General features: G+C 43.8%; 110 protein-coding genes and 1 tRNA gene (2 of these 111 running past the window's edge). 21 read left to right on the top strand and 90 right to left on the bottom strand.

The window, feature by feature from the left end:
• From LDK34_RS05540 to rimP, 19 genes are all read right to left on the bottom strand, one after another.
• Positions 1 to 1,434, bottom strand: partial view of a RelA/SpoT family protein gene (locus LDK34_RS05540; RefSeq protein WP_178942449.1) — the 5' portion only. The gene continues 804 nt to the left of window position 1, outside the view; the window shows 1,434 of its 2,238 coding nt (coding positions 1-1,434); its start codon is at positions 1,432 to 1,434; the stop codon falls past the left edge of the window.
• Positions 1,435 to 1,593: 159 nt separating this feature from the next.
• Positions 1,594 to 2,088, bottom strand: a complete 495-nt coding sequence (locus LDK34_RS05535) for a hypothetical protein (RefSeq protein ID WP_178942448.1) — start codon at positions 2,086 to 2,088, stop codon at positions 1,594 to 1,596.
• On the bottom strand, positions 2,088 to 2,855 hold the full coding sequence (locus LDK34_RS05530) for an RsmE family RNA methyltransferase (RefSeq protein ID WP_178942447.1): 768 nt from the start codon (positions 2,853 to 2,855) through the stop codon (positions 2,088 to 2,090). The genes LDK34_RS05535 and LDK34_RS05530 overlap by 1 nt, the downstream gene beginning before the upstream one ends.
• Entirely contained in the window at positions 2,855 to 3,805 is a 951-nt protein-coding gene (gene prmA / locus LDK34_RS05525; protein WP_178942446.1) for a 50S ribosomal protein L11 methyltransferase, read from the bottom strand. The genes LDK34_RS05530 and prmA overlap by 1 nt, the downstream gene beginning before the upstream one ends.
• A 33-nt stretch (positions 3,806 to 3,838) precedes the next feature.
• Positions 3,839 to 4,873, bottom strand: a complete 1,035-nt coding sequence (locus tag LDK34_RS05520) for a zinc-binding alcohol dehydrogenase family protein (protein ID WP_178942445.1) — start codon at positions 4,871 to 4,873, stop codon at positions 3,839 to 3,841.
• 285 nt (positions 4,874 to 5,158) lie between these two features.
• Positions 5,159 to 5,497: a hypothetical protein gene (locus LDK34_RS05515; protein WP_161001226.1), complete on the bottom strand. Its 339-nt coding sequence runs from the start codon at positions 5,495 to 5,497 to the stop codon at positions 5,159 to 5,161.
• A gap of 69 nt (positions 5,498 to 5,566) precedes the next feature.
• The gene (lepA, locus tag LDK34_RS05510; RefSeq protein ID WP_178942444.1) at positions 5,567 to 7,408 is read right to left on the bottom strand and encodes a translation elongation factor 4; all 1,842 of its coding nucleotides are present in this window, start codon (positions 7,406 to 7,408) and stop codon (positions 5,567 to 5,569) included.
• 260 nt (positions 7,409 to 7,668) lie between these two features.
• Positions 7,669 to 8,802 (bottom strand): molecular chaperone DnaJ, encoded by a 1,134-nt coding sequence (dnaJ, locus tag LDK34_RS05505; protein WP_236941547.1) that lies wholly within the window; start codon positions 8,800 to 8,802, stop codon positions 7,669 to 7,671.
• Positions 8,803 to 8,977: 175 nt separating this feature from the next.
• A complete protein-coding gene (dnaK, locus tag LDK34_RS05500) occupies positions 8,978 to 10,843 on the bottom strand; it encodes a molecular chaperone DnaK (RefSeq protein ID WP_152323444.1) in 1,866 nt (621 codons plus the stop codon).
• Between the two features lie 28 nt (positions 10,844 to 10,871).
• Positions 10,872 to 11,468, bottom strand: coding sequence for a nucleotide exchange factor GrpE (gene grpE / locus LDK34_RS05495; RefSeq protein WP_178942442.1), 597 nt, complete (start codon positions 11,466 to 11,468; stop codon positions 10,872 to 10,874).
• Positions 11,469 to 11,521: 53 nt separating this feature from the next.
• A complete protein-coding gene (gene hrcA / locus LDK34_RS05490) occupies positions 11,522 to 12,565 on the bottom strand; it encodes a heat-inducible transcriptional repressor HrcA (RefSeq protein WP_026017153.1) in 1,044 nt (347 codons plus the stop codon).
• 230 nt (positions 12,566 to 12,795) lie between these two features.
• A complete protein-coding gene (gene ribF, locus LDK34_RS05485; protein ID WP_178942441.1) occupies positions 12,796 to 13,770 on the bottom strand; it encodes a riboflavin biosynthesis protein RibF in 975 nt (324 codons plus the stop codon).
• Between the two features lie 41 nt (positions 13,771 to 13,811).
• On the bottom strand, positions 13,812 to 14,720 hold the full coding sequence (truB, locus tag LDK34_RS05480) for a tRNA pseudouridine(55) synthase TruB (protein WP_178942440.1): 909 nt from the start codon (positions 14,718 to 14,720) through the stop codon (positions 13,812 to 13,814).
• Positions 14,721 to 14,857: 137 nt separating this feature from the next.
• Entirely contained in the window at positions 14,858 to 15,220 is a 363-nt protein-coding gene (gene rbfA / locus LDK34_RS05475) for a 30S ribosome-binding factor RbfA (protein WP_017261976.1), read from the bottom strand.
• A gap of 45 nt (positions 15,221 to 15,265) precedes the next feature.
• On the bottom strand, positions 15,266 to 18,154 hold the full coding sequence (infB, locus tag LDK34_RS05470) for a translation initiation factor IF-2 (protein WP_178942439.1): 2,889 nt from the start codon (positions 18,152 to 18,154) through the stop codon (positions 15,266 to 15,268).
• A gap of 13 nt (positions 18,155 to 18,167) precedes the next feature.
• Complete coding sequence (locus LDK34_RS05465) at positions 18,168 to 18,479, bottom strand: YlxQ-related RNA-binding protein (protein WP_161001220.1); 312 nt, start codon at positions 18,477 to 18,479, stop codon at positions 18,168 to 18,170.
• Positions 18,476 to 18,778 carry an RNase P modulator RnpM gene (gene rnpM / locus LDK34_RS05460; protein WP_161001219.1) on the bottom strand — a complete coding sequence of 101 codons (303 nt, stop codon included), beginning with the start codon at positions 18,776 to 18,778 and terminating at the stop codon, positions 18,476 to 18,478. The genes LDK34_RS05465 and rnpM overlap by 4 nt, the downstream gene beginning before the upstream one ends.
• A 36-nt stretch (positions 18,779 to 18,814) precedes the next feature.
• A complete protein-coding gene (gene nusA / locus LDK34_RS05455; RefSeq protein ID WP_017261980.1) occupies positions 18,815 to 19,972 on the bottom strand; it encodes a transcription termination factor NusA in 1,158 nt (385 codons plus the stop codon).
• Between the two features lie 75 nt (positions 19,973 to 20,047).
• Positions 20,048 to 20,530 carry a ribosome maturation factor RimP gene (rimP, locus tag LDK34_RS05450; protein ID WP_161003111.1) on the bottom strand — a complete coding sequence of 161 codons (483 nt, stop codon included), beginning with the start codon at positions 20,528 to 20,530 and terminating at the stop codon, positions 20,048 to 20,050.
• Positions 20,531 to 20,725: 195 nt separating this feature from the next.
• Here rimP and LDK34_RS05445 point away from each other — a divergent pair, with 195 nt between their 5' ends.
• Positions 20,726 to 21,697 carry a VOC family protein gene (locus tag LDK34_RS05445; protein WP_236941546.1) on the top strand — a complete coding sequence of 324 codons (972 nt, stop codon included), beginning with the start codon at positions 20,726 to 20,728 and terminating at the stop codon, positions 21,695 to 21,697.
• 247 nt (positions 21,698 to 21,944) lie between these two features.
• On the opposite strand, the gene LDK34_RS05440 is transcribed toward LDK34_RS05445, so the two are convergent.
• From LDK34_RS05440 to LDK34_RS05385, 12 genes are all read right to left on the bottom strand, one after another.
• Positions 21,945 to 26,264, bottom strand: a complete 4,320-nt coding sequence (locus tag LDK34_RS05440; RefSeq protein WP_178942437.1) for a PolC-type DNA polymerase III — start codon at positions 26,262 to 26,264, stop codon at positions 21,945 to 21,947.
• Between the two features lie 151 nt (positions 26,265 to 26,415).
• Positions 26,416 to 28,125 carry a proline--tRNA ligase gene (locus LDK34_RS05435; RefSeq protein ID WP_178942436.1) on the bottom strand — a complete coding sequence of 570 codons (1,710 nt, stop codon included), beginning with the start codon at positions 28,123 to 28,125 and terminating at the stop codon, positions 26,416 to 26,418.
• 50 nt (positions 28,126 to 28,175) lie between these two features.
• Positions 28,176 to 29,441: an RIP metalloprotease RseP gene (gene rseP, locus LDK34_RS05430; protein WP_178942435.1), complete on the bottom strand. Its 1,266-nt coding sequence runs from the start codon at positions 29,439 to 29,441 to the stop codon at positions 28,176 to 28,178.
• Positions 29,442 to 29,534: 93 nt separating this feature from the next.
• Entirely contained in the window at positions 29,535 to 30,320 is a 786-nt protein-coding gene (locus tag LDK34_RS05425; protein ID WP_178942434.1) for a phosphatidate cytidylyltransferase, read from the bottom strand.
• A gap of 45 nt (positions 30,321 to 30,365) precedes the next feature.
• The gene (gene uppS / locus LDK34_RS05420) at positions 30,366 to 31,148 is read right to left on the bottom strand and encodes an undecaprenyl pyrophosphate synthase (RefSeq protein WP_178942433.1); all 783 of its coding nucleotides are present in this window, start codon (positions 31,146 to 31,148) and stop codon (positions 30,366 to 30,368) included.
• A 334-nt stretch (positions 31,149 to 31,482) separates the two neighbouring features.
• Positions 31,483 to 32,046 (bottom strand): ribosome recycling factor, encoded by a 564-nt coding sequence (gene frr / locus LDK34_RS05415; protein WP_017261988.1) that lies wholly within the window; start codon positions 32,044 to 32,046, stop codon positions 31,483 to 31,485.
• A 1-nt stretch (position 32,047) separates the two neighbouring features.
• Positions 32,048 to 32,770, bottom strand: a complete 723-nt coding sequence (gene pyrH / locus LDK34_RS05410; protein WP_017261989.1) for a UMP kinase — start codon at positions 32,768 to 32,770, stop codon at positions 32,048 to 32,050.
• A gap of 82 nt (positions 32,771 to 32,852) precedes the next feature.
• Positions 32,853 to 33,728, bottom strand: a complete 876-nt coding sequence (gene tsf, locus LDK34_RS05405; protein ID WP_161003104.1) for a translation elongation factor Ts — start codon at positions 33,726 to 33,728, stop codon at positions 32,853 to 32,855.
• Positions 33,729 to 33,841: 113 nt separating this feature from the next.
• Positions 33,842 to 34,627 carry a 30S ribosomal protein S2 gene (gene rpsB / locus LDK34_RS05400; protein ID WP_017261991.1) on the bottom strand — a complete coding sequence of 262 codons (786 nt, stop codon included), beginning with the start codon at positions 34,625 to 34,627 and terminating at the stop codon, positions 33,842 to 33,844.
• Between the two features lie 152 nt (positions 34,628 to 34,779).
• Positions 34,780 to 35,772: a D-2-hydroxyacid dehydrogenase gene (locus tag LDK34_RS05395; RefSeq protein WP_178942432.1), complete on the bottom strand. Its 993-nt coding sequence runs from the start codon at positions 35,770 to 35,772 to the stop codon at positions 34,780 to 34,782.
• A 144-nt stretch (positions 35,773 to 35,916) separates the two neighbouring features.
• On the bottom strand, positions 35,917 to 36,201 hold the full coding sequence (locus tag LDK34_RS05390) for a GIY-YIG nuclease family protein (protein WP_178942431.1): 285 nt from the start codon (positions 36,199 to 36,201) through the stop codon (positions 35,917 to 35,919).
• A 2-nt stretch (positions 36,202 to 36,203) separates the two neighbouring features.
• Complete coding sequence (locus tag LDK34_RS05385) at positions 36,204 to 36,962, bottom strand: tRNA1(Val) (adenine(37)-N6)-methyltransferase (protein ID WP_178942430.1); 759 nt, start codon at positions 36,960 to 36,962, stop codon at positions 36,204 to 36,206.
• A 286-nt stretch (positions 36,963 to 37,248) separates the two neighbouring features.
• Here LDK34_RS05385 and LDK34_RS05380 point away from each other — a divergent pair, with 286 nt between their 5' ends.
• Positions 37,249 to 37,983 carry a lysophospholipid acyltransferase family protein gene (locus LDK34_RS05380; RefSeq protein ID WP_178942429.1) on the top strand — a complete coding sequence of 245 codons (735 nt, stop codon included), beginning with the start codon at positions 37,249 to 37,251 and terminating at the stop codon, positions 37,981 to 37,983.
• A 120-nt stretch (positions 37,984 to 38,103) separates the two neighbouring features.
• Here LDK34_RS05380 and LDK34_RS05375 read toward each other — a convergent pair whose 3' ends face one another.
• From LDK34_RS05375 to LDK34_RS05360, 4 genes are all read right to left on the bottom strand, one after another.
• Positions 38,104 to 39,954, bottom strand: coding sequence for an ABC transporter ATP-binding protein (locus tag LDK34_RS05375; protein ID WP_178942428.1), 1,851 nt, complete (start codon positions 39,952 to 39,954; stop codon positions 38,104 to 38,106).
• Complete coding sequence (locus LDK34_RS05370) at positions 39,954 to 41,705, bottom strand: ABC transporter ATP-binding protein (RefSeq protein WP_178942427.1); 1,752 nt, start codon at positions 41,703 to 41,705, stop codon at positions 39,954 to 39,956. Before LDK34_RS05370 ends, LDK34_RS05375 begins: the two co-directional genes overlap by 1 nt.
• Positions 41,706 to 41,802: 97 nt before the next feature.
• Positions 41,803 to 42,027, bottom strand: coding sequence for a YneF family protein (locus LDK34_RS05365; protein WP_178942426.1), 225 nt, complete (start codon positions 42,025 to 42,027; stop codon positions 41,803 to 41,805).
• A gap of 90 nt (positions 42,028 to 42,117) precedes the next feature.
• On the bottom strand, positions 42,118 to 42,357 hold the full coding sequence (locus tag LDK34_RS05360; RefSeq protein ID WP_161001204.1) for a DUF896 domain-containing protein: 240 nt from the start codon (positions 42,355 to 42,357) through the stop codon (positions 42,118 to 42,120).
• 230 nt (positions 42,358 to 42,587) lie between these two features.
• On the opposite strand from LDK34_RS05360, the gene lexA reads away from it, so the two are divergent.
• Entirely contained in the window at positions 42,588 to 43,217 is a 630-nt protein-coding gene (gene lexA / locus LDK34_RS05355) for a transcriptional repressor LexA (protein WP_017262000.1), read from the top strand.
• Between the two features lie 222 nt (positions 43,218 to 43,439).
• Here lexA and LDK34_RS05350 read toward each other — a convergent pair whose 3' ends face one another.
• Both LDK34_RS05350 and LDK34_RS05345 read right to left on the bottom strand, forming a co-directional pair.
• Positions 43,440 to 43,880 (bottom strand): nucleoside 2-deoxyribosyltransferase, encoded by a 441-nt coding sequence (locus LDK34_RS05350; protein ID WP_178942424.1) that lies wholly within the window; start codon positions 43,878 to 43,880, stop codon positions 43,440 to 43,442.
• A 153-nt stretch (positions 43,881 to 44,033) separates the two neighbouring features.
• Positions 44,034 to 44,282 carry a hypothetical protein gene (locus LDK34_RS05345; RefSeq protein ID WP_178942423.1) on the bottom strand — a complete coding sequence of 83 codons (249 nt, stop codon included), beginning with the start codon at positions 44,280 to 44,282 and terminating at the stop codon, positions 44,034 to 44,036.
• Positions 44,283 to 44,481: 199 nt separating this feature from the next.
• Between LDK34_RS05345 and LDK34_RS05340 the strand changes: the two genes are divergently transcribed.
• The gene (locus tag LDK34_RS05340) at positions 44,482 to 45,144 is read left to right on the top strand and encodes a hypothetical protein (protein WP_178942422.1); all 663 of its coding nucleotides are present in this window, start codon (positions 44,482 to 44,484) and stop codon (positions 45,142 to 45,144) included.
• A gap of 215 nt (positions 45,145 to 45,359) precedes the next feature.
• Here LDK34_RS05340 and LDK34_RS05335 read toward each other — a convergent pair whose 3' ends face one another.
• A complete protein-coding gene (locus tag LDK34_RS05335) occupies positions 45,360 to 46,520 on the bottom strand; it encodes a hydroxymethylglutaryl-CoA synthase (RefSeq protein ID WP_178942421.1) in 1,161 nt (386 codons plus the stop codon).
• A 126-nt stretch (positions 46,521 to 46,646) separates the two neighbouring features.
• Positions 46,647 to 46,735, bottom strand: a tRNA-Ser gene (locus LDK34_RS05330).
• 187 nt (positions 46,736 to 46,922) lie between these two features.
• Between LDK34_RS05330 and rpmF the strand changes: the two genes are divergently transcribed.
• The gene (gene rpmF / locus LDK34_RS05325) at positions 46,923 to 47,099 is read left to right on the top strand and encodes a 50S ribosomal protein L32 (protein ID WP_178942420.1); all 177 of its coding nucleotides are present in this window, start codon (positions 46,923 to 46,925) and stop codon (positions 47,097 to 47,099) included.
• Complete coding sequence (locus LDK34_RS05320; protein ID WP_161001199.1) at positions 47,100 to 47,207, top strand: putative metal homeostasis protein; 108 nt, start codon at positions 47,100 to 47,102, stop codon at positions 47,205 to 47,207.
• A 141-nt stretch (positions 47,208 to 47,348) separates the two neighbouring features.
• On the opposite strand, the gene LDK34_RS05315 is transcribed toward LDK34_RS05320, so the two are convergent.
• The 5 genes from LDK34_RS05315 to rnz form a co-directional block, all read right to left on the bottom strand.
• A complete protein-coding gene (locus LDK34_RS05315; RefSeq protein WP_017262007.1) occupies positions 47,349 to 47,867 on the bottom strand; it encodes an adenine phosphoribosyltransferase in 519 nt (172 codons plus the stop codon).
• A 20-nt stretch (positions 47,868 to 47,887) separates the two neighbouring features.
• Positions 47,888 to 50,212 carry a single-stranded-DNA-specific exonuclease RecJ gene (recJ, locus tag LDK34_RS05310; RefSeq protein WP_178942419.1) on the bottom strand — a complete coding sequence of 775 codons (2,325 nt, stop codon included), beginning with the start codon at positions 50,210 to 50,212 and terminating at the stop codon, positions 47,888 to 47,890.
• Positions 50,213 to 50,335: 123 nt separating this feature from the next.
• Entirely contained in the window at positions 50,336 to 50,710 is a 375-nt protein-coding gene (locus LDK34_RS05305; protein ID WP_161001197.1) for a lipopolysaccharide assembly protein LapA domain-containing protein, read from the bottom strand.
• Positions 50,707 to 51,609, bottom strand: a complete 903-nt coding sequence (locus LDK34_RS05300; RefSeq protein ID WP_178942418.1) for an SDR family NAD(P)-dependent oxidoreductase — start codon at positions 51,607 to 51,609, stop codon at positions 50,707 to 50,709. Before LDK34_RS05300 ends, LDK34_RS05305 begins: the two co-directional genes overlap by 4 nt.
• Before the next feature lie 37 nt (positions 51,610 to 51,646).
• Positions 51,647 to 52,576: a ribonuclease Z gene (rnz, locus tag LDK34_RS05295; protein ID WP_178942417.1), complete on the bottom strand. Its 930-nt coding sequence runs from the start codon at positions 52,574 to 52,576 to the stop codon at positions 51,647 to 51,649.
• A gap of 229 nt (positions 52,577 to 52,805) precedes the next feature.
• On the opposite strand from rnz, the gene LDK34_RS05290 reads away from it, so the two are divergent.
• On the top strand, positions 52,806 to 53,108 hold the full coding sequence (locus LDK34_RS05290; protein WP_178942416.1) for a hypothetical protein: 303 nt from the start codon (positions 52,806 to 52,808) through the stop codon (positions 53,106 to 53,108).
• A gap of 31 nt (positions 53,109 to 53,139) precedes the next feature.
• Here the strand turns inward: LDK34_RS05290 and LDK34_RS05285 are convergent, their stop codons facing one another.
• From LDK34_RS05285 to LDK34_RS05260, 6 genes are all read right to left on the bottom strand, one after another.
• A complete protein-coding gene (locus LDK34_RS05285; protein WP_178942415.1) occupies positions 53,140 to 55,065 on the bottom strand; it encodes an acyltransferase family protein in 1,926 nt (641 codons plus the stop codon).
• 53 nt (positions 55,066 to 55,118) lie between these two features.
• Positions 55,119 to 56,438, bottom strand: a complete 1,320-nt coding sequence (gene obgE, locus LDK34_RS05280) for a GTPase ObgE (RefSeq protein ID WP_161001193.1) — start codon at positions 56,436 to 56,438, stop codon at positions 55,119 to 55,121.
• A 282-nt stretch (positions 56,439 to 56,720) separates the two neighbouring features.
• The gene (gene uvrC, locus LDK34_RS05275) at positions 56,721 to 58,562 is read right to left on the bottom strand and encodes an excinuclease ABC subunit UvrC (protein ID WP_236941545.1); all 1,842 of its coding nucleotides are present in this window, start codon (positions 58,560 to 58,562) and stop codon (positions 56,721 to 56,723) included.
• 289 nt (positions 58,563 to 58,851) lie between these two features.
• Positions 58,852 to 59,997 carry an ArgE/DapE family deacylase gene (locus LDK34_RS05270; RefSeq protein WP_178942413.1) on the bottom strand — a complete coding sequence of 382 codons (1,146 nt, stop codon included), beginning with the start codon at positions 59,995 to 59,997 and terminating at the stop codon, positions 58,852 to 58,854.
• 67 nt (positions 59,998 to 60,064) lie between these two features.
• The gene (locus LDK34_RS05265) at positions 60,065 to 60,820 is read right to left on the bottom strand and encodes an amino acid ABC transporter ATP-binding protein (RefSeq protein WP_178942412.1); all 756 of its coding nucleotides are present in this window, start codon (positions 60,818 to 60,820) and stop codon (positions 60,065 to 60,067) included.
• Positions 60,813 to 62,303 carry an ABC transporter substrate-binding protein/permease gene (locus LDK34_RS05260; RefSeq protein ID WP_178942411.1) on the bottom strand — a complete coding sequence of 497 codons (1,491 nt, stop codon included), beginning with the start codon at positions 62,301 to 62,303 and terminating at the stop codon, positions 60,813 to 60,815. Before LDK34_RS05260 ends, LDK34_RS05265 begins: the two co-directional genes overlap by 8 nt.
• Positions 62,304 to 62,515: 212 nt before the next feature.
• Between LDK34_RS05260 and LDK34_RS05255 the strand changes: the two genes are divergently transcribed.
• The gene (locus LDK34_RS05255) at positions 62,516 to 62,674 is read left to right on the top strand and encodes an SPJ_0845 family protein (protein WP_017262019.1); all 159 of its coding nucleotides are present in this window, start codon (positions 62,516 to 62,518) and stop codon (positions 62,672 to 62,674) included.
• Between the two features lie 51 nt (positions 62,675 to 62,725).
• On the opposite strand, the gene LDK34_RS05250 is transcribed toward LDK34_RS05255, so the two are convergent.
• The 8 genes from LDK34_RS05250 to rpsO form a co-directional block, all read right to left on the bottom strand.
• Entirely contained in the window at positions 62,726 to 63,028 is a 303-nt protein-coding gene (locus LDK34_RS05250) for a nucleoside triphosphate pyrophosphohydrolase family protein (protein WP_178942410.1), read from the bottom strand.
• Positions 63,029 to 63,063: 35 nt separating this feature from the next.
• Positions 63,064 to 63,654 carry a ribosome biogenesis GTP-binding protein YihA/YsxC gene (gene yihA / locus LDK34_RS05245; protein ID WP_178942409.1) on the bottom strand — a complete coding sequence of 197 codons (591 nt, stop codon included), beginning with the start codon at positions 63,652 to 63,654 and terminating at the stop codon, positions 63,064 to 63,066.
• Positions 63,655 to 63,843: 189 nt separating this feature from the next.
• On the bottom strand, positions 63,844 to 65,100 hold the full coding sequence (gene clpX / locus LDK34_RS05240) for an ATP-dependent Clp protease ATP-binding subunit ClpX (RefSeq protein WP_017262022.1): 1,257 nt from the start codon (positions 65,098 to 65,100) through the stop codon (positions 63,844 to 63,846).
• Between the two features lie 184 nt (positions 65,101 to 65,284).
• Positions 65,285 to 66,628, bottom strand: a complete 1,344-nt coding sequence (gene tig / locus LDK34_RS05235; RefSeq protein WP_178942408.1) for a trigger factor — start codon at positions 66,626 to 66,628, stop codon at positions 65,285 to 65,287.
• A 219-nt stretch (positions 66,629 to 66,847) separates the two neighbouring features.
• A complete protein-coding gene (tuf, locus tag LDK34_RS05230) occupies positions 66,848 to 68,035 on the bottom strand; it encodes an elongation factor Tu (protein ID WP_017262024.1) in 1,188 nt (395 codons plus the stop codon).
• A gap of 219 nt (positions 68,036 to 68,254) precedes the next feature.
• Positions 68,255 to 69,190, bottom strand: a complete 936-nt coding sequence (locus LDK34_RS05225) for an outer membrane protein assembly factor BamD (RefSeq protein ID WP_236941544.1) — start codon at positions 69,188 to 69,190, stop codon at positions 68,255 to 68,257.
• Between the two features lie 3 nt (positions 69,191 to 69,193).
• Complete coding sequence (locus tag LDK34_RS05220; protein WP_178942406.1) at positions 69,194 to 70,921, bottom strand: ribonuclease J; 1,728 nt, start codon at positions 70,919 to 70,921, stop codon at positions 69,194 to 69,196.
• Between the two features lie 389 nt (positions 70,922 to 71,310).
• The gene (rpsO, locus tag LDK34_RS05215; RefSeq protein ID WP_017262027.1) at positions 71,311 to 71,580 is read right to left on the bottom strand and encodes a 30S ribosomal protein S15; all 270 of its coding nucleotides are present in this window, start codon (positions 71,578 to 71,580) and stop codon (positions 71,311 to 71,313) included.
• 270 nt (positions 71,581 to 71,850) lie between these two features.
• Here rpsO and rpsT point away from each other — a divergent pair, with 270 nt between their 5' ends.
• Positions 71,851 to 72,105 carry a 30S ribosomal protein S20 gene (rpsT, locus tag LDK34_RS05210; protein WP_017262028.1) on the top strand — a complete coding sequence of 85 codons (255 nt, stop codon included), beginning with the start codon at positions 71,851 to 71,853 and terminating at the stop codon, positions 72,103 to 72,105.
• A 141-nt stretch (positions 72,106 to 72,246) separates the two neighbouring features.
• Here the strand turns inward: rpsT and holA are convergent, their stop codons facing one another.
• The 17 genes from holA to pdhA form a co-directional block, all read right to left on the bottom strand.
• On the bottom strand, positions 72,247 to 73,272 hold the full coding sequence (holA, locus tag LDK34_RS05205; RefSeq protein ID WP_178943459.1) for a DNA polymerase III subunit delta: 1,026 nt from the start codon (positions 73,270 to 73,272) through the stop codon (positions 72,247 to 72,249).
• 114 nt (positions 73,273 to 73,386) lie between these two features.
• Positions 73,387 to 75,696 (bottom strand): DNA internalization-related competence protein ComEC/Rec2, encoded by a 2,310-nt coding sequence (locus LDK34_RS05200; RefSeq protein ID WP_236941543.1) that lies wholly within the window; start codon positions 75,694 to 75,696, stop codon positions 73,387 to 73,389.
• Complete coding sequence (locus LDK34_RS05195; protein WP_178942404.1) at positions 75,693 to 76,202, bottom strand: ComE operon protein 2; 510 nt, start codon at positions 76,200 to 76,202, stop codon at positions 75,693 to 75,695. Before LDK34_RS05195 ends, LDK34_RS05200 begins: the two co-directional genes overlap by 4 nt.
• A 57-nt stretch (positions 76,203 to 76,259) precedes the next feature.
• The gene (locus LDK34_RS05190) at positions 76,260 to 77,042 is read right to left on the bottom strand and encodes a ComEA family DNA-binding protein (RefSeq protein WP_178942403.1); all 783 of its coding nucleotides are present in this window, start codon (positions 77,040 to 77,042) and stop codon (positions 76,260 to 76,262) included.
• 126 nt (positions 77,043 to 77,168) lie between these two features.
• Positions 77,169 to 78,209, bottom strand: coding sequence for a SepM family pheromone-processing serine protease (locus LDK34_RS05185; RefSeq protein WP_178942402.1), 1,041 nt, complete (start codon positions 78,207 to 78,209; stop codon positions 77,169 to 77,171).
• A gap of 20 nt (positions 78,210 to 78,229) precedes the next feature.
• Positions 78,230 to 78,733 (bottom strand): pantetheine-phosphate adenylyltransferase, encoded by a 504-nt coding sequence (gene coaD, locus LDK34_RS05180; protein WP_178942401.1) that lies wholly within the window; start codon positions 78,731 to 78,733, stop codon positions 78,230 to 78,232.
• Positions 78,726 to 79,307: a 16S rRNA (guanine(966)-N(2))-methyltransferase RsmD gene (gene rsmD, locus LDK34_RS05175; RefSeq protein WP_178942400.1), complete on the bottom strand. Its 582-nt coding sequence runs from the start codon at positions 79,305 to 79,307 to the stop codon at positions 78,726 to 78,728. The genes coaD and rsmD overlap by 8 nt, the downstream gene beginning before the upstream one ends.
• On the bottom strand, positions 79,307 to 80,248 hold the full coding sequence (locus LDK34_RS05170) for a YlbG family protein (protein ID WP_178942399.1): 942 nt from the start codon (positions 80,246 to 80,248) through the stop codon (positions 79,307 to 79,309). Before LDK34_RS05170 ends, rsmD begins: the two co-directional genes overlap by 1 nt.
• A gap of 72 nt (positions 80,249 to 80,320) precedes the next feature.
• Positions 80,321 to 81,496, bottom strand: a complete 1,176-nt coding sequence (locus tag LDK34_RS05165; RefSeq protein ID WP_236941542.1) for an FtsW/RodA/SpoVE family cell cycle protein — start codon at positions 81,494 to 81,496, stop codon at positions 80,321 to 80,323.
• A gap of 306 nt (positions 81,497 to 81,802) precedes the next feature.
• Complete coding sequence (gene typA / locus LDK34_RS05160; RefSeq protein WP_017262038.1) at positions 81,803 to 83,650, bottom strand: translational GTPase TypA; 1,848 nt, start codon at positions 83,648 to 83,650, stop codon at positions 81,803 to 81,805.
• Positions 83,651 to 83,760: 110 nt separating this feature from the next.
• Positions 83,761 to 84,540 (bottom strand): inositol monophosphatase family protein, encoded by a 780-nt coding sequence (locus LDK34_RS05155; RefSeq protein WP_178942397.1) that lies wholly within the window; start codon positions 84,538 to 84,540, stop codon positions 83,761 to 83,763.
• 50 nt (positions 84,541 to 84,590) lie between these two features.
• Positions 84,591 to 84,866: a UPF0223 family protein gene (locus LDK34_RS05150; RefSeq protein ID WP_178942396.1), complete on the bottom strand. Its 276-nt coding sequence runs from the start codon at positions 84,864 to 84,866 to the stop codon at positions 84,591 to 84,593.
• Positions 84,850 to 85,800 carry a Rossmann-fold NAD(P)-binding domain-containing protein gene (locus LDK34_RS05145; protein ID WP_178942395.1) on the bottom strand — a complete coding sequence of 317 codons (951 nt, stop codon included), beginning with the start codon at positions 85,798 to 85,800 and terminating at the stop codon, positions 84,850 to 84,852. Before LDK34_RS05145 ends, LDK34_RS05150 begins: the two co-directional genes overlap by 17 nt.
• Positions 85,801 to 86,060: 260 nt before the next feature.
• Positions 86,061 to 87,491, bottom strand: coding sequence for a dihydrolipoyl dehydrogenase (gene lpdA / locus LDK34_RS05140; protein ID WP_236941541.1), 1,431 nt, complete (start codon positions 87,489 to 87,491; stop codon positions 86,061 to 86,063).
• A gap of 7 nt (positions 87,492 to 87,498) precedes the next feature.
• On the bottom strand, positions 87,499 to 88,830 hold the full coding sequence (locus LDK34_RS05135) for a 2-oxo acid dehydrogenase subunit E2 (protein WP_236941540.1): 1,332 nt from the start codon (positions 88,828 to 88,830) through the stop codon (positions 87,499 to 87,501).
• A gap of 64 nt (positions 88,831 to 88,894) precedes the next feature.
• The gene (locus tag LDK34_RS05130) at positions 88,895 to 89,872 is read right to left on the bottom strand and encodes an alpha-ketoacid dehydrogenase subunit beta (protein WP_017262044.1); all 978 of its coding nucleotides are present in this window, start codon (positions 89,870 to 89,872) and stop codon (positions 88,895 to 88,897) included.
• Between the two features lie 2 nt (positions 89,873 to 89,874).
• Positions 89,875 to 90,993 carry a pyruvate dehydrogenase (acetyl-transferring) E1 component subunit alpha gene (pdhA, locus tag LDK34_RS05125; protein WP_178942392.1) on the bottom strand — a complete coding sequence of 373 codons (1,119 nt, stop codon included), beginning with the start codon at positions 90,991 to 90,993 and terminating at the stop codon, positions 89,875 to 89,877.
• A gap of 557 nt (positions 90,994 to 91,550) precedes the next feature.
• On the opposite strand from pdhA, the gene LDK34_RS05120 reads away from it, so the two are divergent.
• Both LDK34_RS05120 and LDK34_RS05115 read left to right on the top strand, forming a co-directional pair.
• Positions 91,551 to 92,162, top strand: coding sequence for a peptide deformylase (locus LDK34_RS05120; protein WP_161003065.1), 612 nt, complete (start codon positions 91,551 to 91,553; stop codon positions 92,160 to 92,162).
• Positions 92,163 to 92,182: 20 nt separating this feature from the next.
• On the top strand, positions 92,183 to 92,632 hold the full coding sequence (locus tag LDK34_RS05115; RefSeq protein WP_178942391.1) for a MarR family winged helix-turn-helix transcriptional regulator: 450 nt from the start codon (positions 92,183 to 92,185) through the stop codon (positions 92,630 to 92,632).
• Between the two features lie 87 nt (positions 92,633 to 92,719).
• Here LDK34_RS05115 and LDK34_RS05110 read toward each other — a convergent pair whose 3' ends face one another.
• Positions 92,720 to 93,247 carry a hypothetical protein gene (locus tag LDK34_RS05110; protein ID WP_236941539.1) on the bottom strand — a complete coding sequence of 176 codons (528 nt, stop codon included), beginning with the start codon at positions 93,245 to 93,247 and terminating at the stop codon, positions 92,720 to 92,722.
• Between the two features lie 325 nt (positions 93,248 to 93,572).
• Here LDK34_RS05110 and LDK34_RS05105 point away from each other — a divergent pair, with 325 nt between their 5' ends.
• The 4 genes from LDK34_RS05105 to LDK34_RS05090 all read left to right on the top strand — a co-directional run bounded on the left by LDK34_RS05105 (position 93,573) and on the right by LDK34_RS05090 (position 97,760).
• On the top strand, positions 93,573 to 93,785 hold the full coding sequence (locus LDK34_RS05105) for a DNA-directed RNA polymerase subunit epsilon (RefSeq protein WP_178942389.1): 213 nt from the start codon (positions 93,573 to 93,575) through the stop codon (positions 93,783 to 93,785).
• Positions 93,786 to 93,788: 3 nt separating this feature from the next.
• Positions 93,789 to 95,561 carry a ribonuclease J1 gene (gene rnjA / locus LDK34_RS05100; RefSeq protein ID WP_178942388.1) on the top strand — a complete coding sequence of 591 codons (1,773 nt, stop codon included), beginning with the start codon at positions 93,789 to 93,791 and terminating at the stop codon, positions 95,559 to 95,561.
• 177 nt (positions 95,562 to 95,738) lie between these two features.
• Complete coding sequence (locus tag LDK34_RS05095) at positions 95,739 to 96,707, top strand: diacylglycerol/lipid kinase family protein (protein ID WP_178942387.1); 969 nt, start codon at positions 95,739 to 95,741, stop codon at positions 96,705 to 96,707.
• A gap of 66 nt (positions 96,708 to 96,773) precedes the next feature.
• Entirely contained in the window at positions 96,774 to 97,760 is a 987-nt protein-coding gene (locus LDK34_RS05090) for an ADP-ribosylglycohydrolase family protein (RefSeq protein WP_178942386.1), read from the top strand.
• 71 nt (positions 97,761 to 97,831) lie between these two features.
• Here LDK34_RS05090 and LDK34_RS05085 read toward each other — a convergent pair whose 3' ends face one another.
• The 3 genes from LDK34_RS05085 to LDK34_RS05075 all read right to left on the bottom strand — a co-directional run bounded on the left by LDK34_RS05085 (position 97,832) and on the right by LDK34_RS05075 (position 101,228).
• On the bottom strand, positions 97,832 to 98,014 hold the full coding sequence (locus LDK34_RS05085) for a hypothetical protein (RefSeq protein WP_017262054.1): 183 nt from the start codon (positions 98,012 to 98,014) through the stop codon (positions 97,832 to 97,834).
• A gap of 389 nt (positions 98,015 to 98,403) precedes the next feature.
• Complete coding sequence (locus LDK34_RS05080; protein WP_178942385.1) at positions 98,404 to 99,909, bottom strand: C40 family peptidase; 1,506 nt, start codon at positions 99,907 to 99,909, stop codon at positions 98,404 to 98,406.
• Between the two features lie 575 nt (positions 99,910 to 100,484).
• Positions 100,485 to 101,228 carry a glucose 1-dehydrogenase gene (locus LDK34_RS05075; RefSeq protein WP_161003058.1) on the bottom strand — a complete coding sequence of 248 codons (744 nt, stop codon included), beginning with the start codon at positions 101,226 to 101,228 and terminating at the stop codon, positions 100,485 to 100,487.
• Between the two features lie 170 nt (positions 101,229 to 101,398).
• Here LDK34_RS05075 and LDK34_RS05070 point away from each other — a divergent pair, with 170 nt between their 5' ends.
• The 3 genes from LDK34_RS05070 to LDK34_RS05060 all read left to right on the top strand — a co-directional run bounded on the left by LDK34_RS05070 (position 101,399) and on the right by LDK34_RS05060 (position 102,686).
• Positions 101,399 to 101,857 carry a LytTR family DNA-binding domain-containing protein gene (locus tag LDK34_RS05070; RefSeq protein WP_178942384.1) on the top strand — a complete coding sequence of 153 codons (459 nt, stop codon included), beginning with the start codon at positions 101,399 to 101,401 and terminating at the stop codon, positions 101,855 to 101,857.
• A 23-nt stretch (positions 101,858 to 101,880) separates the two neighbouring features.
• Complete coding sequence (locus LDK34_RS05065; protein ID WP_178942383.1) at positions 101,881 to 102,276, top strand: DUF3021 family protein; 396 nt, start codon at positions 101,881 to 101,883, stop codon at positions 102,274 to 102,276.
• Positions 102,277 to 102,422: 146 nt separating this feature from the next.
• The gene (locus LDK34_RS05060; RefSeq protein ID WP_178942382.1) at positions 102,423 to 102,686 is read left to right on the top strand and encodes a hypothetical protein; all 264 of its coding nucleotides are present in this window, start codon (positions 102,423 to 102,425) and stop codon (positions 102,684 to 102,686) included.
• A gap of 101 nt (positions 102,687 to 102,787) precedes the next feature.
• On the opposite strand, the gene LDK34_RS05055 is transcribed toward LDK34_RS05060, so the two are convergent.
• From LDK34_RS05055 to LDK34_RS05045, 3 genes are all read right to left on the bottom strand, one after another.
• Positions 102,788 to 103,672, bottom strand: a complete 885-nt coding sequence (locus LDK34_RS05055) for a triphosphoribosyl-dephospho-CoA synthase (protein ID WP_178942381.1) — start codon at positions 103,670 to 103,672, stop codon at positions 102,788 to 102,790.
• Positions 103,669 to 104,229 (bottom strand): citrate lyase holo-[acyl-carrier protein] synthase, encoded by a 561-nt coding sequence (gene citX, locus LDK34_RS05050; RefSeq protein ID WP_178942380.1) that lies wholly within the window; start codon positions 104,227 to 104,229, stop codon positions 103,669 to 103,671. Before citX ends, LDK34_RS05055 begins: the two co-directional genes overlap by 4 nt.
• Positions 104,230 to 104,411: 182 nt before the next feature.
• Positions 104,412 to 105,560, bottom strand: a complete 1,149-nt coding sequence (locus tag LDK34_RS05045; protein ID WP_236941538.1) for an NAD(P)-dependent malic enzyme — start codon at positions 105,558 to 105,560, stop codon at positions 104,412 to 104,414.
• Between the two features lie 182 nt (positions 105,561 to 105,742).
• On the opposite strand from LDK34_RS05045, the gene LDK34_RS05040 reads away from it, so the two are divergent.
• Complete coding sequence (locus tag LDK34_RS05040; RefSeq protein ID WP_017262063.1) at positions 105,743 to 106,201, top strand: OsmC family protein; 459 nt, start codon at positions 105,743 to 105,745, stop codon at positions 106,199 to 106,201.
• A 118-nt stretch (positions 106,202 to 106,319) separates the two neighbouring features.
• Here LDK34_RS05040 and LDK34_RS05035 read toward each other — a convergent pair whose 3' ends face one another.
• The 3 genes from LDK34_RS05035 to LDK34_RS05025 all read right to left on the bottom strand — a co-directional run bounded on the left by LDK34_RS05035 (position 106,320) and on the right by LDK34_RS05025 (position 107,952).
• Complete coding sequence (locus tag LDK34_RS05035; protein ID WP_178942378.1) at positions 106,320 to 106,541, bottom strand: hypothetical protein; 222 nt, start codon at positions 106,539 to 106,541, stop codon at positions 106,320 to 106,322.
• A gap of 131 nt (positions 106,542 to 106,672) precedes the next feature.
• A complete protein-coding gene (locus LDK34_RS05030) occupies positions 106,673 to 107,464 on the bottom strand; it encodes an alpha/beta fold hydrolase (protein ID WP_178942377.1) in 792 nt (263 codons plus the stop codon).
• Between the two features lie 152 nt (positions 107,465 to 107,616).
• Positions 107,617 to 107,952, bottom strand: a complete 336-nt coding sequence (locus tag LDK34_RS05025) for a thioredoxin family protein (protein WP_236941537.1) — start codon at positions 107,950 to 107,952, stop codon at positions 107,617 to 107,619.
• A 221-nt stretch (positions 107,953 to 108,173) separates the two neighbouring features.
• On the opposite strand from LDK34_RS05025, the gene LDK34_RS05020 reads away from it, so the two are divergent.
• Positions 108,174 to 109,802 (top strand): ATP-binding protein, encoded by a 1,629-nt coding sequence (locus LDK34_RS05020; RefSeq protein WP_178942376.1) that lies wholly within the window; start codon positions 108,174 to 108,176, stop codon positions 109,800 to 109,802.
• Between the two features lies 1 nt (position 109,803).
• A complete protein-coding gene (locus LDK34_RS05015; protein ID WP_178942375.1) occupies positions 109,804 to 110,490 on the top strand; it encodes a response regulator in 687 nt (228 codons plus the stop codon).
• A gap of 100 nt (positions 110,491 to 110,590) precedes the next feature.
• Here LDK34_RS05015 and LDK34_RS05010 read toward each other — a convergent pair whose 3' ends face one another.
• From LDK34_RS05010 to hdcC, 5 genes are all read right to left on the bottom strand, one after another.
• Complete coding sequence (locus LDK34_RS05010; protein ID WP_178943458.1) at positions 110,591 to 111,589, bottom strand: NAD(P)-dependent oxidoreductase; 999 nt, start codon at positions 111,587 to 111,589, stop codon at positions 110,591 to 110,593.
• 34 nt (positions 111,590 to 111,623) lie between these two features.
• Positions 111,624 to 112,703 carry an AEC family transporter gene (locus tag LDK34_RS05005; RefSeq protein WP_017262070.1) on the bottom strand — a complete coding sequence of 360 codons (1,080 nt, stop codon included), beginning with the start codon at positions 112,701 to 112,703 and terminating at the stop codon, positions 111,624 to 111,626.
• A gap of 275 nt (positions 112,704 to 112,978) precedes the next feature.
• The gene (locus tag LDK34_RS05000) at positions 112,979 to 113,485 is read right to left on the bottom strand and encodes an ECF transporter S component (RefSeq protein ID WP_178942374.1); all 507 of its coding nucleotides are present in this window, start codon (positions 113,483 to 113,485) and stop codon (positions 112,979 to 112,981) included.
• Between the two features lie 12 nt (positions 113,486 to 113,497).
• Complete coding sequence (locus LDK34_RS04995) at positions 113,498 to 114,070, bottom strand: TIGR01440 family protein (protein ID WP_178942373.1); 573 nt, start codon at positions 114,068 to 114,070, stop codon at positions 113,498 to 113,500.
• Between the two features lie 150 nt (positions 114,071 to 114,220).
• Positions 114,221 to 115,343 carry the 3' portion of a histidine-histamine antiporter gene (gene hdcC / locus LDK34_RS04990; protein ID WP_017262073.1) on the bottom strand. 338 nt of this gene lie beyond the right edge of the window, so 1,123 of the gene's 1,461 nt are visible here — the last part of the coding sequence; the start codon falls outside the window, past its right edge; it ends in the stop codon at positions 114,221 to 114,223.

Here is a 115,343-nt window from a genome sequence, read left to right as displayed (position 1 = left end):
GATCTTATTACGTGCGCGTCGTGTGTGGACTAGGTTGACCCAGTCACGACTTGGACCGCTGGAATTCTGTGACGTCATGATATCAACAATGTCACCTGTTTTGATTTCAGAATCCAGCGGCACAATCTTACCGTTGACTTTTGCCCCAGTCGTATGATTACCGACTTGCGTATGGATAATGTAAGCCATGTCTAACGGTCCGGCGCCCTTTGGCAATTCAAGTACATCACCCTTAGGTGTGAACGCGTAAACAGAATCTGTGAACAAGTCACCCTTCACGCCTTCCATAAAGTCATCAGCGTTAGTGGCGTTGTTCTGTAGTTCAATGATTTGTTTAAACCAATTTAGCCGATCGCCGTTACTGGTTTCTTGAACTTCATCTGTTTGCCCTTCTTTATAAGCCCAATGCGCGGCAACCCCAAATTCGGCCACCCGATGCATTTCTTCCGTCCGAATCTGTACTTCCAATGGCTTGCCTTCAGGACCGATAACGGTCGTGTGAAGAGATTGGTACATGTTTGCCTTAGGCATCGCAATGTAATCTTTAAACCGTCCTGGCATCGGCGTCCAGTGCGTGTGAATTGCACCTAAAACCGCGTAACAATCACGAATTGATTGAACAATAACCCGAATGGCCAACAAATCATAAATCTGATCAAACTGCTTATGCTTGTCAACCATCTTGCGGTAAACGGAGTAAATGTGTTTTGGGCGACCATAAACTTCCGTTTTGATGTGTAAGTCGCTAATGGCATCTTTAAGTTCGCCTATCGCTTCATTGATAATCTCAATTCGCTGATTCCGTTTGGAATTCATCAAGTGAACAATCCGATAATATTGTTCCGGATTGAGGTAACGCAGGCTTAAGTCTTCGAGTTCCCACTTAATGGTGCTGATCCCTAACCGATCCGCTAGTGGTGCATAAATTTCCAGCGTTTCATTCGCAATTCTGCGCTGTTTATCTGGGCGCAGATGCTGTAAAGTCCGCATATTGTGTAACCGATCCGCCAACTTCACAATGATGACACGAATATCATGCGACATCGCTAGTAGTAATTTACGGTGATTTTCTGCTAATTGTTCTTTGTTGGAGCGATATTTAATCTTACCGATTTTAGTGACGCCATCGACGATTTCAGCAACGTCATTGCCAAACTCATTACGCAGGTCATCAAGTGTTGCAACCGTATCCTCAACCACATCGTGAAGAAAACCGGCTTCGACCGTTTCTGGATCCATTCGCAGATCGGCTAAAATTGCCGCTACTTGAATTGGATGCATAATATATGGCTCACCCGACTGACGCTTTTGTTCAGCGTGAACCTTAGCCGCAAACTCATATGCTTCCCGCACTTGGGCCACGTGCTCTGTATTCATGTAAGAACTGACCTGAGCCATAACTTCATCAGCTGTCCAAATATGTTCTTTTGACATTATTTCACCCCAAATGCATTTATTGTTGTCCTAATTTTACCCGAAAAGGTAAATTAAACAATGCCTACGCTTAAATCTACCGCTTACAGTAAGCCATTGATAGCAAAAATGCCAGTCCTAGGTAATCACCTAACACTGGCAGCAACATAATCTAAGTCATTAACGACCAACCGCTAATTTACCGGCAGCAACTGTCTCCGCTTGATGCGCATGGGCCGAAAGCGAACGGTGGTCAGTGGTAAAACCCGTGTGGAAACCACTCACAAAATAGCTAACACACGCATACCCAATTGCAAGGTAATAGGCGTACTCATGTGCATTGTCTTTCAAGAAATATGTGAACAGCGCAAATAACAGTGGGAAAATCAAAACACGCCAACTGTCATGCTGTGACCGACCAATTTGCCAGCCACTTACCAGCGCATATACACCATTAATACCGAGTAACACCCACATTACTTTATGGTAAACGGTCATGCTACTGGCATTAGCCAGCCATGGTAACAAACCGCCAAAAAATAAACCGAGTAACCAATACTGCCAACCACTATGTGCCCTCAGACCTGTCATTGAATCGCCACGCTTTTCATCAAATTTTAATTTATGTTGAACATTATAGCCAATTTCCCGAACAGCGTCACGATTAATTTTCATTAATTTACATTTTCTGAATCTTTTTGCAGCTCAACAGCATAAGATAGCGCACTCAAAAAGTACAACGGCGCCGTTTCGGTTCGTAAAATTCGCGGTCCCAATCCCGCGGCTACGTAACCATTTGCGGTCAGGTCGTCAACTTCTTGAACCGTCAGTCCACCTTCCGGTCCGAAAATGACATTGATTGTCTGACCAATCCGTATTTTTTCAAACGTCTGAACTAAATGACCGGTCTCCTGCTTTTTGGCCGACTCTTCCCAGGCTACCAGATTAAAATCAGCGGGCATTGCTGCCGCTTCCTTCAAAGAACTCGCGTATTTCAATTGAGGAATCACAAGACGGTGTGATTGCTGAGCAGCATTAGTCGCAATCACCTGTAATCGTGACAACTTTTTAGCAGCCTTTTGTTTCCATGAAGCGACTGACCATTGTGTAGGTACAAAAACAATTTCGTGAACGCCCAATTCGGTTGCCTTTTGCGTAATTAATTCGGCTTTGTCACCCTTAGGCACCCCACAAATAATGCGGGCGTGTACTGGTAATTCCACGTCAACAGTTTGCTTGCGTTCCACATGCATCGTCGCGCTTCGGTGATCACTATCCAACTTAACTAGTTGTGCAATCAATAATTCGTGTAACGGTGTGACAAACTCAGCTTCAGTGCCCTCTGTGGCACGCAGTACCTGAACAAAATGTTTGTATGTCGCCGCGTCCAACTGAAATTCTGTTGTTTGTTGCCAGTCATGCGGCAAAAAATAGTGTTGCATCAGTCGTCTGCCTCCGGCTTTTTAGCGATAATGCCATACCAGTCGCCACGCCGCAAGGTTTCGACAACTTGATAACCAGCTTCCCTCAGTTTGCCAACGACCAACGGATATTTATCCGCAATAATGCCGCTAGTTAAAAACAGGCCGCCTTTTGGCAACAACGGCCAGGTTTGCGGAATCAGTGGCACAATAATATCGGCTAAAATATTGGCAACAATGATGTCGGCTGTTTGTGTAACGCCCTTTAGCAGGTCATTGGCACTCACATGGACATCCTTAGCAACTGGGTTGAGATCCAAGTTGCTTTTAGCCGAGTCTACAGCAATTTGATCAACGTCATACGCAAAAACTTCACCAGCGCCAAGCTGTTTTGCTGCAATAGACAACACACCAGAGCCTGTACCAACGTCCAGTACCGTTTCACCGCCACGAATGGTTAATTCCAACGCCTGTAACATCAATGCCGTCGTTGGATGAGTACCAGTACCAAATGCCATGCCAGGATCTAGAATTAACGTTTTTTCGTTTTTGTCGGCCGGCTGATAATGCTCCCAACTGGGAACAACCGTCAAATAACGAGTAACACGTACTGGATGATAATATTTTTTCCAGACGTTAGCCCAGTCGGCTTCTGCAACTGGTTTTTGCAACACGGTTGCCGGTCCGGCATCCAAGCCAAAATTATCCAGCTCGTTAATCCGTTGTTCAATTATCGGAATGATCGATGAGAGTTCAATGGTCTCAGGATAATAAGCGGTCACCACAGCACCATGCATCAAATGTGGTAAATCTCGCTTATCCAGTAGTTCACCAGGAAATTCTGGTTGCAATGCAGCAAAATCCGCTGCGTCATCAATTTTAGTACCAGATGCACCAGCATCCATTAAAATGTTACTCACAGCCTCTACCGCTTCGTTAGTCGTTGTCACGCTTACTTCTGTCCATTGCACCTTAGTTTTCTTCCTTTCACTTTTAAAAATTAATTAGGCTTTTTCACTGCCATTAAACGGTCCAGTAATAACCACTTTACCGACCATTTTGTTGGCTTCGACTAATTGATGCGCAGCCCGCAAATTGTCAGCGTTGATGCCTGAATCAATCGTCGTGCTTAACGTCGTGCGCAGGACTCGTTGATCTGCTAATTCGGCGATTTTTGCTAACAATTGACCTTGGGAGTCGAGATCGACACCATAATCACTTTTTGCAAACATATATTCCCAATCAAAACTAGCAGCCTTATTCTTCAATAGTCCCATCGGCAACGACTCGCGATTCTCGACGATGGATGCCACATGACCAAACGGCTTGATTAATTTTGCTGCTGTCTCAAAGTACTGATCGGTTGAGTGCAGAATTAAGATACCATCAAAGAAATTGATTCCCGCTTCGGCCACTTGAGGCGCCAAGTCTTCACGATGATTAAAAATGTGAGTAGCGCCCATTTCTTTGACCCAATCACGAGTTTCTGGGCGTGACGCTGTTGCTGAAACAGTCAATCCTGCCCACTTAGCCAGTTGAATAGCGACAGATCCTACGCCACCAGCACCATTAATAATTAACAGTTGTTGGCCGATATTGGCATCAGCAGCCATTTTAAAACCCATTTTAGTAAAGAGAACCTCGCCAGCTGTCAAGGACGTTAGTGGCAACGCTGCGGCCTCGGTATCCGTTAAGTGTTCAGGGGCATGCGCAATCAAACGGGCGTCAACCGCCTGTTCTTCAGCATTGGCACCGTCCCGAGCGGTACTACCCGCATAGAACACACGATCACCAATCTTAAAATGATCAACAGCACTGCCAATTTCAGTAATCTGTCCCACTGCATCATAACCAAGAATTGTGCCTACTGTCTGGCTTGTTAGTGCTTGTCGTAACTTGGTATCGACAGGATTAACTGATACTGCCGTAATCTTAACGCGAACGTCATGCTCTCCAACTTTGGGCGTTGGCCGAGTGCCATCGATCATCGCAGCCCGTTCATCAATACTTTGTGTGCCAAATGATTCAATTACCTTCATTGATCTTGACCTCCAACCTTTTTCTGAACTCTATTGTCCCAAAAATTAACTAAAAATACCATCACTGAGCTTGTGCCATCAGTTTATCATTTCTATAACCAACTGTTGAAACCGCTAGATTAACGACCTATTACACCGGTCGCACCTATTGGATACAGCGCGCCGATTTTCAGCCCTTGAAGCAAAAAATCTCCCTGCGCCGAATTAATCTACTACTCGACACAAAGAGATATTAATCAGTTATTATCAGTGGCTTAAAACACCGAAGGCGCTCACACCGTGAGTTCATTCACCAACGTGCTCTTCACGTTCAGCCGCTTTCCGAACTTTTGCATATCGTTCCCGTCCATCATCTGTCAAGATATGGCTGGCCAAGTATTTCAATAACTCATTTTCATCTTGAAATACCCGTGGATTATGTTGTCCGTGAAGACGAAGATCAATCTCGTCAATTTTTAACCGCCCAGTCCAACTATGACTGTACTTTGCAATCAAACGGTTATTGAGCTTCTTCTTACCAAAGCGGAGGACGTACACGTGTTGTGGCACCATCATCGGCCGAATGTACGTCTTCTCATATTTAAACTGACTTGCTTTCAAAAACGTTTTGGTCCGTGCTAACACACGCTCACCTCCAATTTGTCTTTCTTATTTTGCTCATTAATTCACCAATAGTCAATGTCAAATGAACAATTATTTCGTTTTATGGCTTTCTTCTTCGTCAGTCTGAAGGACAGCCATAAATGCTTCTTGTGGCACGTCGACGATTCCGACGGCTTTCATCCGTTTCTTACCGGCCTTTTGCTTTTCAAGTAGCTTCATCCGCCGCGTGCGGTCACCACCATACAGGTGAGCCGTCACATCCTTCCGATAAGCCTTGATATCAGATCGTGCCACTACCTTAGCGCCAATAGCTGCCTGAACTGGGATTTCGAAGTTCTGACGAGGAATAATCGTTTTCAAACGACCAACGATGGTACGACCACGATTGGCTGCAAATTCACGCGCAACAATAAAGCTCAGCGCATCAACTTTATCCCCGTTCAGTAAAATGTCAATCTTAACAAGGTCACCTGGGCGGTATTCATCCAACTCATAATCTAAGGATGCATAACCACGGGTGCTACTTTTAAGGCGGTCAAAAAAGTCAAAGATGATTTCAGATAATGGCATGTAGTATATCACGTTTACCCGGTGATCATCAAGATATGCCATTGTATCAAAGTCACCGCGTTTGCGCTGGCATAATTCCATCACTGCACCAACGTAATCGTTTGGCACCATGATAGTTGCCTTAACGTAAGGCTCATTGATCGTTTTAATGTTGGATGGATCCGGCATTTCAGACGGGTTTTCCACAATTACTTGAGAACCATCTGTCATATCAACATGGTACGTCACAGAAGGTGCTGTGGTAATTAAATCCAGATCAAACTCACGTTCCAAGCGTTCCTGAACCACGTCCATATGCAACATTCCTAAGAATCCACAACGAAAGCCTGAACCCAAAGCCTGCGATTTTTCCGGTTCGAAAACTAATGCTGCATCGTTAAGCTGTAACTTCTCCAAAGCGTCACGCAAATCGTTGTACTTACCATTATCGGTCGGATATAACCCTGCGTAGACCATTGGATTCATTTTACGATAACCCGGCAACGCTTTTTCAGTGGGATTGACCGCGTCTGTGACCGTATCACCCACTCGCGTATCTGCAATGTCCTTAATGGATGCGGTGATATAGCCAACATCTCCGGCCATCAACACATCACGTTTGATTGGCTTAGGTGAGTTAACGCCAACTTCAGTCACTTCATACTCTGTTCCCGAATTCATCAAACGAATGCGGTCACCAGGCTTAACCGTTCCCTCCATAATCCGAAGGCTCAAAACAACACCACGGTAATCATCATAGATTGAATCAAAAATCAACGCTTTTAATGGCTTATCCAAATCGCCTGTCGGTGCAGGCACCTGGTGCACGATTTGCTCAAGAATATCAGTGATCCCAATCCCGCTTTTGGCACTAGCTAAAACGGCGTTAGATGCATCAATGCCAATGTCTTCTTCAATTTCTTGACGAACAACTTCTGGCTGAGCCGATGGCAGGTCAATTTTGTTAATAACCGGCAGAATCTCTAGATCATTATCTAACGCTAAATACGTATTCGCTAATGTCTGAGCTTCTACACCCTGAGCAGCATCTACCACCAGTAATGCCCCTTCACACGCCGCTAATGAGCGTGAGACTTCATAAGAAAAATCCACGTGTCCAGGTGTATCAATTAGGTGAAAGATATAGGTTTCCCCATCCTTCGCGTGATAGTGTAGCTCCACTGCATTTAATTTGATCGTAATCCCACGTTCACGTTCCAGCGGCATGTCATCCAGCACTTGATTCTGCATTTCCCGTTTGGACACAGTATCGGTCAGCTCTAGAATACGATCAGCCAAGGTTGATTTACCGTGATCGATATGGGCAACAATCGAAAAATTCCGAATATGTCGCTGTCGTTCCTGCATTTCCGTTAGATCCATGCACATTTCCTCCCTGTAACTCACGAAGCTAATCTTCGGTATTGTCACACATTACCTTTTGATAACGTTGAATTCTAAACACTTATTATACCAATGATCTTGGCCTGCGACAATTTATATCAAACAAATGGTCGCCTAAAGTTTCTACTAGTGCTCAAACAATCGGCAAGCTTCAATTCGCTAGTATAAAGATAAAGACGTACTCTGCAGTCATTTTACCGCAGAATACGCCTTATCATTCATTTCCATTCAACTGCTTATTAGCGTCGGCCAAATAGACCGCCATGACCAGTTGGAACATCTTCACCACTAGCCTTGGCAAAAGCTTTAAGTGCATCCTTTTGAGCCTTATTGAGACCCTTAGGCGTTTGAACTGTTACTGTAACGCGTTCGTCACCATTGCCATTGCCGCGCAAATGAGGTGCACCCTTGCCGCGCAACCTAAAATTAGTACCGGTTTGCGTACCAGCTGGAATCTTCAAGTTAACATTACCATGTACGGTTTTCACTTCAATTTCGTCACCTAACGCAGCTTGAGCAAACGTCAACGGTTGACTGAAGTAAATATCGGCGCCATCACGCTGAAAATCTTTACTTGGTTGAACCGTAAAGACAATGTACAGGTCTCCGTAAGGACCGCCATTAGTTCCGGCTTCACCTTGACCTTGTAAGCGCATTTGTTGACCATCGTCGACACCTGCAGGAACAGTGACTTCGATTTCGTGGTTTTCAGTATTGTGACCTGTACCGTGACAGGTTGGGCACTTTTCTTTAATTTCTTTACCAGTACCACCACAAACGTCACAAACTTGTTGTGAACGCATCTGACCCAGTGGCGTGTTACGCACTGTTTCAACGTAGCCAGTACCACCACATTTATGACACGTTACTGGAGATGTACCAGGCTTAGCCCCGTTACCACCACAAGTGTGGCAAACTTCTTCACGGTCATATTTAATTGTTGTTTTTTTACCGAAAATGGCTTCTTCAAACTTTAAGCTCATCGAGTACTGTAAGTCCTGACCAGGTTGCGGTGCGCTTGGATTGCGGCGAGATGCACCACCGCCTCCAAACATTTGACTAAAGATATCATCAAAACCGCCAAAGCTTTGACCACCACTAAAACCACCAAAGCCTTGACCGCCGAAACCACCTTGGCCACCGCCGAACTGCTGCCCAGAATCACCATATTGGTCATACTGTTGGCGTTTTTGCGGATCGCCAATCTTTTCGTAAGCATCAGCAACTTCTTTAAACTTTTCCTCAGCATCTGGGGCTTTATTCAAGTCCGGGTGATACTTTTTGGAAAGTTTACGAAACGCCTTTTTAATATCATCCTGAGACGCATCCCGACCCACGCCGAGCACGTCATACGGGTCTCTTCCTTGAGACATGTGTGAACCCCCAATTAAAGCTTGTCATGTCGATAACCTAGTACCGAATACCATGAGCTTCTGCCTTTTGTTTAGTATTGCGTAAGTTTACCACAGAAATGGTCTTCACATACACAAAGAGTCAAAGATGCGCATGCGCCTTTGACTCTTGTAACGCTATTTCTTATGCGAAAGACTACTTCTTGTCGTCAGGGTTAACCTCTTTAAAGTCGCCATCAACCGTCTTGCCATCGCCGTCAGCAGAACCTGCTTGACTGCCATCCTGACCAGCAGCTGAACCATCAGCAGCTTGTCCGGAACTAGCATTTTGTTGATACAACTTAACCGTAAGGTCTTGAACGATCTTGTTCAATTCATCCTTCTTGGTCTTCATTTCTTCAACGTTGTTGTCAGATTGAGCCTTCTTCAATGCATCACGTGCATCGGTTGCCTTCTTAACTTCGTCATCAGAAACTTTGCCCTTAAGTTCTTCCAAAGTCTTGTCAACTTGGAACAATAATTGGTCGACTTCGTTCTTAAGGTCAGCATCTTCCTTACGCTTCTTGTCGGCGTCAGCGTTTTCTTCGGCTTCCTTCTTCATCCGTTCGATTTCATCGTCAGACAAACCGGAGTTACTCTTAATAGTAATCTTTTGTTCCTTGTTCGTTCCCATATCCTTAGCGGAAACGTTAACGATCCCGTTCTTATCAATGTCGAACGTAACTTGAATTTGTGGGACGCCACGAGGTGCAGCAGGAATATCACTTAATTGGAAGTTACCCAATGTCTTGTTATCAGCTGCCATTGGTCGTTCACCTTGGAGCACGTGAATATCAACAGCCGGTTGGTTATCGGCAGCAGTTGAGAATGTTTGACTCTTAGACGTTGGGATCGTTGTGTTACGATCAATCAACTTCGTGAAGACACCGCCCATGGTTTCGATACCAAGTGACAATGGTGTAACATCAAGCAAAACAACATCCTTCACATCACCAGTGATAACACCACCTTGAACAGCGGCACCAAGAGCAACGGCTTCATCAGGGTTGATGGAGTGGTTAGGTTCCTTGCCGGCCATGTCCTTAACAGCTTCTTGAACAGCTGGAATCCGAGTAGAACCACCGTTTAAGATAACTTCGTCAATGTCGTCCATTGATAAGTCAGCATCACGCAGAGCGTTTTGAACGGGTGTCTTAGTCCGTTCGATTAAGTCAGCCGTCATTTGGTTGAATTGAGCACGTGACAATGTTTCTTCCAAATGTAATGGGCCGTTATCACCACTGGAAATAAATGGCAAACTAATTTGCGCTTCATTAACACCTGACAGGTCCTTCTTGGCCTTTTCAGCAGCATCCTTCAACCGTTGCATAGCCATGGTGTCTTTGGACAAGTCCACACCATTGGTCTTCTTGAAACCATCAACCAACCAGTCAATGATCTTTTGGTCAAAGTCGTCACCACCAAGATGCGTGTCACCATTCGTTGACAGAACATCAAAGACACCGTCACCTAATTCAAGGATAGAAACATCAAATGTCCCACCACCAAGGTCGTAGACTAAGATTTTTTCGTCTTTGTCTTTTTTGTCCAAACCATAAGCTAAAGCAGAGGCTGTTGGTTCGTTAATGATTCGTTCAACATTTAAACCAGCAATTTTACCAGCATCTTTGGTTGCTTGGCGTTGGGCATCGTTGAAGTATGCAGGAACAGTAATAACTGCTTGTTCAACCTTTTCACCAAGGTAATCTTCAGCAAAACCCTTGATATACTGTAAGATCATTGCTGAAATTTCTTGAGGCGTATATTTCTTACCTTCAATATCAACCGTGTAGCCTGCTTCACCCATATGACGTTTGATTGAACGAACAGTGTTAGGGTTAGTGATTGCTTGCCGTTTGGCAACTTCACCGACCTGTGTTTCACCGTTCTTGAATGAGACAACGGACGGCGTTGTCCGGTTACCTTCTGGATTAGCGATAATCTTTGGTTGACTGCCTTCAAGAACAGCAACCGCTGAGTTCGTAGTACCTAAGTCAATTCCAATAATTTTAGCCATTTTTATAAACTTCCTTATTATTTAATCTAATCGCTTACTGCGCGACAACGACCATTGCTGGACGTAAAACGCGATCTTTAAGCATGTAGCCCTTTTGAAGCACTGCCACAACGGTGTCCGGTTTCTGATCAGGACCAACCGGTGTGGTCTGGACTGCTTGGTGCAACGTTGGATCAAACGGTTTGTTGAGCGCTTCAATCTCCGTCACGTTGTTTTCCTTCAAAGCATTTTGAAGGTGGTTATACACCATTTCAACACCGTGCTTCAACTGCTTTGCAGCCTCATCCTGAACATCTGTATTCAACGCGCGTTCAAGGTTATCCAACTCGGGAACGACGTCGTGCGCCAGCTGTTGACCATCGTACTTCATCAACTGCGCAGTTTCCTTCTTTTGCCGCTGTTGAATGTTGGCAATTTCTGCCTGTGCTCGAAGTAGTTGATCATCCTTCTCTGCCAACTTATCATTCAGCTTATCAATTTCAGCAGATTGATCAACAGTATCATTTTCCGTTGGCTGTTGAACCTTTTTCTTAATGTCCTTAGCCGTTGGATCCTTCGCTTTAGCTACGTTTGCCTTAGCTTGTTGATCATCTTTTGCTGCTGATGATTGGGCTTCTTTTTTACTTGACAAACTGCCACCTCCATTTAATTTTATAGTCAAACCACTGGTGACTGGTAAAAAACTTAGTCATCCAGGTTTCGATAATAATCCAAAAGCTTAGCGGCCAGTTCTTGTCGGAATGCACCAACTAAACCAATCATCCGTGAATATGGCATCCGCGTTGGACCCAACACGGCAATCATACCTCTTCCGTGGGAACCCACATCGTAAGTTCCTGTAACCAAACTATAATGCTTAAGCAAATCATTGGTAATTTCATTACCAATTTTCACCTGCACCTTATTATCCGGTGGACTTAAAACGCTGGCAATATCATCTGACGTGTCAAACAATTGATACAGCGATTTTAAGTCCTGCGGATTGTGGTTAACAGAAAAGTTCAGCAAGTTTAAGCGGCCACCAACGAAGAAACGTTCCGTAGCTGCTTGATCCAGCACACGACCGAAAATTTGTAAAAAGCCTTCCGGTGTCTGCATGTACTGACCAACTTTCGCGGGGATCTCCACACGTAGTTTGTCCACAATCTCAGTGATTGGCAAACCAACCAACTGATCGTTAATCAAACGAACTACTGTTTCCAGCTGATCGCTGGACATTGAGCGTGGAATCGTGAACGTTTGGTTAGCAACTTCACCGCTGTCCATCACCAAAATTGCCATCACCTGTCGATTACCTAAAGGCACCAACCGAAATCCACTTAGTCTCGCATCCGCCTGTTCAGGCTTGAGCGTGAACGCGGTATATGAGGTCAATTCAGATAACAAATTGGCTGACTCTTCAATGATTTCATCAATCTTATTGAAAGAACCGCTCAATTCATTTTGAATTAACTGGATATCGGCATGTGCCACCGCATCATTATTAACCAGATGGTCAACATAATAACGGTAACCTGCCAGTGATGGAATCCGCCCCGAAGACGTATGCTCTTTTTGAACATAGCCTTGTTCTTCCAACGATGCCATTTCATTGCGGATTGTTGCAGAGCTAACGTGAATTGGCAGGCGGGCTGCGAGGGCCTTAGACCCAACTGCTGCACCCGTTTCCGTATACTCACGCACAATAGCTTGCAAAATCACTTTTTGTCGTTCTGTTAGCGTCTTAATCACCCCTTTTAGCACTTACGCTATTTGAGTGCTAAGAACAGTTACTAATATAACAACTTGGTCAAACAAAGTCAAACAATTTTGGCGACTTCAAACATCTTTTGTTAATTATTTTTTTCAACGCACTTAACCGTCAAATGATAGATCGAATTGCACAGTATCTTCCTTCTAAAAACAATAAAAGAACGGCTTCTTTCCCAATGTGGAAAAAACCGTTCTTTCGTTAAAAGTTACTGTGTCATCGATAAATGTTCAACGGGTCCTTGGATGTGTTTCGCCATGAACGCCCGAGTATCGGCAGCATCCTGATCTAGTTGACGTACCAAAGCGTCAGCACCGTCAAACTTAACTTGACCACGCAGATATGCGCCCCAAGCGACCTTAACCTCTTCACCGTAAACCTCCTGATTAAAATCAAGTAGATTAATCTCGATAGTAACAGGCCGATGTTCACCAAACGTTTCGTTGCGGCCTATTGAAGCCATGCCCGGGTACCATTGCTGACCGATTTGGAGCCACACTGCGTAAATCCCAATGCCTGGCACCCGTTCACTCGCCGTCGGATCAACATTAGCCGTTGGGTAGCCTAATGTCCGTCCACGTGCCTCACCATGGACAATAATTCCGGTAGTTTGGTAGGTGTAACCCAACAACTCGTTGGCTTGTGCCAGTTGACCATCATCAATTAACTGACGAATTCGCGTCGAACTATCCTTTGCCTGGTCAATTGCCACTTGTTTGACCTCGACCACATCGAAACGCCCTTTAGCATAAGTCGGCAATTGTGCCATTCCAGCAATGGCCTTCTTGCCATACGTGTGATCAAATCCGGCAACCACGGCCACCGCATGCAAACCAACCATGTAATCGTCAACAAATTCCTGTGGGGCAACTGCCGACAACTGGGAGGTAAAACTAATTCCATACACAATATCAACACCGAGCTGATCTAATAATTCTAGTTTACGGTCAAACGTTGATAAGTAGCGAAAAGAGTCCACAGATGTTTTGTAAACAATTGAAGGATGATGCGTGTAGGTCAACACCGCAAGTTTGACACCCCGCTCATTGGCCAGTTTACGCGCCCGCTCAATTACCGTCTGGTGACCAATATGCACACCATCGAAAAATCCCATTGCTAAAACAACCGGTCCATCAGGAATTTGTTCTGGTCGGTATGGATGTCGTAAATAAATAACTTGCAATGTTTCGCACCTTCAATATCAAAAATTTTAATTTACACCCATTACAGATGATTCGAAAACATTTTCAGTGGCTTGGCTACTTTGCCGTCAGTTGATAATTGGTAAAGCGCCTTAATGCGATTCTGAAACTTAAGGGCAGTGACCCCTTGATCAACTAATACAGAAGGCGACAAAAAACCGCCGTTTGTCACAATCTGCCACTCAGCTAACGTTAGTTCTGTCACAGGATAGTGGGCCAGCGCGACATCGATTGGCAATAAATACTGATTAATATTGCCCTCAGTCATTGCGTCGGCAACCTGTTCTAAAGTGACTGTTTGTGACAGATCAAAACCGCCACTTTTCAAACGTGTCAAATCACTCATAACGGCGGGGACGCCCAACGCTTCACCCAATTGAACGGAAAGCGTTCGAACATAAGTCCCTTTACCACAGCCAATCTCAAACGGGATCACTTGAGTTCCGTTTTCTTTGTCGAAACTAGTTGGTCCCGTTTGTTCAAAACGATCGACATGAATATGACGTACTGGACGTTCAACTGTTTCCCCAGCCCGAGCGTACTCGTATAGCTTCCGCCCATTAACTTTGACTGCTGAATACATCGGCGGAATTTGATCGATGTCACCAATCAACCCCATCATGGCATGCAAAATTTGAGCGTCGGTAAATGGCTGCATTAAGGGTTTTCGAGCAATCTCCGCCCCATCTAAATCTTCAGTTTCCGTGGCAAATCCCAACGTTACTGTGCCACGGTAAACCTTTCCTGAAGCCATTAAATATGGCACAACCTTCGTAGCCGGTCCCACACAGATAGGCAACACACCATCAACATTGGGATCTAATGTTCCAGAATGGCCAATCTTTTTTGTGTGCAATATTTTTCTCAGTTTAAAGACCACGTCATGACTCGTCATTCCACGCGGCTTATTAATCGGCAAAATGCCTTCCATGGCAGCAGTAACCTCACTTCATCTTTTGAGAATGGGCCAACCTACAGCGGTCCATCAATTTGAATTAATAACGGTCACAATTATAACCTAGCAAAAACTAAAAAGCGACTGCCAGTCTTGGCAGTCGCTTTTTAGGATTAGTCACGTTCTTGTTGATGCAATTTATTAATTAATTCATCAATATGATTACCATACTGAACGGATTTATCTTGCTCAAACGTGATTTCTGGTGTCTTGTAAATGCTTAACCGACTGCCAAGTTCACTACGAATCAAACCACTGGCCTTACTCAATCCAGCTGCAGCCTTTTCGTTATCACTCGCCTTATCGGACAAGATACTGTAATACAATGTTGCCTCTTGCAAGTCGCCCGTTACCTCAACACCGGTAATAGTGACACCGGCTACACGAGGATCACGGACCCGCTTAAGCAAAATATCAGCAACTTCACGTTGAATCTCCTGTTCCAGGCGACCCACACGATAATGCTTATTTGGCATCGTCTTTCACTCCTAACGTTACTTGAATTTACGAGACTATCGAGATTATTCGACGGGAACTTCCTTCATCACGAAGGCTTCGATAACGTCGCCAACCTTGATGTCATTATAACCAGCAATGGTTAGACCAAGATCAAACCCGGCTTTAACCTGCTTAACCTGATCCTTGAACCGTTGTAGAGAGCCCAGCTTACCTTCGTAAACGACGACACCATCACGAACCAAACGAACGCCGGCATCGCTACTGATGTAGCCTTCCGTAACCATACCACCGACAACAGTGCCGACTTTAGAAACCTTGTAAAGTTCACGAACCTCAACCTGACCAGTAACTTCTTCTTTGTAGACAGGTTCAAGCATGCCCTTCATCGCTGATTCAATTTCATCAATAGCGTTGTAGATAACGTTGTGCAAGCGAATGTCCACACCATCGCTATCAGCTTGCGACTTGGCCTGAGCGGTCGGACGAACGTTAAATCCAACAATGATCGCATTTGAAGCCTCGGCTAGAGTAACATCACTTTCATTGATGGCACCAACGGCCTGATGAATAATGTTAACCCGAACACCATCAACCTGAATCTTCTGGAATGAAGTTGCTAACGCTTCAACAGAACCTTGAACATCGGCCTTGATGATAACGTCAACTTCCTTCATTTCGCCTTCCTTCATGGTGTCGAACAGATTGTCCAACGTCACGTGGTTAGCATGAGAGCGTTCTTCAACTAAGGCACGTTTAGCACGTTCCTCACCAGCTGCCCGAGCAGATTTTTCATCTTCAAAGACAACAAACTTGTCGCCGGCTTCTGGTACATCGTTCATCCCAGTGATTTCCACTGGTGTTGCAGGTGTAGCTTCTTTAACAGTCCGACCACGATCATTGTTCATGGTTCGGATCCGTCCGTAAGTGTTCCCAATAACAATTGGATCACCGACCTCAAGCGTACCTTCTTGAACCAAGACAGTGGCAACAGGGCCACGACCCTTGTCCAAACGTGCTTCAATAACTGAACCGAGAGCACGTTGTTCTGGATCTGCCTTGAGTTCCATCAAGTCAGCTTGCAAAAGAATCATGTCCAACAATTCATCCAGGTTCTTATCGTACTTGGCTGAAATTTCAACAAAGATGGTATCGCCACCCCAGTCTTCAGGAATCAAATTGTAAGCAGACAACTGTTCAATAACATGGTTCGGGTTGGCACCTGGCTTATCAATCTTGTTAACGGCCACGATAATTGGCGTCTTAGCAGCCTGCGCATGGTGGATAGCTTCAATTGTTTGAGGCATAACACCATCATCAGCAGCAACGACCAAGATCGTAATATCAGTAATGTCAGCACCACGTGCACGCATAGCGGTAAAGGCCGCGTGTCCTGGTGTATCGATAAAGGTAATCTTACGACCCTTTAATTCAACTTGATAAGCACCAATCTTCTGAGTGATCCCACCGGCTTCACCAGCCGTAATGTGAGAATTACGCAGTTGATCCAACAGTGTTGTTTTACCATGGTCAACGTGGCCCATGATTGTTACAACTGGTGGACGTGGTACTAGCTTAGTTGGATCAGTTGTCGATTGCTCTTCGAAGAATTTGTCGATATCGGCAATATCTTCCTTAGGCTTTTCTTGAGCCTCAATACCGTAATCCGCTGCCAAAATTTCAATGGTGTCCTTATCCAAACTTTGGTTTTGGTTAACCATGACACCCAGCATGAACAATTTCTTAACGATTTCCGCGGTCTCACGGTGCAAGATTTTACTCAAGTCCTGGGCGTTCATGCCAACGTCATACATCAATACATCTGGTAATGGACGTTCCTTACGGGTTGGTGCTGGCTGTGCTTGAGCAGTCTGCTTGATCCGTTGGTTACGTTTATTACGCTTCTGGTGTTTTTGTCCATATTGCTGTTGGCCACGACCACCACGACGGTTGTTATTGCCAAAACGATTACCGTTACTACTGTTACTGAAACGGTTATTACGACCACTACCATTGCTGTTGGTGTTGGATGATGATGCACCAGCGTTAGCAGTTGGTCGGCTCGAAGTGCGCGAACTCGTGTTGCGCGAGTTGGTGCTGTTCCGGTTGTTTGAGTTACCAGAATTGTTGGAACCGTTGTTGTTACGTGAGCCATAACTACGGTTATTGTCACGGCTACCGTTGTTAGTGTTGCTACCATTACGGTTGTTGTTACTGTTATAACCACCACTACGTCCGTTTGAATGCGAACTGTTGGTACTACCATTACGGTTAGCCGTTGTGTGATTGTTATTGTTATTGCGTGAACTATTATTACCGCCATTACGTTGATCAGTGTTTCTAGCAGCCGGTCGAGACTGAGTTGGTCGACTCGTCGTATGAGCAGCAGCAGAACGCGGTGCATGACTTGTAGCGGTTGTCTTAGCAGCCGCCTGCGAACGTGGCGTCGTTGACTTAACAGCTGACGAAGCAGTCACTGAAGTTGCAGTGGACTGAACAGCTTGTGATGTCGCTTTAGCCGCAGTACTCGTTGCAGTTTGTGAAGCAGACGCTTGAGAACGTGGCGCAGTTGACTGCTGTTCTTGTTGACGCTTTGTTTGACGATTATTCGTCCGTGGATTACTCAAATTCATGATCCGCCCTTCGCCGTGTAAGTTGGCCCCGTTTCGGCCAAAATTAGTATGGCGACGGTCCGATTTCTTATTATTGTTGATCAAATGGTGAACGACTTTGCGTTTAGGTGCGGTATCACCAGACTTTTCATTTGCCGCTGCATTGGCAGCCTTCGCTTGAACAGTCGGTTTAATAATCCCACGTAACGTCTTTTCTTGAGCATCACTAATGGTCGCCATGTGATTATTAAAACTCATCCCCTTGGCGCTTGCCTTCGTTAGGAGCTCCTTGCTGGAAACATTAAGTTCCTTCGCGAGTTCATAGATTCGCTTATTGGCCATCCTTTCACTCTCCTCATTTCATTTTATCCAATAACGTTTGCATTTTTTTGGCAAAACCAGCGTTGCTGACGCCCAATGCTGAACGTTGTCGTCCTGTAGCCTGACTCAGTTCCGCAACACTAAATGCGGTACTGACCGGTACATGGTAAAAGCTTGCTTTATCAGTTAACTTCTTTTTTGAGCTTGCGCCCATGTCATTTGCAACCCACAGAAAACGAATATTACCTGCTTTAATCGCTGCTAATACCATGGGTTCGCCTGTAACCAACTGGCCCGCCCGTTGTGCCAGGCCAAGAAGGTTTAATAACTGCTGTTCCGGGGTCATTTGTGATCGTCCCCGAACAACTCGCGCCGGGCTTGCTGGTGATCGACGTAAGCAATTAGCTCTTCATAGAAGGCGTCATCAACTTTCATCCCAAACGCCTTGTCCAAGCTATGCTCATGTTGTGCCTTTTTAGCCGTCGCTGTATCAATGGTCACATAGGCGCCACGACCATTTTGCTTACCCGTTGGATCGATTGTGACTTCATTTTCCTTATTCTTGACCACACGAATCAAGTCCTTTTTCGGAAACATGTCGCCACTGACGATGTCTTTACGCATGGGTACTTTACGCTGATGCATCACAATTCCCCCTTAAGGTTAAAAACTAGTGCCAGTCTACTTTTCGGACTGATCGTCGTCTTCGCCCTTTTCAAAATCGGGCTTGTCGACCTCAACGTCTGATCCAGCTTCAACATACTCCTGATCATCCGCATCTTCAAACAAGTTGGCAGCTTCAGTTTCTGACTTAATGTCAATCTTGAAACCAGTCAGCTTAGCAGCTAAACGGGCATTTTGTCCACGTTTACCAATGGCTAATGACAATTGATAATCTGGAACAACAACCGTGCAGGCCCGCTCGTTTTCAGAATCAAACACAACGTCAACAACTTCAGCCGGGTTCAGTGAGTTTGCAACGTATTGCGCTTCGTCATCCACCCATTCAACGATATCCATGTTTTCGCCGGATAATTCATTAACGATAGATTGGACACGCTGACCACGAGGACCAACACAGGTACCAACAGGATCCAAGTTAGGATCGTTAGACTTTACGGCAATCTTAGCACGATCACCAGCCTCACGGGCGATCGATACGATTTCAACAGTCCCATCATAAATTTCTGGCACTTCTTCTTCAAATAAGCGTTTTAGTAACTCAGGGTGTGTCCGGCTAACGAACACTTGTGGTCCCTTAGGGTTATTTTCAACCCGTGAAACATAAACCTTGATCTTATCGTGCATCTTGTAAGTCTCGTTTGGCATCTGGTCTGAACTAGCCATAACGGCTTCTACCGTATTAGAACCACTGCCTAACGTGACGTACAAGTAACGCGTGTCTTGGCGTTCAACTTCACCAGTAACGACTTCATCCATGTACTGACTATATTCATCGTAAACCAAACCACGTTCAGCTTCACGAACTCGTTGCATGATGACTTGCTTAGCAGTCTGAGCGGCAATCCGACCAAAGTTCTTCGGTGTGACTTCAAACTTGATTTCATCACCAATTTCATAGGCACGGTTAATGGCAACGGCATCTTGTAGACTTACTTGCAACTGGTCGTTTTCGACATCTTCAACCACAGTTTTAACTGCGTAGACCTTGATGTCGCCTTTACGTTCATTAAATTCAACATCAACGTTAGCAGCCTGATTATAATTCCGTTTGTAGGCAGAAACTAACGCGGCTTCCAACGCTTCGATAACGACTTGCTTTTTGATCCCTTTTTCTTGTTCAAGAGCGTCTAGCGCCCCAACCAATTCTTTACTCATTTCCTAGTACTCCTTACATGAACCGTCAGGATAACGATTCGCGACTTTAGCCACGATCGCTGTGTCAGTTGTGTTTTAAATACCACTAAAATCAATCGCCAAACGGGCACTTGCAATGGCTTTACGTTCAATCGTCACTGTTTTAGCAACCCCTTTGACTTTATAATTCAACGTTAATGTTTCCGGCGTAAGTTCAGCCAAAGTACCTTCAAACACCTTCACTTTGTTAATCGGTTGATACAGTGAAATGTGAATGTACTGATTAACTGCGCTTTCAAAATCGGCCTCTTTTTTAAGTGGCCGTTCCGCGCCTGGCGAGGAAACTTCTAAATAATAAGCTTGGGGAATGGGATCTGGGTCAGCGGCATCAAGCTCCGCACTCAGAGCATCATTCACGATGACACAGTCATCAATGGTAATACCGCCTTGTTTGTCCACGTAGACGCGCAAATACCAGCTTTTACCCTCCTTGACAAATTCAACATCCACAAGCTGAAAATGATGTTCGTCAACGATGGGCTGAACCATCTGGGTAACCGTTTCTGTCACACTGCTCAAGTTTTCCACCTCCTCATTTAGCCCTGAAAAAAGAGCGAGCCACGAATGGCTCACTCTTAGATTAAGAGTCTTAAATTACATGTCATAGTGTATCATCCCAGCGCCAAAAACACAACCAACGGCACCAATCCAAGCATTTTGAGCGTGTTCGGTATAAAATATGATCAAGTTCAACTGATATTGAGGAGGGGTATCATGCTTTTTTCGCCACATCATATTTCATTGCTGACCGGTAACGCTTCCGTTAATGCACAATTTTACATTCAAGTACTCGGTCTTAGACTCGTTAAAAATTCCGTCAATCAAGAAGCCATTCACATTAGACACCTGTATTACGGTAATAATTTGGGCGAGCCTGGCAGCGTTATCACCTTTTTTGTTTTAGATCGCTTAGGCCAACGTCAGGAAGCAAACCACGGACTAACAGGCATTCGGATCGGCATCCCTCGAAACACGACGTCCTATTGGCAAAAGCGGCTTGAGACGGCCAACTTTCATCCACAGCTCATCGCTAGCGGGTTAATAGTTACAGACCCGGATGGTGTTTTGTTAACCTTCGTCGAAGTGGACCGTCAATTAACGGATCGCCAACATGTGCCAAATGACGTTCCCGTGGAGAATCAAATAGTGGGTCTGCTTGGAACCAATATTGACTATGTTAATTATTCAGAAACAGTCACCTTCTATCATGATTGGCTGGGGCTCAACGACTTTAATCATCAAATTCCCCTTCCATCGAGCGGCGCAACCATCACCCTAACATCAGCGCCTGATTCAAATCATCGGTCACGAATGGGCCGCGGCAGCGTTGATCACATCGCATTACAAGTCCCGGATCAATCAACACTGTTTCATTATTACAGGCGGGCACAATCACTCGGTTTGGATATTGAACTTTATCGTGATCGGGGCTGGTTTCAAAGTATTTATGTTCGTGACCCCTCCGATAACCGCATCGAATTAGCAACTACTGCACCTGGTTTTGCATTGGAAGAACCAGCCTCGACTATGGGTCAACAACTGTCGCTACCGCCCCTTTTTGCTGACCAAACAGACACTGTCAGACGTTGGTATGATAAACACAATGTAAAGTTCGACGAAGCAGAACGTTTTGAAAACGAGGCCACCCTTAACCAAAGCAAACTGCTGACAAGCGACCTACGATAATCATTACTGAACTGAAAATCAAAAGAACGAAACAAGATCCGATATGCGTTCACTTTGAACGTGGTAGAACCGTAAATATGCCCTATTCCTCAAGTTCAGGAATAGGGCATATTTGAATTAAGCATGAAGCTTTTCAAAATTTTAGGAGCAAGATGACATCTGCATCATTTACTCTAAATAGGCAACTGTTACACCCACACTCAGTTCAGATTTTGACAGATGAAACACTGACGAGTCCGTTCAGACATTAAAATAGGCTCAGCTGATTTTCGTCTGGTAAATCATCTAGCACGTGGTTCTCAGTCAGAAAGTCAATAATCGTGGCAGAAACTTTACCACGTTTGCTTAGATCTTCTTTGGACAGGAATGGCTTTTCTTCACGGGCAGCCACAATCTGTTTAGCAACGTTATCGCCCAAACCGGGAACTGCATTGAACGGAGCAATCAATGAGTCTCCGTCAATCAACCAGCTCTGCGCGTCCGAACGTTCAACATCAATCATCTTGAACTTAAAGCCACGCTCCATCATTTCGTTAGCCAATTCAAGCACCGTTAACAAACTCTTTTCCTTGGTCGATGCATCGTTCCCTTTGTCCATAATAGTTTTCATTGATGCCTTAACCGCATTTTTACCACGCGACATGGCAACTAGATCAAAATCATCAGCACGAACAGAGAAGTAAGCAGCGTAATACAACATCGGGAAGTAAACCTTAAAGTAAGCCACCCGTAACGCCATCAAAATATAGGCAGAAGCATGCGCCCTTGGGAACATGTACTTGATTTTTAGACAGGAGTCAATATACCACTGTGGCACATTTGACTCTCGCATGGCTGCTTGCCATTCATCAGGAATCCCGCGACCGTGACGCACAGATTCCATGATTTGGAATGACATTTCTGAATCCAACCCGTAGTTAATCAAGTCGGTCATGATGTTATCACGACAACCAATCACGTTAGCAATTGTAGCCGTGCCATCTTTAATCAACTCTTCCGCATTACCCAACCAAACGTCAGTCCCATGTGACAGGCCTGAAATTTGTAGCAATTCAGAATAGTTCTTCGGATGTGTTTCCTCAAGCATTCCACGAACAAAGCGAGTTCCGAATTCAGGAATGCCCAGTGTCCCTGTTTTACTGAAGATTTGTTCTTCTGTAACACCTAGCACCTCTGTGCCAGAGAATAACCCCATCACACCAGGATCGTCTGTAGGAATCGTTTTTGGATCGATACCTGACAAATCTTGTAATGTCCGGATCATCGTTGGATCATCATGCCCCAGAATATCCATTTTCAAAATATTGTCATGAATTGAATGGAAATCGAAGTGAGTTGTCTGCCAAGCAGCATCTTGATCATCGGCAGGGTATTGGATCGGCGTGAAATCGTAAATATCCATGTAGTCCGGCACAATGATAATCCCGGCCGGATGTTGACCCGTCGTTCGTTTGACACCCGTGGCGCCACTCGACAAACGGTCGATTTCAGCCTGGCGGAAAGTAACGTCATGATCACGTTCATAGGCTTTAACGTAACCGTAAGCTGTCTTATCAGCAACCGTTCCAATCGTCCCGGCACGATATACATTGTCCTCACCGAACATGACTTTAGTATAGTTATGCGCAATGGGTTGATAGTCTCCGGAGAAGTTCAAATCAATATCTGGAACCTTGTTTCCTTTAAATCCAAGGAATGTTTCAAACGGAATGTTCTGGCCATTTTTCTTAAGCAGCGTGCCACATTTAGGACAGTTCTTATCCGGTAAATCATAGCCAGAACTGTATTCACCATGCGTAAAGAACTCACTGTACTTACATTCTGGGTTGGGACACAGATAATGAGGTGCCAGTGGATTGACTTCCGTAATGCCGGCAAACGTCGCCACAACGGAAGAGCCAACCGACCCACGGGAACCAACCAAGTACCCGTCCTTGTTAGATTTATGCACTAACCGTTGTGCAATTAGATAAATAACAGAGAACCCGTTTCCAATAATCGACTTTAGCTCACGGTCGACACGTTTTTGCACGATATCTGGCAATGGGTCACCGTATAGTTCATGAGCCGTGTCCATTGTCCGTTCACGGATTTCATCCTCAGCACCGGCCATTCTTGGCGTGTACAGCTTATCCTTCAGAGGGTGTACGTCTTCGACCATATCAACGATTTTATTCGGATTGGTAACAACCAATTCCTGTGCCAAATCGTCCCCTAAGAAACTAAATTCTGACAACATTTCGTCAGTAGAACGAAAATGAACATCTGGCAATGAATGACGATTAAGCGGATTAGCGCCACCCTGCGAACTAATGAGGATTTTCCGATAAATGGCATCGTGAGGATCCAAGTAATGAACATCCCCTGTCGCCGCAATCGGTTTATCCAATTCATGAGCGATTTCAACCAGTGACTTAATAATCGCCTCAAGTTTTGCATTGTCGTGAATTAACTCACCCTCGATTAAGGGTTTGTAAACCGGTTTGGGTTGAACTTCCAAATAATCGTAATATTTTGCTCGCTTGAGTGCTTCAGCTTTTCCCTTTTGCATGGCCGCTTCGAATACTTCACCAGAGGAACACGCTGAGCCAACGATAAGCCCTTCGCGTAAACGATTTAGTTCACTCCGCGGTACACGGGGTACCCGGTAGAAATATTTCACATTCGACAGCGAAACAAGTTCAAATAAGTTCTTCAGACCAGCCTGCGTTTTTGCTATCACAGTTGCGTGAAACGGTCGCGCATGTTTGTACGCGTCATTGTCACTCATGTGTTCATTCAACTGATCATGATAAACAATGTCATAGCGTTCTTCTGCGTCTTTCAAGAAAATCATTGCTAAATGACCAGTTGACTCAGCATCAAAGATGGCACGGTGATGATGTTCCAATGAAACATTAAATTTTTTAGCCAGTGTATTCAGACGATAGCCTTTTAACGTCGGGTATAAAAACCGTGCCAGCGTCAAGGTATCAATAATCGGATTATCAATTTCTGGCATATTATGGCGCACATAACCGGTATTCATAAAACCGACATCAAATGTCACGTTATGACCGACCAAAATATCGTCGCCATACCAATCGCGGAACATTTTGAAGACTTCTTCTTCGCTCTTTGATCCAGCCACCATATCATCCGTAATACTCGTTAAGTTAGTGGTCGTATCAGACAAGTGAAAACCAGGGTCAATGAATTCCTCAAACTGATCAATGACGTTGCCATCCTGCATTTTAACGGCAGAAAGTTCGATAACTTTATCGTAAATGGCTGAAAGACCAGTCGTTTCAACGTCAAACACCACGTATTCGTGACCTTTGAGCACCTCATGCGCGTCATTGATCCCAATTGGCTCACCATCGTCAACCAGGTTAACCTCCACGCCATACAGCATCTTAATGCCTGCCTTTTCAGCGGCCTTAAAAGCTGCAGGAAAGCCTTGAACACCAGCGTGATCCGTGATTGCAATCGCCTTGTGCCCCCATTTTGCGGCTCGGCTGACAAAATCGGCAATGTTATTCGTAGCATCCATTGTGCTCATTTGAGTATGGAGGTGCAATTCTACCCGTTTACCATCTTCTGGCGCAGTGTCTTCTCGTTCGGTATGAGAAACCACCTGCAAATCGTTGGCAATAATGGCTAAGTCTCGTGAGAAGTTATCTTCCTGAACAGAACCGCGAACTTTAACCCACGCCTTTTCAGGAATGGCCGCAAAATTAGCTTCATCATCTTCATTCCGTGAAAACTTCTTCACGATGAAAGATGAGGTATAATCCGTGATCTTTATTGTCAATAATTGCCGGCCCGACCGAAGCACTCTAATCTCTTTTGCGAACACGTACCCTTCAACGGTCACACTACGTTCTTCTTCAGTAATTTCATCCATTCGGCGAACTGGTTCATCATCTTTAATTTTTCGACCCATACTAACCGGGCCGTTTACCGTTGGCGCAGCTGAATGTTCAGCCTTGTTTTTGGCAATGACAGCGGCCGCCTTGGTGACCATTTCTTCGTCTCGTTTTTCTTTAGCTGCTTGAAAGTCAGCAAGCTGTTGTGCTGAGGCGGCTTCATCAACTGTCGTTGCAAATGACAATTCGGGAAAACCTAATCGCTGATACGTTGTAACTAAAGCAGTCAATGTATCACCGCTAAGAAAATCTGAAACAACTTGATTGGGCGCCGTAATGATCACCCGCTCGCCGTCCATAGTTGGCGCAGTGCCTTCACACAATTGTCGTGCAAACTGCTCATTCAATCCGCTATGACTAACTGCCCACGTCCAGTACCGTGCAATGGTTTCAATTTCAGCCTGTGCGTCATTTGAGGCGATATGAAAGTTCACCGCCGCAATCTCATCAAACGCTTGGGTAAGTCGCTGTGAAAAGTTCATAAACGTTTCAAACGGCAGAATGTGATCAAAATGAAAACCAAAACTCCAAGTCCGACTCTTTTCATGAACGACCATATCTGTAATCTGCGCGTTCGCAAATGCTGCGTCGTTCGCCTGGGACTCGAGATTTAGTTGGTCTAGTAATTTAATAAAAAGCTCGTGTTGATTTAACGCCACGAAAATGCGGCCTCCCCACATGAATGTTCTTAAGTAGCCAATTATAAAATAATCGTTTTTCAGTACAGTACACACAAGTCGAACCCTGATGGGAAAATACCCTAAAGGTTCGACTTGTTATCAGTAACGTTTTAATTTCAAAAGAATAGCGTTAGTCAATGCCCTTGAAAAGAATAGCTACAGTTTCGGTTAACTCTTCTTTGCGGACTTCAACCGTTTCACCAGTCTTACGCAGTTTGATTTCTACAATACCGTCTGCGGCCTTTTTCCCAACAGTAACTCGCAGTGGCAAACCGATTAAATCGGAATCAGCAAATTTAACACCGGCACGTTCAGTTCGATCATCAACCAATACCTTGTAACCGGCCTCGGTTAAGGAGGTTTCAAGTTCATCAGTCAATTCACGTTGTTCATCATTTTTGATGTTCACGGGAATTAAGTGAATGTCAAATGGCGCAATGGCTTTAGGCCATGCAAGACCATTTTCATCAGCCGTCTGTTCAGCAATTGCAGACAGTAACCGACTCACACCAATTCCGTAGGAACCCATGATCACATCTTTTTGACGACCGTTTTCGTCAAGAACCTGAGCACCAAGTGACTCAGAATAACGGGTTCCTAATTTAAACACGTGACCAATTTCAATACCACGGTTAAACTTCAAGACGCCTTCGCCATCAGGAGAAACATCGCCTTCCTGAACCAAGCGAATGTCTGCAAACTGATCAACACGGAAGTCACGGTTCAAGTTTGCATTCAGATAGTGGAAGCCATTTTCATTGGCACCAACTGGCATGTTCATAAGATCAGCAACATCCTGGTCAGCAATAATTTTAATGTCTTCACTGACGCCAACGGGACCTAGGGAGCCAAAATCTGCACCTAAGTACTGCTCAGCTTGTTCCGTAGTTGCCATTTCTAAGTCAGTTGCATCGGCAACATTTTTTAGCTTAGTGTCATTAACTTCATGATCACCACGAATCAAGGCAACTAATGGCTCGCCATCAGCCATGTACAACATGGTTTTCAATGTCTTAGTTGTGTCGATATCAAGCCGTTTAGCAATCGCATCGATGGTTTTTTCACCAGGAGTGGCGATTTTTTCTAACTCGCGAGGTTCTTCATGTGACTTCTTCGGCACGTAAAGACTCGTGGCCGTTTCCAAGTTAGCAGCGTAATCACTACTGTCGGAATAAGCAATCGTATCTTCACCAACTGGCGCAATGGCATTAAATTCGCGCGACTCCTTACCACCCATCGCACCAGAATCCGCCAGAATTTCACGGTAGTTCAGACCGCAACGGTTAAAGACATTTCGAAAGGCAACTTCCATCTGTTTGAAAACACGGTCCAAGCTTTCAGCATCGCTATGGAATGAATAAACATCCAACATCAGGAATTCACGACCCCGCAACAGTCCGTAACGAGGACGATCCTCATCACGATACTTTTGCTGAATTTGATACATAACCAATGGTAGCCGCTTGTACGACTTCACTTCATCCCGAATAAAGCTTGTAAAAGTTTCTTCATGAGTTGGACCAAGGATCAAATCACGTTCATGACGATCCTTCAACTTATACATCGTCTGACCGTACGTGTCATAACGGCCCGACTGTTTCCAGAGATCCGCTGGCAGTAACGCTGGCGCTAGCATTTCAACGGCATCAATCTTAGCCATTTCTTCACGAACGATTGTTTCCACGTTTGTTAACACTTGGAAAGCCAGTGGCAGGTAAGCATAAACACCAGCAACAACTGGTCGAATATACCCCGCCCGTAACATCATTTGATGGCTCAAGGCCTCCGCATCACTCGGCGTTTCTTTCAACGTCGGAATTAGCATTTTACTTTGTTTCATCGATTAATTCTCCTCAATCTTCCAAAAGTTAACGACCATTGTCAGTCGTTTTAGTGAATAAAATAGCGCATGATGTCATTCCATGTGACTAGAATCATCAAGAACAAAACAAAACCAAATCCGATGATTGTAACGACACCTTCAGTTTGTTGTGACAATGGCTTACGTCGAATTGCTTCAATTAGGTTTAAAACCAGTTTACCACCGTCTAGCGCGGGAATTGGCAACAAGTTGACGATTCCCAAATTTAACGATAAGAAACCGAGCCAGTAGAGAATGCCACTCCAACCAGCCTGTGTAGCTGTGGCCGTATTGGCATAAATCGCCACCGGTCCGCCAAGGTCATTGAGACTGAAATGCGTGAACAAATGACCGAGCGCTGCAAACAACAGTACAGTCGTGTTCCAGAACCCACCAAATAACTTGGCAAAAAAGCCGGTATCGATTCCACGTTTAATGCCGACAGTCCGCGTTTTACTGCCAGAAACAGTTTTTACCTGCGGCGTTATTTTGACATCCTTAACCGTCTTTTGACCGCGCTTAATCCCAAGTGTGATGTCGCCGTGAGTATCACTGGTAATAGCGCTTGTCACAGCAGTCCAACTGTTGGTACGTTTGTTATTAACGCTGACGATTCGGTCACCCGATTTCATGCCAGCCGATTGAGCCGGCGTATTCGCTAACACCCCTGAAATTGCATTGCTATTACTAGCAACGCCGCCCATGGCGAATCCCATAATGGCAAAGACCAACCACGCCAGAATAAAATTATTCAGTGGCCCCGCAAAGTTAGTTAAAATACGATGCCACAACGTAGCAGACTGAAACTGGACGTCACGGGGTGCAATTAACACCTCTGTGCCATCTTTTTCAATGATGGTCGCATCATGGTCTACTGCATACGTCTTGACGACACTTTCATCACCATTTTCATAACCCTTTATGACCAATTGATCGACTAAATCAGACTCCGTCACAATGACAGGAATGCCATTAAACAGCGTCGTTTGATCACTAGCATTAATTCTGGTGACTTTACCAGAATCGCCCACCATTACACTGATTGGCGTTCCCGGTTGAAGTTGGTCATCCTCATCCTCGGCAGCACCGGCCATTCGAACATAGCCCCCTAAGGGCAAAATTCGAATCGTATACAACGTCCCGTTTTTGCGCGTCCAAAAAACTTTGGGACCCATTCCGATTGAAAATTCACGTACAAGAATACCTGACCGTTTGGCAAAATAAAAGTGGCCAAACTCATGCACGACCACTAAAATTCCAAAAACAATAATAAAAGCAACAATTGTTTTTACCATTCACATAGGATCCTTTCATTTGAGCAGGCTACCGTTTTAAAAATGAAAAAGCAGAAGATTAAACATCTATCTTCCTAGGTCAAATACATGCGTCTAAATCAATCCCGTCAAATGTAGGATTGGTAATACAAACAACAAACTGTCAAAACGATCCAAAATACCACCATGACCGGGTAAGATTTTGCCAGAATCCTTCACACCATAAAAACGCTTAAGAGACGATTCAACTAAATCACCCAATTGACCACAAACACTGTAAATCAGTGTCAAAACAACCATTATCGGCAAACTAAAGTGTTGTGGGAAAAAGGCAACCCAAACGCTACCAACAATGACGGCCACAATCGTGCCACCAATGGAACCTTCCCATGTTTTGTTGGGCGATATTTGGGGAGCCAATTTGTGCCGGCCTAATTTACGCCCAATCATATAAGCACCAGAATCTGTTGTCCAGATAACAAACAAAATGTAAAACAGTGTGGACAGACCTGTATTTCTAGCAGCAACAAAGTAGTAAAAGCCCATGCCAATGTACAACATTGCAAGCGTCAGTACACCAGCGTCATCAAACGAAAAATGGTTGCGCGTGAATACAGTATGTAACAGCAACAGCATCACGAAAATAAAGAATAAAAATTCGCGATTGAGGTTAGCAGGCAAAAACGCCAACCAACTCTGTGGGGCCAGTAGCACGAGTAACCCCAGAAAACTAATAATCGCTTCCGCAGACACGACCAACTTCTTTTTCATGACCAGCACTTCGCCTAACGCCACGGCACCAAGGACAATGGCTGCCAATTGAATTAGCCAACCACCGTAGACAATCACTGGAATAAAAATCAATAACGCCACAACGGCGGTAATGACACGAGTACGCATATGAAACTCCTCACTTCTGGACAAGCCTTCGCCCGTCACAAACTCTTATTTATTTTTTTGTTGTTTGACGCCACCGAAGCGACGGTCACGTTGTTGAAATTGCCTAATACAGCGACGCAATTCTGTGTCGTCAAAATCAGGCCAATACCCTTCTGTAAATACCAATTCGCTATAAGCAATTTGCCAAAGCAAAAAATTTGAAATTCGTTCTTCTCCACTAGTTCGAATTAACAAATCAGGATTATTGTATGGTGCAAGTGGGGCCGTCATTAAAGCCTGATCAACGGTTTCCGTAGTAATGTCCGCAACCTGTTGATTTCCATCAGCAACTTTTTGCGCAATTTTTTGGATAGCCGTCACGATTTCCGCCTGGCCGCCATAGTTAAGTGCAAAATTTAAAATCATGCCGGTACAATGGGCGGTATCCGCAATCGCATTGTTAACGGCTGTTTGCGTTTTTTGGGGAAGCTGATCCGTATACCCCATAACGTTAACCCGGACATTTTCTTTAACCAAATCGGGTACAAAAGTGTCAAAAAAGTCGACTGGCAGTTGCATAAGATAGTTAACTTCATTCTCTGAACGTTTCCAATTTTCTGTTGAAAAAGCATACAGTGTTAGTACCTTAATACCTAAATGACTAGCCGCAATGGTCACCTTTTTAACAGTATTCATGCCTTCCTTGTGGCCTGCCACACGTGGTAAATGTCGCTTCTGAGCCCATCGTCCGTTACCATCCATGATGATGGCAACGTGCTTAGGAATGCGTGTCTCATCGAGATCACTTGGCGAAGTTTCAGGTGCCACAGTCTTTTTTCGTCCAAACAAAACAACGTCCACCTTTCAATTCTACGTCTTTCTAGTTTAACAAAAACACCCAGTCATTACATTAAAACACAGCGAAATAAACGCAGTGAGCTTTTAAAAAATGACAAAACGTGCCCGGTTGACGGAACAGACAGCCATTATGTATGGTCGCAAAACAATAATCGCTGTCTTAAATATCTACCTCGGCATTGTATCACTTTAACGTAACTGGTAAAACTGGCCACAGTCATTACTCATTAGTAAATTGTCACCTTAAATAAAAAAAGCGACTGTGACTGGAAAAACAAATTTCCAATCACAGTCGCTTATATGACAAAAATATAGAGAGCAGTAACTAGATAGTCATTAACTCTTTCTCTTTGTCACTAGCAATATTTTCAACATTCTTAATACCAGCATCCGTAATTTTTTGAGCTTGTTCTTCAAGATCGTGCAACTGATCATCTGTAAAGTCACCATTTTTGTGACCCTTTTTTAATGAATCCATTGCATCTCGACGAACATTACGGACGGCAACTTTAGCTTCTTCAGCCTTACCATGAACTTGTTTGACCAAGTCTTTCCGGCTTTCTTCAGTCAATTGCGGAATAACCAGCCGAATAGCGTTACCGTCGTTAGCTGGATTAATTCCCAAATCAGAAGTCAAAATTGCGTGTTCAATAGCATCCAAACTACTTTTATCAAATGGTGTAATCAACAAGACACGTGCTTCCGGAATTGTGATGGAAGCCATTTGATTAATCGGTGTTGGCGCGCCATAATAATCTGCCTTAATATCAGCTAGTAAGCCGGCGTTTGCACGGCCTGCACGAATATTGCCAAGCTCACGTGACAGTGCATCACCGGCCTTGCTCATCCGTTCTTGTGCATCTTTTAAAATTGGTTCGTTAACAGCCATTTTATTTCCCCCTAACAGTTGTCCCAATATTTTCACCCTTAACAACCTTCAAAACATTGCCAGGTTCATTAAAGTTAAAGACGACCAGTGGAATATTATTATCCATTGACAACGACGTTGCTGTTGTATCCATAACATGGAGACCCTTGTTGATAATGTCCAAGTGAGTCAAAGAATCATACTTAACAGCATCAGGATCTACATTCGGATCGGCCGAATAAATACCGTCCGTGCCATTTTTAGCCATTAGAATAGCATCCGCGTTGATTTCAGCTGCTCGTAAAGCAGCAGTTGTATCCGTTGAGAAGTATGGTGAACCAGTTCCACCGGCAAAAATTACGACCCGATCCTTTTCTAAATGACGAACAGCCTTCCGACGAATGTAAGGTTCTGCAATTTGGCGCATTTCAATAGAAGTCTGGACACGTGTTGGTACATCTAAGCTTTCCAAACTGTCTTGTAAAGCCAAGGCGTTCATAATAGTTGCCAGCATACCGACGTAATCAGCTTGGGCGCGTTCCATGCCCATTTCAGATCCCGCTTCACCTCGCCAAATGTTACCGCCGCCGACAACAATTGCAATCTGCACGCCAAGGGCATAAACCTCTCTTAGTTCTTCAGCAACGGTTTTAATCTTTGGCGGATAGATTCCGAATCCTTGTTCACCGGCCAGTGCTTCACCGCTCAACTTTAACATTACACGTTTGTATTTTACATCAGCCATTAGACCAACATCCTCCTTGTCAGATCCCGTGTGGGCGTCTCATTCTACAAAAAAGGCGCACATAACGTACGCCCTGGTTTAATTACTTGATTTGACCCATAACTTCGTCAACGAAGTCATCGCTCTTCTTTTCCATGCCTTCACCGACTTGGTAACGAACGAATGAAACAACCTTGGCGTTCTTTGAGGAAACGTACTGGTCAACAGTTTGATCGCCGTCCTTAACGAATGGTTGATCATTCAATGAAATTTCAGCCAACCACTTGTTCAAACGACCGTCGATCATTTTTTCTTTGATGTTGTCTGGCTTACCAGCAAGGTCGTCTTCTTTAGAAAGAACATCCTTTTCATGGTTCAAACGGTCAGCCGGTACATCAGTCCGGTCAACATACTCTGGGTTGATTGCAGCGACGTGCATCGCAACATCCTTAGCTGTTTCGGCGTCGCCACCTTCAAGAACAACCAAAGAAGCAATTGAACCACCCATGTGTAGGTATGAACCAAATACTTGGTCATCAGTCTTATCAACGACTTGGAAACGGCGCAAACTAATCTTTTCACCTGTTACTTGTGTAGCAGAGATGATTGCATCGCTTAACGTTTCGCTGTCATTAGCTTTCAACTTCAAAGCGTCTTCAACAGTAGCAGGTTCTTCCAAAGCAATTTGGTCGCTAACTGTTTGTAACAGATCTTTGAACGTGTCATTTGAGGCAACGAAGTCTGTTTCTGAGTTTAATTCTACAATTGCTGCCTTGTTGCCATGAATAGCAACTTCGGTCAATCCTTCAGCAGCAATACGGTCACTCTTCTTTTCTGCCTTGGCGATACCCTTTTCACGTAAGAAATCTAAGGCCTTGGCTTCGTCACCATCAGTGGCAACTAATGCCTTCTTAGCGTCCATGATACCAACACCGGTTTTTTCACGTAATGCTTTAACTTGAGCTGCTGTAACTGCCATCTTAGTATGGCCTCCTCATAATTTTTAATAAACCTAGTAATTTGAGAAAAAGACTGCCTATCAATCTCAGGCCACAACGGTCTCAACTGATAGACAGCCTAAGGTTTTATCGCTTAGTTGTTTTTTTGCTTGTTGTCGCCTTCAACAGCATCAACGATGTCTTCCATCGAATCGCCCTTAGCAGCGGCTTGTTGTTGATCGTCAGCACCTTGGTCTTCACCTTGACGGCCTTCGATAACAGCATCAGCCATCTTCGAAGAGATCAGACGGATGGCACGGATAGCATCATCGTTTGAAGGAATGATGTAGTCAATGTCGTCTGGGTCAGTGTTCGTGTCAACCATAGCAACAATCGGAATGTTCAACTTGTGTGCTTCTTGAACAGCAATTTGTTCCTTACGAGGGTCAACAATGAACATAACATCAGGAATACCAGGCATATCTTCGATACCACCAAGGAATTTTTCAAGCTTTTCACGTTGCTTAGTCAACAAAGCAACTTCCTTCTTTGGCAGACGATCAAATGTACCGTCTTCGTCCATCTTCTTCAAGTCCTTCAAACGCTTGATCCGTGTTTGAATGGTGTTCCAGTTAGTCAACGTACCACCAAGCCAACGGTGGTTAACGTAGTACATACCGGCACGAGTTGCTTCTTCTTCGATTGAGTCTTGAGCTTGCTTCTTAGTCCCAACAAATAAAATGTTTGAACCCTTAGCAGCTTCATCCTTAACAAAGTTGTAGGCAACGTCAGCCATCTTAACCGTCTTTTGCAAGTCAATGATGTAGATACCGTTACGTTCAGTAAAAATGTAACGCTTCATCTTTGGGTTCCAACGACGTGTTTGGTGACCGAAGTGGACACCAGCTTCAAGCAATTGCTTCATAGAAATAACAGCCATGTGTTAAATCCTCCAAAATATAATGTTTTTCCTCCCCAACGCTCATTTGCACAGATCACTCATCCCTGAGCACCGATTTGCGCATCACGCTAGGTGTGAATTGGTTTTGAACCGACAATTAGTATACCAAACGCCAAGTGCTGTGACAAGCATTAAATCACCTGATCTTCAGAGGCACCTGTTTGAATCAAACTCAAATTATGATCGAGTGAAACGGTCACCATGTTTTTTACGGCCATATTTGTATAAAAAGCAATGTGAGGCGTCATTAAAACGTTCTCGCGAGCAAACAAATTGTTAAAGGTTGGATCATCAATTTGTTGACCTCTTAAATCGTGATTAAAAATGGGCAGTTCCTTTTCATAAGTATCTAAGGCGGAGCCTGCGACCTTACCACTATCCAACGCTGTAATCAGCGCCTGACTGTCAATCAACGTGCCGCGTCCTGCATTGACAATCCAAACACCGTCATTCATCTGATCAAAAGCATCCTGATCCAGCATGTGAAAATCATCTTTAGTTGCTGGCGCATGTAATGTGATCACAGTGCTGGCCTGATATAAATCGGCCAATGTGTCAACATAGATGCCCTCTTTTTCCAATTCAGGATTATGGTAAACATCATAGGCAACGACTTTCGCGCCAAAGCCACGGTATATTTTAATTGCCGCTCGGCCAATTCTGCCAGTGCCAATCACACCAACTGTTTGTTGATTCAACTCCTGTGAGACATCTGGTGCCCAGCGAAAATCCTGAGCGTGAATTTTAGCTTCAAAACGACGCGTGTTGCGCAACAACTGCAATAACTGGCTAACTGTGAATTCCGCAATTGCCGCTGGGGAATAGGCAGGCACATTAGTCACCTTAATACCTAATTTTTTTGCAGTATCGAGTGCCATGGCATCCGTGCCCACGATTCGCGACGACACTGCTCGCACATTTTCTTTGACCAGTCGTTCAAATACCGCTGGCCCTACTGGATCCGTTTGTAAAATGCTAATCCCATCACAACCAGCTGCCTCATCAACGGAATGTTCATCTAAAATAGCCGGTGTCAACGAAACAGTTACTTCTGGATGTGCTGCCTGCCAAGTTTTAAAGTAAGGCTTTTCGTCGTCTCGCACGCCATAAGCTAGAATTTTCATAACGTTTATTCCTCCAAGTAAAATTGACAACTATTTCAATTTTTGAATACCAATTTAGCTTAGCACAAAACTAGCCCCATCCTCGCTAAAAGAATGGCACACTCACCACCGTTTAATGACACAACTGGCTAGTCTCGCTAATTACTAATCATGATTTTCAAATGGGTTGGCATGATGATCCTGAAGGAAAGCAATTTTTTTGGCTCGTGATTGATGTTTAAATGCATACTCAGCCTTTAGCGCGCTAGATTTATCTTCGAACGCTTGTGCATAAATCATTTTTAACGGGTGACGAAATGCTGGTCGTGTGTACTTGGCTCCCTTGCCAGCCTGATGAGTTGCAAAACGTCGGCCGACATCGTCTGTAAAGCCACCGTATAGCGTGTTGTCGGCACAAAGTAACACATAAAAATAATAAGGCTTTGACACTGTTATTGCGCCTCGTTTCCGTAAAGCAATTCACGAACATGACCAACATACTTACCTTCGTTGTCGGCCACAGTCAACGGTGGTAACACTTTTAAACCATTTGTTTTGCCGTCTTTGATAGCGTCCACTAGGAACATATTGGCTTCACGCCCTGGTTTGGGGTACACAAACTGCAACCGTTTGGGTGCCAAACGAGCAGCCTGTAGGAGCGTCATCATTTCCAAAAAACGATCTGGTCGGAACACAAAATACGCGTGGCCGGTCATTTTTAGCAATCCTGAGGCTGCGTTAATCACATCCGCTAACGTTGTCGTCAGCTCATGCCTTGCAATAGCGTAATGTTCATTGGGATTTTTTTGAGATGTCGGCGCATCAACGAAATAAGGTGGATTACAGGTCACGACCGCAGCCGAATCAGGACGAATAACCGCCGTCACATCTTTAAGATCCATTGTCAGAACTTCCGCCCGTGTAGTCAAACCATTAAGACTAATTGAACGCCGAGCCATGTCGGCTAGACGTGGTTGAATCTCAACCATTTTTATTGGCCCTTTTGTTTTAGGACTGAAAAACAAACCGACCGCCCCGTTGCCCGCACATAAATCGACGGTTAATCCTCGCCTGGTTCTGTCGGGATTGGCAAAATCAGCTAGTAGAACCGCATCTAGTGAAAATGAAAAAACGGTTTTGCTTTGAATAATTTTAATATCGGCACCATATAACTGGTCAATTCGTTCATCTGGCAGTAAGTTAGGTTCCATTAATGTGTTCACTTCTTTCACAGACTGTTTCAACCTTGCATTCTAAGGTCATCTTCGTCATACTCTTATCAGAATTATTATGGTCTAGCCTAGCAAATGCAAGTAGATTTCCAAATACCATGGCGACCAGCTTTGTTTATGTCAGTAATCAACGGGGTTGACGAATTTCAACTTATTTTTTAAACTAAGGCCAATGTTTCGACATTCGGGAAACGTCAATCACATTAAATTATCAGCTTTTTAGATTACCTATTTTTAAAAACATTTAAGACTTGGAGGCACCGCCTTGTTCTATTCATTTATTCGTGTTGTCGCCCGCATTATCCTGCTAATCGTTAACGGGCGACCAAAAATCACACATAAAGACCGCTTGCCAGAAGGAACCTACATTCTTGTGGGGCCGCACCGAACTTGGTTTGATCCGATTTATTACGCTCTAGCCGCATCACCTCGAAAATTCTCGTTCATGACCAAAAAGGAACTCTTCAAAAATCCAATCATCCGTTTTGTGCTCAACCATGCCAATGCCTATCCGGTAGACCGGGATCACCCAGGTCCTTCAGCCATCAAGACCCCGGTCAAGATTCTAAAGCAAGGTGAACTGTCGACAATCATCTTTCCTTCTGGCACTCGTCATTCCAGTGAAATGAAAGGTGGCGCCACAGTCATCGCTAAACTTGCTGGTGTTCCTTTGGTTCCCACAGTTTATCAAGGGCCATTGACATTTATGGGATTATTCAGTCGCAAGCGTGTCAAAATTAGTTTCGGTGAACCGATTTATATTGACCGTAAATTCAAAACAGATGATGCCGGCCAACAACAAATTGATCAACAAATGCAGGCTGCCTTTGATGCTCTGGATAAAGAAATTGATCCGTCCTTCCACTATGTGGATCCAAATCAAAAGCTCTATGAAGAATATCAACAAAAACAAGCCGCAGAGAAAACTGAAGAAAAAGTCGAAGCTGAACATTTGGCAGAGTTAACTAAGCCAGAAGTCCACAACAACCGTAAATCATAATTAACCAAACACAACATAATCATTGTCCTTAAAAAAGTGTACTGATGATTCCAGACTTGGAATCGTCAGTACACCTTTATTTTTATCCTATCCAACGCGCAGTCTCATTCATACCTTCACTCAAGCCTGAGGCTCAGCGCTGGGATCATTTTCTTCGCTGTTAAGTAGTGCCTCACGTTGATCTGCATCAACTGCTGTTTGCAACCTGTACATATCATAGTAGCGCCCTCGCTTAGCCAGCAAATCATCATGCGTGCCTCGCTCAACGATTCGACCTTGATCCAGTACCAAAATTTGATCAGCATTTCTAATCGTTGACAGCCGGTGCGCAATTGCAATCGTGGTCCGCCCACTTTGCAATTTTTGAAGACCGTCTTGAATAAGTGCTTCAGTTTCTGTGTCGATGTCAGCCGTTGCCTCATCCAAGATAAGAACCTTTGGATTATGTGCCACCGTGCGTGCAAACGACAACAGTTGTCGCTGACCACCGGAATAGCTGGCACCACGTTCAATGACACGGGCATGATATTTGTCAGGCAATTGATCAATAAAACGATCTGCCGACACAAAACGCGCGGCGTCTTCAACTTGTTGATCACTGATATTGTCGTCAAACATGCGGATGTTTGACGCAATGTCGCCGTAAAACATAAACGAGTCCTGAAGAACAAGCCCAAAACGTTGACGCAATTCAGTCATACTGTAATCCCGGATGTCACGATCATCAATCAAAACTTGGCCTGAACCAAATTCATAAAACCGCATCAAAACATTTATCGTTGAAGATTTACCAGAACCCGTGTGACCAACCAACGCAACCGTCTGTCCTGGCTCAACGGTGAAGGAAACGTCGTGTAACACATCATGTTCACCATCATAACTAAAGTTAACGTGTTTAAACTCGATTTTCCCTCTAGTAATTTTAGCACCTTCAACTGGATGTTGTTGTGGCGCGAGTGTTTGATCATCCATCACCCGCAAAACCCGTGAACCGGCAACAATACCGTCTTGGAAGTCGGAGAGCGAATCCATCATGTTCGCCATCGGATTGTAAAAATTGCTAAGGTATTGAACAAACGCATAAATCGTACCTGCAAGAACAAAGTGATGAAATGCATCGATACCAAACATCCATAGGACGGCAACTTCACCCAGAGCAAACAGTAAATCAATAATTGGGCCAAGTAATAGTGAATTGGTACGAATCATTGCCCGCCTTGTATCAAAATAGGCTTGATTGGTTTGTTCAAATTCACTGTTCATTCGGTGTTCCTGGCGAAATTCCTGAATCACCGCAATTCCGTTAATGGACTCTGCTAGTTTAGCGTTCAGTTCACTCAGTCGTTCACGCATAGACCGATAGACCCGACTACTAAAATGCTGATAATACCAAATCGCAAAAATTAATATCGGTAAGAAAGCCAGTACAACCAGCGAAACTTTAACGTTTGTTCGGTACATGGCATAAAACGATGTAATCACTGAGAACAACGCCACAATAGCGGCAGCAAACAGTGCCCAGAATGTCTGAAATGACATCGTATCATTCGTTAGTCGCGATAATATTGATCCGGCCGGTACTTGGTCAAAGTAGCGCATTCCAAGTGTGTGGAGCTTACGGAACATCTTAACACGCACATTTTCAAGCATCCGTTCGCCACCCATGGCATACAAGAATTCCTGACCAAACTGAAAAATTGCTTTGATAATCGTCCCAAGAAAATAAAATCCGGCAAAAAAGAGGACAACGCGCAATCCTGAATTATGCACCCTTAAATACTGATCCATATACGTCGACATCAACTTTGGCAACAATACATTAATTAAACTAACCAAAAAGGCAAAGACAATTGCCCAGATGAAGTCCCATTTATAGGGTGCCGCATAAGGTAATAAACGCTTAATAACAGTTGTCTGTTCTTTCATCGACATACTTCGAGCCCAGACCGACTCATGATTATTTTGTGCCATTAATCATTGCCACCTCCAATCGAATCTGACAATTGCTGCTGGTCGTACATTCGTTTGTACCAACCATTTTGGGCCATCAGTTCGGCATGGGTGCCTCGTTCGCTAATATGCCCATCCGTCATCACTAAAATTTCATCAGCATTAACAACCGAACTTAAACGATGCGCGGCAATAATCGTTGTCTTGCCAGCTCGGTTAATACCCAAACGTTCAAGAATTTGAGCCTCAGTTTTGGCATCAACCGCCGACAACGCATCATCCAAAATCAATACCTCAGGATCGATCACTAACGCTCTGGCAATAGCTAACCGCTGTTTTTGACCACCAGACAGTGAGACCCCTTCTTCGCCAATTTCCGTTTGATAACCGTCCGGCATGTTACTAACCTCGGTATCAAACGCAGCCGTGTAAGCAGCATTTTCAATGTCTTGATCACTCAAATCAGGGTTTGCAAAAGCAATGTTGCCTTTCACAGAAGCTGAAAACAAAAAACTATCCTGTGGCACGTAACCAATAGAACGAATATAAGCATCCAACGTGTAATCACGAATATCATGACCACCCATTTTAATCGTGCCTTGATAATCGTCAAACTGACGTAGAAGTAACTTAATAATGGACGACTTGCCGGCCCCAACACGGCCAACGATGCCCAATGTGTGACCCGTAGGCAAAGAAAAATCAACATTTGTCAACCGTGGTTGCTTCTCATCAGGATAGTTAAATGCCTTGACATCAAAATTAATGGTGCCTGTTGCTGGCTGTTTAATCCCATCCGTTTTTTCAACGATGCTAGACTTTTCGTGCAATAAAAAGTTAACCCGGTCATAGGAAGCGTTCCCACGTTCCATAGTGTTGAATAGTTGACCAATTGCAAACATTGGCCAAACTAGCATACCAACGTAGGCAATGAACGTCACCAATTGTCCAAGTGAGATCACCCCACTGGTGACATATCGACCGCCTAAGACAATTGTCGCCACGTAAGACAAACCAATAATCACTGTAATCAATGGATCAAACATCGCATCCAAGAAATTGGTGTATCTGTTGATTTTGATGGTGTCCTGAACCTGCCCTTCAAAATCCGCTTCATCCTGTTTTTCTTGACCTAATGTTTTAATAACCTTAATGCCTTCAATACTCTCTTGGGCCTTGTTGTTTAAACGAGAAAAAGCGGCCTGTGACTCGCCAAAGGCCACATGAATTTTCGTTCCCACATACCGAGCCACAATCGCAATCAACGGCAATGGCAGGACGGCTAAAATAGTGAGCCGCCAATTAACCATGATCATCATGGCAATCAATGTGGTACCACCCGTGATAATGGAATCGGCAAACTGAAGGATCCCGCCACCAGCAACTCGTTGGACGGCCGATAGATCATTGGTCGCATGGGCCATCAAATCGCCAGTTCGATACCGTTGGTAAAAAGCGGTATCCATTTGCATAAAATGCCAGTATAGCCGCTCTCGTAGTGTTCGTTCGAGATTAGCTGCACCTCCCCAAATAGCCGTCCGCCACAAAAAACGGGCTGCGTATGCTAACAGGGCCGTAACAGTCATGACACCAAGGGCTAGAACAAGTTTTCCAGCAGTCAGCGTACGCTTATCCATTAAATCAACCAACATACCAATAATTCTTGGCGGAATGATGCCCAGTAAGGCGGTTAACAGTAAACCAATCACACCCCAAAAATATGTTCGTCGCTCAGCCTTAAAGTACCAAGCAAGTTTTCTAAAAATCGACACCAAGGTCACCAACTTTCCAATAACGCACAATTTAAAAAAGAATATAAAAAACGGGCAGGAGTAATCCAGCCCGTTTAATCAATTACATTAATCAGAATTAGCCCTTTCGTGCTTGACTCTGCATGGTTGACAGCATTTGCTTCAACTTCTTTTCAGAAGGCTTTTGCCCCATTTGCAGCATCATCGTCCGTAGCATTTCTTCAGTAATCGGAGGATTATTCTTAAGGTAGTTTTGCATGTAGCGGCGCGCAAAGAAGAAGCCACCAACAACACCGGCGACTGCCGCTAAAATAACGATTAGAATCCACAACCCTGTTGACATCGAAATAACCTCCTTCCATAGATGAATTACATTAAATAATACTACACAACATCAACGCGCTTGAAAACCCTTTAATGCCAAAAAAGCAAATTAATCGTCTCGCAAACCTTTTTTGCGTTGAACATCCTTCACTTTTTCTGGCGTAACTTCTTTACCGTCCTTGTCGAATACTTGCATCATTTCAACTTGTGACCGGAACGCCTTTCTAAAGTTGGCTAAAAAGGCCTCGCGAAGTTTCTTTTGTTCAACTTTCTCTTCATCGGTCAGTCCCGTTGTCTTTTGTTTATGAGCAAGTTCATTAATCCGGGCACGTAATTTTTCTGATTCCATTGATTCTGCCCCTCCTTATCATTTATCCAAGGCTTCGACTGACCATTATACAAGAAGAAGCCAAAAAGTGGAAAAGATTTGCAGTAAAGCGAACATTTGTTTGACCGAGAGCAAAAAATGTGCTAAGTTTTAACTATCAAAATCGCGTAGCTCCGCCAACCGGACCCACCACGAACACGTTTTCACATTTGTTCGCGGCTACGCAAAAATAAGACGAGGTGTTGACGAACATGTCAAGAAGTTCCGAAAGCAAACAAATTGCGGTACTCCGCTTTATCTATGAACGTGTTAATGAAAAAGGTTATCCGCCGACCGTTCGTGAAATTGGTGAAGCAGTTGATTTATCCTCTACTTCTACAGTTCATGGACATATTGATCGTTTACAAAAAAAAGGATTGCTGGTTAAGGATCCTACTAAACCACGCGCCATTGAACTAACGGACGCTGGTTTGCAAACGCTTGGCGTGTCAACGACACCAAACGAAATTCCAGTCTTAGGTGTCGTTGCTGCTGGCGAACCAATCTTAGCAGTCCAAGATGCTACCGACTATTTCCCGGTTCCACCAGAGCTAACCGAATATGATGGCGACCTCTTTATGCTTACCATTCGTGGAGACAGTATGATTAATATGGGAATTCTCACCGGTGATCGTGTCATTGTTCGACGTCAACAAAACGCCGACAATGGGGATATTGTTATTGCAATGACCGATGAAAATGAAGCCACCTGCAAACGTTTCTTTAAAGAGTCTGATCACTATCGGCTCCAACCTGAGAACGATAACATGGCCCCTATTATTTTGAACAATGTCACAATTTTAGGTAAAGTTGTTGGTCTCTATCGTGATTCAGTTTATTAATGTCAAAATTACGGCAGAAAAAAATGAGGTTTAACCACAAATGAGTGGTTAAACCTCAGTTTTTTTGTCTGACCTCTTACATAGGCCGCCTCTCATCGCACATGACAAGCAACAATTTGTTTGCTGGCTAAATCTGTACAAGTCGGCTTATTTTCACTGTTTGCTGTACCTTAATAAAAATAATCGCCATTACCACAGCAAGTGCTTCCTAGGCAGAAACTTCTACTGAACTTCACCAACGTAACGTTGCTCTGGCAATTGATCAAAGTTAAGTGCTGCCAATTCTTCAGCATGCTCAACATATGTTTTTGCGCCTTGAGCCAACATCAAATTAACTAGGCCCGTTTTTTCATGAACTAGTACTACCGTCTTACCTTTGGCCACGGCATAACCAATTTCAAAGGCTGTCCCGCTATCAACGGAATCTTCTGTAAAGTCACTAACAGCGACAACAATATCAGCATCGTTTAAATGATCCAAATCGTGCTTATATGCTGTCGACTGCCATTCTGGACTGCCAAAAGTTAATTCAGGGAATTGAGACTTTCGTGGGCTAAACACATCGCCAACGGTTTTATTATCCGCTAGAGCCTGTTCGACACGTTTGACACGATCAATTTGGTCATTGTCAAAAAAAGGGCTGGCTAAATAAATAGATTTCACAGGATGATTCCTCCTCGAATTGATGCACTAATTATACGGCAAAAATGAACAATCATACAATTAAAATTCGATTATGTTCACAAATGGAACTTTATATCTGTTCAAGTCTTTATTAATTCGATGTTTGTTGTCAAAAATGTGAACAATGATCTTTTAGCCACGCGATGTTCTCTCAGAACGCGGATTGATTTTGATCATCCTTAACGGACGTACTTGTTCCGTTTTTAAAGTCACCTGCCCGTCTAATACATCTACCATGTAGCGGTCAATCGGATCAAAATTAATAATTTGTACAATGACGTGATGTGCTAAGTGTTCAAGTACTTTACCCAAAAAGGGCTTTTGTAAATCGTCGCATTTTGAACATCGAACTATACTGCCTTGGCCTAGAGTTGCTGTCATAATAGGTCCTCCTTGAAATCATTCACTTCTTCTCCGTGTTTCGATTATGGATAGTGTAACGCACGTTTTCTTTGAATGCAATATTTTTATTTATGATTATCATACGAATTTTATTATGGATAATCAATATCGCTTTTTCATTCATCAGTTGCAATGGTAGAATAGGAGACATCACGACAGAGAAAAAGAGGTTATCTTCATGATTTTCTTAGCCATTTTCGGTGGAATTGCATTAATTCTGGCCATTTTTTACTTACTTAATTCGATTCAAAACTATGGTACCTGGAAGTTTGCGACGGCCCTCGTCGTCATCTTCACTCTGATCACGGGATTTGGAATTGTCAAACTGCCCTTCTGGCACCATCAAAGCCAGACAACAGCTAGCCAATCTCCTACCCAAAACGCTGGTCGACGTCGACACTCTTCTCAAACATCAGCGGCTGCTCAATCGTCATTAACCAAGGCAGCATCTACCTTTAACCCAACTGGCGGTGTCATCAATGGCCAAACGGCTAAACAAAAAAGTGCCGCTAAATCTTCCGCTGAAGATCAAATGACGACACAACTTAACTCGGCTTTTTCAACGCTTGGTAAAGTCACCTTTGATCGTGCAAAAAAAACTTACACGATCACACCGGAGAACGAGAACACAGTCAAAGCGCTGGAAGCACTCGAAAAGCAACCTTCCGAGGCTGATCAGGCTCATTGGCCAACATTGGTTAAGAATCTGACCACTTCTTCGACAAATGTTAGTAAGGCACTTAAAGACGATTACACACTGACATTAGTTAGCCCAGATCAATCTGGAAAGGTTTTATTCAGTGCTACAAATGGAAAAGCGACTACTAATTTCGCACAGTAATCGTTTTATTTACTAGTGATCGTTTTTCTTCCTGACTAATCCAATATCACGGCTGCCTGCGGGTGGTCTTTTTTTCGTTGTAAACAAAAAGCCCTCGAATTAACGAGAGCTTTAGACTTCATCTTTCACAAAACCATATATGCGTATCCACTGCGATTGGTACAATGACGCTAGTCTGAGTTACTGCTTAAGTTATTGACAGAATTTCACGTTAACTAGTGCGCTTGGTACTGACGCTGTTCATTATCAATACCGGCAAGCACAAAATGCGCCGGATCAGCCGCAATGTCTAATTTTTTCGTACTTCCATCAGTCGGCAATTGATCACTAAAGAGCTGTTCATACTCGCCTACGGATACCTGCTGACGAGCATTGAGTAATGATTCAATTTTGACCTGATCAAACCCATTACGATAGTTCGGCTGAACCGTTGCCGTGTAAAATTCACCTTCCGCACCTGAGCCGTAGCTAAACAGGCCCAGCTGAGCATTATCTGCTAATGTCCCATTTGCTAATAATGACAACAAACTTAAATATAATGAGCCCGTGTAAAGGTTACCAACATGCCGGTTCCACAATCTGGCAGATTCAAAGTTATCAGTCAACCGAGATGCTACCGTTTCATCAGCCGGCAATACGGTTCGCAACGCTTTTAGTCCCATCTTAGAAAACGGCAAGTGGAACAGCATTGCGTCAAAATCTGTTACATCGACACCATACGTTTTTTTGAATCGCGTCCAAACATTTGTAAAAAAGTCGACATAAATGTTGGCGGAAAAATGCCCATCCACACGCGCTTCCGTTGCATAAATTGGCCGCCAAAAGTCCATCACATCTTGTGTCAAGTACGTACTTTGGTCACTGATTGCTAATATTTGTGGGTTCGCGCTGACAACCATGGCGACTGCGCCCGCACCTTGAGTGATTTCTCCAGGTGTGTGTAAGCCATAACGGGCGACGTCACTAGCTAACACTAACGCTTTACGTTGCGGATGTGCGGCAATATAGTCTTTGGCTAATTGCAAAGCCGCCGTTGCAGAATAACAAGCTTGTTTGACCTCAATGGCCCGTGTATGTTCCGTCAGTCCAAGCAAACGTTGAACATAAACGGCACCAGACTTAGAGTTATCAACCCCAGATTCAGTCGCAAATAAAATAAGATCAATTGCCTGCTTGTCCGATTCGTCGATAATCTGATTTGCTGCATTGGCCGCCATGGTGACGACATCCTGCGTTGGAGGCACAACAGCCATTTCTGATTGACCAATGCCGATATGATACTTATCAGGATCATCCCCGCGCGCGTGAGCTAAATCCGTCATATCTAACACCAAATGAGGTGTGTAAAACCCCATCTTATCGATCCCAATGTTCATCTTAGCAAGCTCCTTTTTAGCAGATCAATTTTAGTTGTTTCCAAAAAAGCCCAGGCATTAATTGAATTTAGAAAAAACACCACTCATCAAACGTCAATGGGTGGTGTTTTCCTGCCAAGGGTATAAAGGAGAGTACAGGATTTGAACCTGCGCGCCCGCTATAAACGGGTTCGACGGATTTCGAGTCCGTTGCATTACCACTCTGCCAACTCTCCAAGAGGTACTCAAATAGTATAGCATAAAAACGCCCCTGCACAACGGTAGTGCTGATTTTTATCAGTTGCAATAAGCACTTTTTAAATTAGTCTAAACAAAGTGGTTGACGAATGTAATGTTTCGTTTATACTGTAAAACGTAATAGTTACTATTTACACGTAATTACAAATGAAAGAAGGTTTGCTCATGGCTACTCCAGCCCGCAAAACATCCAAAACTCGGCGTAACCAGCGCCGTGCAGCGCATAAAATCACAGCGCCAGCTATCCACTATGACACACAAACCGGTGAATATGTGATGAGCCATCATGTTTCTCCCAATGGCGTTTACAACGGCAAACAAATTATAAAAGAGGCAAACTAAATGAAAATAGATCAAAGCACAGCAATCAGAAACCTAAGAAGCCCTAACATCAAAACACGTAAGAAGGCACTACAAATCCTTCATAGTCTTAAGAAAAATAATAAGTAATTGATGACACCGTAAACGAGCAGCAATGTTCATTTACGGTGTTTTTTATAACAATTTGAATATCAAAACAATTTATTATGCTGCCCTGACAATCTTAGAAACTAAAAAGGCGTGACGAAAAATCCCGTCACACCAAGCGATTTAATAGTCCATTAAGACTAATGTATCGTAATCTTTTAGTTTGTCTAAGCCATGCAAATCCTTCAATTGAAGTAAGAACGCACAACCAACAACCACGCCACCAAGCTGTTCAACAAGCTTAATCGTTGCCTCAATCGTACCACCGGTTGCCAAAATATCATCCGTAACTAATACCCGTTGGCCTGGCTTAATCGCATCTTCATGCATGTATAACGAAGCAGTGCCGTATTCCAAAGCATAGTCTGCTTTGATTGTTTTACGTGGCAACTTGCCCTTCTTGCGTGCTGGCGCAAAGCCAATGCCTAATTCATAAGCCACTGGACAGCCAACGATAAAACCACGAGATTCTGGACCAACGACCATATCAACCTGCTTGTCACGCGCATAGTTGACAATGGTATCGGTTGCTTGGTGATATGCAGCGCCGTCACCCATCAACGGTGAGATGTCACGAAACATGATGCCCTTTTCGGGATAATCTGGCACCGTTGCAATGTATTTTGTTAAGTCTAAAGCCAATTTTTACAGCTCCTTTAAGCTTAGCTCATGGCGCCCATCAACCAAGCTTTCAGTTGAGGTGCCTTGGAATAAAGTAATTTTTCTTCAGTATCGATACGTGTTAAACGTTGGCGGTAAGCCGCTGCATCAGTAAGATTTACGTGCGGCGGTTCACTCACCCCATTCATAACGCCAGAGTCTATTTTAACAAATCCCACCTCAAAAAACAGCTGTATCATAAAAATCAATTTGGCATCATCAATTTGAAGATAATTTGCCAACGTTGGCAACTGATGAGCAATATCAACATTCTGATGACTAGCAATGAACTTAAACAGTTTGCCGTACTCTGCACGACTTGGCATACCATCTAAATACGCTGAATCGTGTTCATAAAAGTAGGCCGTTAATTCATCCGTTTTGATTTGACTCAGAACTTGCTTTAAATCATCCAGATCATCCGGACAATCAACGATAACCAAATGATCACAGCTTGAAGGCAGCTCATCACGACCAACACACAAAGACTGTGCTCCCTCTGGCAAATAGTCTTGCAATTGATCAACCAACTTCTTGTGGAAAAATAAATATGTGTCTGGCCGTTCAAACAATGATTTGGCGAGATGATTCGTTCGACTATCAACAATGGTAATGCCAGTCACCGAGAAGTCTTTTACCATTACCTGATAGGTTGTTTTCCCCTGCCAGGTATTGGCCGACAATGTACCCGCCACACGCACGTTTTCAGGGTTAGCAGTGACCTGTTCGCTCTGATGACCGCGCCCAAAAGCAATGGCCGCGACTTGATGCCCCGCTTCATCTGACATCTGGAATTTGAGATGGTTCTTAGCCGCCCCCATAGTTCGGACATTGTCTACAGAAGTTGGTTTGAATGCAAACACAGGTTGCGGATTATCCGTTCCAAACGGACCGAGTTCTTGAACCGCAGCGTAATCAGCTGCATTAACATCTGCGAGTGGGACCCGCCCAGCAACAGACAACGCTGGCTTGGTTGTCAAATCAACCGATTGATCGACACAGGCCTGTTCCAGAGCGGCGGCTAAAGTATCGAGCTGGTCTATTGGACAGGTCAAGCCACACGCCATCGCATGACCACCAAATGCTACCATTTGGTCACGAACAGGATTGATGGCGTTAAACAAATCATAACCTGCAATCGAGCGACCGGAGCCCTTTAACGTCCCTTTTTCTGAATCTTCGCTCATGACTAGTGTTGGTTTGTGCGTTGCCTCTACTATTTTGCTAGCAACAATTCCCAATACGCCTTCATGCCAACCCTTGCCGTGAATAATGAGCGTTTTGCGAGCCTGATTTTCCGGTGTCTGCGCCTGTGCCAAGGCATCACCGCTGATATCCTTAACCAGCTGTTGTCGCCTCTCATTTTGGGCATTAATTTCCGAAGCCAACTCTTCAGCACGTGCGTCATCAAACGTCGTTAGCAACTCGACCGCTGGATTGGCATCCCCAAGTCTGCCCAATGCGTTTAAACGCGGTGCAATGCCAAAGCCGACGTGCTCTTCATTGATGGTCTGCCCGTCAATGCCCGCAGCCTTCATCAACGCAATCAAGCCTGGCCGCTGTGTATTAGCAATTACCTGTAGTCCAAATTTAACGAGCGCATGATTTTCGTCATTTAGTGGCACTAGGTCCGCAATTTCGCCAATAGCAACCAAATCTAACTCATCACTTAACTCATCGGCAGTCGCATCTAACAGCACCTGGGCCACTTTAAAGGCCACCCCAACACCAGATAATCCACCAAACGGATAATGTCCTTGTGGATGACGAGGGTGAATAATGGCAGCGGCATTAGGTAATTGTTCTGGCAGTTCATGATGGTCAGTAACGACGACGTCAACGCCTCGTTTAGCAGCAGCATCAATTGCCTCATTACCAGCCACCCCATTATCTACTGTTACAAACAACTGCGTGCCAGCATCGATTAGTCGATTAAAGGCTGCTACGTTTGGACCGTAGCCATCCGTAAAACGGTTAGGAATGTATGTGTTCACGTTAGCACCAAGCTGATCAAGGGCCTCGTACATCAACGACGTACTGGTCAAACCGTCTGCGTCGTAATCTCCATATACCGTAATCTGGTCGCCAGCCTCCACAGCTGCCTGAATCCGGGCAACACCTTTTTCGATATCAAACATTTCGTGTGGATCATGCAGTACATCAATAGTCGGTTTCAGCCACTCGTTGACCTTATCGGCAGTGTCTAACTTTCGTGCTAACAACAATCGTGCCATAAAGGGTGAAACATCAAGGTCGTGAGCAAATGTCGCGACCTTTTCGTCTGCCACTTGTGGCGCCTGTTGCCAATCGTACTTGGACTCTAGCACAGTCTTTCCTCCTCACCTACGTCTAAATAAATCCACAACTGGAAAGGTGTTTGTTCCCTACATTCAGAAAACAAACACCTTTCCTTAATCACATTAACGATTTTTCATCTCGCATTGCAGAAACTAATTCGCATTGTTTTGTTGACTAAGTTTCTGCTGTAACTGCTCAATGGTCTTGTCTCGATCATCTAAAAGCCCATTAAGCTGTTCATTTTTACTCGTTAATTCTTCATTTTGCTTCTTTAATTGATCATTTTCCGCAGTTGCTTCGCTGTCAGAACGTTTCCCATTTCGTTTGTCACTAGCATGCGTTCCAGCCGTCACTAACAACGCAATAATAGCACCAAGTAACAGTGACACAATTAGAATCAAAATCATCGGCCACTTAACCGTCGCTACACCAAAATGAATGGGTACACTATTTCCGTTCATGACGGCAAAAATTGCGACAATTAACACTAGAATCAACCCTGCAATTAAACGCCATTGATTTTTCATTCTGGTGCCTCCGTCGGATCAGTTTCAGTATCAGTTGAAGGTTCGTCACTTGCAGCACTCAGTTGCATGCGCTTAGGTGCGTGCGGTTTAAATAGCTGTTCGATAACAAAATCGCCAACCGTTGGGAACAAATGATAGGCCACTGAGGCTGCGGCAAAATAACGTGGTACAGTAATTTCGCGCACATGATAACCAATGGTATCAACCAGTCGCTCAGCCACCAGTTGAGGCGTCACAGTGAAGTTGGCGACTTTTGACAAGTAATCGCCATCTTGATCTGCGATATTGAAGAAGTTGGTCGCAACAGGACCTGGATTGACGGTTGTGACCTGAATGCCAAACGGCCGTAACTCTTGCCGCAATACATCACTGTAACCGACAACCGCCGTTTTTGTTGCTGTGTAAACCGCAGCCTTCGGAGTCGGAATTTTTGCAGCTACAGAAGCAATGTTAATGATTGCCCCATAATGTTTATCGATCATGTCGCTGGCTAGCTGACGCGTAATGTAAATCAACCCAAGCACGTTAACCCGAAACATCCGGTCTGTGACCTCAGGATCGGTATCGACTGCTGGCTCCATGTCGCCAAAACCGGCAGCATTAATGACAACGTCTACTGCACCCACTTCATGGCGGACCTGACTTAAGGTTTTATCGATAGCCGCTGAATTAGCGACATCTAGCGCAAACGCAAAGGCTGGCCGGCCAGAATACAACATGCACTGTTGAGCAACCTGATTTAACTTCAACTCATTACGGGCAACCAAAACCACAATTGCTCCACGACGAGCAACTTCAAAAGCGGCCGCTTGACCAATTCCGGAAGATGCGCCAGTAACTAAAACAATCCGATTCTTCAAATCACGCAGTTCTTTTAATCGACTTGATAAGTTCATCATTAGCACTCACCTCAATTGCCGTAACTATTTGTACGGTTTATTTTTTAAACGGAATATCAATGACGTCAAAGTCACGAACAACCTTTGAGTTGGCAAACGTTGCGCGAGCCTGACGCTCTAATTCTTTAGCACCACGTCCATTATAACGCGCCGAAATGTGATTCATCAGTAATCGGCCTACGTGAGCATCATGAGCCACCTGAGCAGCCTGTTCGCTGGTCGAATGATAATAGTTACGTGCCAGTTTACTTTCGTCTGCAGCAAACGTACTTTCATGAACCAGCACATCTGCATCCTGCGCCAGTTCTGTCGCTCGCCGTGTCTTACGCGTATCACCCAAAATCGTCACAATCCGTCCCTTTTGTGAGGGTCCGATAAAGTCCTTACCGTTGAGTGTTCGACCATCTGGTAAGGAGACGGTTTTGCCGGCCTTCAACTGACCATATACTGGTCCGGACGGCACCTTGGCCGCCGCTAGTTTATCCACGAGCAATTCACCTTGGTGATCTTTCTCAACAATTCGGTATCCAAAACTCACAATTTTGTGATCCAACCGTTTGCATGAAACCGTGAAGGTCGCATCGTCAAAAATAACACCATCCCCGCTGAGTTCCACAAACTTTAAAGGATACGTCAATGCAGACTCGGACAACCGTAAACTTGTTTGAACGTATTCCTTAATCCCTCTGGGTCCGTAAATCGTCAATGGCTCATTGCCACCCTGAAACGAACGTGAACTCAGCAAACCTGGCAACCCAAATAAATGATCGCCGTGTAGATGAGTAATAAAAATTTTTTCAATTTTGCGTGGTTTCAACGTTGTATTTAAAATTTGATGTTGAGTACCTTCACCACAATCAAATAGCCAAACTGCATTGCGCTCATCCAACAAGCGAAGTGCAAGGCTCGACACGTTGCGCGCTTTAGCCGGTGAACCGGCACCAGTACCTAAAAATTCAATCTCCATAACTATTCTTCTACCTAATCCCTATATAAAAGTATTTACTATATTATTAATGAGTCACGCATTGTTATGATTTCCTAAATAAGAACGATGACACCGTGGTCAACATTCAGTTCGCATTCAATTCTACTGAATTTGAAGCCAAAAAACAATCGTCACCAACCGCCACTATGGTAAGCTGAACTGTAATAAAATGACTGTTAATAAATAGTCAGAAAGGACCATCAAACCGATGCGCTTAGTCGATTTTAAATTTTCCACCGCCGATTACGACATGCAGCGACCCTTATTTGTTGCTGTTGATGACAAGCCACAGCCAGTAGTGGGCTTAACCAAGTCTCCGATAGATCGTCGATTAGTACTGGACCTGGACTTAACCCAGGCTGGTCGACCATTAACACTAGATGCATTCGTGACAAGAACGCAAAAGCTCCCGGGCAGTTGGCGAATTGCGGTTCAAACTGCAATTGCGTCACCGACAACCCGTGAGCTATTTGGTTATCGTCTGGTTGACGAAAAAATTATGTTTATGTGATGCTAGTTTGGTTCAACGCTGACGTTGAGCCTTATTTTTTTGGTGAAATACTTTTCTGAACCACTGTATTTGTCACCAACCGTGTATAGGCAACACTCCCCTGCGGATTGGGATGCACATGATCCGGACCAAACCAACTTGGTTGATCGTGACTCGCACCATACCAATCAACAAGATAAACCTGCTTAGACCGTTTGGCATTTAGCGCAATTAAATCGTTAACCTGATTTTGCCACGTTTTCGTCGGCACCATTGTGTTGACCCAAAAGACTTTCCGTTTTGGACCAACCGCTTTCAACACTGCGTCAATTTGTGTTTGTGTTAATGGCGAATTTGTCCCCAGGTTAATTAAAACCGTCGATGCTAGTAAATGGCGTTTTTTAAGTGATTGAATCACTGATGGTGCTTCCCAAACTTGACGACCAACCTTAGCGTCTGCATAGGCGTGCCCAAATACTTGTTGCAAACTATCCGCATTATCCACTAACACCGAGTCACCCACCGCCGTTAGCGAAATGTGCTGTGCTGATAACATTGTCGCTGGCTGAAGATCAAAAGCCTTGGCGAGCTTCTTTTGCTGAGCAGATAATTGTTTATTAGCCTTTTGGTTCGTTTGGACCGTGGCTTTTTCAGAAGCATCAAATGCTCCCTTTTGCGCAGCCACTTCACGATTCTTTTTATCCGTCTGTTTTCCGGCCGCTTTGATGTGTTTGGTTACCGCATCAACGGGTGGCTTCTTCCGAGGTGTTGCTTGAGCATAGCCAACCATAGTTATCAGTGATGCGAGAACCAGCACCGTGCTCGTAATCACTTCACGCGGATATTGCCGCCAAGTTTTTGGAGCTCTGACCGTCGCCCACCAGGATGTAAAACGTCCATGAGCAATTGGTTGTTCAATAAATCGATAGGATAACTCAGCTAACAGTAAAATCAATACCAATTCAGCCAGCGCATTGAGCACGGTATGTTGGGCAATGTTGACGACTCGCTGCTCATAAAAAATCATGACTGGAAACTGATACAGATAAATGCCGTAACTGCGTTTGCCAACCCAATTGAATACAGGATTAGTCAGCCATTTATTCCAGCTCGCGCCAGGATGAACAATAACGGCTATCATCGCAGTCGCAAAAATGGAAAACAAGAACATCCCGCCACGGTATGTGAAAGTTGATGTCCCTGTCATCACCCAGTACAGAATAAACATGACTAGCAGACTAATGCCGCCGACCCAGTTTAACAATCGCCGACCGTCAGCGTGTAGATTTGCATTCAGGTGATTAGCTGGCCAAACTGCCGCCAACGCGGCCCCCATCAGGATTGAAAAGGCTCGCGTGTCCGTGCCATAGTAAACCCGGTTGACCTGATTAGCGTCTTTAAAAAGCACTGCCATTAAAAGAGCCGATATGACAGCTCCCACCATTAGCGCACCCGCCACCCGTGAACGGCGTTTGAACAGTTTAACCAGTCCCCAAATAATAAAGGGCCAGAACAGATAAAACTGACCCTCAATGGACAACGTCCATAAATGGGTGAAGGGCGACTCACCGTTGAAACGATCGAAATACGATTGGCCATGATTGATTTCGAACCAGTTGTAAACGTACAGCAAGTTGGTCACAATCGTTCCCCGCAGTCCAACCAATAGATTACGGGCAAACAACGTGATGTACGTGCTGGTCAATGCCAACATTGCCACCAAAGCCGGATACAATCGTTGAATTCGGCGTTTGTAAAAATGGTTTACCGCCAGTGAAGTTCCCTTATTAATCAAGTTCAAAAAGCTATCAGTTACCAAGTAACCTGTTAACCCAAAGAAAATGGGCACACCCAGAAAACCACCTGGAAGTGCCGCTGGTAACAGGTGATAAGCGATCACACCCAATACTGCAAGTGTCCGCAAACCATCTATACCTGTTATGTAACGCCGATGACTCGACGTTTTTGCTGTTTGCATCTGTTAAACCCCTACCCGTTTTCACGAACAAATAACCGTATTACCGGATTCAGCTACTCAACAAAATCGAAGGTAAAGTCCAAAATTTGAACCGTATCGCCATCCTGAGCGCCTGCTTCTCGCAATGCGTCGTCCACACCCATCGTCCGCAGTTGACGGGCAAAACGGACCATACTTTGTTCATGTTGTGTATTCGTCATCTTAAATAAGCGTTCAATCTTGTCGCCGGTCAATAACCAGATACCTTCATCCGTGTGCTGAACTTCAAACGCAGGCTTTTCGTCATCCTGATATTGATACATAACACCAAGATTTTCATCCGCTTGTGGGACAAATGCTGGTGTTTGGTCGAGCAGTGTGGCCGTTGCCTGAATCAACGGTTTCAATCCTTCGTGAGAAACCGAAGAAATCGCCATTACAGTTGGCTTCGTTGACAATGAGTCATCTTCATCCAGAGCTGCTTTAAAGTCATCGAAACGTTCCTTCGCACCTGGAAGGTCCATCTTAGTTGCGACCACAATCTGAGGCCGATCTAACAAGCTGGCATCATAATTGCCTAACTCCTTGTTGATCGCATGAAAGGCATCAATCGGAGCCATCGCATTTTCTTCATCGAGAAAATCATCGCCTGCCATTGCCACTAAGTGTAATAAGACACGTGTCCGTTCCACATGCCGGAGAAATTGAAAGCCGAGACCAACACCATCGCTCGCACCTTCAATCAGACCCGGTAAATCGGCCATAACGAAGTCCCGCCCATCATCCAAACGGACCATTCCAATATTAGGGTCGATCGTCGTGAAATGATAAGCGGCAATTTTAGGCTTTGCATTTGTAATAACCGACATCAAGGTCGATTTCCCAACAGATGGAAAACCAACTAAGCCAACATCGGCCAACAATTGCAATTCCAGACCAATACGTAGTTCCTGACCTGGTTCACCATTTTCAGCGATTTCTGGGGCAGGATTCTTGGGTGTGGCAAACTTCATGTTACCGCGACCGCCACGACCCCCTTTGGCAATGACAAGTTCTTGACCGGGTTCCGTTAAATCACCCAGTACTTCGTCTGTATCAAGGTTCCGCACGATAGTTCCGCCTGGGACTTTAACGTATAAATCAGCCGCTGATCGACCTGTCATTCCCTTGGTCATCCCGTTGCCACCGTGTTTGGCCTTATAGTGTCGGTTATAACGAAAGTCCATTAACGTCCGCAAGCCTTCGTCAACGACCATGATGACACTGCCACCATGTCCGCCATCGCCACCGAAAGGACCACCGTTAGCGACAAATTTTTCACGTCTAAATGAAACGATCCCATTACCACCGTTTCCTGCTTTTACTTCAATTGTTGCTTTATCAACAAATGCCATTTGTGTGTCTCCATAATTTCTTGGTTTCTATATATTGGTTTCTCTATATCAATGTGGTGACCAATTGTGCGTCCCACAATCGTCTGTCAATCTTCGAACAATTCGCTCATCCCATTGTACAGTGCAATACACGCTCGGTCAAAAAACAATTCTGCATTTAGCCACTATCTTGTTAACATGATTCTTCAAATGCAAACGTTGTGCTGACTTCGCCAAACTAAAACTAAAAGGACGTTGCTTCCATCTACTTGAAAGCAACGTTCTTAAATTTGCTCAAATAAGTTAAATTGTTTGCTGACGGTCCAGATAGCTTAACGACTGTTGGGCTTCACCGGTAACCATGGCAGCCACAGCCACGTGAACGGTTTGTGCAACCGTTTCTGACAAGCCTAATTCATGTAGATCACTAACTGGTGCAGCAGCAATTTTCTTCAGCGATCCGTACTTTTTCAACAGTTTTGCGCGTGTTTTTGGTCCTACACCCTGAATTTGATCCAAACGTGAGCTTAATGAATTCTTATTGTGCAGTTGACGATGGAACGTGATGGCAAACCGGTGCACCTCATCCTGGATTCGTTGTAACAAATAAAAGCCTTGTGACTTAGGGTCAAGATTTAGATGCTCATCATCCTCGCCAAACATTAGGTCCGCCGTTCGGTGATGATCATTTTTGACCATCCCAGCGACCGGAATATCCAATCCAAGCTCGTTTTCTAGAACATCCTTAGCCGCGTTCATTTGAATGGCACCACCATCCATCAGAATTAAATCGGGCATATCTGCATGTTCTTTAAGCAAACGTGTGTAACGTCGCCGAATAACTTCCATCGTGCTGGCTGTTTCATCAGCGTGATCTACCGTACGTAACTTATATTTGCGATATAACTTCTTATTCGGCCGACCATTTTCGAAAACGACCATCGCTGAAACTAAGTCAGCACCCTGTTCATGAGAATGGTCAAAAGCTTCAATTTTAGAAACTGGCGGCAGTCCCAAAGCGTCCGCAATTTCTTGCATTGCGCCCGTGGTTTTGTGTTCGTCTAACTCCAACAAACGGAATTTTTCCTCCAGCACCAGTCGCGCGTTCTTACCCGCCATTTCCATCAAATCACGACGGACGCCACGTTGAGGAACGTTAACTGGAACATTCAACACATCTTCGATAGAATCCCGCGTTTCTTCATCAATACTGCTGGGTACCAAAATTTCTCTAGGCAGCACAGCATTTTTTCGATTATAAAACTGCATGATAAACGTTTGCATTTCCTCTGGTGCTGTTGAAACAACTGGGAACAACCGTTTTTCCCGTTTCATCAAACGTGCTTGCCGCACAAAGAAAACCTGGATGGATAACCAGCCCTTATCCAAATAGAAATTAAAGATGTCCCGTGGCGTCTGATCGTTGCTGATAATCTTTTGCTTTTCAACCGTTACGTCAATGTAGTGCAACTGATCACGTAGGTCAGCGGCCCGCTCAAATTCCAAACTGGCTGCCGCTTCTTTCATTTGTGTTTGCAAGTGTTTGATAACTCGTGCGGTATTACCGTTTAAAAACGACTTAATGCGTTTGATCTGCTCATCGTAGGCACTCTCGGGCACTTCTTTAAAGCAGGCACCCAAGCACTGGCCCATGTGATAGTACAAGCATGGTCGCCCTTGATAACCAGAACAACGACGCAAAGGATAGACCTTTTGTAAGAAATGTAGTGTTTCTTCGGCCGCGTAAACATTGGGATACGGTCCAAAATAATACCCACCGTCGTGTTTAACATCATTTGCGATGATGATTCGCGGATCGCGTTCATGCGTAATTTTAATGTACGGGTAACCCGTGCCCCGCTTCAATTTAATGTTGTAGTATGGCTGATGTTTTTGAATTAGTGTGATTTCAAGCAAAAAAGCTTCCTTGTCAGTCGATGTCACAATCATCTCAAAGTCCACAATGTGAGCCACTAACTGGGCAGTTTTGCCTTCGTGACTACTCTTAAAGTAGGAACGCACACGGTTTTTCAAATTTTTGGCCTTACCGACATAAATAATCTTTCCGTTAATGTCCTTCATCAGGTAACAACCAGGCATTGGCGGTAGCAACGTTAATTTATGCTCAATGTGTTCTGATGCCACAAAACTGCCTCCGTTCTCGTAAAATCGTAGTTAAATTATAACGCATGAACGCGTGTTCGCAAAATAAAAGAGCGTCCGTTTGACACACGTCTGGTTAGACGTCCCGGCTATTTTGTTCAAAGAAACTGGGACATAACACTGACCTTTGCTCATTTAACGCGAATAAGGCATTCATGGGAAAACACCCATAAACGCCTTATTCGCGTTACCTGAGAAAGCCAAAACGTGTTATGTCCCGCTCTCTTAGCTTGTTAATAATAGTTTTGAATTTGATTTTTTGTCTGCTAGCCTATTCTTCAGCTTGTGCCCAAAATGCTTCCGCTAATGCCCGATAGAAATGACATCCAGTCAAATAGTCATCAATGACCACGTTTTCGTTAACTTGATGATCGGTTGTCCCCGCTGCAGGGCCAACGATAACGATTGGCAACTGGCCTGCCTTCGTATATTCCGAGGCATCTGTCGCACCCGTTCCCGCAGTTAACTCACCGCCCCGATGAATGGTATTTTTCAAAACGGCCTGTGTGATTTTCGCTAATTTAGAGCCAGCCTGTGAGGGTAATGGTGGCTCTGGATAACTATAACTAATACTTAATTTAGCGCCTGCCTGGTTTAACGACTCAATAATGTCTTCTAACTGGGCCATGACCTCATCGTTTGGATAAGCCGGAATTGTCCGGATATTGCCCGTGAGCCAGGCATTTGCTGGCACTGAATTAATCTGTTCACCGCCGCCAATCTGACTAATCACGTGCGTTAGCCCACCTAATACATCATCCCGTTTGTCGTTTGCCGCCATCACTGACTCAGCTTGTTCAGCAAACTTCAGCAGTGGCGTAATTGCATTGATGCCTTGATCAGGACGTGATGAATGGGAGCCCTTGCCCAGAGAGGTAACCTTATAGTCAATAACACCCTTGTGCGTCACCTTGATGTCAAACGCACTGGGCTCACCAATAACCAGTCCGTCCAAGTCATTAGCGTACCCCTGTTGCGTCAATTGAGCAGCACCATACTCACCTGTCTCCTCACCAACTGAAGCTAACAAACGAAGACGCCCAGGCAGCGGTTGATTTGAATTTAACAGATCCAGCATTGCAACCACCTGTGCGGCTAAACCGGATTTCATATCGCTGGCGCCACGGCCGTACACATTACCCTGATCAATTGTGCCGGCAAACGGCGGAAAGGTCCAATCAGCTTCATTACCAGCCGCAACCACATCTTCATGCCCAGAGAACCCTAGTAATGGACCATGGTCGCCAATTGTAACAACTAAGTTATCACGGCCTGGCGCAAACGTAACACGTTCAATGTGGGCTGGCAAGTCCTTAAATAGGCCAGCCAAATAGTCAGCAACCTCTGATTCACGATCATTAACCGACGGAATCGCAATCAAATCCGTTAAAATCTTTAATGCAGCAGCGTCTTCCATGTTTGCCTCCAAGATTATCTCTCATGATAAAGAAAAACCGAATCATCGATAGTTTGAAACCTGATGTTTATGCCTCAAGAATTTTGGCCAGAAAGTCCTTCGCCCGGTCAGTTTCAGGATGTTCAAAGAATGTTTTAGGTTCAGCGGACTCTTGAATATAACCATCTGCCATGAACCAAACCTTATCGGCCACATTACGAGCAAAGCCCATTTCATGCGTGACAACTACCATTGTCATCCCTTCACTGGCAAGATCCTGCATGACTTTCAATACTTCACCGACCATTTCAGGATCAAGTGCAGACGTTGGCTCATCGAACAACATTACCTTAGGATTCATGGCTAGTGCCCGCGCAATGGCTACCCGTTGTTGTTGTCCACCAGATAAGCTGGCTGGAAAAGCATCGGCCTTATTTTCCAAACCAACTTGTTTCAACAGTTTTTCTGCCGTTGCGGTCGCCGTTGCATCGTCTTCGCCCTTAACTTTAACTGGTGCCAGCTTAATGTTTTCGATAACTGTTTTATGTGGAAACAGGTTAAAGCTCTGAAACACCATCCCCATGTTTTCACGTGTCTTGTCTAGCCGTTTATCGTCTAACTTGGTTAAGTCCTGACCTTCAAACAAAACCTCACCAGAGGTCGGTTGGTCTAACATGTTTAAACAACGTAAAAAGGTACTTTTCCCAGCCCCAGATGGGCCAATCAAGCAAATCACCTGACCATTACTAACCTGCTCATTAATATCTTTCAAGACCTCGTTTTGACCAAAGACCTTTTTCAGATGTTTCACTTCTAGTACTGGCGTCACCGTTTCGTTATTCATGTGTCATTCTCCCTTCAAAGAACTTCATCAGCCGTGAGAGACCAAACGTCATAATAAAGTACAAAATCATGGTAATCAGTAATGGCATAACCCCACGATAAGTATCTGCCTGAACAATTCGTGATTGATAGATTAAATCCTTAACCCCGATAATGGAAACAATTGAACTTTCCTTGATCAAGGAAACAAATTCATTCCCTAATGCTGGCCAAATGTTCTTCATCGCTTGTGGCAGGATGATAAAACGCATCGTCATCGACCTTGATAATCCGAGTGAGCGAGACGCTTCCGTTTGACCAACGGCAATAGAGCTGATCCCAGAACGGATAACTTCAGCAACATACGCCCCAGAATTCAATGAAACTGCGATAATCCCGGAAAGTAATGCCGGAATGTTAACCACGAGGCCTAAACCAAAGTAGATAAACAGAATCTGAACCATCAGTGGCGTGCCCCGCACAAACTCAATGTAACTTACTGAAATACCATTAGCAATCTTGTTCTTGCTTAACCGCATTAAGGCTAACAAAGTACCTAGCAAGAAACCAATGACAACAGATACTGCTGAAATCATCAGCGTGTAACCAACCCCGGCAATAAAGAAATCTTTGTAAGCCCACATTGAGTTGGCCGCCTTAGCCGATTTGGACTTACCTGTCGCCAAGTATTTTCCAGCATTTGGCAAATATTGTTTATGAATCAAATTTTTCGATTTGATTTCAGCGATTGATTTATTTGCCGAATTAACCAAAGACTGAGCGCCCTTTGGAAAGGCGATGGCTGATCCTTGTTCGCCTTCGTCTTTAAAGTGAGCGTTAATGGCTACTAAACCACTGGTATTCTTTGCATAGGCCTCAGCAGTCGGCTGATCCAAAGCAATTGCATCAATTTTATTCGTTTGCAGAGCAAGGATTAAGTCTGTGTCCTTGTCCATACCCTTCAGCGTTGACTTGGTGGCTTGGTTCTTGACCAAGTTGTACTGAATAGAACCAGTTTGGGCACCGATTGCTTTTCCTGCTAACGATTTATAACTCTTGATGGTCTTTAAATCGCTTTTCTTGATAACTAAGTCTTCACCGGCCTTGTAGTAGACGTTACTAAAGTCGACACTCTTAGCCCGTTTAGGTGTCTTGCTCATTCCCGCGATGACCATATCAACTTTACCAGTCTGGAGTGCGACCAATAATGAATCAAAATCCATCCGGCGAATAACTAATTTCACGCCCATATCATGGGCAACCTTTTTGGAAATTTCCATGTCCATCCCGACAACTTTTGACTTGCCGTTGATATTTTTTGTGAATTCGTAAGGTGGAAAATCAGGACTCGTCCCAACGACCAGCTCGCCCTTCGCCTTCACTTTACTCAAGTACTGGTCAGTTGCTGGTGTATTACTGTCCGCCTTGGTGTTCATATTACCGGTTACACCCAAGGTCACGACAATCGTCACGACCAGAAATAACCACTTCGCAAATTTTTTCATCCGTTTCGCCCCTCGTATCAAGTTTTACAATGTAAATGAGTATACGATTAGATGAAATAATATGCAACTATTTTGTAAAAATAATTAGTTTTATGCATTATTTTCGAATATATGCAGGGAATCGTGAATAAAAATCGTACATTTTCGTTTTTGAGCAAAATCTGCTACAATTAGCCCAACTTAGTTTTTAGATTTGGAGAGGAGCAATTCACATGGGTTTAACTTTCAAACGGCAAACAGACTTAGATAAACTGTTTGACCAATTTGCTGTCGATCCTGATGATATTAAGGACCCGAACAAAACGCCACTAAAGCGTGAGCATTTAAAAGACGAAGCAAAAAAAGATGATAAAAAGAAAGCTGACAAGTAAGCCTTGTCGCAAAAAAACAACCAGCGTAAAATCGCTGGTTGTTTTTTTATCCTATTCCCACTTTGCATGTTGTGGATCTGGATAACGATCATTTAATTCTTCAATGTTCTTTTTGGCAACTTCTTCAAAATTAATGTTGGCCCACTCAGCTATTTGAGATAGATACCAAAGTGTGTCACCAAGCTCGTGTGTTAATTTTTCTTTATCAAGTGGACGACCTTGAAAAGTATAACGCTGCACCAGGTCAACTACCTGACCGGCCTCATTAGCCACACCAAGTGTGATATTAGTCAGCACTTGTTCGTTTCCGAATAATGTCCGCTTAGCTTCTTTTTGATACTCATTAAATTCCATTCTGTTCACTCTTCCCGTTCTAACTTTTACCCAACTTAAGCCAACCCAGCCTGCTGTTCAATCCAGTTCCAAACAGCGTCTTTACCTTGTTTGGTCTCCGCCGAAAACTGAATATAAGCATCCTCTGGCGTCATATTAAGCCCTTTACGAATGCGACTTTCAGCTTGATTCCATTTACCGCGGGCAATTTTATCTGATTTTGTCGCCACAACGAGCATCGGAATATTATAATAACTCAACCATTCATGCATACTGATATCATCATCTGAGGGATCATGACGTGCATCCACTAGTAAAATCACACCGCGCAATCGATCTCGAGTACTCAAATACGTTTCGATCATTTGACCGTATTTTTCTCGAGCTGTTTTAGAAACTTTGGCAAATCCGTATCCAGGCACATCTACAAAGTAAACAGTAGATTCAACGTTATAAAAATTGAGAGTTTGTGTTTTCCCTGGTTGACTTGAAGTTCGGGCATACGCTTTACGGTTAATTAAAGTATTAATCAACGATGACTTGCCCACGTTTGAACGACCGGCGAGCGCAACCTCTGGTAAAGACCCCTTTGGGTATTGTTTTGGTGCCACCGCGCTGATCGTTAGCTCGACATCATGCACTTCCATGTAGAACGCTCCTTTATCGTGACCTGACCTTTTAATTGGTCACACGCTTTATAATTCAATGTGTCTATCATAGCATAGCAAACTCAGAATTTTGTGACGTTTTAATGACGTTAACCCGTGGGCTAAACAAAAAATGACGCCAGCCCGCAAGCTAACGCCATTCCTCTTCAACGCATTATTTTCGTAAGACTATGAGGCCTTTTCACTCTTTAAAACTAGGTCTGGTTGTGCATGCTTAGTGACCGTTTCCTTAGTGATAGCCACTTTTTCAACATCATCTCGACTTGGTAAGTCAAACATGATATCTCGCATAACTTCTTCCATGATCGACCGTAAACCACGAGCACCTGTATCACGTGCAATGGCCAACTTTGCCATTTCACGTAGCGCCGGATGCGTAAATTCAAGCTTTACGCCATCCAAACCGATGAGTTTCGTGTACTGTTTAACCAGCGCATTCTTCGGTTCCGTTAAAATACGAACCAAATCATCTTCATCTAGCTTTTCCAGTGCTGTAAGGATTGGTAAACGACCAATAAATTCTGGAATTAGCCCAAATTCCAACAGGTCTTCAGGAATCACGTGTTGCATGATGTCCTTATCAGTCATGTTGGCGACTTCATCCTTATTGGCAGAATCAGTACCGAAACCAATCGTCTTTTCGCCCAAACGGTTTTTCACGATGTTTTCGATACCATCAAACGCACCACCGACAATAAACAAAATATTCGTAGTGTCAATTTGAATGAACTCCTGTTGTGGATGTTTACGACCACCCTGCGGTGGAACATTAGCAATCGTACCTTCCAAAATCTTCAGCAAAGCCTGCTGAACACCTTCACCTGACACATCACGAGTAATAGAGACGTTTTCACTCTTTTTAGCAATCTTGTCGATTTCATCGATGTAAACAATGCCATGCTGGGCCCGTTCAACATCGTAATCTGCATTTTGCAACAGCTTCAACAGAATGTTCTCAACGTCTTCACCAACGTATCCTGCCTCGGTTAAAGTAGTCGCATCCGCAATTGCAAATGGGACATTCAAGATCTTGGCCAAACTTTGTGCCAGGTAAGTTTTACCCGAACCAGTTGGTCCAATAATACTGATATTACTCTTTTGCAATTCAGTACCGTCGTCTTCTGTACTCAAATCATTAATTCGTTTGTAATGGTTGTAAACAGCAACGGATAAAGTACGCTTTGCTTCACTCTGACCAATTACATACTGATCCAACGTTTTAACAATTTCCGCTGGTGTTGGTACATCCAATACTTGGCTAGCAGCGTCTTCAGCAAATTCTTCATCAATAATTTCTTTACACAGATCAATACATTCGTTACAAATGTATACGCCAGGTCCGGCAACAATCTTCTTTACTTGATCTTGTGACTTTCCACAAAATGAGCAAGTTACTGGACCATTAGGATCGGTATTATCAAACATTAGCACCCTCGCTCTCTTTTAATCCTAGGCTATCCATAAATTACATGGCACCTAAACTAGGAACATAATAGCAGATAATTAGAAAAACAGCTAATGACTTGCACTATTCTGTCGTTGACACAAAAGTGAGTAACCATTACTGGTCACTCACTTTCTGTAGGACAGTTATTAATGTAAGACGATATTACTTATCTTCTTTTTCGTCGTCAGACTTCTTAGCAGCTGCCTTTTTGGTTTCCTGCTTAGCGTTGTCAGCAATTAAGTCAACAGCCTTCTTAATGGCAATATCGTGCTTCAACATGTCAGGTGTCAAAGCAGAACGAACTGCTGATTCTTCCATGTTGTATTGGCCAGCAAGGTTCTTAACTTCACCGTCAACATCCTTGTCAGTTGCTTCGATCTTTTCAGCATCAACAACAGCTTCCAAAACAAGGTTAGTCTTAACACGACGTTCTGCATCAGGAGCAAATTGCTTGTGCAAGTCGTCTTCAGTAGTACCTGTAATCTTGTAGTAAGTTTCAGGGTTGATCCCTTGTTGAGCCATTTGAGCCAAGTACTGGTCCATTTGACGGTGAATATCTTCATCCATCATGGCGTCAGGAATCTTGCCGCCGATAACTTCAGCGTTGTCAACAGCCGCGTTGATAGCAGCATCTTCAACAGCATCGTGAGCGGCCGTCTTCTTTTCTTCCTTCAAACGGTCTTTAGTCTTAGCCTTTAATTCTTCAAGACTGTCAACGTCTTCGTCAACATCCTTGGCGAATTCATCATCCAAGTCAGGTAATTCCTTAGTCTTAACTTCGTGAATCTTAACATCGAAGACAGCTTCTTTACCTTGCAAGTCTTTTGCTTGGTAATCTTTAGGGAACGTAACCTTAACTTGAACATCTTCATCAGCCTTGTGACCGATTAATTGATCTTCGAAGCCAGGAATAAATGAGTTCGAACCTAATTCAAGGCTGTAGTTGTCGGCTTTACCACCATCGAAGTGGTTACCATCAACTGAACCGTCAAAGTCGATAACAACAGTATCGCCCTTTTCAGCGGCCTTGCCTTCTTTAAGTACCAATTCAGCTTGCTGTTGACGCATTTTTTCAAGTTCTTCATTAACTTGTTTAGCGGTAACAGTGGTGGATTGCTTAGGCACAGTAACACCCTTGTATTCACCCAACTTGATTTCTGGGGCAACAGTGACGTCAGCCTTCAAAACCCAGTCCTTACCTTTTTCCATACTCTTTACATCAACTTGTGGTTGATCAACTGGTGTAATACCAGCTTCTTCAACAGCTTTTGAGTAAGCGTCTGGCAAAACGATGTTCAACGCATCGTTGTAAAGTGATTCTTCACCGTACATCTGGTTAAAGATAGCGCGAGGAACTTTGCCCTTACGGAATCCAGGTACGTTTAATTGTTTCCGAGTTTTAGTGAAGGCTTGATCCAAACCCTTTTGGATCGTCTCGTTAGCGATTGAGAAAGTCAACTCGCCTTGGTTGCCTTCTTTTTTAGCAAATTCTGCTTTAGCGACCATTAAAAAATTCCTCCAGTTGAAGTTTGTCACCAAACTTCTGATAAATTGCATACGCCTAATAGTTTAACGTAACCACCCGCGAAAGTAAATAAATGTGCTAAAAAACACGTGTATCGAGAGGGATTAACTAGGATTATGTATAAAAAAAGTGCCTAGCCTAAGCTAAGCACTCGTGAATGTCATTAACTGACACTGATGAACATTTAGACAAAGTCTAAATTAGTCATCGATTTCAGAAACAACACCGGCACCAACAGTGTGTCCACCTTCACGAACAGTGAACTTAGTACCCTTTTCAATGGCAGCTGGTTCGATAAGTTCAACAGTGAACGTAACGTTATCACCAGGCATAACCATTTCAACACCATCAGGCAATTCGATAACACCAGTGATATCAGTGGTGTGGAAGTAGAATTGTGGACGGTAGTTTGAGAAGAATGGTGTATGACGACCACCTTCGTCTTTTGTCAGGATATAAACTTCACCCTTGAACTTCTTGTGCGTCTGGATTGAACCAGGAGCAGCAAGCACTTGACCACGGACAACTTGTTCACGGTCGATACCACGTAGCAAAGCACCAACGTTATCGCCGGCTTCACCTAAGTCAAGAGTCTTACGGAACATTTCAAGACCAGTAACAGTAGTCTTCAAAGTTTCGTCACGTAAACCAACGATTTCAACTTCGTCACCGACCTTGATAGTACCACGATCGATACGACCTGAAGCAACAGTACCACGACCAGTGATCGTAAATACGTCTTCAACAGGCATCAAGAAAGGCTTGTCCATGTCACGGTCTGGAGTTGGGATGTATTCATCAACAACGTCCATTAAGTGTAAGATAACCTTTTCTTGTTCTGGGTCGCCTTCCAAAGCCTTCAAAGCTGAACCACGGATAACAGGAATGTCGTCACCAGGGAAATCGTATTCGGAAAGCAATTCCCGAACTTCCATTTCAACAAGGTCAACTAATTCGTCATCGTCAACTAAGTCAGTCTTGTTTAAGAAGACAACGATATAGTTAACACCAACCTGACGAGCTAACAGAATGTGTTCACGCGTCTGTGGCATAGGACCATCAGTTGCGGCAACAACCAAGATAGCACCGTCCATTTGAGCGGCACCAGTGATCATGTTCTTAACGTAGTCCGCGTGTCCAGGAGCATCAATATGTGCATAGTGACGCTTTTCTGTTTCGTATTCAACGTGGGCAGTGTTGATCGTAATACCACGTTCACGTTCTTCAGGGGCAGCATCGATAGAAGCGTAATCTTGTTCCTTAGCTAATCCCTTTTCTGCTAATACCTTAGTAATAGCAGCAGTTAAAGTAGTCTTCCCATGGTCAACGTGGCCAATAGTACCAATGTTAACGTGGGGCTTAGTTCTTTCATAATGTTCTTTAGCCAAAATGAAAACCTCCAGTGTGTGATAGAAGAATGTCAGGTATGCCCTGACAAGTCTTTATAAAATAGTATACTACATCCTCGGTTGAGAACAAAATGAAAACACTGAGTTTTCATTGTCTCAGCCCAAGAATCCTTAAACATTATATATACTGCCATGACTTTTGTAAACACAAAAGCCACAAATTTTTAACAACGGCAGGCAGTTTCAGTCCATAAGTTCTTAGCCCTGATTATCATTAGCCAATAATTCAGCTGTTAATTTTTCCAGCCGCGACTGCCATGTTGCAATCTCGTCGGAACTATTAGATGGCTTTCCTTGATAAACTGCGATTAAATTATCCACCCACCCGTCTGCGTCAGTGACTACCCGACTAACAAACGGATAAGTTAACGTCAATTGCAACCGCACTTCCTGGCTCAACAGATTGTAAGCAACGGGATCTTTAGCCGCTAGCTTTTCCGTCAGTGATTGTTGTACTTGTTTGTATATTTGATCATCTTGTAACGAATTAAGTTGATTGGGAACCGCTGTATAACGTTTTTTATCCAGCCATTGAAATGTTACCGTGGTTTCTTCGTGCAACCGTTGGAAAACTTCCAAAATGCTAACAACAAATAGTGGATGCAAATAAGGATCGACCAGCAAATACTGTGCTCCCTGTTTGAATTCTGTTAACGGCAACTTTAGTGCGGCTTGAAAACGTCCCTGTTGTTCTGCCGCTGAATAGTCACTCATGTGGTAAAACTGCTTAGCAATCGTTGTCAGGGTCGCTTTTGTGTCCATACGAGCCTCATTTTCGGCCCCTTCAATCATCTCAAGACCCGTTTGTTTGAGTTTCTCATCATGGACACCCGCCACAATTTCATGAGCGAGAATGAATTCATGCACGCGCAACAATAACGTTAGTAAGAACCGGAAATCGGTTGCGGTGGTTAAATAACTATTCAAATAGTCATCCGCATAAGCACGTGCTCTCGAATATTCTTCATGTAGATATAGTGACTCAACCAATAAATGATTAATTTGTGGATCCTGAACTTCATTATAAATATTTTCTAACAAAGAAGCCGCCTGCGCGTAATCTTTGTCCTGATAAGCTTGATTAGCTTTATCAAACAATTCACGCTGGCGACCATTCAATGTGTCTTTCGACATAAATTACTCCTGTTCAGTTGCTTTTTTTGCTGTGTTTTTCTTTGTCCGGGCATGATGGGCGTGTTGGTTCACTTCCATGATCACCGGTAAGATAACTGGATGACGCTTGGTCTGATCAAATAAATAACGACCAAGATGTTCGCGCACGTCCTGCTTCAAATGGCCCCAGTCAAATTCTTTGTTATCCAAGTTATCTTGAACGGTTTTCGTGACCAATTCACTAGCCTCACGCATTAAATCACGACTAGCTTTCACGTAGACAAATCCTCGAGACGTCAGTTTAGGTTCGGCGACGATTTGTTTCTTCTTACGATCAATCGTGACCACTGCAATAAAGATACCATCTTCAGATAAAATCTTACGATCCCGAAGCACAATATTGCCAATATCACCGACGCCAATTCCGTCAATCATCGTATTGCCGACTTCAATGCTCTCTGCTAGATGCATTGGCGCCTCACCATTATAGATAAGTGAATCGCCACGTTGCGTTAAGAAGATATGGTCAGACGAAATACCCGTTTCTTCTGCCAACTTAGCATGCCGATTCAGAACCCGATACTCACCCTGAATTGGAATGAAATAATCCGGATGCATAAAGTTGATCATTAACTGTAAATCTGCTGGTGAACCATGACCGGATGACTGCAAACTATCGGAAATAGCTTGCACATGTGCGCCTGCACGGAAGATTAGATCACGTGTCTTAGCAACCGTTGTCTCCATTGCATGCGACGGTGTTGTTGTAATGAAAACCAGATCACCCTCACCAATTTTGACATAACGATCTTCACCCGTTGCCATTCTCTGAAGCGCCTTAATGGGTTCACCCATTCGGCCAGTTTCCAAGATAACGGTCTGCTCAGGTGATAAGGACTTCATGTTCTTGGGGTTAACCAACAGATCATCAGATGGCAGTTCCAACTTATCCAAGCGCATTGCTGTCCGCACAATTTTCTCCAAATCGTGACCCATTAATACAACCTTACGGTCAGTTGCAGCGGCGGCATCAAAAATCTGTTGCATTCGTAAAATGTTAGACGCAACACTGGCGACTACAATTCGACCTTCATGGGCAGCAAACTGGTCCTTAACGAAGTTAGCAATCTGGTTTTCGGTTGCTGATTCGCCATATTGTTCCGCTCCGGCTGAATCGCTTAATAAGGCAACGACGCCGTTCTTGCCAATTTCACCCAAACGAGCTAAATCGGTTTGATAAAAAGGCGCTGCAGTTTGATCAAACTTAAAATCTCCGGTATAAACAACTTGTCCAAGTGGTGTCTTAACATCAATTCCCAGGGATTCTGGAATACTGTGCGTCGTTTTAAAGAACGACACTGTTTCCTCTCCAAAATCGATTTCTGTATCAGCATCAACAACGTGAAAGTCGGTAAATTGCTTAGACTTTGGATCATTTTCGACATTTAACTTTGCCAATTCAATCGTTAGTTCTGAACCGAAAACAGGCACGTTAAATTCACTGACGAAGTATGGCAATGCGCCAATTGCGTCTGCATGCCCATGTGTCAAAAACACACCGACGATTTGGTCTGCGTGTTCCCGCAAATAATTCCAATCAGGAATGACGATATCAATTCCCAATAACTCATTTTCCGGATACTTTAACCCACAATCCAAAATAAAAATATCGCCATTAACTTCCAGCGCATACATGTTCTTTCCATTTTCGCGGACACCGCCAAACGGAATAATTCGAATTTGATTACTCAATTCATTCACCTCATATTAAAAATTTCTTTTTTGACTTAATTGTTTCTCTAACGGCCATCTTTAAGAATTCATTTTAACGGCTTGTCTATAGTTCGACCAAAATAACTATTCATCATTATTTTGATCTCGGTACGCAAGCAGCCTCACATCGCTATTAAGTTTGATGTGTTTAAAGGAGCGGCAACTCCACAAAAAAATTATATTAAAACAGCCTATTTTCTTCGGGACAATCAGTTACATGTAGCTTATCATATTCCATCTTAAAAGCCAATCAATTGCCCAGCTGACGGCTTCTCAAACCAGTCAGCGTTCTGACACAAATGTGAATAAACAAAAAAAGAGCCACCCACAATGGGTAGCCCTCCTCACACACTTCGGTCGAACAACGATTACCGACGAAGACCCAACTTTTGGATTAACGTCCGGTAACGTTCAATATCCGTGTTACGCAGGTAACGCAGTAAGTTACGACGATGACCAATCTTCTTTAACAAACCACGTTGTGAGTGGTAGTCGTGAGTGTGCACTTGTAAATGCGCATTCAATTGGTTGATGTCAGCTGTCAAAACTGCGATTTGAACTTCTGCAGAACCCGTGTCACCATCGTGACGTGCGTATTCTGAGATGATCTGATTCTTTTCTGCTTGTGTAATAGCCATGGATAAAATCCACCTTTCAAATATTGTCACCGCATACCGAGTCTACGCTAAGTGGTGGCGATAAACTAAGTAAGGGTCATGCTTTAGCACGGTTAATAGTTTATCTAATCACACCACCAATTGCAAGCAAAAGTACGCTACTCATGATGGGGTCAAGTGAATTTCCTTGACGCTTCTGCATTTATTTATTGCATTGGTCGTAAGCCTCTTGTATAATGATGACTGTTGAAATTTGTTTGACGTGGGTCAAACGCTCCGGAGGTGAAATTAATGCCAGTTACAAAATCAGCCATTGCACGTGTTAAGACTAACGAAATTGCCAAAGCACGTCGCACTGCTCAATTGAGCGAAGAACGGACTGCAGTTAAAAAGTTTGAAAAAGCTGTAACTGCTGGTGCAGACAACGTTGAAGAATTATACCGTTCCGCGAGCGCCGCAATTGACCACGCTTACTCAAAAGGTTTGATCAAGAAGAACAAGGCTTCACGTGACAAGTCACGTTTAGCTGCTCGCTTAGCAAAGTAAATTCTTAACCATCATCATTCGTGATGATGGTTTTTCTTTTGCATCTGTTTTACTCGACTCCCTTAATAACACAAAACGAGCCATTGTAATCAATTAATTTGATTGCAATGGCTCATTTTATTCATATCAAACTGAAGAAAATTACGCAGCTTGATTGGTAAACTGCAACATAAATAAATTAAAAAGCAATTCTGGATCGTCCTGTGTTTGCTTCAATTGCGTTTCAATATTGATTAACCCTAAAAAAGCGCGACTCAAATCACGTTGAGAAAAGTGACGATCGCTTTGCAAGGCCAATTTTACCCGGTATGGATGCACTTTTAGTTGACCTGCCAAAGAACCTTGACTCAATCCGCGGCTGGCCAGCACCTTCACCTGCAGCAACAAACGAAATTGACTAACTAAGACAGCGTTAATCCGTAGCGGCTCTTCTCCAGTTGCTAACAGATCATGGTACAAACCCACCGCCCGTTTAACATTTCGACCGAGGACCGCATTCACCAAATCAAAAACGTTGTCATCCAAAGATTGTGCCACTAAACCGGTAACCGCTGCCGTTGTCATTACATGATCTTGAACTGCAAATAACTCCAGTTTGGTTAGTGCAGCCATCATCAGCGACAAATCAGCACCAGTGCGCTGAATTAAAGTATCCAGTGCACCAGGACCGAACTTATAACCATCATGGTCTACCTGCTGCTCCACAAACTGACGTGCATCTCGTTCACTCAATGGCGATGCATCTACATTCACAGCAACCTTTTTCAGGGTTTTAACTAACTTCTTACGGTTATCAAGCTTATCGTATGGGGCGAAGAAAACTAGGATTGTAGTTGGCTCTGGGTGTTCAATGAATTTAAGTAAAGCATCTAAATCATGATCGACCTTCGATTTACTCTTTTCGCCTGTTAAAAAATAAGGTTCGTCGATTATAACCAGTCGATGCTCGCCAAAAAAAGGCATCGCCATCGCGTCATCAAGCGCCACGGCTACCGGCGTTTGCACCATGTCATAGCTACCAACATTCATTTGAGCCTGGTCCTCGGGAATGATTGCCTTAAATTGCTCTCGAATCTGATTAAGCAGGTACCGTTCAGTCCCCGTCACTAAATATAATGGCTGAACGTTTGAACCAGCCAATTGTCGTGTTAACTCCGCAATTTTCATCGTTGCCATTTCATTCCTTCCATCAAGTTACTCTTTACGCGTCGCAAGACGCTTTTTAATACGTTTGAACTCGTTCCACCATTATACCCTATTAAATTTCATTCAGCCCACAAACTAACGAGGCGAACCTGCAATCGGTGTGCGCGTCGGCAACATCGTCTGCCAATGGCCGTTACCAAGCCAATCATAGACATAGCTAATCATGCCAGCATCCGCGGTATTAACGGCTACAATATGATTCTGCGTCAGTGTCGTTAGTGTACTTTGTTTGGGATGCCCGTACCGATTTTCACGACCAGCCGAAATAATCCCCAATTTAGGCGCAACTTGTTTAATAAACAATGGGTCACTAGAGGTATCACTGCCATGATGACCTAGTTTCAACACATCGGTTGTCAGACTCGAATAATGTTGCAGAATTTCTCGTTCACCAGCCCGGTCCAAATCACCCATAAATAAAAAGCGAACACCATTCCTAATTGTGCCTAATGACACGGAATCCTCGTTTCCACCTGGTCCTGGATGAAACGGATGGTAAATGGTAAACGGAAAATTTTTAGGTTGTCGACCTGCAGTCAGCTCGATGACTCTGGTTTGCTTCAGATATGGGGCAATTTTCGCCTGAAACCCACGCGATTGGCGCATGCCCGCAGGAATTGTCAACGTATGAACTGTCATCAATTGCAATAGTCGGCCAACATCTCCGATATGATCGGCATCTTGATGACTGCAGTTTACATCGTCAATTTCACTGATACCACGGCTATGAAGGTAATTGACTGTCACGGCTTCAACATTGGTCATCCCCGGGAGAGTGCGTGCCCACAACGGTTTTGAAAACCCCACTTTGCCACCAGTATCAATTAACGAAACATGCCGATTAAATGGCGTTCTTAAAAGAATACTGTCGCCCTGACCAACATCAATAAACGAAACCTCACCATCCACCGGCCAACGAATCGTCACAAACGCCACTCCGTAAACTATCGCTAGTGCAATAAGCCACTTGCACCGAACTCGCGGCCGCCGTTCATCAATAGCCAACAGTGTCATCAGTAAACAAACCCATGTGAACAATGTCGAAAGATGTCCAAACGTAACCATTCCCGGTAATTGACCAAACCAGTTTGTCAAACCACTAAACACCATCAAAACCGTGTTAGTGATATTGGCAGCCCAATTCAATACGCCGCCTAAGCAGGCACCAATAATAACTAGTGGAAAAATGAACCAACCAAACAAGGGAATCACCAATAGATTTACAGGCGTGCTAAGAACATGAATTTGAAAAACAGTATGTAAAATCAATGGCAAGCTGACTAGATTCATTAACCACGTTTGCCACCACGTCTTTTCGACTGCGACATAGATCAACGCAAACGCCAGCAAGTAACTTAGTTGACCACCCAGTGTTAACAGAACCGCCGGTTGAAGCGTAACACCACCAATTAATGATAACGACCACATGTCCAAGCCACTTATTTGAGTCGATTGCTTATGATTAAGGAGTGGTTGGAGCAAACTAGCTTCACCAATAAGAATAGCGCGAATTAACGTGCCCGAACCACCAGCAATAATTGCATAAAACGGCAAGCCAATGGCCAATATTAGTTGTGAGTGCTCACGAAGGACGCCTAACCGTGCAAGGATAAATTGGCAAAGTGTGACTAGATACACAACATGCATACCGGAAATGCTAAATAAATGCAAAAGTCCCAACTGTTTTAGGCCACTATTCTGCGTGTAAAAATCATTAGCCGTCGCCCCAATAATCAGGTTACTTGCATACTCATTCAATGTGGTAGGCAACGTCGCAAAATACAGTAGTAACTGCTTACGCCAGTGATGCATTAAATCAATTGGCCACTGCCACGCTGTTTGACTCGGTTTCACAATGAACCACTGGGCCATTTTCATGCTGCCATGAATCCCCATTGCACGTAGTTGCGAACGGCGATCAAATTGCATACGGTTCCGTGGTCCTTCAAGTAAGTCGTTTGGACCATTTACCTGCCATTGTGTCGGTTGATCGATAACTTGCAATTGAGTCGCTTTTTTCTGGCTCGTTAAATGACCAAACGCACGGATCCGCTGACCTTCTTTTGTCACACCGATAATACTCACTGTATCGCCAGTAATCTGAATTTGATCTGGCTCTACCCGCAGACTAAGCTGACGCGTTGCGATTGTTGCCCACGTTTTCATATCGTACTGCACATTTTGATAGCTAAACCACACAGTTGCCAACACTGCGATGCCCATGAGCCAAAGTAAATTCGTTTTGCTGTGTCCTAAGTAAAGACACCGGATCAGCAAATAAATAATGCCAAATCCAGCCCACCAAAAACGACCGACAATCATTGCATTAATAAGACCGACAAGTAGCCCTAAGAAAATCCATGGCGGCCGGTTAGCAATGGTCATTGCTGAAGATGTGAATCGTCATCTTGAGCCGTTAAGTAGTCTGCAATGTGGAATTGTGTCAATGCATCTTCGGGAATGTTAATCTGCTTCACTTCAATATTTTTAAGGGACACTAGGTGCATTGCATATGGATCATTATGATAATTACGCAAATAATTAATCTTCGTGATGCCGGCTTGTAATAACATTTTAGTGCATTGCAAACACGGAAAATCGGTTACATAAATTTCAGCTCCATCAGTTGCAATCCCAAACTTCGCACATTGCAAAACGGCATTCATTTCTGCATGAATCGTCCTTAAACAATGTCCATCCACTAAATAATCACCAACATCAATACAATGATCATCACCTGATACAGAGCCATTATAACCGCCAGCGATAACGCGTTTATCGCGAACTAAAACAGCACCAACAGACAACCGCTGACAAGTACTGCGACTAGCCAACAACACCGCTTGCATCATAAAATATTGATCCCAGGGAACCCGTTTTTGATCTGCCATTATGTTACCTCCACCATTCATTAAATATATTTCATTAAGCGTATGCCAGTCTGTGTCTCACGACAAGCTTAAATGTGGTTTCAACTTTTGAACGGTTTTCTCACCAAATCCAGAAATTTGTTTTAAGTCGTCTAATGACTTAAAGCCGTTGTGTTCCGTTCTAAAGTCGATAATTTTCTGCGCCTTTTTATCACCTACTCCTGAAATTTTCGTTAACTGTTCTTTCGTCGCACTATTCAACCCAATTAGTGCATCAGCACTGTCGCCATCAACTGACGCCCCAGCAGTGCCAGCTGCGCCATTATCGCCTGCCGTGGCCGTACTCGTGGCACCATCCACACCACTGGCATTAGTTGTTGGCAACGCCTCGCCATGAGTGGGAATGTAAATCACCATTTGGTCATGTAATGTCTGCGCCTGATTAACTTGTTTACTATCAGCATCAGCCCGCAAACCACCTGCCCGTTCAATTGCGTTAATAACTCGCATATTGGTTTTAAACCGATACACACCTGGTTGATTAACGGCACCTTTTACCTCAACCACCGATTCAGTCTGTCCAACAGTCTTTTCCGAATTAACAGTGGCCGCACTTGCAGTTGTTTCTGGCCTGGTTGACCGCGTCGCTACCTTGGTTGTCGCATCGACTAGACCGGAGCTATCGGACTGAAATGAGGCCTGTGACGTGCCATTCATTGAACTGTTCGTGTCGTGGCGTTGATCATTAGGTTTTAATAGCTGAGCGCCAATCACGCCTACTGCAATCATGACAGCCAGACCACCCAACAACCAGCCTCGATATTGTCGCCAAGCATCTCGTAATGCCTCTCGCCATTCCATGATTTATCCTCCTGTTTACTAATGATATGTACCATACCCATAACATACGTAAACAAGCGTTATTTGTTCGTCAAACATAAAAAAGTCATCAGTTTTTTCAACCGATGACTTTATATCGAAATTATTTTACTTGTGTGTTTGTAAATATTTGACGGCCTGATCAAATGAGCTCACGGGAACAACTTTCATACCTGGTGCATATTTCTTTGCTGTTTCCTTTGCCAGTTGATAGTTCGTCTTGTGGCCTTCCTCATACTTCAAAACTTCCTTGCTTGGCTTGAGATATGGCGCAAAGAATACCTTAGCACCCGCCTTGTGAGCAGCCACAATTTTCTTATCAATTCCACCAATTTCACCAACGGAACCATCCGCATTAATGGTGCCAGTTCCAGCAATTTTTTGACCATGGCGTAAATTTTGATTAGTTAATTGCTGATAAATCTGCAAGCTAAACATCAAACCACCTGATGGGCCACCAATTTGCCCAGCATTAACTTCAACCGGAATTTTGGTGCTGACCTTAACATCGTCCGTCAGTGTAATGCCGATTCCAGACCGTCCATCTGGCAAACGAATTAAACCGGCCTTCGTTGTCCGCTCTTTGCCATTGTGTGTATACGTAATGGCAACTTTGTCCGATAGTTTACGTTTGGCCAACGCTTTTTGGTAACCAACAGAAGAATCATAATGCACACCATCAATCTTTGTAACGGTATCGCCGACCTGAATTTTGTGATAAAAGTGAGACGTTTTTGAGACATCCAAAACGTAGATCCCCAAGTATTGCCGCGTATACTGTTCATCGGCAGCTTTGTACGCCGTCGCAATGGCCTGATTAATGGCACTTTGCATGTAGAATCCCTGAACCTTGTTATAAGTCGTCTGATTCTCGCCGCCAGTTACTTCTTGCTCATTATAGATTGTCGCGTGTGGATCAACATGCGCCCACAACCAAGAAATTGGTGTCGCTTGTTGCTGATAAACAGAGGTAATCATAAAATCACCCTTACGCTTGTCTGGCTGTGTTGGCATCGTGACGAAATCGCGTAAGTTATCTGCCGTTCCGGGCGTTTCAATATACTGATTGAGCGGCAAAAACCGCATCACCAGAAGACCGATGATGACGATTGCACCACCAATCCACCAGCCCCAACGTCTCTTCTTCATCCAATTACCCCATCCAATTATTAATTCTTTTCTTGCCGTTCCTGTTGCCGTTTTTCCTGCAAATGGGTCCATACAACAGCTGGTACAAATGCTGAAACATCACCGTCAAAATGAACGATTTCTTTCAGAATACTGGAAGAAATTTGCGCATTCTCAGGTTTTGCTAACAAAAAGACAGACTCAACATCCTCCGCTAATGTGCGATTCATATTGGCAATGTCTCGTTCATAATTAAAATCCTGATCATTGCGTAACCCACGAATTAAAAAGGTCGCGTGGTGCTCATGCATAAACGTAACCGTTAATCCGCTGATTGTTTCAACATTAACATTTGGCAAACCTGCCGTGACAGCTTGAATCATACTAATTTTTTCTTCCACACTAAACAGTGTTCGTTTACCCGTATTAGTGCCAACGGCAACAATAAGTTGATCAAACATGCGACTAGCACGCTCAATGATATCAAAATGACCGTTTGTTAGTGGATCAAAACTACCTGGAAAAACCGCAATTCGTTTACTCATCTTCGCCGGTCTCCTTCTTTAATGCCTGATACCGATATACCATCACATCTGTAATGCCATAGTCCCGATGATGAGTTTGCGTAAATGCGCCAAAATTTTCTGGCAATTGAGCTTCCTGATTTGTTTCGGCGATCACCTGCGCGCCATCATTGAGTAATCCGTTTGCTGCCATGAAGTTGAGATTATCGATAATTTTCTGTTTTGCGTATGGCGGATCTAACAAAATTAGGTCAAATCGCTGTTCTTCTGCAACCAAGCGTTTGAGCACATTGTTAGCTTCACCTTTGATTACCGTAAACTGATCCGCTGATTTTGTAACCGCAATGTTGGCCTTAATGGTCTTAATTGCCTGGTACTGATGGTCAACCAACACAGCCTCAACCATACCGCGTGATACAGCTTCAATAGCCAAACCGCCTGATCCGGCAAATAGATCCAATACCCGACCACCGTCAAAATAAGGTCCAATCATACTGAACATGGCTTCTTTGACCTTGTCCGTAGTGGGACGCGTTAACGACCCTGGGACTGCTGATAACGGTCGTCCGCCAAACTCGCCTGCAACCACTCGCATTAATGTTCCTCCGTCGATTTTGTTGCCACTGAGCCTGAATGATCAGCAATCGTTTGGTCAGCGTCAGGGATGGCATCAGCCGCACCATCATTCTCCGTATGAGTCACGAAATTAGCGTTAACCCCTTCGCCAACAAACGGATCAATTTCAGGCCGTTCACTGACCATTACACGCCGAACAAAAGATAACTTGTTGATTGCTTGCTGATTTCGGCTAATGTCATCCTGATCCATGTAAATGACAACGTAGTGTAGCTTCTTTGAAATGTACTCAATATCACCGAACCGTCTAAGTTGCCGAACCTGACGCAAATTGCGCACAAACACATGCAGTGCCTGACGAGCTTGGGGCGCCAATTTTTCAGGCTCGTGATTAACGAAGGCATCAGCCAGATTAGCGCGAACGACGACCTCCTCAGATTTAGCAGGAACGGTTTGCCCGTCAGTCCTTTTTACAGGCGCCGTTGTTGAATTTTTCTCATGTTGAATTTCACTCTTTGAGTGATTCATCGATGAGTGCGTCGTTGTTCTGTTTCTGTGGGATCGAGAAACCGTCTTTTTTTGTTCTGAGTCGCGTTTTACACCATGTAAATTCGTCTTAACAGAATGTGATGCAGTAACCGTCTTTTCGGCTGTATGTACCTTATCCTGTCTCGAAGTTTGGTTAGGTTTACGTTGTGAACGACGACGGCGATGCTGACCTGCCGATCGATTTTGACGGCCGTCGTCACTTGTTGTTTTAACAGTTTTATCCTGTTTAGCACTAGGCCTTTGTTGCGCCTGTTTCTCTTCTTCATTAGCACTGTTATTAGGCTTATTGTTTCTTTGTTGATTTGATTTGGACCGACGACGTGGATGGTGATTATTGCGACGTGGCGCTTGTTTCTTTTTATCAGTTGAACCTTTTGAGCCGTTAACTTGGCCCGTTTGTTCCTCGCTCATAAAACGTCCTCCTTACCTCTTTTATTTCAATATTTTTCCATATGACATTTTCACAGCTATATATAATTCAGCTCATTTAACAGCTGCCTTTTCAGCACGTTCAGCCAGTTGTGCGCGCTTTTCACGGGCAGAAATATTTAAGAGAATGCCCATTGACATAGACAGCACTAACATAGATGAACCACCATAACTAATAAACGGCAAGGTCACCCCAGTGATAGGAAGCGCGCCAACGACACCGCCGACATTAAACAATGACTGCACGGTGATGAGCGCCGCAATGCCATAACAAACTAATGATTCATACATTGTAGATGCCCGCTTGCCAATTTGAATAGCCCGCCCAGCAATTGTTCCTAGCAGAGCGAGAATGACCAGCACTGCAATAACACCCAGCTCTTCACTGGTTACTGCCAAAATAAAATCAGTGTTAGGTTCTGGCAGATAGCCCATCTTTTGTATACTATTGCCCAAACCACGACCAAACAAACCGCCGTTACTAATCGCATAGTATGAATTAACAAGCTGTCGACCAACAGTTTTAATCGTCCCAAATGGATCTATAAAGGCTACAAACCGTTGCAATTGATAATGCTTAGTCCACATTGGCGAGTTTAAGTTTGTGTGTGACAAAAAGCCTAACATTGCCAAATAGCCAATGAACAGAACACCAACAATTTCGGTAGGCACATTATGTTTATTACCACTACTCAGCATCATGATCAAAATAATAAACCAATCAATCGCTGCACCACCAGTGTCTGGCTGCATCAGGACTAAACCAATCATGATAGCAAACAAAATTAACGGTGCACGCATCGTATGCCAATAACGTTCCTCTAAACTAACCTGATGTGAATCCATATAATGGGCCAAGAAAAGCACAATATAAAGTTTTAAAAACTCTTCAGGTTGAATGTTTACTGGGCCCAAATTAATCCAGCCCTTGGCCCCGTTGATTCTCGCACCGATAACCAACACAATCAACACCAAACCTAACATGACAAATGTCGCAATTTCCACGTAGGATCGCCGTCTTAACACTGATAGGCGTAGCCAATAAAAAAATGCGGCTAAGAAAAGCCCAATAATTACGTATGCGGTCTGTTTAATCAAGTATCCGTTTGGGGTACTACCGTTACTGAGAGCCACATTCGCACTAGCTGAATACACCATCACGATACCAACCAGGCTGAGAACGATGTACGGAATTAAAATATAGTAATCAAGAATCTTAAACTTTTTCACATCGTTTTCCTCACAAAAAAATTCTTTTCATATTATAGCATACGCTCACGTCTGCTTTACCGACAAGCCAATCATCTACGGTTTTTATTTAACATTTAGCTGCATGATGAGCATTTAGTAAGATGTTAATTGGAAATACCTCCATCGAGACCAGGATTCACCCGCGCAGAACCTCAATTTTTTATATAGGATTACTAGTCATAATTAGCGTTTCATAAGTCACCCCATAATGCTAAGTTTTGTCAGTAGCAGTACCGCGAGATTAAAAAAAGCCCTGTCGCATGGACAAGGCTTTGAAAAACGAATTTAGTTGTCGCGGGCAGCAGCCTTACGACGCTTAGAAGCTTTTTCACGTGCGTTTGTTTCCAAAATTTGTTTCCGCAAACGAACGTGTTCAGGTGTGATTTCACAATATTCGTCTTCGTTCAAGAATTCGAGTGATTCTTCAAGTGTCAAGTGTGTTGGCGTCTTGATTGTCGCAGTCATATCCTTGTTTGAAGAACGAACGTTAGTCATGTTCTTACCCTTGGTAACGTTGACAGAAATGTCGTTTTCACGGCTGTTCTGACCAACAATCATCCCTTCGTACACAGTGGTACCAGGATCGATGAACAACTGACCACGACCTTCAACACCCATCATGGCATACGTAGTTGCAGTACCTTGGTTAATTGAAACCAAGGTCCCGTTCCGACGGCCAGGGTTCCAGTTTTTAATAACTGGCATGTACTTGTCGAAGGTATGGTTCATAATCCCGTAACCACGCGTCATGGATAAGAAATCAGTTGAGTAACCGATTAAACCACGTGAAGGCGCCAAGAACTCTAAACGAGTTTGACCATTACCTGTGTTTTCCATGTTCTTCATTTCACCCTTGCGTTGAGACAAGGAGTCAATGATGGAACCGGCGTATTCTTCGGGTGTGTCAATTTGAACGGCTTCAAATGGTTCTTCCATCGTACCGTCAATTTCACGATAGATAACTTCTGGACGTGAAGCTTGTAATTCATAACCTTCACGACGAAGAGTCTCAATCAAAATTGATAAGTGTAATTCACCACGACCAGAAACCATCCATGCATCTGGTTCGTCGGTGTCTTCAACACGTAATGAAACATCAGTGTGCAATTCCTGCTTCAAACGTGATTCCAGCTGACGAGTTGTCACAAACTTACCTTCTTGACCAGCAAGTGGTGAGTCGTTCGTCCGGAATAACATTTGCAGAGTTGGTTCATCAATCCGCAAAACAGGCAATGCTTCTTGGTGATCCTGTGGCGTCACAGTTTCACCAACGTTGATTTCTTCCATCCCAGACACGGCGATCAAGTCACCAGCCTTGGCTTCGTTAACTTCAACTCGTTGCAAACCAAGGAAACCATATAAGGTCGTTACACGGAAGTTCTGTGTTGAACCGTCCAGCTTCATAACAGTAACGTTATCGCCGACCTTGATCTTTCCACGGAAAATCCGGCCAATTCCGATACGACCAACGAAATCGTTGTAGTCCAATAAAGCAACTTGGAACTGCAAAGGTTCGTCTTCGTTATCGATTGGTGCTGGAATCGTCTTTAAAATGGTATCAAAGATTGGTTTCATCGTGTGTTCTTGCGTAGACAGGTCTGAATCGTATGAAGAAGTCCCGTTCATAGCAGAAGCATAAACAACTGGGAATTCCAATTGGTCTTCGTCCGCACCAAGTTCGATGAACAAATCAAGCACTTCGTCAACGACTTCTTCAGGGCGAGCACCTGGACGGTCCACCTTGTTGATGACAACGATTGGTGTCAAGTGTTGTTCCAATGCCTTTTTAAGCACGAAACGTGTTTGTGGCATGGTTCCTTCATAGGCATCCACAACCAATAACACACCATCAACCATCTTCATAACACGTTCAACTTCACCACCGAAGTCCGCGTGTCCTGGTGTATCCAAGATGTTGATCTGCTTGTCACCGTACTTAACGGCCGTGTTCTTTGACAGGATCGTGATTCCACGTTCCTGTTCGATTGCGTTCGTATCCATTGCACGATCCGCGATTTCCGTGTGGGAATCCAGCGTATCGGATTGCTTCAATAATTCGTTAACTAAAGTTGTTTTACCATGGTCAACGTGGGCAATGATAGCAATGTTACGAATATCGTCTCTAGTTTTCAAAGTGTAACTTCCCTTCGTTTCAAATAACTTAAAATTAATCGGTAGCGCGCGCCCTTATACAAGGCGTAAAAAAACTGTGACTCCTCGTTAACTCGTGTCACAGTCCGACATTACGCGGTTTGCATGGCAACAATAGCTTTTTGTGCCTGCTTCGTAGCTACTAATACAACGCCATATGATAGCACAGTCGGCGTTTGACCGTCAACTGTGGACACTACTAAACCAAGTTCTTCTGCTAAAATTTTTCCTGTCGCAAAATCCCAAGGTCTTAAATATGAGATATAGCACACTTGCTGACCGCGTAAGACTTTAGTGAAAGCGATGCCTGCACTGCCAACGATTCGCATCCCTAAACTTGCCGCCGCAATCGCCTGCATATGATCCACATCGTGAGTAACTAGTGGACCGGATAACGCTGCTAAGCCCTCACTTAACGGTAAATTGGCAGGAGCTGTCATTTTATCATCATTGAGCCAAACACCTAGCCCTTTAGCGCCATGAAATAACCGGTTACCCATGACATCACACAACCACGCAGCCTGACCCACACCGTCGATGTAAAGTGACAACATAATGGCAAAATCATCCCGTTGTTTGACAAAGTTCATCGTGCCGTCCAGCGGATCAATGATCCACAACCGCCCTTTGTCATCTTGAACATCATCGCCAAGTCCCTCTTCGCCGAGAATGCGTGCGGTCGGATCTGATTCGCGAATGTGAGCCACGAATCGTTGTTCATTTTCTTTATCGACTTGCGTAACCAAATCACGTCGACCAGACTTTTGTTCAACGTTTAGCGGTTCATGGAAGTGCTCTAAAATATTAGCCTTCGCCTCATCGATCCAAGCCGTGACCTGTGCATTCCACTTTTGATACGTTGCTTCTTGCATCCAATTGTTCCTTTCTGCATTTTTACACTAAATATTTTTCAAAATGTCGCTTACTCAATTCGTAGCCGTTTGCGAGAACTGCTCTGAGCTTGTTTAATTGTCGCGTAAATACTGACGCCAGCCTGTTTTTCAAACTGCCGATCTAACTGACGGCGTTGACCTTTTGATGGCATCATTTGCTTAAACGCGTCGTACGCTGCCAATAATTTTTCCCGGTCAACACCGGTCTCATTGGCTTCCAAAACTAATTCGTATAAACGAGTGGCAACAACAATCTCTTGACGAGACCATTGTTCGTCCAACGGTAAATCAATGTTCGTCTTCATCGTCGTCCTCTTCCAAACTTCCCTTTTCAATCGCCAATGTAGTATCACGAACTTGACTACCAATTTCGTCTAATTGACGTTGCTCCAAATCAGAATAACTTACATCAACGAGTTTTGAAACCCCAGCTGCATTGACACGGACTGGCGTGCTGAGTGGTGTCACTCGTTCTTCAGTAATCGTCAACAAGTTTGTTAAAGAACCGATAAACGGACGATCGAAAAAGATTCCATTTAAAATTTTAATTACTGCCTGTGCGCGCAGTGCATCATTAGTCGAAATAGCAGTTGCATTCAACTGCTGTTCAATCTCGCCTAATTCAGCAGCGTCAAAGTTAATATCCTCATTTGCCATCAGTGAAAGCACTGGTGCCGGTCCGACTGTTGATCGGCTCCAAGCAATCAAGTGATCATTGGCAATTCCCACTACGTAGGCATGCAAACTATCAAGCGGCACATTAAATGTTCGCGCTAAAGTGTTATTTAAAATCGTTGTGTGGGCTAATGTCCCAACACCAATGCAGTTGCTGACGCCAACACCGGAAAACTTCTGGGCAAAGTATGTCAACAAATCGTCATACTGACTGGCGACAATCATCTTCCCCTTAAAGCCTTGTGCCATCGCCTCACGAATGAAGTTTCGCAAACGAGGCATTACGACGCTCAACGCATCATCGCGTTCCGCTCCAGCTTCCATCTGCGCAATATCACCGAAAATAATCGCATCCGCTGTCACTAGATCAGTTTGTGTTGCAATTTTAACGTTCAAATTCGTGCAGCCTTCAGCAGCCACCTGTGTATCCGCATAAAGCTGATCAGCAGCAACATCCCCAGAATCCATAACAGCCATGCCAATTGGTAAATCCAACGCGATTAAACTGGATAACAATAATTGATTAAATCTCCCGGTCCCATATAGCACTACATTTGGCTTCATTAACAGACCATCCCTCTTGACTCAAACGTATTAGGTACAGCAACAAATATGCGTTTGACTCAATTAATTGAAATATTAGTTTATGTTTACCACAATTTTACCCAAGCGGCTCCGAATATCAAGTAAATCAGTGCATGAGGCCGTAATTGCACTACACAATCCACAAAATTGGTGAGCACAATCAGTCGTCTGTATTATTTTCCGCAAAAAAAGAGGCTGTTACCAGCCTCTTTTTCAGTAATGATGTGTGCATTACAATGTTAGATATGAGTTGGGAAACCGATTGCGATATCCGCAGCTTCTTGAATCGGTTCACTCAAAGTTGGGTGTGGGTGAATGGTCAAAGCGACATCTTCGGCATTCATGTGTGAGTTAACTGCCAAACTTAATTCAGCGATTAAATCACTGGCATCTGGGCCAACAACCTGTGCACCAACAAGGGTGTTGTCTTCCTTAGTTGTGACCAAACGAACGAATCCATCTGCTTGATCCATTGAAACCGCCCGCGCATTCCCAGCAAATGGGAACTTAGCGGTGCTAACTTCCAAACCAGCATCTTTGGCTTCAGCTTGGGTGTAACCAACTGTGGCCAATTCAGGGTCTGCGAAACAAACAGCAGGGACACTTACATAATCGTTTGCAGTGTGGTGACCTGCGATTGCACCAGCGGCAACCTTACCGTTAAAGAAGGCTTTGTGTGCCAATGCTGGACCATTGTTCACAATATCACCGATTGCGTAGATATGTGGAGATGCCGTCCGACCTTGATCGTCAACGTCAATGAAACCATGTTTGTCAGTTTTAACATCCGTGAATTCAAGGCCAAGGTTGTCTGTGTTAGGCTTGCGACCAACAGTGACCATGCAGTAGTCAGCCTTGATTGTTTGAGCCTTGCCATCAACTTCATAAGTGACAGTCACAGAATTGTCATCCTGTTCAGACTTCTTAGCCATCGCGCTCGTAATAACATCAACTTTATGAGCCTTCAAGTTCTTGAGCACCAGTGAAACCATGTCTTTTTCGAAGTTAGGCAGAATCGATGGTGTGCCTTCAAGAATCGTTACGTGAGCACCGAGGTTAGCATAGGCACCGGCTAATTCAGTCCCGACATAACCACCACCAATAACAACCAGTTCCTTAGGAATCTCTGGTAAGTTCAGACCGCCAGTTGAATCGATAACCCGACCTTCAAATTTGAAGTTAGGAATTTCGACTGGTCGTGAACCTGATGCAATGATCAAGTCTTTGAAAGCCAGCGTCCGACCTGTGTCACGGCTCATGAACTGCTTTGGCCCAGGAGCAATAACACGTAATTGCGTGTCACTGTCTAGTGTGGCTTCACCACGGATCACTTCAACCTTGTGCTTCTTCAGCAACATGGCAACCCCGCTGGTCATCCGGTCAACAACCTTCTTTTGCTTCCATTCTTGCGTTTTAGCAAAATCGATTGTGGCTGGACCAGCTGTTGTAATGCCGTAAGTTGAGGCATCATTTGCTTCTTGTAAACGGTGACCAGCTTGAATTAACGCTTTTGAAGGAACACAACCAACGTTTAAACAAACACCGCCGAGCGTTTCTGATTGTTCAACCACCGTCACTTGTTGGCCAAGTTCGGCCGCCCGAATAGCGGCAACGTAACCGCCGGGGCCTGCACCAATAATCACCGTGTCTTTTTGTTCTACATCAGCCATTGTTAAATCATCCCTCCATTAACAGCATGTCTGGGTCGTGCAACAATTGCTTCAACTCGTTCAATGCGCGTTGTGCAGTTGCACCATCAATCAAACGGTGGTCATAACTCAGTGACAGCTTCAACATGTTACCAACAACGATTTCACCATCGTCGTTGACATATGGTTCTTTAGCAATCTTACCAACACCAAGGATCGCAACTTCTGGGTAGTTAATAACTGGTGTAAACCAGCCACCACCGATAGAACCAACGTTACTAATGGTGATGGAACCACCGGACATCTCAGCAGCTGACAGTTTGTTGTCTTGAGCCTTCTGGGTGTTATCAGCGATTTCTTTAGCAATTTCAAACATGCCCTTGGAATCAGCATTCTTAACATTTGGTACATACAGACCATGTGGTGTATCCGTAGCAATACCAATGTTGTAATAGTGCTTGTAAACAATTTCTTGAGTACTGTCATCAATTGACGCATTCAAGGTTGGGAAGTCCTTTAAGACGGCAACCAAAGCCTTGGCAACATATGGCAAGAAGGTCAAATGAATGTCACGGTCAGCGGCAATTGCCTTGTACTTCTTCCGGTTAGCCATCAATGCAGTCACATCGACATCATCAAATGACGTTACGTGTGGTGCAGTGTGCTTGGAGGTAACCATTGCTTTAGCAATCGCCTTCCGTGTCATTGACATTGGTTCACGTGTTTCAAGATCAGGCGTTGCTGAAACGTATGGCTTGATTGGAGCTGCGGCAGTGTCAGCGGGAGCACTCGCTGCGGCAGCTGGTGCAGCCGTGGTTGCAGCTGGTGCTGCACCATTCTTAGCGGCATCAACGTCGCTCTTTAATACCTGCCCATGCTTGCCAGTTGGGGCAACAATTGAAATATCGACATTGTTATCACGAGCGTATTGACGAACCGATGGCATTGCCAACACAAGTTTACTTGGGTTGCTCAATACGGGGTTCGGGTTGGCACCGGTAGCTGGAGCGGCTGGTGCAGCTGGTGTGGCAGCAGGTTCTGGCGCTGGAGCGGCACTTTCAGGTGCAGCAGAAGCTTCAGCTGGTGCTGCAGGCGCAGCGTCATCATCAGGTGTGTCAGGTGAGCCATCGTCGATCTCAACTAATGGATCGCCAATCTTAGCAGTTTCACCTGCTTGCATAAAAATCTTTTTAACAGTACCAGCAACTGGTGATGGTAATTCTGAAACGGACTTATCGTTTTGAATTTCTACCAGGGTGTCATCTTCAGCGACCTTGTCGCCTTCCTTAACATCCCAGGCAGCAATTTCGCCTTCGGCCATTCCTTCACCAAGTTCTGGCAATTTGAATTTGTAGGACATGGAATATCTTCCTTTCATCGAATTTACGGGTGAACCCGTCTGATCTGATTATCAAACGTCAGTATCAGTATGTGAGGATTTCACGAACCTTTGCTTCAATTTCAGCGGCATCCGGAATCCAGTCGTCTTCAGCCAAAGCAAATGGGTAAATGCTGTCTGGAGCGGCTACCCGTCCAATTGGGGCGTCCAATGAAAGAATGTCGTTTTCAGCGATATCAGATACAACTGTCGCACCGACACCAGCCATCCGTTGTGCTTCTTGAACCATCACAACATGATGCGTCTTGTCGATTGACTTGAAGATTGTGTCTGTGTCAATTGGTGATAGGGAAACCAAATCGATAACTTCAACTGAAATGTTTTCCTTAGCCAGTTTGTCAGCTACTTTCAGTGCTTCATTAACTTCAGCACTGTAAGCAACAACGGTGATATCAGTTCCTTCGCGAACCACTTTGGCAGTGTCCAACGGAACCGTGTACTTGTCGTCTGGCACTTCAGCCTTCATGGAACGGTACAACTTCAAGTTTTCCATGAACAATACGGGGTCGTTGTTTTCAACAGCTGAAATAATCAAGCCCTTTGCATCATAAGGATTGGAAGGTGTTACCACACGCAATCCAGGAACGTCAGTGAAGAAGCTTTCCAAGTTATCTGAGTGCATTTCAGCGGTATGTGTCCCACCACCAAATGGTGTCCGAATCGTGATTGGCATATTCTTTTCGCCACCGAAACGGAACCGTGTCCGTGACATTTGACCAGCAATGGAGTCGACAGCTTCAAATGTGAAACCCATAAATTGGATTTCAGGAAGTGGCCGCCAACCAGTTGCAGCTAGTCCCATTGCTAAACCAAGAATACCTGATTCAGCCAATGGTGTGTCAAATACCCGGTCTTCACCGTACTTGTCTTGTAATCCTTGAGTGGTACGGAAAACACCACCGTTTTTACCGACATCTTCACCGAAGATTAACGTCTTGTCATCGTCGCTTAAGACCTGATCAAGTCCGTCAGTAATCGCTTGAATATAAGTTTTCGTAGCCATGATTACTTCGACTCCTTTGCTTCAAATTCGGCAATTTGTGCCTTGATGTTCGGAGTTGGTACTTCGAACGTGTTCTTTAACATTTCAACATTTGTTTGTTTAGGTTCTGCATCGGCAGCTTTCAAGTCAGCCTTGAACTGCGTCTTGCATTCGTCAACATAGTCACTTTCCTGTTGATCGGACCAAAGTCCTTTGTCTTCTAGTACCTTACGCAAACGGATTAATGGGTCGTTATCGTGCCAAGGCTTTTCTTCTTCCTTAGTACGGTAACGTGAAGGATCGTCACCAGCTGAGCTGTGAGCACCGTAACGGTAAGTTAAGGTTTCAATCAACACTGGTCCATTGCCTGCGGCGGCGTATTCACGAGCAGCCTTAGCAACAGAATAAACAGCCAAGATATCCATCCCATCAACCTGAACAGAAGGCGTTCCGGCAGCAACGGCCTTTTGAGCTAATGTTGTGGCAGCTGTTTGCTTCTTCCGTGGAACAGAAATTGCAAAGCCGTTATTTTGAATGATGGCAACTAATGGTGCTTGGAAAGCGCCGGCAAAGTTCAAGCCTTCATACGTATCACCTTGCGAAGTCCCACCATCACCGGTGTAAACAAAGGCAACGTTGTTCTCACCGTTCTTCTTAATTCCTAAAGCAGCACCGGCAGCTTCAACGAATTGAGCACCGATAATAATTTGTGGCATCCATGCACGATACTTTGGATCATACTGATTACCCTTAACATGACCACGTGACCATAAGAAGCCTTTTTCAACTGAGCCACCGTGTTGAATCAGTTGTGGTAGGTCACGGTAAGCCGGGAACAAGAAATCCTGAGGTTCAAAAGCTGAGACACTACCCATTTCACTGGCTTCTTCACCAGCCGTTGGAGCGTAGAACCCTAACCGACCTTGACGTGAAAAGCTCATGGTTTGCTCATGTAAAGCTCGTTCCCAAACCATTTTCTTCATGAAATCAACCAGTTGTTCATCACTAAATGAGTCAAACACCTCTTGATTAACAACTTTGGCAGAACCGTCTAGAACTTGAACCATTTTGTATTCGCTACCGAGATTTTCCTTAATCGCAGCAAAGTCTACAATTGGCTTAGATGAATCGTTGTTTGCCATAATGCACACATTCCTTTCTTTTTCTGATGACAGCTTCCATCCGCTCACTGTCTAAGACTTGCAACAAGCAAATGTATGCGCTTTCATCTTTCACGGACAATTGTAACGCTATATAGAAATCGTTTGCAAGGGGTTTCATAATTGTTAAAAAGCTCACAATAGCCCTTGGCACAACCCATTTACTTGTGAAGTTTCTGAACATTTTAGGGGCTTTTTGTATAGCAACCAACCAATCGAACATAAAACGCTGTTACATGAACTTTTCCCCCGCGTATTAAATGTGCAATCACGTTTTCATACTTCTTTCACGTTTCACATGCCAATATTTTTATACTTTGAAAACAAATTTAATAACATTAAAATAAGTTTTCTTTGCGTTAGTTTTCACGAAGCGTTGTTAGCTTACTTAACGGACATGTCCGCTTTCAAAGGCTGAATCATCAGCGTTTTGCACCCATTGCTTGACTTCTGTTTTGATTTGTCTTCACGCTTAGCCATTCCGAAATTTCTAGCATATGGTACACTATTTGTTAGTAGTATATGAGGAGGAACAGCACGTGATATTAATGGACAACATTATTCGGGATGGTAACCCTACCTTACGCAAGTACGCTGACAAGGTCACCTTTCCACTTAGTCAGGAACACCAACAACTCGCAAAGGACATGATGGAATATCTGGAAGTTAGTCAAAATCCGGACCTTGCTGAAAAGTACGGTCTCAGAGCGGGAGTCGGTCTAGCCGCCCCGCAAGTGGATGTTTCCATTCAAATGGCAGCCGTTCTGGTACCCTCGCCTGTAGAACCAGATGATCCAGATAATCATGATGATGTCTTAAAGGCTGCCCAGGAAGCTCAAGACAACCCGGTCTTTAAGGATGTAATTATTAATCCCGTCATCGTTAGCCAATCTGTTCAGCTTGGCGCACTGTCCGAAGGTGAAGGTTGCCTATCGGTTGATGAAGATAAACCTGGTTATGTGCCGCGCGCTGATCGCATTACTTTACGTTATCAAGATGTTGACGGTAACGACCACAAAGTTCGGTTGAAAAATTATCCCGCCATTGTTTGTCAGCATGAAATTGATCATCTGCACGGTGTGCTATTTTATGACCATATTAATAAGGAACAACCATTTGCGGCCGAAGAAAACACCCTGTTGATTGGTTAAATACCTGGAGGTAAGCAATCATGGCATTTTCACCATTAAACGATGATCTTATTGCCCAGTTAAACACCGCCTCAAGAAAACTAACAGCGTTGCTCGACGATCAATTACGGCCGCTTAATCTCTCGGCAAGCAATTATTATCTCCTTTTAAAGATTGATGCCAAAACCGGTTTAACACAGGATCAGTTATATCGACGGATTTATCTCAGCCCAAGCAACGTTACGCGACGGTTGGACCAATTGATCAACTTAGGCTTTGTACGCAAAGTCAAAACGGATACGGATCGACGGGCATGGCGCGTTTTGCTCACCGATGACGGTGCCCATTTGATCGACAAAATAAATGATCAGTTACAGCGTGTTAATGACTTGACCTTTGCAGGCCTCAGCAATACAGAACTAACCTCTTTGTCGGCCATGTTGAATACAATTGACGACAACCTGAGTGAAAACTCGGCACATCATAATTAAATTTGAGTCAACAAAAACCGCTTTGAATTAGCAGCCATGCTAGTTCAAAGCGGTTTTGTTTTTAACGATACATGTAAAGCCGACTCCCTAGTGGTTTTCTTCAGCGTTGGAGGCTGGCATTTTTTCTGAAGGGTTAAGTCGTTTAAGATCCTGAACATATTCAATGGTAGATTCATTCATTAAATAGGCAACATCAATGTGCAATTGCCCCTCAAATAACCACAAATCAGTCACAACAAATGTGGGGTGACTCGTTGATAACCGTTTGATATGATTTTTAACTGCATACTCGCCCAGCGCATTGTTTAATGGGCGCCTTAAAGTTGGCAGTTGATCCGCTTGCAAATTGTCGGCAGTGATGCTGAACTCAAAGGCCATTACGCCGCGACCCCACACGTCAGCCACAGTATCCGACGCCGTAAAATGATTTTGGCTTTGACTCAAGGTGTGTTCGTCAGCCAACTGATTCAACGCACTCTTCATGGCGCTTTCTGTCGTCGCCTGAGCATCGTTACGAACAATGCTTGTCGCCCGGCGAATAATCAAGCGATGAATATAATGATAAATTAAATATGCGAGGATAATTCCTATAATAATGATTAGTGCCAGTTTCATTCAGAACCCCTCCATTTCTACACCCAATTTTACCATATCTTCTCGTCAGTAGCCGCTAGCTGACGGCAAAACAATCGATGTTTTCTGAAAATGATTCATTATGCTAGCAAGTAACTTTGTAAATGGGCCTGAATACACTGTCAGTGCGTCGTGTGAGTGTACATCGACCGCCGGCTATGGTAATATTGAACTCAAATGTTGTGTTCGCGCAACCGCTGTTCGGGAGAAAACACCTTAATTTTTCGTTTGTTAACCGCCTCGCTTAGGTGTGACGGTTCTGTTTTTCATACAATAAAAATTCATTATATATAGGAGATTTTTACACATGATTTTCAAAGTTTATTATCAAGAATCAAAAGTTCGTAACCCTAGACGGGAAGACACTCACTCATTATACATTGAGGCCGACAATGAGGCCGAAGCAATGAGCACCGTTGAAGCTAACACTGAGTACAATGTTGAATATTTAGAACCACTTGAAGGCAACGCTTTGGAATATGAGCAAAAAGGCGCCAACTACAAGTTAACGGAGTTTTAGCTTATGGCAAAACTCAATATTAAAAATAACGAAACCGCAGTATACGCAGTTGGTGGATTAGGCGAAATTGGGAAAAACACTTATGGTGTCCAGTTTCAGGATGAAATCATCATGATTGATGCCGGTATTAAGTTCCCCGAAGACGAATTGCTGGGAATTGATTACGTGATTCCGGACTACTCTTACCTTAAACAAAACGAATCCAAAATTAAGGCGCTTGTCATCACCCACGGACACGAAGACCACATCGGTGGGATTCCATTTTTACTCCAACAAATTCATGTACCAATCTATGCAGGTCCACTTCCAATGGCACTCATTAAAAACAAATTGGAAGAACATGGTTTGCTGGAAACAACTGAACTGCACGAAATCGATGAGGACACTGTGCTGAAGTTCAGAAAGACGAGTGTTTCGTTCTTCAGAACCACCCACAGTATTCCTGATACTCTTGGTGTCGCAGTTAAGACGCCTTCTGGGACGATTGTTCAAACTGGTGATTTTAAGTTTGACCTCACACCAATCAACACGCCGGCACCGAATTTGCAAAAAATGGCAAAGCTCGGCGAGGAAGGCGTATTGTGTCTGCTTTCTGACTCGACGAATGCCGAACGGCCAGAATTTACTAAGTCTGAACGCTGGGTCAGCCACTCAATCCACAAGTTGTTTGACAAAATTGACGGTCGAATCATTTTCGCCACCTTCGCGTCAAACATTTCACGTATTGAACAAGCTGCCGAAGCTGCCATTGAACATCATCGAAAAATCGCCGTATTTGGTCGGTCAATGGAAGCGGCCTTAGTTAATGGCCGTGAGCTTGGCTACCTTAACATTCCAGACGACGTGTTGGTTGATGCTTCCGAGCTTCGCAATATTCCAGCGAATGAAACTCTGATTTTGTGTACTGGCTCTCAGGGTGAACCAATGGCCGCCCTGTCACGGATTGCTAACGGTACCCACCGCCAGATTTCAATTCAACCAAATGATACAGTTATCTTTTCCAGTAACCCAATTCCTGGTAACACAACTAGTGTTAACCGGGTCATTAACGAATTGGAAGAAGCCGGTGCTGAAGTTATCCATGGTGCTGTTAATAACATCCATACTTCAGGACATGGTGGCCAGGTTGATCAGGAATTAATGCTTCGGTTAATCAAACCCAAGTACTTTATGCCAATTCATGGTGAATACAGAATGCAGAAGATTCATACACAACTTGCACAGTTGTGTGACGTTCCAGAAGATCACACGTTTATTCTGCAAAACGGTGATGTGTTGGCTTTAACTGCTGATTCTGCCCGGGTCGCTGGTCACTTTAACGCCGGTGATGTGTATGTAGATGGTAATGGTGTCGGTGACATTGGCAACGTTGTCTTACATGACCGTCAGATGTTGTCCGAAGAAGGATTAGTTGTCGTTGTTGCGACAATTGATCTTAAAAACAAGGAAATTCAGGCTGGTCCTGACCTTCTCAGTCGTGGTTTTGTTTACATGCGTGAATCTGGTGACATGATCAATGAAGGTCGTCGTCGTGTGTTCCGTACCATTCGTCGCGCAATGCGTGATGATAACGCCACAGAGGCCTCTATTCGAACAGCCATCATCGATGACTTGCAAAGTTTCCTGTATGAGAAGACTGAACGTCATCCGATGATTCTCCCAGAATTGATTATGACTAGCACAAATGCACCTCATAAAAAGGCTGCCACACATCATAATTCACCAGCACGGCGCGAAGTTAATGCCAAAGCTGAAACACAAGCAACAAATGAATAATAATTAGCCCAATTCAAAAAATCGTTGATTGCTGCCGGTTCTTCATCAGAGGAACCGGTTTTCTTATGCACAATGTTCTTTAAGAAACCTTAAACAACTACTAATGGTTCCACCTCATCCGTCGCTCATTTCGTATACTGAATAAAGAGAAAGTGTTTCGTATTGAGAGGAACTGTTATGACCCGTCACTTTTACGTCATTTTAAACCGTCACGCTGGCCGCGGTTACGCAAACAACGTTTGGCAAACGATTCAACCACAGCTGGATCAACTGGGAATTGAATATCAAATGAATGAAACAAAATATGCTGAGCATGCGATTCTCCTTGCTGAGCAGTACGCAAAACATCATGCAAATGTCCCTATGGGTTCACATATTGTTTTGGTCGTTGGCGGTGATGGTACTCTCAATCAAGCGCTAAATGGGTTAAAAAAGGTCGATATGGCAGCTCCTCTGCCATTAGCGTACATTCCTGCCGGTTCTGGCAATGATTTTGCCCGAGGTGCACAAGTATCCCGAAACCCTTCAAACGCGCTCAAACAGATTCTAACAGCTACTGAACCGGAAATGTTGGACATCGGTCATTACGATGAAACGACCCAACAAGAGCAACGCTACTTTGTCAATAATGTTGGCATTGGTTTCGATGCAGCAATTGTCAGTGCCGCCAATCACAGCACAAAAAAAAGCTGGCTCAACCGTCTTCACCTTGGCAGCCTGGCCTATATTGGACAACTCATCAAAGTGCTGGGGCAGCAAACTGCCTTTCCGGTTACAGTTCATGTTGGTAACCGTCGTGATATTTTTGACAATGGCTTTTTGGTAACCACTAGCAACCACCCCTACTTTGGTGGTGGCGTTCCCATTTTGCCTATCGCAAACGTTCATGATCGAAAGTTATCGCTCATTATTGCCGAAAAAACGATTTTACCAAAATTCATTTTCTTGTTTATCATGATGGCCCTTGGACGTCATCTGAATTTTAAAAACGTTCATCATTATCAGGCCGATCATTTACATCTAACAATATCGTCCTTGGAATACGGTCAGGTTGACGGGGAAGAAATGGGTAATCGTTTCTTTGATATTTATCTTTCCGTCGAACAGTATCCTTTTTGGTTTGCTCCTACCCGACATTCTAAGTAATGTCGCTAAATTTTTATCATTTATTTCATCGTGGAAAGTCTTACTAATCGCAGAGGAGTCTTGCACATGAACCATACATCAGCCGCATTGACTGCAGGCATTTACGGTATCGCTATCGGCGACGCCCTTGGTCAGTCAACACAATTCAAAAGTTACGAAAAGTTGCAGCAAAATCCGGTGCACGACATGCTTATGGGTGCCTATCAAACATTGCCCGGTACGTGGTCGGACGATACTAGCATGACACTTGCTACCCTAGCCGCAATTGCGGCTAACGCAACTGACACCGCTATTCCATTAGAGCCGGTCATGATTAACTTTATGGCCTGGTTAAACGATGCAGACTTCACCCCTGCTCATGAAACTTTTGATGTCGGTAACGGTACTCGTCAAGCACTACGTCATTACAGTGAAACACATGACCCTAGAGGCGCGGGTAGCGCCGATGTCAAAAACAACGGTAATGGTGCGCTTATGCGTATGTTACCAGTCGCACTATGGGCTATTCATCAATTGGACGAGGGTCAAACATTAGTAAACCGGCCAGAGCTCGTTGATCAAATTATCGGAGTTGCCGAACTAACACATCGCCATGCTCGTTCAACAGTCGCATGCTTACTTTACTCTGCACTCTTAACACGGCTTATTGAATCAACTGGTTGGACCAGTCAGTTTCTCACTCAAGCAGTCCAAGATGTGCAGCAAATCGTCCAGTCCCGTACGGAGTTAGCCGGCGAGCTACCCCAGTACAATCGTCTTCTTGATCCTGCTTTTTACAAACTGACTGCCGCTCAGCTTAACACCAGCGGCTATGTCGTTGACACTACAGAAAGTGTCTGGTGGTTACTCAACCACTTTACCGATTACCATGACCTTGTCCTGAACGCAATTAATCTTGGCGGTGACACGGACACCATTGCAAGCATCGCCGGTGGCCTTGCAGCAGTTCGAGGTGGCCTGACGTCACTTCCGCGGGAATGGCAGGACGAATTGCTTGGTCGTAACGTAATTGCCAACACAATCCATGACGCACTTCGATCAGGCAAGTACTGAAAACTAATTAAAACAACAAAAAGGATGACCGCCAAAAAATCTGGCGATCACCCTTTTTATTTGATTACATATTAATCTTCAGCAGCGTCCATGGCCTCGAGAATTGCATCCAGTTGGTCACACTTACCCCTGAGGGAATCGATCTGATCATGCGATGCCATCCGATGTGTTGACGCGCTCGATTCATCTTGAAGTTCCGCTAATTCATGTGTAGCTTCGCGGTATTCTTCAAGAATCTCTAACTTGTTACTCATCTTTAACACTCCATTTCATACTATAGGTCGACGACCCAGATTATGACGGAAGCAATTAAAGCTCCTTCAAATTCATAAGTGACTATAACACCTTTCGGCCAAACTGTGAACACTTTTGACCGAGGATTTTTTGCATCATTTTTGAAGTTTTTCAGTGTTCATTTTGAATTGATTTTTGGTTTTAAAATGTATATAACAATATTTTGCTCTAAAAGGATTTGTATCTGTAAAGGAACGATTCGGAATCAATGCTTGTAAAACGTTCAACTGACTTCAAAATTATTTTGTTTCCAAATTGTCATATTTCGACAATCGATTAAATGTCATACAAGTTGACCAGCAACACTTACAAACAGTCTATTTCATCATCGTTGAACTATCCAAACATCTCACTGGCGCAAACTCCCCGAGAAACTCGGCATAAAGTTTTGACCATCCATCGTGTACGTTTGAACGTTTTTACCTGGTTCAGGTGCTGCAATATACTGACTATCACCAATTGCAATGGCGTTGTGATATGTTGCACCCTGCGGCCCCCAGAACAAAACATCACCTGGTTGGGCGGCGTTAACGGGTTGAGCGTTAAAGTACGCTTCCTGCGCGACAGTATTGTGCGGCAACGAAACACCAGCCGCTGCGTAAGCCTGTTGAACAAGTCCTGAACAATCAGCACCTTGAGTCGACGCACCGCCCCAAACATATGGTACTTGTTGATTCTGATAATCAACAGCAGTCTGGACAACTTTTGTCCGTGTTGACTGATCAGCCGTGTAATTTGGCTGAGATGGCGTTGGTGCCGCACTAACTGCTGTTGTAGCAGCTTGTGACGTAATTGACTGAGTTGACTCGTTTGTTTGAGTAAACGTCGATGCTTGATCAGATACTGACGGAGCAGGTACCGCTTGTGAAGAAACAGAATCTGCATGCTTAATTGTCGCATTCGATGTTACGACGTTTGAAACATCACTATTAGATTGACTCTTCAACTGCGTCGTCGAACTGGAAACGGACGTTGCCGCACTGCTGGTCGTCACTTTTGAGGAACTCAACGTCGCGGTCTGTGTTGAAGTAGCAGTTGAACTAACGTGAGATGTTCCCGTTTTGTCTGCTGCCAAGGTTGAGATGACATTGTTAGTCGTTACAGCCTTAGTCTGCTGGCTTGTAGGTGCTATAGATGTCGTGGCTTTACTTTTACTTGCAGACACGGCTGAAACTGCAGTAGTAGATGTCGCAGCAGAAGTAACGACGGTTGAACTCAAACTGTCTGCACTAGCATTAGCAATTTTATCGGTTGAAGTTGACTTGAAATCACTTTGCACGACCGTATCATCTTTTGTCTGATCAACTTTAGTATCAAATGTAGAAACAAGGTTGACTGTCTTAAGAGCCTCTTCAGCCTCAATCGGTGCAGCCGAAGCAGTCGTTGCCGATGCTTCACTACTTGGCGTTGGTGGCTCCTCTAAGGACAGCTTCTGACCAACATGAATAATAGAACTAGTGAGTTGGTTATTGGCCATCAGTTCATCAACAGTGGTATCCTCTGCGGCCGCAATCGACCATAAACTGTCCCCTGTTTTGACTGCATATGTATGCTGTGGCGACATTTGAACGTTGACGGTTCGCAAAACTGGTTGCATAGTTTGAACCTTAACGTTATCCAGCGCACCATTATGTCCCGTATAAATGACAGAAGTTTGACGATCAGCACCGTCCTGAACCTTATTTAAGGTTTCTATCGATTGTAGTGACACATGTGTGTGTCGCGTATAACCTGACGCTGCGTTGCTTTTCTGCGCCTTAATTTGTGATGCAAATACAGATGATCCACCAGCTGCTAAAATGGCACTAACGGCCCCAATCGCAGCCAGAACACGATTACTTTGCTCTGTTCCCATTCTCAGCACTTCCCATGTTGTCTGAATTATGCTTAAAACATTAAGAAAAGTTTAAGCATGTCATATGTGTAGTATAACAGCCCTTTAACCAAACGGAAACCTCAATTTTATATGAATTGAAAATAAAAATGTGTCAATCAATAATGGGCGCTGTGCAGAACTATTATAGGCAGCACATCACCATTTAAAATGGGTTATTGCTATACACATATAAAAGCAAAATTCGACAAGTGTGCCTTCTGCTACTGCGCTTAAAACGTTGCTTTCTCCTTGCGTAGCGGCACCTAAATATTTAGCAACAATGTCAATTATCTAAAGTGGTCTATCAAACTCATAAATATAAAATGCATTATACAATATGCTATTTGTGGGCATAGCCATCGTATTTACACAATCTGTGGTCAAGACCACGGAAAGAAGCTTTTATCAGTGTCTTCATAATCAACATTGTTAGTAACAAAATTCGTTGATTTCAATGTTCAGCGCACTGGCATTAATCATCTCTAAATCATTGCTACACGAAAAAACGCTCTCTATTTTTTTAGAGAGCGCTTAATTGGTCTATTTTAATAAACTTAGGCGTTTTGTCCACCATCAATTGTAAATTCAGCGCCAGTAGCATACTTCGATTCATCAGAGCCCAGGAAAACACAGATATTGGCAATGTCTGACGGCTGTCCCATTTCTCCAATTGGAATTGTCTTAACAACAGAATCACGAACCTCTTCCGGAATGATTGCTGTGTCAACCCAACCTGGATGCACAGAATTGATTCGAACTTTCAATCCTTCATGGGCTGCAGATAGAGCCGCTGCCTTGGTCAACAGTCTTGTGCCACCCTTACTTGAAGAGTAAGCCGCTGCCATTGGTAAGCCACGGAGACCGGCAACTGAGGAAATGTTGATAATTGAACCTGCGCCACCATTCTTCTTCATCGCCTGGATACCGTATTTAACACCTAGGAAATTCCCGGTAAGGTTTACATCGATCACTTGTTGCCAGTCAGCTAATGATAAATCTTCCACAGGGCCATTCTTACCGCCAATACCGGCATTGTTAACGACAATGTCAACTTTCCCGAATTTATCTTCAGCCGCTGAAATAACCTTTTTCCAATCATCCTCTTTGGCCACATTCTGCTGAACAAACAGGCCTGCATCACCTAATTTACTGGCAACCTTTTGCCCACCATCAACATTATGATCTGCGGTCACAACAACTTTGGCTCCTTCTTTAACAAAGGCCTCAGCAATGGCTTGCCCAATTCCTGCAGCGGCACCTGTGACAATGGCGACCTTACCTGATAAACGCTCTGACATAATCTTTCCTCCTAATAATTGATAACATTATTCTATGCTCAGGTAAGGCAAAATGCACCCTTTTTGAACTTCATTACCGCTTTCACCAGATTTCGAACCGTTCACGCGCAAACCATTGTTTTTAAGCCGCTCGTTTAATAAGCTTAATTCATCAAATAGAGGTGATTCATATGAAAGTCACGTATCAACAAATTGATCAATCCGACACTTCCGTTGTCGTTTATGCCCGAGCGCAAACTGACAGTGTCACTAACTTGATTGGCTACATTGCCGAATATAACGAAGGTGACAATCAAATCGCGATTCACGAAAACGGCCGGATGAGCATTATTCAAATTTCAGAGATCATCACTGTTGAGGTTCAGAATAAGAACCTGACGATCACGACAACAAGCAACATTTTTCATGTTCGTGGCGCCCTATCAAAAATGATGGAAAAACTCACACAGTCTTTTTTTGCCGTAGTCTCGCAGTCCGCTACCATCAATTTAAGGTACTTGGACTCATTGGTAGCTTCTTTTTCTGGAACAATGACGGCGCATTTAAAAAACGGTCAGCAAATCGCTGTTTCTCGACGATTTGTCCCTTTACTACGCCAACGCATTAAAACATTGCAAGCACAAAAGTAAATAACAGCTTTGGAGGTTACATTATGGAACAAAAAATGACGAGTTTATTCAAAAGCTTTCTCACTTCTTTTTCAATTGGTAATTTTTTTATCGTCTTAAACCTATTAATTTCACGAATACCGCACGTTCGTCAACTGATTATTGAGGTGTGGCTATTTTGTCTAAGCCTCACGTTTATCAATCTACTACAGTGGTTGTCGATCAAACCAGTGATTAAATATGCATTGATTATTGTGTTTACATCAATTATCTATCTAATCTTTGCCGGCATCTTTCACTGGATGCCGTTGACGACGGTTAGCATTTCACTCACATTTGTTGGCTTTGCCACTTGGTATATTGTTTCGTGGCTTGGATACTGGCTGTATTCACGCTGGTTAGCCAATAGCGTAAATCACGACTTAAAGACGCAACAGTGATTTTCTACCATAAAAAGGCTATTGTCGGCGTGTCAGTTTGATAACGGATGAAGAATAACAGATGATTGCTTTTGAATGTTAATAGTAATAAATTAATAATATAATCATTTTTATCAAATAGTTTAATATGTTTGGGAGATGGGATCATGTCAGATAAAAATAATGCTGAAAAAGCTATTGATTCGACGCCCGCAGGAGCCGGTACCACTTTAGGAGCGCAACAAGGCTTACATGCAGAACATAATACAACCATTCAGCTTATCGCACTGTGGATCGTTATTATCACTTTGATTGGCGTATTGATTGCTGCTGTGTTTGGTGCTTTTGCAGTTATGAACATAATGTTGGGCCTAGCGGTGCTTAGCGGCATTGTTTACGGTTTGACGGAATGGCGATTTGGCAAAAGATAAGCGTATTTATCAGTATTTTGTTATTGGCAACTATAAAAGGACACAGATCAAATGACGATTATTGTAATCGCTTGATCTGTGTCCTTTTATAGTTGCCAAACTTAACGAAGTTGTCCCTCTAACAGGGCAAAGTAAATCGTTAAAATAAGCAGATCTGCCGAGCCACCGAGACTCAAATTACGTGACAAAAATATTTCGTTCAGCTGCTTTAAGAAAACTTGACCAGCTGATGTTCGACTGCCACCTAATTTGAAATAATGATTGCTTTGAACGTGCATCCAATCAGTAATTTTTGCGTCACCAGCCCGTTTGATTAAATTTGAATCATCCGTGTTGCCGGCAATACGCATTAATGTATCAAGCAAACGTTCCATCGTTTTTCCCTGACGTTGCCGTAAAAATGGCAATGCTAGTTCAACCACAGTTGGGAAACCCGCCTCCGCTTCACCACGAATACCAGCCTTACCATACTTTAGAAATTGGCGTTCCCCGGCTGTTAACGACGCCGGGGAAATTGCCTTGATCTTTTTGAAGTCATTTTCAGTTAATCCTTGAAGCATTTGTTTGGTAATGACAATAACTTCATTTGTCGCATATTTGTCATTAACAGTTAGTTGCTGTGCCGTAGCCGCAACTAATACGCCCAATGAAAAAACCGCACCTTTATGTGTGTTCACACCATTCGTCGTTTCAAACATCGTCTGCTCGGCATGCTGGCCCAAACATCGTAGCTGACCGAACAGTTCAGGCAATTCACCTTCCGTTTGTTCAAAATGCTGACCCGCAAGCGCGCATTGATGCAAATATTCACGTAAACTAGTTGCACTATCAATGAAGGTGAACACAGTCATATCAGGATGCGGACCAGCGGAAACAGGATCGACTAAGCCAGGCTTTGGATTCACCGCTACTTCATAAAGAAGCGCCCTTTCACCTACTTGTGAAAGTGTTGACGCCAACTGTTGAGCGCTCAAGTCAAGCGTCATAGCAATTGTCCTCCGAAGTAAGCCGTATACATGTCAGCAATGTGTGCCTGCAATTCTGTCACACTGTGACGACGGGAACGAGCACAATCTTTAGCTGGCCGACCGCAAACTAAACAGGTCCGGGCGGGCAAACCAAAGTTAGTCCGCGATAACGCTCGGGCTCCGCCATCACTACCCATCAATACATCAGCATCAAACAAACGACCTAACGTAAAATCATCTTCAAACGAAACTGCCAACTTTTTGACCAGATCAGCTTTCATATCAACAACATAAAACGCCTCTGAGCCTGTCGGGCGGTCCCAATGTTCGTCATCAATGATGACATACTGGTGTTGAGTCATCATGCTTCTCAATTGCCCCTCACCAGCTTTAAATAACTTTTCTAAAGCGTCATTATTTTTAATTGGTCCGGGAATATTCATTTTTAAAGCCACCACTGTTCTCCCCGGGTATTTGGCAACTAAACTTTGCTGGAGCGCCACACGCTCATCTTTATTTGCCAATACGTCATCGATTGTTTGCGGTTCACCAGTTGAAAAAATATCTTCTGCCACGACTTTCTCCCCGTTCCTCTTCAAATTACGGTTAACAGTTTACGCCTACCCATCATTTTTGTCTCGTTCGCCGATTAATACTTGTCAATAACAAAAAACTGCTATCAGCGATTTTTGCACCAATAGCGGTCTTTAAATTTAATGCATCTTTTAACTTTTAAGAAGCGAATTTCCCGTACAAATTATTTCGCAAAACCGACAACTGCCTTGGCAACCGTCTGAACAACCCCATCATCGAATACCCCTGGTACAATATGATCCGCTGTCGGATGTTCAACTAAGCTAGCGAGGGCCTTAGCCGTTGTTGCTTCTAAGACAAACGTGACGTGTTTAAGACCGCTAGCCAGTAACCCCTTATATAATCCAGGAAAGACCAAAATGTTATTAACTTGGTTTGGATATTGACTAGAACCTGTCGCAATAACTGCTGCACCGGCCTCTTTGGCAACTGCTGGATCAATCTCAGGCACTGGGTTGGCCAGACCAAAAATAATCGGCTGATCGGCCATATTGCGTACATCATCACCGGTGAGCACGTTTGCATCAGATAATCCGACAAACACGTCTTGGCCCTTAATGCCCTCTTGCAATGTGGTGCCAGTTGTTTGCGTGCCCAATTCTCGCGCCAAACCACGTTGAAATTTGTTATAACGGTCATCATCAGGCGTAACGACACCATGAATGTCAGCCAGTGTAATATGTTTCACACCAGCAGCAAACAACAATCGAGCAACCGCAATCCCAGATGCCCCGGCTCCGTTAATCAAAATGTGCAAATCGTTAAATGGTTTATTCACGACTTTTGCCGCATTCAAAAGACCAGCCATTACTACAATGGCTGTCCCTTCTTGATCATCATGATAAACCGGAATGTTGAGTTCTTTGCTTAACCGGTCTTCAATCTCAAAACATCTTGGCGCTGCAATGTCCTCTAAATGAATACCTGCAAAACTACCCGCAATGTTTTTAATCGTGCTGACGAATTCGTCAGTGGATACCTGAGCAACTGATAATGGCAAAGCATTAACACCCGCTAAGTCTTTATATAATAACGATTTACCTTCAATAACCGGTAGTGCACCTGCCGGACCAATATTGCCAAGACCTAAAACGGCCGAACCGTCGGAAACCACGGCTACCAGCTTACCGCTTAACGTATAGTGATCCCGCAAAGTTGGGTCTTTGGCCAACATCTTTGAAATTGTAGCAACCCCTGGTGTGTACGCTTTGCCCAAATCCGATCGATTTTTAACCGCCATTTCGGACTCAATGCCAAGAACCCCATTATGTAAAGCATGTAACTTTAATACGTCATCTAATTGATCCGCCATGTGTGCGCTCCTTCGTTTATTCTGTCTCTAATATACACCGCTTTTAAAAAATATCAAAATTGATAGACTTTTTTAAAACATTTTAACAGGCCTAAAAATAACAGTAAGGCTAATTGATTGTTGTTTTATTGGTCAGTCTGTAGAATGAAACTGTTAATATAATTCGCTTGGAGGGCTATAAAATGGAAAAAGACGCACGACCACGGACAACATATCATACGACAATTGTTAACGAAGACGGCGTTTCTGGTCACACGTTTGCTCAAGGTAAGAACCGTGTCGATCTACAGATTCGGAATACAAACGACGACACCAACGGGACTAATCCTGAACAACTACTCGGAATGGCCTTAGCCACCTGTTTGAACGCCACTTTTGAGGCCATTGAGAAACGCGATGGTTACGAGCATCAAACAAAGGTACGAGTAGACGTTGATCAAGCTCATGATACGCACGGTCTTCAATTCTTTGTCGATGTGTACGTCTACATTCCAGAATCAGAAGTGGACCGTAAAACCGCACAGGCGTGGTTTGATCTCGCCGAAAGTCGCTGCCCTGTGTCAAAATTAGTACGTGGCAGCGATAACGTCACGTTCACGCTTGTCGATGCGTGGGACGATGGTGCAAGTACGGTTCTCTAAAATTGCCATTAACACGGGTATTACGCCATATAAAAAAACCAATCCTCAAGCACGAGGATTGGTTTTTTGGTCTACCATCTAATTAAACGATATTTAACAGTCTCACTATCCATTAAAACTAATAATTCGAACCAATCCAACCACAGTGCAAATGAATATAACACCGCTTGCCAGCCGCAAAGTCTGCGGGAGATAATTCGAATTCAAAACCACAATTGTTCACGTGACGAATACGCATTAGCATCGTGGGATGACCAGTATATTCCGTTTTCCACTCGTAATCTTGCCCATCTGGCGCTTCTGCAAGTACCTGCTCAGCATAATTTAACGTTTTCTCCATTGCTAACCTGCCCTCTCTTTAAGTAATGTAATGCGAACTATTTTTGCTTGCTCATAATATCACATAATTCAAGCCTATCCAAATAACTCGCTCAACGGAAGGAAACTCATATGGTTTTGTTTGTCAAAGAATCACGCATGCGGAAGCTTTTCCAGAAAACTCAACAATGCCGCATTGGTTGCCGCACTTTGTTCTGCCATCAAGATATGACCGGCACTCGGAATAATAACTGACTGACCATGAGCAGCCATCTTAGCAGTTACAGCGGCAAATTCAGGGTTAAAGTACGGTGATTCGCCCCCCGCCATCACTAACAATGGCACGTTTAACTGGCGAATCACATCGCGCCAATCTGCAAAAGCATGATCAAACAAAAATGGTTCATTGAGTGCTGCATCGTATGGGTACGTGGCAGCCACAGCCGTTACAAGTTGATACGTATCATCGTCAATATGCTTAAATGTAGACGGTCCCAACGGCATTCTAAAAAAGTCTGGAAAGTCAGCCCAAGTTACATCTTTAAACCCAAACTTCCAATCCGCCTCATTGATCATTTTGGGACTTTGATCTAAATCAATCACTGCGGTGACGTTTGCATCCCCAAATAATGACAAATAAGCAAAAATAGTCGCTGCGCCCATCGAGTTGCCCAGCAAGATGGGCTTTACGAGGTGCAATTTATCGATCACTTCCGCAAGATCCATACCGTGGCGGCTAATTCTTAATCCTTTGGCAGTATGTTGCGAAGCGCCTTGATTGCGGGCGTCCACATTGATGACCCGATAGCCAGCTGAAACTAGCGCTGAAACCTGGGCGTGCCAAATTTCTTTTGCACCGCCTAGGCCAGTCAAAATAACAACCGGCTGTCCTTCGCCCTCATCCGTATAATCCAACCTGACGTGATCACTCGTGGTTATTATCATGTCTGCCTCCCTAGTGCCTTTATTGTCATTAGCATATCACATCCCCCTAAATCCCCGCGTTTAAAATAATCAATCATCCCTCGACAATTAAAAAAAGCCAATCCCGACAAACGGCATTGACCTTAATCGTTACTGTTAAATTCTGGACACGCTTATGCAGGCTGTCCTTCTAACTTATCAATAAAGCTTTCAACTTCTTGACGAGTCTTCCGATCGGCGTTAGCGAAGCGACCGATTTCCTTACCATTTTCAAATGCAACAAAGCTTGGAATGCCCATTACGCCCAGCTCTTGAGCGAAGTCAATATTTGCATCGCGATCCACGTGAGCCCATTGATATTGATCGTACTTAGATTCAATTTGTGGCATCACTGGTTTAATAAAAGCACAGTCAGGGCACCAAGTGGCACTAAAGAATAACATCACTTTGCCGTCTTTTTTAATAATATCATCTAATTGTGCATTACTTAAATCTGTCATTGGTGTCATTAAAAAACCTCCTAGATCCCGACATAGTCGTTATTAAACAAGTCGAGATCTTCTTTAAAAGTTACTTACTATTTTATAGTGTTTCTCGAAAAAGTCAACAATTGTTTGTTCAGAAGCGAAGCTCAATACCATCAATTATTTTCCGTTCGGATGACTTAACGAGCTAGCACACCTGTATAATTATAGTATCAACCTATTTTAAATGGAGTCAATCAATCATCATGCAAAAAAAATCTGACCATCGCAAATGGTCGCTACGTACAACAATCATTTTAGTGGTTTTATTAACGGTCGCAACTTCTTTATCCATCGCTGCACTTCTCGTACTACATAACGTTGTCCAAACGCAGCAACGAAACATTAAGCAAAACATCCGCAGTACAGCCACAATTGTTGCCACAAGTTCGATTGTTAAAGACAATTTAACGACTAAACAGCCATCGGCACGTGGCGACATCCAGAGATACACCAGGCGAATTCAACAAGCCACTCATGTCGATTTCATTGTTGTTATGAACCGTCGCTTAATTCGTTACTCACATCCTGACACCCGCGTCATTGGTCATCGTTTTAGTTCTCCAAAAGATGCCACCAAGTCTCTAACTGGTCAAACACATTTTTCCCGTGAAACAGGCGTACTAGGAAATGGTTACCGAATTTTTACCCCCGTTTACGATGCTAAGCATCAGCAAATTGGTATTGTCTGTGTCGGTTTAACAGAAAAATCGATCAATAGTGAAACACGGTCCGCCGAGTTGCCCATTGTCATCGGATCTCTACTTGGTCTGATTATCGGTATCATCGCCGCCTGGTTGCTAGGAACCCATATTCGTCGCCGGTTACTGGGAATGGAACCCCAGGAAATCGCTACGCGGGTAACTGAATTATCCGTTATCAATGACAGTATGTCCGAGGGGCTTATCGCAATTGATCAACAACGGCGGCTGATCACAGCAAATGATGTCGCGAATGAACTATTTCCGACCCTGACAATTGGTGATCCACTTGACGACGAACTGTTTGAGGCTTTATTTGAGCAGACGTTTAAGGGTTCAAAAAGCACGATTAATGAATCTGTATTAGTTCAATCTAAAGAATTAATCGTGTCAACGAGTCCACTGATTTCTGCTGGCAAACGTCTAGGTAGCATGGCATTATTACGTGATCGTTCTGAATATCAACTACTGGCAGACCAGTTGGCTGGGACAACACAATATATTCAGGCACTGCGAGCACAAACACACGAATTTCTAAACAAACTTCAAGCTGTCTCCGGTCTAATCGAATTGCATCAATACGACGAAGTTCAACGATTCATTACCAACACGTCAGCAGATTACCAAGCTCAATTCGGTAACCTCAACAATCATATCCAATCACCAGCAGTAGCCGGATTTCTCATGGGAAAATTAAATCAATCTCATGAACAGCAAGTCGCCTTTACCATCACACCAGATAGTCTTCTTCCCAAACAAGTTGCCTCAGATGCATTAAGTGTGGACCTAATTAAAGTCCTGGGAAACCTCATCGATAATGCAATTGACGCTGTTAATAACGCTGACAATGTTAGATCAGAAATCACGTTGTCAATTAATTATGACGATGAAAGTAATATCTTGGTCATTGAGGTAACGGATAATGGCTGCGGAATTTCAAAAGAGGTTAAAGCTCACATGTTTGAGCAACACTATTCAACTAAGGGACGAGATCGCGGTTACGGTTTAGTACTCGTTAAACAGGTCGTTGACGCCCGTAATGGCTACCTATCAGTGACTAATAATCGCCCGCAAGGCACTACTTTTTACGTTGAATTACCCCTATCTAATCAAAAATCGGAGGGCGATGACTAATATGATGAACGTTTTAATTGTGGAAGACGATCCCATGGTCAGTGCGATTAATCAGCAATACCTAAAAAAAATTATTCCATCGACCCAGCTAAGTCTCACTAAGATCGACAATGGAATGGACGCATTATCGATTCTAAAACAACGGCCTATGGACCTCATGTTGCTGGACGTTTATATGCCGAAACTGTCCGGAAGTGAGGTTTTGACAGAATTAATGCGCCTTGAAATACATCCCCAAGTGATCATGCTAACGGCCGCAAATGATACAGAACACGTTAAGGCAGCTATCGACTATGGTGTCCTCGACTACTTAATTAAGCCCTTTACATTCGACCGCTTTAAACAGGCAGTGACCAAATTCTTACAAATGCATCAATCACTTAAAAATGCGGGTTCCTTGGCGCAAAAAGACTTAGACCAATTATTTACACCGACCGCCCCACAGTCCTCACAGTTGCAGCAAGCGCTACCCAAGGGATTGTCTCGATTGTCACTGGAACGCGTGACAACCGCGATTCAACCTTTACAGGCACCCTTTTCCGTTCAAGACGCCGCACAAGCAGCAAAACTTTCAAGAATTTCCACCAAAAAATATTTAGACTATTTAATCGAGACGCATCAGCTATCGTCCAGTATTAAATATTTAGCAGTAGGACGACCCTTAACAGTTTACGAATTTATCAATTGAACAACTTCTCCAAGAATATTTCTTACCACCTTTTGTCACAATTAGCGATGAAAAAACGGCCCACCAATTTGGTGTGACCGCTTTTTCGCATATGCTATTTTTAATCTAACTTCACGTCATTATCAGTATGACCATTAGCTAATACTTGTTCAAAGTTCTGATAGCTAACAGCAATCATATCCGTCAATGCCGGTTTGGTATATGAACCAATATGTGGTGTCATTAAAACACGAGGATAAAGTTCACGGAGACTTTCAACAATTTTGTTTGGTAACTCACCACTAAATTGATGACCAAAAATCAATTTTTCATCTGGCAAAACGTCAGTGGCAAAGCTACCAAGTGTGTTGGTTTGTAATGCTTGCAAAACAGCACCATGATCCACCAACTCACCACGCGCAGTATTAACCAAAACTGCGTCATTCTTCATTTTTTTCAAAAAGTCTTCATCAACCATATTTTCATTTTGGCCTGGGAAATAAGGTACATGAATCGAGACAATATCTGATTCCGCCAAAAGTTCATCGAGATCAACAAAGGTAACAAACTGACGTGCAAAATCCGAAGGGTAAGGATCATAGCCCAGTACTCTTGTACCCATACCTTTATATAAACTCGCTTCCGTCGCGCCAATTTTCCCAGTACCAATAATTCCTACCGTACTGCTGTGGACTTCACGGGAAAATAGTGCTGGGGCCACCGTAAAGTCACCATCTTTAGCACGGCTGGTTGCCAATGTCGTGTGACGCAAGGACATCATCCCCAGTGTCATCGCTAATTCAGCAACGGCATATGGGGAGTACGCTGGGACTCGTGCAACTTTCATGTTATGACTAGCTGCTGCCTTCAGGTCAATGTGATTAAAGCCAACCGTCCGAGTGAAGACATATTTAATGCCCCATTCATTAAACTTAGCCAAATTCGTGGCATCGGCCACACAGTTGGCACGCAATAATACGGCATCTGAACCCTTAGCAGTTTCGACATTCTCATGGGTCAACAAGTCGCCTATTAAGTTTAGTTCATACTGATTTTTATTTAAATCGTTGAAATACGACACTTCGTTTGAACGAACACCATATGCTGTAATTTTAAACATCATTATCCACCTCAACCTTAATCAAAGAACGTCATTATTTAAAAATCCCAACCTGATTCAGTACCTCTAGCAAGGCAATCCAGATAGGCGTCGCAACAACGGCACAAATCGTCGAAATCAGCGATGCATTTGACGCTAATACAGCATCCCGATCAAAACTAATCGCGTATGCCGAGGCTACAGAAGCCGTCGGCGTTGCCATCATGATAATAACGGTTGCCAAGGCAACGTAACTAACTGGCAAAATGTGAGTAATCGTTAGGATAAATAACAGCACTAAGTTCAATAAAGGAACCAAGATAACCTTGTTAAAACTGTAATACCATGAGGCCTTGTCAGAAGCAGCATCCTTCATGGAAATAGAACCCAATGTTGCACCAATTGAAAGCCAAGCCAATGGTGATGCCAAATTACCCAAGTACTGCAGTGGTTTGAACAACCAAAGTGCAGTTTGGTCAATCCGATAGAAAGCCACGTTGATGGTTGGTGCATTTGGTGCAATTACGCCATTTACAGCTTGCTTAACAGCAACCATTGGCATGAAGTCTTGAATCATCCATAAAATCAGGCCAGCAAATGTTGCAATAACGATAGGATTTAAAAACATTTTTTTGATATTGCTTGCTTCCATCTTCAATCCGGACATTTTGATGTAGGCATAGGAGTATAAGAAGATTCGGTAACCGATGTTAAAAATGGAACTATACATAATCCCCTTGGCCCCAAACACAGCACCAACAATTGGAATACCAAAGAATGTTGTTGAACCAAACGTCGTTAAAATAGCTAATGTTTCTTGCTTATCCTTAGGAAACTTCGTATACGAAAACGGCGTTACGAAAATTAGGATGATATAGATTAAAATACCCCAAATCAGAACATTCAGACCCTGTGTAAAAGTTTCATGACTGATTGGCTGCATGAATGAATTGAACGCTAAAGCTGGTAGCGCAACCGACAAAACAACTTTCGACAAAATTTTCCCAAATGTTTCACCAAAGGTGCCTCGTTTGCGTAAATAAAAGCCTAACAAAATGATAAAAACGGTCGATGTTATCGAACTAATAATCGATACGTTTGTGAACGTAGCCTCAAGGGCCTTCGCAATGCTCATGATAATTCCTCCAAATAATTGAAATAACTTAATTTAGCAATGGATTTAGTGTATTTGTTATTTGTGAAATAATGAACATTTTATAATTAATGAAACCTTTTGTAACTTATGTAAGCGTCTAAACCAATACTTTCGTTAACGATATGTGCTTAGTCTCAACAATGCTGAAATGTCTGTTAGACCACGCTTGAAGCTGCATACGCAATCATTTAACTTGTTGTTATACAACAAAACCCCGGCAAGCCGGGGTTTACTGAATTGTTTTATTTTAATGCTCATTTTTTGATCAGTTGAATAATTTTTGGTCCTACAACGTACGCAATAACAACACCCACGAGACCTTGGATTAGGTTTGTAGCTACGCCGATTAGGCCAATCGAAACACTGTACAAAAGACTATCAGCTAAAAAGTAGCCAATTGTCATAATAATTACAGCGAGTACCAAACTAATTATCTTTGATGCATTCTTACTTACTTTCGACAACATTAAACCTGCGACCAGACCCTCTAAGCCATGAACAATAAAGGAAAAAAACATATATTGCCCGTATCCTGACAACAAATCCAGTAGAAAACCACTAATTGCACCAACACTAGCGCCATCACGTGGCCCCAATAACATGGCTGCAATAAGGACACCGGCGTCGCACAGATTGATATTTCCGTGGGTCATGGGCACGGGGATAATAAATAATCGACTAATGACAACGGTTACGGCAATAAGCATGGCGCTCAAAGTCAGCCGTCGGAGCGTCTCGTGCTGTGTTGAAGAATTGTTCATAATGTCACACCTTTAACGAATATCCTTCAAATTATCTTCAGTAAACGTATACCGAGCTCGTTCCCCACCAATCAGTTTAGGCCGTGATGACAGACCTATAACACGCGCTTCACCCACGTCACGGTGTGCCAAGCGAACCGGAATCTGCACAAACTTCACGTGCATGCCAATTTCCGTACCACCAATATCAATGCCGCCGTCCGCAACGATATGCTCCACTTCTACTGGATCATCAAACTGCTGGTAAGCAGCTACTTGTGTACCACCGCCGGCATGAATAGCAGGTTTAACTGACACAATTTCAAAATCATGACGTTCAGCTACCGCACGTTCGAGGACTAGTGCCCGGTTAATGTGTTCACACCCTTGAACAGCTAGGTTCAGATGACGGGGTTTAAGAAATGATCGAACCGTTTCAACAACAGTCCTACCAACGTCTAAACTCGAATCTGTCCCTTTCCACTTGCCTAGAATTTCACTGGTACTACAGCCAACGACAAAAATGCTATTTTCTGGCAATGTAACTTTTTCAAAATATTCAGTTAAAAGTTCATTGAGGTCATTTTTAATAGTTTTTCTAGCCATCTATTAACTCCTCTTTTCATCTATACACTAAGATCCCCAAAATCAAAATTGATAATGGAGACCCACACTTCTAATTTGTTGTATTAGTAGGAACTTTGCATATGCAATATTATAAAATGTACAATGCAATTAAGAACATAATATTTTTGTCTAACCTGCAATCAAAGCGTATACACCATAGATTGCAACAAGGACAATGATAATTGCAAATACTAGTTCTTTCTTAGTAAAGGTAACCTTATTGTGTTGTTTACGAGCAACAATATAAATCGGAATACCTAACGCATACACAATAAATGCAATAGCAATATATCTTGGACCGGCTGCAATTGCCATCACCAATGTGTATGCAAAGGCCAAACCGGCAATAATTAAGGCCTTCTTCGGACTGTGTTTGGAACCCTCAGCGAATTCACCTTTTTTACGACTTATCTTCATGAGATACATTTCCGAAATTAAATATGGCGGAACTGTCATTGTTCCCACAACCGTCAACAACATTTGGTAAGCATTCAAGTCAAAGTGTGCAATGACAATAATTACCTGGATTACCAATGTTGCCACAATAACGGAGAAACTTGGGACATTATTTTTCGAAACTTTTGCAAAGGCTTTCGGGAAAGATCCGTCTTCGGCAGCAGCGTGCTGTGGTAATTCTGCCAACATTTGAATCCATGAAATCCAGCTTGCGAAAACCGCAAACAATAGTGCAACTGTAATGACATCCCGACCAATAGTACTGTGCCATAAATTAGTCAAAATATATGCAGTTGAAGGAGATGTCAATTTAGCCAAGTGACCATATGAATAGACACCCAAGGACAACATCCCTACAAGGGTATACATAACCATACACATGATAAAACCGGTAATTGTTGCCTTAGGCACTTGTTTAACATCCCGTGCCTTACCGGACATAACAACAGCACCTTCGACGCCACCAAATAGCCATAATGTAACCATCATCGTTGACATTAGTTGATGCCAGATGCTTCCCATTGGCTTATCGCCCCTAGAAGCAATTGCTTGTGTTGCATTAGCATTCGTCGTAAACGTATGCAAATTGAAATGTGCAGCAACAGTTACAACAAAAACAACAACAACGGCTAACATAATTGCAGTAGCATACTTTTGAACCGTGCTTGACACTTCAACACCACGTAAAACCAATGCAGTTAATCCCCAGGTAAGAATTGTTGCCCCAATAACTGAAGGCCAGTTGTTACCACCAGTGAAAAGTCCTGGGAAGAAATAATCTAGTGTGCTCATTGTT

It is taken from the genome of Furfurilactobacillus milii (assembly GCF_021654115.1).
In the GTDB taxonomy this organism is placed as follows: domain Bacteria; phylum Bacillota; class Bacilli; order Lactobacillales; family Lactobacillaceae; genus Furfurilactobacillus; species Furfurilactobacillus milii.
This window is presented reverse-complemented; position numbering and strand designations above follow the sequence as displayed.

What these genes read in the sequence shown, in the direction of transcription:
- LDK34_RS05535 (WP_178942448.1), bottom strand. Translation starts at nt 2,088, where the DNA reads ATGAAAATTAATCGTGACGCTGTTCGGGAAATTGGCTATAATGTTCAA.
- LDK34_RS05530 (WP_178942447.1), bottom strand. Translation starts at nt 2,855, where the DNA reads ATGCAACACTATTTTTTGCCGCATGACTGGCAACAAACAACAGAATTT.
- LDK34_RS05520 (WP_178942445.1), bottom strand. Translation starts at nt 4,873, where the DNA reads ATGAAGGTAATTGAATCATTTGGCACACAAAGTATTGATGAACGGGCT.
- lepA (WP_178942444.1), bottom strand. Translation starts at nt 7,408, where the DNA reads ATGGATCTAACGGAAATGCAGGAACGACAGCGACATATTCGGAATTTT.
- dnaJ (WP_236941547.1), bottom strand. Translation starts at nt 8,802, where the DNA reads ATGTCTCAAGGAAGAGACCCGTATGACGTGCTCGGCGTGGGTCGGGAT.
- truB (WP_178942440.1), bottom strand. Translation starts at nt 14,720, where the DNA reads ATGGAAGGCATTTTGCCGATTAATAAGCCGCGTGGAATGACGAGTCAT.
- rbfA (WP_017261976.1), bottom strand. Translation starts at nt 15,220, where the DNA reads ATGCCAAATAAGCATTATCGTGTGGGTCGCCTGGAACAGGAGATTCAA.
- infB (WP_178942439.1), bottom strand. Translation starts at nt 18,154, where the DNA reads ATGGCCAATAAGCGAATCTATGAACTCGCGAAGGAACTTAATGTTTCC.
- LDK34_RS05465 (WP_161001220.1), bottom strand. Translation starts at nt 18,479, where the DNA reads ATGACCCCGGAACAGCAGTTATTAAACCTTCTTGGCCTGGCACAACGG.
- rnpM (WP_161001219.1), bottom strand. Translation starts at nt 18,778, where the DNA reads ATGCATCAGCGTAAAGTACCCATGCGTAAAGACATCGTCAGTGGCGAC.
- nusA (WP_017261980.1), bottom strand. Translation starts at nt 19,972, where the DNA reads ATGAGTAAAGAATTGGTTGGGGCGCTAGACGCTCTTGAACAAGAAAAA.
- LDK34_RS05445 (WP_236941546.1), top strand. Translation starts at nt 20,726, where the DNA reads ATGCTTTTTTCGCCACATCATATTTCATTGCTGACCGGTAACGCTTCC.
- LDK34_RS05435 (WP_178942436.1), bottom strand. Translation starts at nt 28,125, where the DNA reads ATGAAACAAAGTAAAATGCTAATTCCGACGTTGAAAGAAACGCCGAGT.
- rseP (WP_178942435.1), bottom strand. Translation starts at nt 29,441, where the DNA reads ATGGTAAAAACAATTGTTGCTTTTATTATTGTTTTTGGAATTTTAGTG.
- LDK34_RS05425 (WP_178942434.1), bottom strand. Translation starts at nt 30,320, where the DNA reads ATGCGTACTCGTGTCATTACCGCCGTTGTGGCGTTATTGATTTTTATT.
- frr (WP_017261988.1), bottom strand. Translation starts at nt 32,046, where the DNA reads ATGGCTGTTAACGAACCAATTTTAAAAGATGCACAAGAACGGATGAGC.
- pyrH (WP_017261989.1), bottom strand. Translation starts at nt 32,770, where the DNA reads ATGGCTGATGTAAAATACAAACGTGTAATGTTAAAGTTGAGCGGTGAA.
- tsf (WP_161003104.1), bottom strand. Translation starts at nt 33,728, where the DNA reads ATGGCAGTTACAGCAGCTCAAGTTAAAGCATTACGTGAAAAAACCGGT.
- rpsB (WP_017261991.1), bottom strand. Translation starts at nt 34,627, where the DNA reads ATGGCTGTTATTTCTATGAAGCAATTGCTTGAAGCTGGTGTCCACTTC.
- LDK34_RS05395 (WP_178942432.1), bottom strand. Translation starts at nt 35,772, where the DNA reads ATGAAAATTCTAGCTTATGGCGTGCGAGACGACGAAAAGCCTTACTTT.
- LDK34_RS05385 (WP_178942430.1), bottom strand. Translation starts at nt 36,962, where the DNA reads ATGGAACCTAACTTACTGCCAGATGAACGAATTGACCAGTTATATGGT.
- LDK34_RS05375 (WP_178942428.1), bottom strand. Translation starts at nt 39,954, where the DNA reads ATGGCACAAAATAATCATGAGTCGGTCTGGGCTCGAAGTATGTCGATG.
- LDK34_RS05365 (WP_178942426.1), bottom strand. Translation starts at nt 42,027, where the DNA reads ATGTCAACAGGGTTGTGGATTCTAATCGTTATTTTAGCGGCAGTCGCC.
- LDK34_RS05360 (WP_161001204.1), bottom strand. Translation starts at nt 42,357, where the DNA reads ATGGAATCAGAAAAATTACGTGCCCGGATTAATGAACTTGCTCATAAA.
- lexA (WP_017262000.1), top strand. Translation starts at nt 42,588, where the DNA reads ATGTCAAGAAGTTCCGAAAGCAAACAAATTGCGGTACTCCGCTTTATC.
- LDK34_RS05345 (WP_178942423.1), bottom strand. Translation starts at nt 44,282, where the DNA reads ATGACAGCAACTCTAGGCCAAGGCAGTATAGTTCGATGTTCAAAATGC.
- LDK34_RS05340 (WP_178942422.1), top strand. Translation starts at nt 44,482, where the DNA reads ATGATTTTCTTAGCCATTTTCGGTGGAATTGCATTAATTCTGGCCATT.
- LDK34_RS05335 (WP_178942421.1), bottom strand. Translation starts at nt 46,520, where the DNA reads ATGAACATTGGGATCGATAAGATGGGGTTTTACACACCTCATTTGGTG.
- rpmF (WP_178942420.1), top strand. Translation starts at nt 46,923, where the DNA reads ATGGCTACTCCAGCCCGCAAAACATCCAAAACTCGGCGTAACCAGCGC.
- LDK34_RS05320 (WP_161001199.1), top strand. Translation starts at nt 47,100, where the DNA reads ATGAAAATAGATCAAAGCACAGCAATCAGAAACCTAAGAAGCCCTAAC.
- LDK34_RS05305 (WP_161001197.1), bottom strand. Translation starts at nt 50,710, where the DNA reads ATGAAAAATCAATGGCGTTTAATTGCAGGGTTGATTCTAGTGTTAATT.
- LDK34_RS05300 (WP_178942418.1), bottom strand. Translation starts at nt 51,609, where the DNA reads ATGATGAACTTATCAAGTCGATTAAAAGAACTGCGTGATTTGAAGAAT.
- rnz (WP_178942417.1), bottom strand. Translation starts at nt 52,576, where the DNA reads ATGGAGATTGAATTTTTAGGTACTGGTGCCGGTTCACCGGCTAAAGCG.
- LDK34_RS05290 (WP_178942416.1), top strand. Translation starts at nt 52,806, where the DNA reads ATGCGCTTAGTCGATTTTAAATTTTCCACCGCCGATTACGACATGCAG.
- LDK34_RS05285 (WP_178942415.1), bottom strand. Translation starts at nt 55,065, where the DNA reads ATGCAAACAGCAAAAACGTCGAGTCATCGGCGTTACATAACAGGTATA.
- obgE (WP_161001193.1), bottom strand. Translation starts at nt 56,438, where the DNA reads ATGGCATTTGTTGATAAAGCAACAATTGAAGTAAAAGCAGGAAACGGT.
- LDK34_RS05270 (WP_178942413.1), bottom strand. Translation starts at nt 59,997, where the DNA reads ATGGAAGACGCTGCTGCATTAAAGATTTTAACGGATTTGATTGCGATT.
- LDK34_RS05265 (WP_178942412.1), bottom strand. Translation starts at nt 60,820, where the DNA reads ATGAATAACGAAACGGTGACGCCAGTACTAGAAGTGAAACATCTGAAA.
- LDK34_RS05260 (WP_178942411.1), bottom strand. Translation starts at nt 62,303, where the DNA reads ATGAAAAAATTTGCGAAGTGGTTATTTCTGGTCGTGACGATTGTCGTG.
- LDK34_RS05255 (WP_017262019.1), top strand. Translation starts at nt 62,516, where the DNA reads ATGGGTTTAACTTTCAAACGGCAAACAGACTTAGATAAACTGTTTGAC.
- LDK34_RS05250 (WP_178942410.1), bottom strand. Translation starts at nt 63,028, where the DNA reads ATGGAATTTAATGAGTATCAAAAAGAAGCTAAGCGGACATTATTCGGA.
- yihA (WP_178942409.1), bottom strand. Translation starts at nt 63,654, where the DNA reads ATGGAAGTGCATGATGTCGAGCTAACGATCAGCGCGGTGGCACCAAAA.
- clpX (WP_017262022.1), bottom strand. Translation starts at nt 65,100, where the DNA reads ATGTTTGATAATACCGATCCTAATGGTCCAGTAACTTGCTCATTTTGT.
- tig (WP_178942408.1), bottom strand. Translation starts at nt 66,628, where the DNA reads ATGGTCGCTAAAGCAGAATTTGCTAAAAAAGAAGGCAACCAAGGCGAG.
- LDK34_RS05225 (WP_236941544.1), bottom strand. Translation starts at nt 69,190, where the DNA reads ATGTCGAAAGACACATTGAATGGTCGCCAGCGTGAATTGTTTGATAAA.
- rpsO (WP_017262027.1), bottom strand. Translation starts at nt 71,580, where the DNA reads ATGGCTATTACACAAGCAGAAAAGAATCAGATCATCTCAGAATACGCA.
- rpsT (WP_017262028.1), top strand. Translation starts at nt 71,851, where the DNA reads ATGCCAGTTACAAAATCAGCCATTGCACGTGTTAAGACTAACGAAATT.
- holA (WP_178943459.1), bottom strand. Translation starts at nt 73,272, where the DNA reads ATGAAAATTGCGGAGTTAACACGACAATTGGCTGGTTCAAACGTTCAG.
- LDK34_RS05200 (WP_236941543.1), bottom strand. Translation starts at nt 75,696, where the DNA reads ATGACCATTGCTAACCGGCCGCCATGGATTTTCTTAGGGCTACTTGTC.
- LDK34_RS05195 (WP_178942404.1), bottom strand. Translation starts at nt 76,202, where the DNA reads ATGGCAGATCAAAAACGGGTTCCCTGGGATCAATATTTTATGATGCAA.
- LDK34_RS05190 (WP_178942403.1), bottom strand. Translation starts at nt 77,042, where the DNA reads ATGGAATGGCGAGAGGCATTACGAGATGCTTGGCGACAATATCGAGGC.
- LDK34_RS05185 (WP_178942402.1), bottom strand. Translation starts at nt 78,209, where the DNA reads ATGAAGAAGAGACGTTGGGGCTGGTGGATTGGTGGTGCAATCGTCATC.
- coaD (WP_178942401.1), bottom strand. Translation starts at nt 78,733, where the DNA reads ATGAGTAAACGAATTGCGGTTTTTCCAGGTAGTTTTGATCCACTAACA.
- rsmD (WP_178942400.1), bottom strand. Translation starts at nt 79,307, where the DNA reads ATGCGAGTGGTTGCAGGCGAGTTTGGCGGACGACCGTTATCAGCAGTC.
- LDK34_RS05170 (WP_178942399.1), bottom strand. Translation starts at nt 80,248, where the DNA reads ATGAGCGAGGAACAAACGGGCCAAGTTAACGGCTCAAAAGGTTCAACT.
- LDK34_RS05155 (WP_178942397.1), bottom strand. Translation starts at nt 84,540, where the DNA reads ATGCAAGAAGCAACGTATCAAAAGTGGAATGCACAGGTCACGGCTTGG.
- LDK34_RS05150 (WP_178942396.1), bottom strand. Translation starts at nt 84,866, where the DNA reads ATGAAGACGAACATTGATTTACCGTTGGACGAACAATGGTCTCGTCAA.
- LDK34_RS05145 (WP_178942395.1), bottom strand. Translation starts at nt 85,800, where the DNA reads ATGAAGCCAAATGTAGTGCTATATGGGACCGGGAGATTTAATCAATTA.
- lpdA (WP_236941541.1), bottom strand. Translation starts at nt 87,491, where the DNA reads ATGGCTGATGTAGAACAAAAAGACACGGTGATTATTGGTGCAGGCCCC.
- LDK34_RS05135 (WP_236941540.1), bottom strand. Translation starts at nt 88,830, where the DNA reads ATGTCCTACAAATTCAAATTGCCAGAACTTGGTGAAGGAATGGCCGAA.
- LDK34_RS05130 (WP_017262044.1), bottom strand. Translation starts at nt 89,872, where the DNA reads ATGGCTACGAAAACTTATATTCAAGCGATTACTGACGGACTTGATCAG.
- pdhA (WP_178942392.1), bottom strand. Translation starts at nt 90,993, where the DNA reads ATGGCAAACAACGATTCATCTAAGCCAATTGTAGACTTTGCTGCGATT.
- LDK34_RS05115 (WP_178942391.1), top strand. Translation starts at nt 92,183, where the DNA reads ATGGCATTTTCACCATTAAACGATGATCTTATTGCCCAGTTAAACACC.
- LDK34_RS05110 (WP_236941539.1), bottom strand. Translation starts at nt 93,247, where the DNA reads ATGAAACTGGCACTAATCATTATTATAGGAATTATCCTCGCATATTTA.
- LDK34_RS05105 (WP_178942389.1), top strand. Translation starts at nt 93,573, where the DNA reads ATGATTTTCAAAGTTTATTATCAAGAATCAAAAGTTCGTAACCCTAGA.
- rnjA (WP_178942388.1), top strand. Translation starts at nt 93,789, where the DNA reads ATGGCAAAACTCAATATTAAAAATAACGAAACCGCAGTATACGCAGTT.
- LDK34_RS05095 (WP_178942387.1), top strand. Translation starts at nt 95,739, where the DNA reads ATGACCCGTCACTTTTACGTCATTTTAAACCGTCACGCTGGCCGCGGT.
- LDK34_RS05090 (WP_178942386.1), top strand. Translation starts at nt 96,774, where the DNA reads ATGAACCATACATCAGCCGCATTGACTGCAGGCATTTACGGTATCGCT.
- LDK34_RS05085 (WP_017262054.1), bottom strand. Translation starts at nt 98,014, where the DNA reads ATGAGTAACAAGTTAGAGATTCTTGAAGAATACCGCGAAGCTACACAT.
- LDK34_RS05080 (WP_178942385.1), bottom strand. Translation starts at nt 99,909, where the DNA reads ATGGGAACAGAGCAAAGTAATCGTGTTCTGGCTGCGATTGGGGCCGTT.
- LDK34_RS05075 (WP_161003058.1), bottom strand. Translation starts at nt 101,228, where the DNA reads ATGTCAGAGCGTTTATCAGGTAAGGTCGCCATTGTCACAGGTGCCGCT.
- LDK34_RS05070 (WP_178942384.1), top strand. Translation starts at nt 101,399, where the DNA reads ATGAAAGTCACGTATCAACAAATTGATCAATCCGACACTTCCGTTGTC.
- LDK34_RS05065 (WP_178942383.1), top strand. Translation starts at nt 101,881, where the DNA reads ATGGAACAAAAAATGACGAGTTTATTCAAAAGCTTTCTCACTTCTTTT.
- LDK34_RS05060 (WP_178942382.1), top strand. Translation starts at nt 102,423, where the DNA reads ATGTCAGATAAAAATAATGCTGAAAAAGCTATTGATTCGACGCCCGCA.
- LDK34_RS05055 (WP_178942381.1), bottom strand. Translation starts at nt 103,672, where the DNA reads ATGACGCTTGACTTGAGCGCTCAACAGTTGGCGTCAACACTTTCACAA.
- LDK34_RS05045 (WP_236941538.1), bottom strand. Translation starts at nt 105,560, where the DNA reads ATGGCGGATCAATTAGATGACGTATTAAAGTTACATGCTTTACATAAT.
- LDK34_RS05040 (WP_017262063.1), top strand. Translation starts at nt 105,743, where the DNA reads ATGGAAAAAGACGCACGACCACGGACAACATATCATACGACAATTGTT.
- LDK34_RS05035 (WP_178942378.1), bottom strand. Translation starts at nt 106,541, where the DNA reads ATGGAGAAAACGTTAAATTATGCTGAGCAGGTACTTGCAGAAGCGCCA.
- LDK34_RS05030 (WP_178942377.1), bottom strand. Translation starts at nt 107,464, where the DNA reads ATGATAATAACCACGAGTGATCACGTCAGGTTGGATTATACGGATGAG.
- LDK34_RS05025 (WP_236941537.1), bottom strand. Translation starts at nt 107,952, where the DNA reads ATGACACCAATGACAGATTTAAGTAATGCACAATTAGATGATATTATT.
- LDK34_RS05020 (WP_178942376.1), top strand. Translation starts at nt 108,174, where the DNA reads ATGCAAAAAAAATCTGACCATCGCAAATGGTCGCTACGTACAACAATC.
- LDK34_RS05015 (WP_178942375.1), top strand. Translation starts at nt 109,804, where the DNA reads ATGATGAACGTTTTAATTGTGGAAGACGATCCCATGGTCAGTGCGATT.
- LDK34_RS05010 (WP_178943458.1), bottom strand. Translation starts at nt 111,589, where the DNA reads ATGTTTAAAATTACAGCATATGGTGTTCGTTCAAACGAAGTGTCGTAT.
- LDK34_RS05005 (WP_017262070.1), bottom strand. Translation starts at nt 112,703, where the DNA reads ATGAGCATTGCGAAGGCCCTTGAGGCTACGTTCACAAACGTATCGATT.
- LDK34_RS05000 (WP_178942374.1), bottom strand. Translation starts at nt 113,485, where the DNA reads ATGAACAATTCTTCAACACAGCACGAGACGCTCCGACGGCTGACTTTG.
- LDK34_RS04995 (WP_178942373.1), bottom strand. Translation starts at nt 114,070, where the DNA reads ATGGCTAGAAAAACTATTAAAAATGACCTCAATGAACTTTTAACTGAA.